The organism is Halomonas litopenaei (assembly GCF_017303055.1).
In the GTDB taxonomy this organism is placed as follows: domain Bacteria; phylum Pseudomonadota; class Gammaproteobacteria; order Pseudomonadales; family Halomonadaceae; genus Halomonas; species Halomonas litopenaei_A.
Genome location: NZ_JAEKJT010000004.1, coordinates 230,687 through 346,029 on the forward strand (window position 1 = coordinate 230,687; position 115,343 = coordinate 346,029).

The window sequence follows — 115,343 nt, forward strand, 5'->3', positions numbered from 1 at the left end:
CAAAATAAGTGCCGCCCGACAAGTCGACATATGCCAATGACGCTGCGTGGTCGTGTAAGGATCGCGGAGTGCCTACCGACTCTGCAAAGCCTACCAACACTGCAGAGAAAGTAGGCTTTTGGCCAGCCATGTTTGCCCTACCGTCGCTATGGAGCCCGCCATCTATGCCTATGTCCCACCACCGTGCCTCTATCACGCTGCTATTGACCGCCTGTGGCGCCCTCTCGTTCGCTTCGACGCTCCAGGCGGCAAGCTTTTCGCCCCAGGTCTTGCTCTCCTGGCCAACCCGATCCTTCGAAGGCGAGACGGCGTATCGCGTAACAGCGCTAGAGGGCACCCAGGCACTTGAAGCACGTGCCAGAGGACAGGCGTCGGCCAAGTACCTGGAGCGTGAGATCGACCTGAAGGAGACACCTTATCTGCGCTGGTGCTGGCGCGTCTCGGGGGTCTATGCCAACGTCAATGAGCGCAGCAAGGCAGGCGACGACTACCCTGCCCGCGTCTATGTCGCCAGAAAGACCGGACTGCTTCCCTGGCAGGTAGAGTCGGTCAACTACGTGTGGTCATCGAACCAGCCCCGTGGTAACAGTTGGCCCAATGCCTTTACCGATAGAGCCATCCTGCTGGCCTTGCAGGGCGGTGACGAGAAGGTGGGTCAATGGGTGGCAGAAGTCCGCGACGTGGCCGCCGACTATCGCAGGCTGTTCGGCACTCAGCCCGACAGTATCGATGGGCTTGCCCTGATGAGCGATGGCGACAACGCAGGCGGTGATGCCACCGCCTGGTTTACTGGCCTTGAAATGAGCGCCTCGGCCTCACCGCCCAGCTGTCCGTAGAACAGCATTTATCATCGCTGAAACACCACCGTGCGGTTGCCGTTGAGAAACACCCGCCTCTGCAGATGCAGGGCAACCGCTCGTGCGAGCGTCAGACATTCGATGTCACGCCCTCGGGCGACCAAGTCATCCGCTGTATCGGCGTGGGTGACCGGCTCGACGCCCTGGCTGATGATCGGCCCCTCATCCAGGTCGTCGTTAATGTAGTGCGCCGTGGCACCGACCAGCTTGACCCCTTTCTCGAAGGCCTGGTGATATGGCCTGGCCCCCTTGAATCCTGGCAACAGCGAGTGATGAATATTGATCGCTCGGCCGGCCAGACGCTCACTCATGTCGCTGGAGAGTACCTGCATGTAACGCGCCAGGATCACCAGCTCGGCACCGCTATCCTCGATAATCTGCCACACCTTCGCTTCCTGCTCGGACTTGGTGTCCGCGCTGATCGGGCAATGGTGGTAAGGCAGCCCGTGCCATTCGGCCAAGGGCGCGAGGTCCGGGTGATTGGACACGATGGCCTTGATCTCGACCGGCAGCTGTCCGGTGCGATAGCGATAGAGCAAGTCATTGAGACAATGATCTGCCTTCGACACCATGATGACCACCGGCGTCCGTCGATCAGGGGCCGTCAGCTCGAAAGTCATGGCAAACTCGGCGGCACGCTCGGAAAACCGTTGCTCAAAATCCGTGGCCGAAAAGCCCCCGTCAGCCGAGCCGATGCTGGATGGCCCGCCCCCTCCCGGGGGGCGAAACTCGGTGCGAATGAAGAACCGGCTGGAGCTGGCATCATCAAAGGACTGCTGCTCAGTGATATAGCACCCGTGCTCGCGCAGGAAGCGGGTCACCACGTCCACGGTGCCAAGGCGGCTTGGGCACTGGGCGGTCAGAATCCAGTTGGCAAGGCCCGTCGGGCGATCAGTGCTCATGGGCGCTCCCCATCAACGGCATCCTCGACGTCACGCTCGACGCCGATGGCAAACTCCTCACCAGCATCCAGCAGCCACCGATAAACGTAGTCGACGAAGCTCGCCCGAACCACCAGCTCCCAGCCTTTATCGTCAGGCCGCCTGAGGATCACGCTGGACTTGGCGAACACCGTCGTCACCCCCTTGCCAGGGGGAAAGTGACGCGGGTGAACGTCGTAGACGACCGATTTCATCAGTAGCTCGCGCATGGCGTCGTCATCCCCGCTCAAGGCGATCACCGTCTGTCCTGCACTGACATCGGTGAAGGCGACGCTGGCATCCCCCAGCACCGCGCGCAGGCCGAGCTCGACCCGATGGGCATCACCCGGGGGCAGTATCGCCAGCCATTCATCCGGCGACAGCCATTGCAAAGACGCCGCGTCACTTTGCACCAGCTCGTGGGGACGCGCCGGCAGCGCCAGCCCCAGCACGCTGCGCACGGCTTCATCCAGCACGATGGCCCCACCCCGCAGAATGAGATGGTCGTGCCGGCGTTCTCGCATCACGACGCGAGACGCTGTCGATGGTGCCGGGGCACCGACATGCTGATAGGACCAGGCCAACGGGGACGTCATGACCGATCTGCTGTGGGGATAGGCATCAAAGACATGCACAGTGGGCATCACTTCAGACATTCTGGCGCTCTCCCTTCGGATCGAGGAACACGGTAGAGACGATGCGCGCCTCGTGAGTCTTGCCATCCACACAGGGAAGATAGACGGTCTCGCCCAGGCGCTGATGACCACCCTTGACCACCGCCAGGGCGAAGCCGGTCTCGAGGGTCGGGCTGTAGTAGCTTGAGGTGACGTGGCCCACCATGGGCATCGGCACCGGATGTTGCGGGTCGAGCACAATCTGCGCGCCCTCTTCCAGCACCACCTCGGGGTCGACGGGGCGCAGCCCGACCAGTTGCTTGCGATCTTGCCGCGCGGTATCAGTGCGGCTCAGGGCGCGCTGTCCGACCCAGGAGAACGGCTTGTCGTAGCCTATCGCCCACTGCATGCCGAGATCCTCCGGCGTCACCGAGCCATCGGTATCCTGACCGGCGATGATGAAGCCTTTCTCCGCCCGCAGCACGTGCATGGTTTCGGTACCGTAGGGGGTGAGGTCATACTTTTCGCCATGGGCAAACAGCGTCTTCCACACATGCAGGGCGGCGTGGGCCTGCACGTTGATCTCGAAGGCCAGTTCACCGGTGAAGGAGATTCGGAAGATGCGCGCCGGCACCCCGGCCACCCTGCCCTCTCGCCACTCCATGAACTTGAACGCCTCGCGATCCAGGTCGATATCCTCGACCACTTCGCTCATCAGCTCACGCGCCTTCGGCCCCGTCACGGTCATGGTCGCCCAGTGATCCGTGACCGAGCTGAAGGTCACGTCGAGATCCGGCCACTCGGTCTGGTGCCACAGTTCCAACCATTCGAGAACGCCAGCGGCACCGCCGGTTGTGGTGGTCATCAGGAAATGGTTCTCGGCCAGACAGCTGGTCGTACCGTCATCCATGACCATGCCGTCGTCTTTGCACATCAGCCCGTAACGCACCTTGCCCACGCCCAGCTTGGCCCACTTGTTGGTGTAGATGCGGCCGAGGAACTCGCGGGCATCGGGGCCCTGGATGTCGATCTTGCCCAGGGTCGAGGCATCGAGGATCCCGACGCCCTCGCGGACCGCCAGGCATTCACGCTTCACCGCCTCATGCATCGTTTCAGGCTGGCCATTGTGGCGCCGTGGAAAGTACCAGGGGCGCTTCCACTGCCCGACATCCTCGAACTCGGCCCCTCGCTCCACGTGCCAGGAGTGCAGCGCACTGTAGCGCTCAGGATCAAACAGTGCTCCACAGTGGCGCCCCACCACCGCGCCGAAAGTGACCGGCGTATAGTTGGGCCTGAATACCGTGGTACCGACCTCGGGAATCGAACGGCCCAGGCAGCGAGCGGCGATGGCCATGCCATTGATGTTGCCCAATTTGCCCTGATCGGTGCCGAAGCCCATGGCGGTATAGCGCTTGACGTGCTCGATGGATTCAAAGCCTTCACGGGTGGCCAGCTCGATGCCGGCAGCGGTGACATCGTTCTGCAGATCCACAAACTGCTTGGGGGCACGCAAGGTCGGTTTATCGTGGGGAACCTGGAACAGCGCCACCGCCTCGCCCTGGCGCACTTCCGTCACCTTGGGAAGCCGGCCTTGCGAGCCAGCGTGGCTGTCATTGTCGTCAGTGCCGACGCTGTCAGAACTGTGGCTGTCAGTACCGTTGCTGTCAGTATCATTAAGCTTCGTACCCTGACCGCCGACATCCAGGTTCGCCTCTGCCGCCGCCTGGCGACCCGCCTCCTGCCCCTCGGCCAGGGTGGCCGCCAGGGTAAAGGTGCCACCGGCACTGCCCGCCACCAGCATGCCCTGGGGCAAGCTGGGCACGAAGGCGATCAGGTCGTCGCGCCAGCTCGGCCGTGCCCCGGTATGCGACGCCAGGTGAATCACCGGGCTGAATCCGCCGGACGTCGCCAGCGTGTCGCAGGCCAGGGTCTCAGCGCTTCCGGCGAGGCCGAAGCCGTCGATATCGATGGCCGCCACCCGCACCGAGGCAACGCGCTGCTCGCCGCGTGCCTCGATCACTGCCGAACCTGGCAGGATGCGGACACCTCGTGCTCTGGCCTGCTCGACCAGCTCGCCGTCAGGGGCAGAGCGGGCGTCCGCCACCGCGACCACCTCGCGGCCAGCGTCGAGCCAGTCAAGCACCGCACGATAGCCGTCATCGTTACTGGTGGACACCACCAGGCGCTGTCCCGGCACTACGCCATAGCGACGAATATAGGTCGACACCGCCGAGCACAGCATATTGCCTGGCACGTCATTACCGGCATACACCAGCGGACGTTCGTGGGCTCCTGTGGCCAGCACCACCCGAGCGGCACGCACGCGATGCAGGCGTGAGCGCGCCTGGCGCCGCCCCTCGATTCGAGGAGCACAGTGCCCAAGATGTTCAGTGCGCCGTTCATGCAGCGTGACGAAATGATGGTCGTGGTAGCCGTTGGCCGTGGTGCGGGGCAACAGGGTCACATCAGCACAGGCGGCGAGCTCTGCCACGGCTTCCTCGACCCAGGCGCTGGCCGGGCCATCATTGAGTCGCTCACGGCAATCCAGCAGCGAACCACCGAAGGATTCCTGCTCGTCACACAGGATGACCCGAGCCCCCGAGCGGGCAGCCTCCAGGGCGGCGGCAAGACCAGCAGGGCCCGCCCCAATCACCAGCACCTCGCAATGACGGTTGATGTGATCATAGATATCCGGATCGGCTTCCATGGGGCTACGCCCCAGGCCCGCACTCTTGCGGATATAGCGTTCATAGGTCATCCACAGCGAGGCCGGTGCCATGAATGTCTTGTAATAGAAGCCAGGGGGCATCAGCTTGCCACCGACCTTGCCCAGCATGCCCATCAGGTCCCGCTGGACGCTTGGCCAGCCATTGGTGGAGCGAGCGTAGAGGCCATCGAACAAGGCCTGCTGGGTAGCCCGCACATTGGGCACCTGCTCGGCCTCATGCTGGCCAAGCTGGACCACGGCATTGGGCTCCTCGGCTCCGGCCGCAACGATGCCGCGGGGCCGCGCGTACTTGAAGCTACGATTGACGACATCGACCCCGTTGGCCAGCAGCGCCGACGCCAGCGTATCGCCCTGATAGCCGGTGTAGGACTTGCCGTTGAAGGTAAAACGCAGGGGCACGCTGCGATCGATCAGGCCCCCTGTCTCGAGGCGGTTGAGCTGGCTCATGCGCGCACCTCCCGGGTATAGGAAGAATCGTGGGACGCGTCGTGGGATGAGGCGTGAGACGAGAGCTGGGACGTGGCACGGCCCGCGCCGCCATGGCCGTCATCACTGGCATCAGCTGGTACCGTCTTGCCGTCAGGATTGGCCTGGGTGAATCGCGGCGCCTCGCCGATGCGGTAGGTCTCGAGAATCTCGTAGGTCTGGGTGTGGCGCGTCATGTTGAAGAACTTGCGACAGCCGACCGCATGAACCCACAGCTCGTGATGAATACCCCGCGGATTGTCACGAAAGAACAGATAGTCCCCCCAGGCTTCATCCGAGCACTGGGCAGGATCCTCGGGCCGCTGAATATGGGCCTGTCCCTTGGGGTGAAACTCTTCTTCCTCGCGCCACTCATTGCAGTTGGGGCAATGGATGTAAAACATGCAAACCTCCTGGACTCAGTGGGCGACACCCGCAGCGCCGTGCTCATCGATCAGGGCACCACTGTGGAAACGGTCGATGGAAAACGGTGCGGCCAACGGATGCATCTCGCCCTTGGCCAGGCTTGCTGCAAACACATGCCCAGACCCCGGCGTGGCCTTGAAGCCGCCGGTACCCCAGCCACAGTTGAAGTAGAGCCCTTTGATGGGGGTCTTCGACAAGATCGGACAGGCATCCGGACAGGTATCGACGATGCCCCCCCACTGCCGATTCATGCGCACCCTTGAGAAGATCGGGAACATCTCGACGATGGCCTGCAGGGTGTGTTCGATGGTGGAGTAGCTGCCGCGCTGCCCATAGCCGTTGTAGCCGTCGATCCCGGCGCCGATGACCAGGTCCCCCTTGTCGGACTGGCTGATGTAGCCATGCACGTGGTTCGACATGACCACAGTGTCCAGCACCGGCTTGAGTGGCTCGGACACCAGCGCCTGCAGCGGATGGCTTTCCAGCGGCAAGCGCAGGCCGGCCAGACCGGCCAGGACACCCGAGTTGCCCGCGGTCACGCAGCCTACGGTGGTGGCCTCGATGTCACCACGGTTGGTATGCACCCCGAGGATGCGCCCATCGCGGATCTTGAAGCCGGTGACTTCGGTCTGCTGCAGAATATCCACACCCAGGGCGTCGGCACCGCGGGCATAGCCCCAGGCCACCGCATCATGACGCGCCACCCCAGCGCGGGGCTGCCATGAGGCGCCCATGACGGGATATCGCGCGTTTTTTGAACAGTCCATGATGGGCACGAGCTGTTGCACACCGCGGGCATCCAGCACCTCGCCGTCGATGCCATTCAGCCGATTGGCATTGACCCGGCGCTGGATATCGCGCATGTCCTGCAGGGTGTGCCCCAGGTTGAGCACCCCTCGCTGGGAGAACATCACGTTGTAGTTGAGGTCCTGGGAAAGGCCCTCCCACAGCCCCATCGAATGCTCATAGAGGGCCGCCGCCTCATCCCACAGGTAGTTCGAGCGCACGATGGTAGTGTTGCGAGCGGTATTACCGCCCCCCAGCCAGCCCTTCTCGATCACCGCGACGTTACGTACCCCGAACTCCTTGGCCAGGTAGTAGGCGGTCGCCAGGCCGTGCCCGCCGCCGCCAACGATGATCACGTCATAGGCCGCCTTGGGAGTGGGGTTACGCCACTGTCGCTGCCAGTTCTCATGGTGGCTGATGGCATGGCGCGCCAGCGCAAATCCGGAATAGCGTTGCATGATGTCTCCTCAAGGATCTCTCTTTCCGCTCAGTGGCATCAGCCCAGTAACGTCAACCCAGTGCCACGGCCACTGCACCGCCAGCTCGCGCCTGGGGTTCCACTACCTAACTAGGCGGACTGCAGCTCGGATGGGTCGGCCATCGCGTAGACCGGGTGACGCGCACACAGCTCAGCGACCCGAGCTCGTACCTCGTCTTCGATGGCGGCGCTATCGTCGCCCCGGGTCAGGGCGTCCAGAACGTCACAGATATCACCGGCAAGCTGTGCACACTCCGCCTCATCGAAGCCCCGGGTGGTAACAGCAGGGGTGCCAATCCGCAGGCCCGAGGTAACGAAGGGACTTTGTGGATCGCCTGGCACGGCGTTCTTGTTGACGGTGATGTGGGCACGGCCCAGCGCCGCGTCAGCATCCTTGCCGGTAATGCCCTGGCGGATCAAAGAGACCAGGAACAGGTGGTCATCGGTGCCACCGGACACCACGTCATAGCCACGCTCAAGGAATGTCGACGCCATGGCTCTGGCGTTGGCGATCACTCGCTCTTGATAGCGCACGAAATCCTGGCTCATGGCCTCGCGGAAGGCGATCGCCTTGGCCGCGATGACATGCATCAGCGGGCCTCCTTGCTGACCAGGAAACACGGCGCCATTGAGCTTCTTGTAAAGCACTTCATCACCGCTGGCCGACAGGATCAGGCCACCGCGAGGACCGCGCAGGGTCTTGTGGGTCGTCGTGGTCACGACATGGGCATGGGGCAAAGGACTGGGGTACAGGCCTGCCGCCACAAGACCGGCAACGTGGGCCATATCGACCAGCAGCCAGGCTCCGACACTGTCGGCGATGGTGCGAAAACGACGCCAATCCACCACCCGGGAATAGGCCGAAAAACCCGCCACGATCAACTTGGGACGATGTTCGCGTGCCAGGCGTTCGACCTCGGCGTAGTCGATGCGGCCCGTCGCTTCATCCAACCCGTACTGCACCGCCCGGTAATGCTTGCCAGAGAAGTTGGGCGCCGCACCATGGGTGAGGTGACCGCCATGGGCCAGACTCATGCCAAGTACGGTGTCACCCGGCGAGACCAGCGCCATGAAGGCGGCAGCATTGGCCTGGGCACCACTGTGGGGCTGAACGTTGGCATAGTCCGCCCCAAACAGGGCACAGGCTCGCTCCATCGCCAGGCGCTCGACCACATCCACGTGCTCGCAGCCACCGTAGTAGCGCTTGCCGGGATACCCCTCGGCGTACTTGTTGGTCAGTTGGCTGCCTTGGGCCTCCATCACCGCCGCACTGGCGTAGTTTTCCGACGCGATCAGCTCTACATGCTGCTGCTGGCGAACCTCCTCCGCGGCAACGGCCTCAGCTATCTGGGAATCGAATCGTGCAAGACAGAACGACGTCCGCGATGAATGCGCCGTGAACAGATGGGACATGGGGTGCCTCCCGCTATGGCAAGCAACGGTTAAGCGACCGCACTCGCCTGATCAGATTTATCGTTGTCATTGCAGGCACGGGCCGGCAGTCTCACTCGCGAGGTCATCCTCGACCTCCAAGGTAAGCTGCTGCCACAACGCAATCGTTCTGAAAGCGACATCGACGTCTTCAACAAGGACATCTGTCACTCCCGCATGGGTGTCGGCGTTGTCGGCAACGTCCCCGCCTGCTGCCTGGTGCTGTCATTGAAGCCGACACGCCCCGGCGTGACTTGAACAAATGCGACAGCTTTATTGGACGCGGGTGACCGAGACGGTCTGTGTTTGCGAGAGGGTCAGGCTGGGTCGAGACGCTCAGCCTTGGCCGAGACGAGTGCCAATATGCAGAAAGAAGGGGTCGACGCCGGCTTCCTCGCGCCCCTTGGGATCGCGGCGCAACTGGGAGGGAGACTGGCCATAGGCGGCGCGAAAATGGCGGGAGAAGTGTGCGGTGTCGGCGAAGCCACAGCGTTCACCGATATCGGTGATGCTGTGCTCGGTGAAGTACAGTAGCCACAGGCCATAGCGCAGTCGCAGGTCACGGGCGAACTTCTGTGGCCCGATGCCAAAGCTGTCCTGAAACTTGCGCTCGAGGCCGCGACGGGAGGCGCCTACGCGGCTGGCCAGCTCATCCACGGAAATGACTTCCCCCAGATGCTGCTCCAGGATCGTCACCGCCCGGCGCACGATGCGGTCCTCGATACGCTCGAATACCACGGGCTGTGGCTGGCCATGCTCTCCGCCGCGGTGCCCATCCAGCAGCATGATGTTCAGACTCTTGCGCGCCCAGGCGCGGCCCAGATGACGCTCCACCAGGTACGCCGCCAGATCGGCCGCCGCGGCGCCACCCGCACAGGTCAGACGATCGCCATCATCCACATAGAGCCGATCGGCCACCGCATTGACCTGGGGAAAACGGCGCACCAGGTCCGCATGGTGATACCAGCTGACACAGCAGCGTCGCCCCGCCATCACGCCAGCCTGGATCAGTGACAGCACACCCGTACAGACGCCGACCAGGGGCACGCCAAGCCGAGCCGCCTGACGCAGGTACTCTGACGCCGCAGGATCGTCCGTCGGTGAGCCGTCGAGCACTCCGCCAATGACCACCAGATAGTCGAACTGACGCGGGTCACAAAAGGGCGTGGCAAAGGGTTCACAGGGTGAGATGACCGCACCGCAACTCGACGGTGCATCCTCCCCATCTGCCGTAAGAAAGCGCCAGCGGCAGCGCAATTGACGACTACGGTCGCCCTCATCGGAGGCCAGTCTGAGGCAATCCACAAAGGCAGCAAAGGGCAACAACGTAAAACGACGCAGCAACACGAAACCTACCGACAGCGCCGGCGGTTGGGCCACCGACGTTGACGCCTCAGACTCAGCCTCAGACAGGGGGGAGGAAGAATCGGTAGGAAACATATCGCTCGTATGCCAGCGGAGGTGGCTGACCAGCGTACCCGATTCCCCCCGACCGCCTCCACTGGGCGTGGATTTTGCTACTGGCACGCCTCGCTACCAGTCGACAGTGACATTGCCTCGGGGCCGACTGCAGCACGACAGAATGTAGCCCTCGGCCACGTCTTCGTCAGTGATGCCGCCGTTGTGGTCCATCTCCACCTCGCCTGCCACCAGCGGCACTCGACAGGTGCCACAGATCCCCATGCCGCAGGCCTTGGGAATGTGCAGCCCCAACTTGGCGGCCGCTGCGTGCACGGTCTCACCTGGCTGGATACGCACACTTTTTCCCGCAGCAGCGAACTCCACGCAGTGCATGTCCGCGACATCCAGCTCCTCGGCGAGCGCTTCGGCCTGCTCGGCCAGCTCGTGCACGTCCTCCTGGACATCCACCGGCGTCGCGCCAAAGGACTCCTCATGGTAGCGGCTCATATCGAAGCCGCGCTGAACCAGCAGCCGTCGCACCGCTGCCATGAAGGGTGTCGGCCCACAGCAAAAGACCTCGCGATCCATGAAATCCGGCGCCATCAACTCCAGCATGGCCTCTGACAGGAAACCGCGGTACCCGGCCCAGGACTGGTTCAGCTCACTGTCACGCTCGCACACGATGTGCAGCCGAAATTCAGGAAGTCGAGAGAAGATATGGTCGAGCTCTCGGCGAAAGATGATATCCCTGGGAGTTCTTGCACAGTGGACAAAGTCCAGATCCACCGCCGCATTGGTGTCGAAAAACCAGCGCGTCATCGACATCAGCGGCGTGATGCCCACCCCACCTGACAGCATCAGCACCTTGTCGGCCGCATGATCGATACAGTTGAACTCGCCCACGGGGCCGTGCACCGCCAGTTCGTCGCCAACCTTGAGCGACTCATGCAGCCAGTTCGAGACACGCCCTCCCGGCACCCTCTTCACCGTGATCGAGAAGCTGTAGGGAACCGAGGGGGCACTGGCGATGGTGTAGGAGCGAAACACGCACTCATCGTCGATCTCGAGCTCCAGGGTGACAAACTGCCCCGGCTTGAAAAAGAACATGACCGGCTGCTCCGCCATGAAACAGAAGGTGCGCACGTCCCAGGTTTCCTGAATCACCTTGACGCAGCGCACCACGTGGCGTCCGTTGGACCAGGTCTGGGTCGTCACCGGGCTGAGAAAATTCGTCACCATGGCGTCGTCGCTCGCAGCTAGTGGTGGCTCTGATGACCGGGCAACGGCTACCGGCCAGGCTAATGAGGGAATTCTGCCCCTCGTCCTCCCGCCATCACTTGTCTAATCACGACATCAGCATGCTCGATTCCCCCGGCCATGCTCGTCACGGCAGCGATAGCGTCGCAACGGCATCATCTGGTGTCGTCGCCAGACAGCCCTGCTTCGAGCCCTTGTTCCAGACTGCCAGCACGCCACGCCCCACATGCCAGCCACCAGAGGCGTCCATCGCCCGTGACCTGCACGCGCACTGGGCCGTCACCCAGTACCCATTCGATGAGCAAGGACGACGTTCACCGCGAGCGTCTACCGCATGACCTGGAGAGCAACATGGACCCCATTGCATCACCCCGTCTGGGGGACCCTCTGGAAGAGGCCCGCCACTTCGCCCTGGAAACGGCCATGCATCATCCTCACGGATTTTCGCTGCCCCAGGCGTTCTACAACGATGACCGCCTGTTCAGACTGGACATGCGAACCATCTTTGAAAGGGAGTGGATCTTTGCCGGGATGAGCTGCGAAATCCCAGCGAAGGGGCAGTTCATGACCCTGGATATCGGCGACAATCCGATCATTATCGTGCGCGGAGACGGCGGCAGCCTGCATGCCTTCCACAACACCTGTCGCCATCGAGGCTCACGCCTGTGCGCCACTCAAAGCGGCAAGGTGGCCAAGCTCGTGTGTCCCTACCATCAGTGGACCTATGAACTCGATGGCCGCCTTCTGTTTGCCGGCACGGAGATGGGCGCAGACTTTCGCCTGGAAGACCATGGTCTGGCCCCTGTAGCCCTCACCGAAGCCGGTGGCTATCTGTTCGTCAGCCTGGCCAGCGAGCCACCGGATGCCAGCGATCTCAAGGCCGCCTTTGACAGCTACCTGAGCTTCTACGACATGGAAAATCTCAAGGTGGCGGTTACCACCACCATCGAGGAACAGGCCAACTGGAAGCTGGTGCTGGAAAACAATCGTGAGTGCTACCACTGCAACGGCTCACATCCTGAGCTGATCAAGACGCTCTACGAATTCGACGATACCGAGGACCCACGAGCGACCCCGGAATACCGTGCCCTGGTGGAGCGCAAGCAGCAGGAATGGGACGCGCTCGGCATCCCCTGGAAAATGCGCTGGGCAGGCGGCAAGCGCAATCGGCTGACCCGCACGCCACTGGTCGAGGGCACAGTGTCGATGACCATGGATGGACGTCCCGCCTGTTCAACGCCGCTGACCCACCAGGGAATCGAGGACATGGGGTCACTGCGCCTGCTACATCTGCCCAACAGCTGGAATCACTTTGTCGGCGACCATGCGGCGGTGTTTCGTGTGTTGCCGCTGGGCCCCCAGCGCACCCAGGTCACGACCAAGTGGCTCGTCCACAAGGACGCGGTGGAAGGCGTCGACTACGATCCCGAGAACCTGCGGCGAGTGTGGGATGCGACCAACGCTCAGGACCGTCGCCTTGCCGAGGAAAACCAGCGTGGCATCAACTCACTCGCCTATCGGCCGGGACCTTACTCCCCCACCTACGAATACGGCGTGATCGACTTCATCGACTGGTATCGCAGCACCTTGACCAGCAACCTCTCGGACACCCCGGAACTGAGCCTGGTACGCGCATGATCGAGGTATCCAGGACCTGACCAGCAGGCGGCCTGGCTAAGGCCGCCTGACTAAGGCCATCTGACTAGGGCCGCCTGACTAGGGCCGTCTGCTGTCCGTCGCCACCAGCGGGATAACCTCGCCACTCTCGGCGGCCGTTGGTGGCGTCAGATGTTCACGGCGCAACAGCGCATCAAGCTCACGAAACGGCACCGGTCGCGAGAACAGATAGCCTTGGAATGTGGCGCAACCCAACTGCTTCAAGGTGTAGCAGTGTCGCGCGGTCTCCACGCCCTCGGCCAACACTTCCAGGTCCAGCTCTCGGGCCAGTGAGATAACGCTCCTGCACACGGCAAGGTCTGGCTCGCTATCGAGACAGTGAGCGACGAACCCACGGTCAATCTTGATCTTGTCGATGGGCAGCGACTTCAAGTAGTCAAAGCTGGAATAGCCGGTACCAAAGTCATCGATCGCAGCCGTCACGCCGCGGCGGGACAATTTTTCCAGGGTCTTGGCCACACCCGGCTTGTCTTCCAGCAGCATGCCTTCGGTGATTTCCAGCTCCAGCCAGTCCGATGGCAGCTGAATGTCATCCAACGCCTGGCACACACTGGACAGGAAGTCCTCACGGTGGAATTCCAGTGGCGACAGATTGACCGCCACCCTGCCTGGCGATAAACCCAGCTGTAACAATCGCTTGGCGTCCTGACAGGCTCTACGCAGAATCCAGCGGCCCAGCTCGATGATCTGGCCCGTTTCTTCCGCCAGAGGAATGAACTCGGCAGGCGATACCCAGCCCAGGTCCGGATGGCACCAGCGCGCCAGTGCCTCAAGTCCCGTGACACGCCCAGCACCATCCACCTGGGGCTGGTAAAAGACCTGCAACCGCTGCTGGTCCAGCGCCACCCGCAGTGCATTGCGCAGCATGACATGTCGACCGGAAGCTCCCTCCAGCGTACGCGAGAACAGCTGGCACTGGTTTCGTCCTCGCTGCTTGGCCTGGTACATGGCCAGGTCCGCCTGCTGGATCAACCGCTGAGAGCTCACCGCCGACTCACTGTCCAGCATCGCAATCCCGATACTCGCGGAGATATGCAGCTGGTGGCCATCCACGCGGAAAGGCTCATGCAACTGCTCAAGCAGCCGTTCGGCCACCACCACCGCTTCCTCTCGCCCACCAATGTCCACCAGCACCATGACGAATTCATCGCCACCGAGTCGTGCCAGGGTGTCCGAGCGGCGCTGTCCTCGCCCCAGCCGCTTGGCGACCTGCACCAGCACGCGATCACCGGTTTCATGGCCCAGACCGTCGTTGATCGGCTTGAATGCATCCAGATCCAGGAACAGCACGGCCAGCCCCTTCTCATGCCTCTGCGCAAGCGCCACATCATGCTCCAGACGGTCTGACAGCAGCAGTCTGTTGGGCAGACCGGTCAAGGCATCGTGGGTGGCCTGATGGGCCAGCATCTCCTCCTGGGCCTTGCGCTGAGTGACATCGTCGACAATGCCGATGAAGTGGCTGACACCCTCACGACTGGCATGTACCGGAGACAGGGTCATGTCATACCAGCGGCAAGCCCCCACGTCCTGCGTTGCCAGCACCGTGACGGAGCCGGCCTGCCGAGTCTTCATCCAATGACAGATTTCGCCTTCCGTTACCGGGTCAAGTCCCATACGCCGCGCCAGCTCACTGGCCTTGAGGCCGATCAAGTCAGCGTTGCGCGCACCCAGCATGCGACACACCGCGGCATTGACGTAGATGACCGGCCCGCCCCTGGCGATGGCATCGAAAATGACCACGCCATTGGTGCTTTCGGTCAGACAGCGCTCCATGATCGAGAGCCTGGCCTGCTCCACCTGACGCTGGGTCACGTCGGTGAAGCTCGCAAACAGGCCTGCACAGGCCCCCTCGACCCGAATCTGCTGCAGCCTTACCAGGAAGCAGGAGTGCTTGGTATAGCACTCGAACTTGACCGACTGCTGGTGCCCGGACATGACCTCGTCGAAATGCTCATGCAGCTCAGGCGGTGGCGTATCGCAGCTCATCAACCGGCAGGCGATGTCACCAAAAGGCTGACCGATGGCAGTGGTTTCCGATGAGCCTGCCGACACCGAGACGGCGCCTACCGATGCTTGCTGATTCAGGGCACGCTCTGCCGATGCATTCAACTCGGTGACCAGTCCCGAGCGACGTACCTGCAACATGGGATCAGCGCTCAGCCCGAACAGGGAGCGAAACTCCTGCTCTCTCGCCGCCAGGGACATGGCCTGACGACTGCGGATCTTGGCCAGGGAAATCCACACCATCAATTGGTAAGTCGCGAACAGCCCCAATGCCGCCAGCATCGCCGGCAGCAGGACGCCCACCAGCTTTAACGGCAGCGATGCCTGAATACGCAAGGTGCCGCCACCAGACATGGCGATGTCCTCCCGCATCAGCCCAGCAAGACGACCGTGCTCTACCCAGACCTCGCCGGGCCTATGCTCCACCAGCATGCTTTCATTCCAGCCGATCAGCGTCATTCTGGCTTCCAGCCCCTCACTCATGCGATCGAGCCATGGCCCCATACTCACCAACGTCACCAGCCTGGGGCCGAAGCTGCCAAAGCTATTGACCTCCAGCAGGGCGTCTCCCTCGGCGAGTATCCACCAGCGCATGGGTTCATCACGCCGGCGAGCGAGCCAATCGCGAACCTGAGGCATGTCGAGCAGCTCCGCCAGTCGGCTGTCGGCCGAGCCTGAGTCAGGACCAAGACGACGCAACACCTTGCCATCCTGCCACCAGACATAGTCGACGATCTCTTCGTGGCCTGAAGACCCTGTCGGTTCAGGCGACCCTCCGGCCTGCGTCAGCGGCATACTCCATTCGCTCCAGCCTTCGCTGTAGCGTTCCTGCCATTGCGCAATACGACTCCCGAGGATATCCAGCTGGGAGGCGAGATTGTCACTGAGACTGCGTGAATAAAGGTGGTATCCCCCAAACGCCACCAGCAGACTGAGACTGGTGCCTATCAGTCCAGCCCACACGGCACGGGGAGCAAGAACACGGAAGTTGATCACATCAGGGCGTGGCATCAACAGCAAGATCACCCCGAAAATGATGATCATCAGGGTCCCCAGGGGGCGCGTCTCGAACAATAGCTGCCGCCAGCGCGGCACATCCTCGGCATCGCTGATCATCAACAGGGTCAGGCTGCCGCAAGCAATACTCGTCCCGCCGAGGCACTGCAGCAACCATCGCTTCCAGCGATCCGAAGACTCAGTCTCCCGACTGTCCTGCCACACCGAAACGGCCAGCAGCATCAGCAGCAGCGAGGACATGCCCGGCTGGGCGGTCACTCGCCCCGGGTGTTCCCATGCCTGGTCCAGCAGCCATAGCGCCTGGAACAGACCATAGCCAAGCAGCAGCAACGCTGCTCCACGCTTGATGACGCGACGCTGCTGGATCAGCGCAATGATGCCAGCCGTCGCCAGCAGCGACGCCAGGGCCCCCGAGCGACTGAAGGTCAACAGCTCGAACAGGAACAAGGCTGGGGATGGAGGCGCAATCAGCGCATGCAGGGCCACCAGCCCACCAAACGTCAGCAACACCACCACCAGCAGCGTGGTCGCCAATCCCGCTCCTTCTTCCTTATGCCGATCCATCATTCGTCAACCTCGCTCGCGGCTGACTTTCCCGGCGATCCTGCCTGCTGGCTTCCTGCAAACGCCAGCATTATCTGCCATGGCGCCCCTGCTTCAGCGGATACATAGCTTGCGCGTCGGAAAGTCCATCGTTATTTCTGCCTTTGCTAACTATCCTGCACAAGTTGGTGACGTCGCTCTTGGTAACAATATCGTAAACTCATGTAAGAATAATGCTACAAACTTTACAGTCACATCCTACTTAGGGGGAACAACGCCTGACGGCAGTGAGGCCCTATCACCGCGGTCATGGAGCGTTTCTGTGAGCCGGCAGTCATGTGGCCAGGAGCATCGAGCGCCTTGCAAGAAGCCATATGCAGGCGAAAAAGGCAGGTAAAAACAGCAGAGACAAACAGTAGGTACTCACCATCGGTACAAACAACAGATAAAAAAGAGGGCAGGCCATTGGCCTGCCCCGTATCGGATCATCGTGACGTGCAGTTAGAGCATCACCAGTGACAGCAGATAGACCAAGGCCATCGCCGTCACCCCCTGCACCAGGGTCGCCAGGGTCTGGGCGCGATAGGCCAAGCCCACGCTCATCCGACTGAACTGAGACACTACCCAGAAGAAACTGTCATTGGCATGGGATACTGTCATCGCCCCTGCGCCGATGGCCATGACGGTCAGCACCCGTCCCATGTCACTCTCGAGACCGAGATCTCCCAGCATCGGGGCCACCAGAGCAGACGTTGTCACCAGCGCCACGGTAGAAGACCCTTGGGCAGACTTGAGTGCCGCGGACACGATAAAGGGCATGAAGATGCCAACCCCCAGTGCGGAAAGCGTCTGCCCAAGGTATTCGCCCAGCTCGGTCGCCTTGAGCACCGCACCGAAGGCACCGCCGGCACCGGTGATCAGCAGAATTGGCGCGGCAGCGACAATACCTTCACCGATACGCTGGCTAAACTCTTCGATCTTGCTCTCACTCTTGAGCAGCATTGTGGAGAGCAGCAAACCGATGACCAGGGCAGTCAACGGCTGTCCCAGGAAGCTGAGCACGGTCAGCACATCACCCTCACCGAAGGGAGCCGCCGGCAGGCGCGCCACCGAACCGATGCAGATCAGCAGGATCGGGATAAAAATCGGAGCAAACGCCGCCATCGGGCTGGGCAGACGGCCGTAGCTGGCACGCAGCGCCTCCCAATCCTGATGGTGGTCGCCGTCCTCGAGGGCCGGATTGGCCACGTCCGGCTCGGTATGACGGAAGCGACGCGCCCACAAGGTGCCAGCCAAGGCGGCAACCGCGGCGACGAAGACCCCCACACCAATCACCAGGCCCAAATTGGCCTCAAGCCCAAGGTTGCCCGCGGCAGCAATCGGACCAGGAGTCGGCGGCACGAAGGTATGCGTGGCATAAAGCCCTGTTGCCAAAGCGACACTCATGGCAATGGGCGATGTCGTCAACTTGCGGGCCAGGGACTCTTTCAGCGAGTTCAGAATCACGAATCCGGAGTCACAGAAGACCGGAACCGAGACGATATAGCCGATAATCGACATGGTCAGCGTCGGAAAGCGATCCCCGAGCTTGGCGATGATCACATCCGCCATGGTGATCGCGGCCCCACTCTTTTCCAGAATGATGCCGATGATGGTGCCCAACACAATGACCAGGCCGATATAGCCAAGGATGCCGCCAAAGCCCGATGTGATCGTGCTGACCACCGAATCGAGTGGCAGCCCGTAGGCAAAGGCCGCGATAAAGGCCGACGCCAACAGCGCCAGAAAAGGGTGAACCTTTAACTTGCTGGTCGCGATCACGATGAACGCAATCACCAGCAGCAGGATGACAACCAGACTCATGGCGTCTTTGTCTCTCTATGTGGATGAATGGAAGACACCGCCAGCGGACGTGGCAAACGCTCACATCCCGCGACTCACGAGGTGTCCTGCTCCCTGAGGGCCCGGGACCTGCGGAGCTGAGGGGCCTGAGGCCTGACAACGGAAGATTTGATCCCAGTGGGCCAGCATTTCCCCGTGGGAGTATGCCTGATCCGGCCGCGGATAACGCCGTCATCTTGCACAAAATCCGCTGAAAATTGACCGCCCAGGTTGTGCGGATCACCAACTATCCATCATCGATGGACAGCTGAAGTCCCAGGTACAGCTCCACCAGGCCGGTGAAGCGGTGAGGAGAGATGCCGGTGATGTCGTGGATCCGATCGAGACGATAACGCAAGGTATTGCGGTGTATATGCAGCGCGTCGGCACAGCGACTCAGATTGCCCTGGTGCTTGATCAGGCTGTTCAGCGTCTTGAGCAAGCGCCCGCCGCTGTCGTTCTGGTGAATCAGGTCAATCGCAGAGCGAAGCTCATGCCCTTGCCACCCATCCGCCAAGGGCGACAGCAGCACCGGCAGGTGAAGGTCATCGTAGTAGTAGGTCGTTCGCTGCGGGTAGTGCTGCTTGCCGACCTGCAACACCTGCTGGGCACTTTCCACCGACAGGTGCAGGTCCTTGGGGGCATCGAAGGCCCGCCCTACGGCGACCCTGACATCGTCGATGCCATGCCCCCGCAGTCGTTCCAGCAGGTCATTGATCCGCCGCTGTTCATCTGCCATGCCCTCCGCGCCGCCGGACGCCCTGCCGCGCCCCCGATTCATCATCGGCCGTGGCTGCTCTGTCGAGCTCTCACCCCTCGAGCGCTCACCCCTCGAGCGCTGACCCGTCGAGGACCGGTCTGACACAGGCTTGGAGCTAAGCGGCTTGAGGACGAGGATACGGTGCGACGACACCAGCGACACCAGGTTATCCCGCTGAGGTGTAGCCAGCAGCTCCATCAAGCGCTGCATATCGGTCAGGCGCGACGTGGGACTAGCGCGATCCAGCTCAATCAAAACCGCCACCCGAGGCACTCTTACATCAATGCCTAGGCGCTCGGCCCAATCCAGCAACTGGTCGGGAGCAAGCTCATTGTTGATCCAGGAAAGGATAAACCCTTCGCGGTGGCGCTTGGCCCATTCCAGTCGCGCCAGCATATCGGCTTGCTCCACCAGCATTTCAGCCGCGACCTTGACCAGTCGCGCAGACTGGCGGACCCGTTCCGGCTGGCCCGTGATGCCCAGCACACCGACCGTTTTGCCGGCACACTCCAGCAACAGGTTGATGCCAGGGCGCGCGCCCTTGAAAGCCGCCACGTCGGCATCACCGATTTCGAGCGCATTGCGACGTTTCAACGCCAGCACCGCTCCATCATGCAGCGTCCCCAGCCGAGCGGCATCGCCACTGGCGATGATGACCCCGCGTGCATCCATCACATTGATGTTGGCATCGAGGATATCCTGGGTCTTGTCGATGATCTGCTGTGCGAGCTCAGCGCTCAGAATCATGGGGCCACCTGCCACCGTTGGCGAATAGCCTCCATCTTCTCCGGCGCTTTAGCGGGCTGCAAGCCAGGTGTGAACGCTCAATGGGGGGCAACCAGTCCCCCTTCGTCGTTCAAGCCCATCAGGTGGGCATGGATGGCCTGATACACGGATGGCAGTACGATCTCACGCTGGCCCAGCAGCTCCGTGACCAGGGAAGCCAGTCCGGGCAGGCCGCCTTCACGGGCCTTGAGCCGCGCCATACGGGCGCAGGTCTCGGGACAGGCGTCTTCCGGCAATCTCAGCCCAAGAGCCACCAGGCGATCTCGAAAATCACGGCCATCCACCAGCTCGGCAATCATCATGTTCGCGCCCTCTTCTTCATCAGCTCGGCCACGGAAGCGAGGCATCCGGAGTGGATCGCAACAGCACAGGGTCCGCTCTCGCCGCCCAGACCCAGTACGAGCCCTCAGCCCTCAGCCCCAACAGGACCCTAGGACTCTACGGTATCAGCGACAGGCTCGGCGCGGGTCAGACGACACGCTGCATACTTGAACTCCGGAATCTTGCCGTAGGGGTCGAGCGCCGGGTTGGTCAACAGGTTCACCGCTGCTTCAACATAGCAGAAGGGCACGAAGACCATGCCGTCCGGCATACCGTCATCGAGCCGGGCCACCAAGGTGATGGCACCCCTCCGGGTGGAGATCGTCAGCCGCTCACCTGGTTGCATGCCCAGGCGTGCAAGCTCTCCCGCCGACAGGCTGGCCACCGCTTCGGGCTCGAGCTCATCAAGGACACTGGCTCGTCGGGTCATGGACCCGGTATGCCAGTGTTCGAGCTGACGCCCGGTAGACAGCACCGTCGGGTAGTCATGATCGACAGGCTCGTCGGGGGGCATAGGTAGCGCCGGAGAGAACGTTGCCTTGCCATTGGCCGTAGGGAAGGCGTCAGAGAACACCACATCGGCACCTTCGGCGTCCGGTGTCGAGCAGGGATAGGTGACCGCCCCTTCCTGTTCGAGGCGCTCCCAGCTGATGTTATCGAACGAGGCCATGCCCTTCTGCATCTCGGCGAAGACGTCACGGGGGTGCTGATACTGCCAGTCGAGCCCGAAACGTCGCGCCATTTCCTGAATGATCCACCAGTCCGGTCGGGCATCTCCTGGCAATGGCAGTGCCTGACGCCCCAACTGCACCTGGCGATTGGTGTTGGTCACGCTGCCGTCCTTTTCCGGCCAGCTCGAGGCCGGCAGGATGACGTCGGCGAACTGAGCGGTCTCGGTCACGAACAGGTCCTGCACGACCAGGTGCTCCAGGCGGGCCAGCGCTCCCCTGGCATGAGCCAGATCCGGGTCGGACATGGCCGGGTTCTCGCCCAGGATGTACATGCCACGAATAGTACCGGCGTGAATGGCATCCATGATCTCGACCACGGTGAGGCCCGGCTCGGGATCAAGGCCGCTGCTGTCCAGGCCCCACAATTCCTCGAAGGATGCCCGTACCTGAGCATCCGAGACCGGCTGATAGTCGGGAAGGACCATGGGAATCATGCCCGCATCAGAAGCCCCCTGAACATTATTCTGGCCACGCAAGGGGTGCAGTCCGGTACCTGGACGGCCGGTGTGGCCACACGCCAGCGCCAGGGAAATCAGGCAGCGCGCATTGTCGGTGCCGTGGGTATGCTGGGAGATCCCCATGCCCCAGAAGATCATGGCCCGCTCGGCGCTGGCATACTCCCTTGCCGCCGCCCGTATCTCCTCGGCGGGAACCCCGCACAGGTCCGCGACCGACTCCGGTGTCTGGCCTCGCACGGCATTGGCCAGCCGCTCGAAGCCCTCGGTATGGTCGCGAATATAGTCCTCGTCGAACAGCGCTTCCTCGATGATGACCTGCAGCATGGCATTGAACAGGGAAACGTCGGCACCGGGGGTAAACCGCAGCACCCGGTGGGCATGCGCACCCATGGCCTGACCACGGGGGTCGATAATGATAAACCGGGTACCGCGCTGGGCGGCCTGCTTGAAGAAGGTGGCCGCCACCGGATGATTGACCGCTGGATTGCAGCCGGTAAGGATCACCACATCCGCCTGCAGCGCCTGCATGAAGGAGGCCGTTACCGCACCAGAACCGATACATTCCATCAGGGCCGCAACGGAGCTTGCATGACACAGGCGCGTGCAGTGATCGACATTGTTGCTGCCGAAACCAAGACGCACCAGCTTCTGGAACAGCCAGGCTTCTTCATTGGAGCACTTGGCGCTCCCGAAGCCCGCCAGCGCCCGCGGACCGTGGCTTGCCTTCAATTGCGTCAGGCCACCCGCCGCCAGGGCCAGCGCCTCTTCCCAGGACGCTTCGCGGAAATGGGTCAGCGGATTGGCGGGATCAAACGCCGGGTCCAGCCCCTTGGGCACGCCCTCACGGCGTATCAAGGGGCGCGTCAGGCGCGATGGGTGACGCGGATAATCAAAGCCGAAGCGCCCCTTCACGCATAGCCGCCCCTGATTGGCCGGCCCGTCACGCCCCTCGACAAAGGCGATGGCATCGTCCTTGATGTGGTAGGTCAGCTGACAGCCAACGCCACAGTAAGGGCAGACCGAGTCGACCTGGCGATCGATATTGGCACGACTGCCCCTGCCGTGGTCGTCGACCATAGTCGCGGGCATCAGGGCACCGGTAGGACACGCCTGGACACACTCACCGCACCCCACGCAGCTGCTGTCGCCCATGGCGTCGTCAAGGTCGAACACGACCTTGCTGGCAGCCCCACGATGGGCCATGCCAATGACATCGTTGACCTGTACTTCTCGACACGCCCGAACACACAGGTTGCAGGTGATACAGGCATCCAGATTGACGGTCATGGCCGGATGACTGGCATCGTGACCCGCCGCCCCTTTAGCTGGCGTCATCGGTGATGTGGGAGGTGAGACAAGGTGCCGCCCTTCGGCCCCATCGCATCGGCCAGGCGGGGTAGGTAAGTGCTCACCGGGGAGGCGATAGTCAGGGGCGTGTCGCACCACATCGCGGCGCCTGCGCGGATAGCGCGCCCGCGCCTGGGTAGCGTCCACCGCCAGCCGCTCGGCCATGTTCCACAGCTGACTCGAGCGATCAGGGCTGTCTTCCTGGGCGGGCTGATCGCTGAGCAGCAGCTCCAGCACCCCTTCCCGCGCCAGGCGGGAACGCTCCGAGGTGAGGCTCTTTACCACCATGCCTGGGCGTGCCTCGCGCAGGCAGCTGGCAGCGAGTACTCGCTCACCTTCAATTTCCACCATGCAGGCACGGCAATTGCCATCAGCGCGGTAGCCGGGGGCCTCCTTGAAACACAGATGGGGGATCGTCTCACCGGCGCGCTTGGCCACCTGCCAGATAGTCTCGCCTGGGTAGGCGCTCACTTCGGCGCCGTCCAGCGTCAGCAGAAAGGCCTCTGGCAGGGCCTCGTCCGCGGCGGTGGAAGCGCCCGCGGTCTTGGTGACCTTGGTCATGATGTGGCTCCTTCCGCTGCGTCGCTGACAATGATGTCATGGCGGGAGAGGTCATCGCGGAAATGCCGCAGCAAGCTCAGCACGGGATTGGGGGCAGCCTGCCCGAGCCCGCAGATGGAGGCGTCCTGCATGATGCGCGAAAGACGTTGCAGGTCTTCCACCACCCAGTGCTTGCGCTCCAGCAGGCTCAGCATCTTCTCGCTGCCTACCCGACAGGGCGTGCACTGGCCGCAGGACTCATCGGCGAAAAACGCCAGCAGGTTCACGGCGACGGCGCGCAGGTCATCCTGATCGGACAGCACGATGATCGCCGCAGAGCCGATAAAGCAGCCTTCTGCCTGAAGGGTATCGAAGTCCAGGGGAAGGTCCGCCTTGGACGCGGGCAGGATGCCGCCTGAAGCGCCCCCTGGCAGGTAGCCGGCCAGCCGGTGACCGTCAGCCATGCCGCCGCCGAATTCCTCGATCAGTTCGTTCAGGCTGATCCCGGCGGGAGCCAGATAGACGCCGGGACGACGCACCCGTCCTGACAGCGAGAAGCTCCTCAATCCGCTGCGCTGGCGTCGTCCTTCCCGCGCGTACAGCGCCGCCCCTTCACGCCACAGCACCGGTATCCAGTAGAGCGTTTCGACGTTGTTGACCAGGGTCGGTCGACCGAACAAGCCCTGCTGGGCGACCAGCGGCGGACGGTGGCGCGGCTTGCCGGGCTTGCCTTCCAGGGATTCGATCATGGCCGACTCTTCGCCACAGATGTAGGCACCGGCCCCTCGGCGCAGTATCACCTGCCCAGGGTTGATCAACCCCTGGTCCTCGAGTTCAGCGATGGCCTCGCGCAGCACCCGATGCGCCCCCGGGTACTCGTCGCGCAGATAGATATAGACACCTTCCGCCTGAACCGCCCAGCATGCCACCAGGGCGCCTTCCAGCATCTGGTGCGGGGCTCGCTCCAGGTAGTAGCGATCCTTGAAGGTGCCGGGCTCGCCTTCATCGGCATTGACGGCACACCAGCGAGGTCCGGGCTGTTCGCGCACGGTGCGCCACTTGCGGTGTGTCGGGAAACCGGCACCCCCCAGCCCGCGCAGGCCTGAGCGCTCAAGCAGCGTGGCCAGGTCTTCGAAATCGACCTGCCCCGACAGGCATCCCTTGAGCAGCTCGTAGCCCCCTTCCTGCTGGTAGCTGGCCAGGGTCTGCCACACCACCGCCTCTGGATGGGTTCGCCCGGTATCCAGCAACACCTCCACCGCTTCCACGCTGGCATGCCCCAGATGATGATGCCCTACTTCCACTACCGGGGACTGATCGCAGCGACCCATGCAGGGAGCGCGGGTCACGCGCACCTGTGCGGGATCCAGGCCGTCCGCCAGTGCATCAGCGAGCCGTTGTGAGCCCGCCAACTGACAGGAAAGCGAGTCGCACACTCGAACGGTCAAGGCAGCAGGCGCTGGCTCATCGTCGTGCACCACGTCGAAGTGGGCATAGAAGGTGGCTGTTTCATACACGGCCGCCATGGGCAGCGACATGTAGCTGGCCAGCGCTCTCAGCCACTCCAGCGCAAGATAGCCATTGGCATCCTGAATCGCGTGGAGGTGCTCGATCAACAGCTGTCGCTGGCGCAGCAGGGGTTGCTGACGCTCGTCCCCGAGCAGATGGCGCAGTGCTTCCAGCACCGAGGGAGTGGTCTGGCGCCCCTTGAGCGTCTTGCGGGTTCGCCTGGCAGGACTGGCGGTCACGGTTTCTGCGGTCATTGTTTGACTCTATTTATGTGGCGTTAAGGTCACCTGGTGACATGCTGGCACCAGCGGCTCTCAGCGTCCATTACCTTGTCGCGCATTAGTGACAGCTGCGCGACTAACCACACCTTCGGCATCAAGAAAGTCAAGAATCGCCGTCGCGCCCTCTGTGGCGGACACCTGCTCGAGTACCCGCCCGCTGCCCGACTCTGCCTTTGCCGCAGCTGCCTTGAACCGTTCGCGCGCATTGGCCGAGGTGACGATCTTCAGCCGCTTCGGCCTTGGCGTGGCAGGCATGAAGGGCCAGGTCGCGCCGGCGGGGTCTGTCGGCGGCTCTGCACCGCTGTCGAGCTGCAGCAGCTGCCCTCGCCGGGCCGGGCCGAAAGCGCTCTGGCGAGGCGCTGGTGCTGCTGCCTCGACCCCGAGAATGGCCGGGAGCCTGACCGCGATGCGCCGACGCTGGCCCCTTGGCAGAGCCTGCAGCACGACGGCCTGGGCCACGCCGGACGATATGGGCTCGATGGCCTCGATCGCGACCACCCCTGGCACCCAGCGCCAGCCCAGACGCTCGGCCAGGGCGATCGGCAACAGACCACTGCCCTCCCCCTGCTCGGCGTGCATGCCACACAGCACAAGTCGTGCGTCGGCGTCGACGGGTGCCCGCAACGCCTCATGCAATGGTGCAAGGGCATCCCCTGCTGGCGCCATATGCATCCAGCGGATGGAAGGTAGCCCCATGCCCAGATAGGCGCGCAGTGCTATTTCGGTATCCTGTTCCGCCGGGCCAGCGTGCCAACAGGACAGGGTGGTATTGCCAGGCTTGCCCTTGTGCTGGAAGGTCAGCGCCATCTCCAGCGCACGCGCGTCTAGATCGGCCCGTCGAGGGCGCTGGGTCAGGCCATGACGGCCCAGCGACAGCAGCACGTCCAGGCATATCGACGCCGGCTCTACAGCTGCCGGGGCTCGCGGTTCAAGCGACATGGCGGCTCTCCTTGATACGGTCGGAAAGAAGCGAAGACATGTCGGGGCTCTCGGTAGGGTCTGTCGGCGACGATGCCTCTGGACCAACCCCCAGCTGCTGCCGGCTGTCCCTTTGTTCGACCAAGGAGGGTTCGACCAGGGAGGCCAACTCGGCCAGGATCGCATCGCCGTCACCGATCACCGAGAGGTCCGCACGCTTGACCATGTCGCAACCGCCATCAGAGTTGATGGCGATCACCTTCTCGCAGCGCTGAATTCCCTGCAGATGTTGAATCGCACCGCTGATGCCGACGGCCAGATAGACGCGGGCACTGACGAAGGTACCCGTGGCGCCCACCTGACGCTCTCGCGGCATATGCCCTTCATCCACCGCGACCCGCGAGGCGCCTTCGCTGGCCCCTAGCACCCTGGCCGCATGATGGAAGCCGTCCCAGTCACCGACGCCGTTTCCACCCGCAAGAATAAAGGGTGCCTCGGCCAGGGCAATCGCCGCCGGATCCACCGCCACGGCACCGAGATCTTGCATCGGCAGCGGTGCCTCCGGGTGATCGCAGGACGTTCGAGACAGCGGCCATTCACGGGCTTCGTGCCGGGTCGCCGTCACCGGCTCCGCGCATTGTGCGGCAGCCACCACCACACGCGGCAGCGGACGCGCCAGGTCCTGGCGGCCCGAGCCCGAGCGGCATAGGCAGGACCAGCCGCTGTCACTGGCGTCATCCGGCTCCACGCGCCACAGCCCGCAGGCAGGCCGCTCGCCCAGACGTACCGCCAGGCGGCGGCCCAGGTCTCCGCCCTCCAGGGTAGCGTCCGGGAACAGCCAGTGCCGCGGTGACAGCGCCCGGTCCGCCGCCAGACAGGCTGCAAGGCGATCCTCAGGGGAATATCCCGGCGCTACTGGCAGCACGATGACCCGATCTGCTCCGGCCTCGGCCAGCGCATCGTGCAGGGCGCTTTCGAGGGTTGCCGACGGCGATGGCAGCAACAACAGCGCCGTCACGGCAAGCGAGCTGCCGTCGATGTCAGCCCTGTCATCGGCCCTCTCATCGGCCCTCTCATCAGCCCTCTCATCAGCCCTCTCATCAGCCAGTCGTCGGGCCAGGCCAAACACGTCGCGGTCGTGTTCGCTCAACCGACCTGAGGCGAGATCCGGCACCACGGCAATGACCCCCGCGGGATCGGCCACCACCACGTCGCGACGCTGATCTCGCTGCGTTGCTGTTCGCCCCTGTTGTGGTCCGGCGGCGCCGACCAGAGCACCACTGCGATCAATCCGCCGCCGTCCATTGGGCCCCATGACGCCGACAAGGTGGGGATCGCGGCGCATGCGTCCGTTGGGCCCCATCCAGGATGCCTGGCCCTCACCGCCTTGACCGAGGGCCGCCAGCACGGCGAGATGTTCCGGGTGACGTCGATTGCGAGCAATCCCTTCCAGCCTGGGATCGCGGCGGCGGCGGACAGCGTGTTGCTGATGCTGGGACGTCGAATGAACATCACTCATTGGCTTGCCTCCTCGACGAGTCGGCCAGGATGCCCCGTCTGGCGCGGCCGCCGCCGAGCACCTGTGGCGGTCGACGATGCCTCGGAAACTGATTCCTCTAACACCAGGGCCTCAGCCACCAGTTCGGCGATGTCCCGAACCTCCGCCTGGCGATCCACCACCCCCTCCAGCATCGCCGTACACTGGGGGCAGCCCACCGCTACCACATCGGCCTCTACCTCGGCCACGTCGGCCATGCGCATGTCGGGAATCCGCCGTTCACCAGGGATATCGGTGACCGGGGCACCCCCTCCTCCTCCGCAACAGCGTGAGCGAAAGCCAGAGCGCGCCATCTCGGTCAGCTCGATGCCCAGGGCAGCCAGCACCCGCCTCGGCGCATCGAACTCACCGTTGTAGCGCCCCAGGTAGCAAGGATCATGGTAGGTCACACGGGACCGCGGGCGTGGCGCTATCTTGAGCCTTCCCTGCTGCAACAGCTCATCCAGGAAGGTGCTGTGATGACGCACGCAATAGTGGCCGCCAAAGGCTGCGTATTCGTTGCCAAGAACGTGAAAGCTGTGCGGGTCACAGGTGACGATGGTCTGGAAGCCATAGCGCGACAGCGTTGCCACATTGTCCCTGGCCAGGCGCTGGAAGGTGGCCTCATCGCCGAGCCGTCGCGCCACATCGCCGCTGTCACGTTCTTCATCCCCCAGCACCGCAAAGTCCACCTGGGACGCCCGCAGGATCTTCACCAAGGCTCGCAAGGTACGCTGGTTACGCATATCGAAGGCTCCATCACCGAGCCACAGCAGAACGTCCACCTGGCCCAGTTCACGCATCAGCGGCAAGTTCAGGTCTGCCGCCCAGTGCATCCGCGAGTCCGGCGCGAAGCCCCCGGGATTGTCCGTCGCGATCAGGTTGTCGAGCACCGCCGCCCCCTTGCCCGGCGTGGCGCCATGTTCCAGGGTCAAATGGCGGCGCATGTCGACGATGGCATCGACGTGCTCGATCATCATTGGGCACTCCTCCACGCAGGCCCGGCAGGTCGTACAGGACCACAGCGTGTCCGCATCGACCAGCGCCCCGCCTGAGGTCACGACCATCGGGCCGCCAGGCTGGCCACGGTGCTCACCAAGTGGCTTGCCCGGATAGGGCGAGCCATGAAAGCCTGCGTCGCTGCCGCCGGTCATGCCAAGCACCATGTCCTGGATCAGTTTCTTGGGGTTGAGTGGCTGTCCCGCCGCGAACGCCGGACACACTGCCTCGCAGCGACCGCATTGCACGCAGGCATCGAAGCCCAGACGCTGATTCCAGGTGAAGTCCTCCGACGTTTCCACCCCGAGCGGAGCATCGGGGTCGTCAAGATCAAGCGGCTTTAGCCCCGTCGACCGCGGCGATACACCGTCGCGATCGCTCTGCCGGGTCGAGAAGCGTTCGGCACGCCGATGCCACGCCAGGTGCAGTGCGCCGGCAAAGGCATGTTTCATCGGACCGCCCCAGGTCATGCCGAGAAACATCTCGCCAAGCCCCAGCGCCAGCCCAGCCAGCAGTACCAGCGCCAGCGTCCCGCCGAGCACCCCCGTGAGCCACGCCGCAGGCAGCCAAGTCACCATCAGCATGATTAGAGACAGGCCTGCCACGCTGGCGGCAAATACCGTCAGACTTCTTGGCAGTCGCTGCCAGGGTCCGCGGGATAGCCGTGACGGCGGACGTCGACGGCGCCTGGCTACCCGCCGGGCACCGCCCAGCATGACCAGACTCATCACCAGCATCAGTCCTGTCAGCACCATCTCTCCGCCCGCGGGCAGGGGCGCCAGGGTCACCAGCAGCAATAAGCCTGCAGCAGCGACAAACCCGCCTGCGGTAGCCACATGGGTATGAGCAAACGCCTTGTCTCGCGCCACCACATGATGCAGGTCCACCAGGTAGCGACGGGGCATGGCAGCAAGTCCCCCGAGCCATGCCACTGGCGACGGACGACCACGGCGCCACAGCAAAAAGCGCCTGGCAGCCCCCACCAGCGCCAGCAGCAGAGCAGCAAGCACCAGCCCCGTCAGGGAACCGTAAAAAAGCGTCGCGGACATGGGTGGCCTCCTGAACAATGTGGTGAAGAAAAGCGGTGGTGAAGAAAGGCGGTGATGAAGGGCGGCGAAGAAAGACGCTGAGGAAGGGAAGCGCCAGAGAGGCAGCGACATAGCGACAGAGACAGGGGCGAGGACCCGCCGACGGCCTCTGCCGAGGTGCCGCCTACACGTCCTTGCACAGGCGGAGCGCATCATAGATGGCGGCATGCACGTTGCGCGGGGCGACCCCATCCCCCAGCCGGAACAGCACGTATCCACCCTTGTGCTCATCGGCCTCCAACTCCGCCAGACACGGCTGGGGCTGGGCGGCATACAGCGCCTCCAGATCCACCTGTCCACGGTTCAAGGAAGCGGCCTTCATCGCCAGGTACAGGGTTTCGTCGGGGCGTACCCCGTTTTCCACCACGATCTGATCGACTACCCGCTCTTCCTGCACACCGCTGTACTCGTTCTCCAGCACCGCGATCAGGTTGCTGCCCTCTCGGTACACCTCATGGAGCATCATGTCCGACGTCATGATGACCTCCTTTTCATAGAGACTGCGGTAATAGGTAGGAAAGGTGGTTCCCCCAACGGCGGCCCCCGGCTTGATGTCATCGGTGACGATCTCGACCTTGGCGCCCTTGTCGGCCAGGAAGTCTGCCGCGGACACCCCGGCGAATTCGCAGATACTGTCGAACACCAGCACGTTCTTGCCCGGGGCCACCTTGCCAGACAGAACGTCCCAGGTGCTGACGATCAGGCTTTCCTCGGCATCCGCGGAAAACCCCCAGGCCGGATACTGGTCGAGGAACGGTCTTCCCCCGGTCGCCAGCACCACCAGATTCGGGCGCAGATCCTCGATGGTGGCCACGTCGGCGCGGGTTCCCAGACGCAGGTCGACCTTGAGGCGTGCCAGCTCGAGCTGATACCAGCGAGTGATGCCAGCGATCTGATCCCGCGCAGGTGCCTTGGCGGCAAGGGTGATCTGGCCACCGAGGCTGTCGGAGGCTTCAAACAGGGTCACCTGATGGCCGCGCTCGGCCAGTACCCTGGCGGACTCCATGCCTCCGGGGCCTCCTCCCACCACGACCGCGCGCCGTGTCGGCCCCTCGCTCGGCGTGATGATGTGCGGCAATCCCATGTATTCCCGCGAGGTCGCGGCATTCTGGATGCACAGCACATCGAGTCCCTGGTACTGACGATCGATGCAGTAGTTGGCACCGACGCACTGGCGTATCTGGTCCACCGCTCCCATCTTGATCTTGGCGATCAGATGGGGGTCGGCAATGTGTGCTCGGGTCATGCCCACCATGTCCACATACCCACCCTCGAGAATGCGATTGGCCTGGGTCGGGTCCTTGATGTTCTGGGCGTGTATGACGGGCACGCTGACCACCTCCTTGATGCCCGCCGCCAGGTGCAGGAACGGCTCCGGTGGATAGGACATGTTGGGGATGACGTTGGCCAAGGAGTTGTGGGTATCACAGCCAGACCCCACCACGCCAAAGAAGTCCACCTGGCCCGTGGCGTCATAGAAGGCGGCGATGGCCTTCATGTCATCGTGGGTGAGACCGTCGGGATGAAACTCGTCGCCGCAGATGCGCATGCCCACCACGAAGTCGTCGCCGACCTCGGCGCGCACGGCCTTCAGCACCTCGAGACCGAACCGCATGCGCCCTTCAAAGCTCCCCCCCCATTCGTCCTCACGCTTATTGACCCTGGGACTCCAGAACTGATCGATCAGGTGCTGGTGCACGGCGGACAGTTCGACACCATCGAGGCCGCCCTGCTTGGCGCGACGAGCCGCCTGAGCAAAGTCACCGATGATGCGCCAGATTTCCTCCTCCTCGATGGTCTTGCAGGTGGAGCGATGGACCGGTTCGCGGATACCCGAGGGGGACACCAGGGTGGACCAGTGATGGCCATCCCAGCGGGAGCGGCGCCCCATGTGCGTGATCTGGATCATGATCTTGCCGCCGTGGCGATGGACCGCCTCGGCCAGGTTCTGGAAGTGCGGAATGATCCGGTCAGTGGACAGGTTGACCGAGCTCCACCAGGCCTGTGGACTATCGATCGAAACGACAGAAGATCCGCCGCAGATACACAGGCCGCAGCCCCCTTTCGCCTTCTCTTCGTAGTAGCGCACATAGCGCTCGGTGGTCATCCCACCCTCGGTCGCATAGACCTCTGCGTGGGCAGTGCTGACCACCCGATTACGAATGGTCTGGCGGCCGATGGTGATCGGCTGAAAGATCGCGTCGAAGGCCATGAGAAGGCTCCTCTGCCTGAACGAGGACGACAGGGGTGGCGTACCCGATGGACACCTTGCCTGTGCGTTCTGTGGGAGATGTGGCGTGATGCCCAATCAGCGGGATTCGCGGCGGGAGCGGGCCCGCCGTGCGCCCCGCTCGGTCAGTCTCGACGAGGCTCTGGCCTCACCTCGAAACGACCGACGTCGCAACCCGGTTCGGCGGCGCTCTGGGTCTGTTCGGCACGGGTGCGCAGGGGGGATCCCGACGCTGCCAGAATCTGGTCCATGGCGCCGGCAAACCAGCCGGTGAACATGTAGTCGACCCGAGTTCCGGTCTTGCCCAGCTGCAATACAAAGGCACTGTGCTCCAGTCGCACAGTGGCGCTGCCTTCGGTCAGCGTTATGGCTTCTGTGACAAAGCGTCCCCAACCACGCTGGGACAGGCGACTCATGTAATGCTGAAAGACCGCCTCACCGCTCAACCCATGCAGCTCGGCTTCCTTCTCGCACCAGTGCCAGGCGCTCTTGTAGCCGGCGTGGTACAGGATGTCGGCGTAGACCTCGACCCCCAGGGCCTGTTCCACCGCGATGTGGTTGTTGATAAAAAAGTGGCGCGGCACGTAGAGCATCGGCAGGGCGTCGGTGGTCCAGACCCCGGTATCGGCGTCTACCTCGATAGGCAGCTCGGGAGCGATGGTCGTCACGGTAAAGTCCTCGGCAGCGGTCAGTGGTGTGGTCTTGTAGCTGTCGTTGTGGTTTTCGTTGTGGTTTTCGTTGTGGTGTTAGTTGTCGTTGTCGTCCGCAGTGACGATGGGGTGGGGAGGTCTACTCTCCCCAGACATCTGCCAGTACCCGCACCCAGTTCTCGCCCATGACCTTGCGAACCTGGGTCTCGCTCAACCCATGGCGCAGCAGCGCCTCGGTAAGGTTGCCGAACTCGCCGATGGTGCGAATCCCCTTGGGATTGATGATCTCGCCGAAGGAGGTCAGACGACGGGCGTACCCCTTGTCGTGGGTCAGCCACTCGAAGAAGGCCTGATCCTGCCCCTGGGTAAAGTCGGTGCCGATGCCGATGGCATCTTCACCCACGATGTTCATGACGTAGAGAATGGCTTCGACGTAGTCATCGACGGTGGCATTCACCCCCGCCCGCAGAAACGGCGTGAACATGGTGACACCGACAAAGCCGCCGTGATCGGCGATGAAACGCAGCTCTTCATCGGACTTGTTGCGCGGGTGCTCCTTGAGGCCCGACGGCAGACAGTGGGAATAACACACCGGCTTGTTCGAGGCTTCGATGACTTCACGGGAGGTGTTGGCCCCGACGTGGGACAGGTCGCACATGATCCCGACGCGATTCATCTCGGCGACGATTTCGTGCCCAAAGCCGGACAGTCCGCCGTCCCGCTCGTAGCAGCCGGTTCCGACCAGGTTCTGGGTGTTGTAGCAAAGCTGGACGATACCGACGCCGAGCTGCTTGAAGACCTCGACGTAGCCGATCTGGTCCTCGAAGGCGTGGGCATTCTGAAAACCGAAGATGATGCCCGTGCGGTCCTCCTGCTTGGCCTTGCGAATATCGGCGGTGGTACGTACCGGGCGCACCAGATCGCTGCATTGCTCCATCAAGGTCCGGGTCGCCACGATATTGTCCACGGTCGCCTGGAATCCTTCCCACACCGAGACCGTGCAGTTGGCCGCCGTCAGGCCGCCTCGTCGCATGTCCTCGAGCAGCTCTCGCTGCCACTTGGCAATAATCAGGCCATCGATGACCGTGGCTTCGCGGTGCAGCGAACGAGCGTCAATGGAACGAGTGTCGGATTGCGTCAGGGGGGAGTTCATCGCGATAGCCCTTGCCCGGTGGACGAATGGACCGGACTCGAGCCGGCGTCATGGAGGCAGGATAGCGCTGCCGGAAGCGGCCACTACGCCTGATTGCGACGGCAAGAATTCCAAAAGCGTCACGTCATTCCGATAACGACAACAGCCCCCGACGCATGGCGCCGGGGGCTGTGCAGGAAGGATTATCTGGCGGGTTCAGCATGGCGGTCGGAAAGGACGCAAGGAGAGGGATTGAGAAGAGGTCTTGAGGAGGAAGCTTGAGGAGAGCGCTGACGCCATTCGGCCAGGCACTCCGTGCTTCCCTCACGCCAGTGATTCCCTAGCGCCAGAGATTCCCTAACGCCAGTGATGCCCTAAAGCTTATCGAGATACCTGAGCCCCAGGTTATTCATCTGGCGCTGAATCCAGGCGGCACGATTGGCGGTACGAGGCCCGGGACGAGAGGCGCTGCGTTCGAGGGGATTAGGCAGCACAGCCGCCAGACGGGCAGCTTGCACCGCATTCAGTTGGTCGGCACCGACCCCAAAGTAGTGCTGGCTGGCGGCCTCCAGCCCGAACACGCCGCGATCGAACTCGACGATATTGAGGTAGACCTCAAGGATACGTTCCTTGGGCCACAACAGCTCCATCAGGGTGGCGAACCAGGCCTCAAACCCCTTGCGCACCCAGTCACGCCCCGTCCACAGGAACAGGTTCTTGGCGGTCTGTTGGGTAATGGTGCTGGCACCGCGCAGCGATCCCCCGTTTCTGGCGGATTCCACGGCACGTTTCAGCTCCACCAGATCGAATCCGTTATGCTCGGGGAAACGCTGGTCCTCCGCCGCAATCACCGCCAGCTTGGCGTTGTCCGACAGCTCGTCCCAAGGCCGCCACTGCTGCTGAATGTCCAGCGGTTCCCCCGAAAACCAGGAAGACACCTCTCGCTCCAGCATGACCATGGAGCCAAAGACCGGCACCACACGAAAGAACAGCACCAGCACAACGGACCCCAGCACAAAGGCAAGAGTGGCGCGAAGCAGAAGTCGTAGGATGGGGCGCCACCGGATATGCATGCCTTGAGCTCTGTTGAAGGACGTGCCCGCAGTATATCAAGGCATTGGGCTAGCGCGACAAATGCGGCGTAGGCTGCGGCGACAGCCTGGCCAAGGGGAGTGACAGACCAGCGAGACGAGCGTAGATGACACCCCGCTGGCATGCATCAAGCGTTTTCGGACTCAGGCTCTCTCGTGTTCAGGCTCTCCTGGTCTCTCTTCTCTTGGTCTCACCTCTCTGGGCCTCAACCTATCTTGGACGTGACCCGGAAGCTGCCATAGGTTGGCTCCCCCCGGGCTTCTTCCAGCGCCGACAGGGCGCGGGATACCGGCTCCTGCACCGCTCCCGACACCAGCGGGGGTGCCAGGGTGCCCGCCACGACAGGAGAAAAAGCGCTCCATCCCAGGCGCTCTTCGCGGGGCGGCAGCCCGAAGCACTCGCGGTAGCACTTCGAAAAGTGGGGCGTCGAGACAAACCCGCAGGCGGCGGCGATATCGATGATCGACATGGAGGTCTGCTTGAGCAGTTGCCGAGCCCGGTTGAGGCGCAGCCGCATGTAATAGCGTGAGGGTGAGCAGTGCAGGTTGCGCTGGAACAGGCGTTCGAGCTGGCGCCGGGACAGGCTGACATAGCAAGCCAGTTCGTCCAGGTCGATGGGTTCCTCCAGGTTGTTTTCCATCAGGGCCACGATTTCCTGGAGCCTTGGCTGGGCGGTCCCCAGCATATGCTTGAGGGGCACCCGCTGCTGGTCCTGCTCACCACGCACTCGGTCGCACACAAACATGTCGGAAATCCCGGCCGCCAGCTCGCGCCCGTGGTCCCTCCCGATCAGCGTCAGCATCATGTCCAGCGGCGCGGTCCCGCCGGAGGCGGTACAGCGATCCCGGTCCATGGAGAACAGCTTGGACGTCAGGCCGATACAAGGGTACGCCTCTTGCAGGGCCGCCTGACATTCCCAGTGGGTGCTGACCTCATAGCCGTCAAGCAGCCCGGCACGTGCCAGCGCCCAGGCACCGGTACAGATGGAACCAAAACGCTTGAGATGTCGCGCCTGGGACTTCAACCAGCTGACATGGCCCTGGTGCACGTGACGGGTGGGCGCCACCCCACCGCACACCACGACCATATCCAACGACAGGGGAACACTGAGCGACGAATCCGGGGTGACGGTCAGCCCGTCGCTGGCTTCCAGCGGCGCACCATCGAGACTCAGTGTGAACCAGCGATAAAGCTCCTGGCCGGACAGCTGATTGGCCATGCGCAATGGCTCGATCGCCGACGCCAGCGAGATCAGGGTGAAGTGTTCCAGCAACAGGAAGCCGATGGTCTGGGGTCCTTCGTGGCCCCCATGGGATACAGCCCGTCCGGGCTTGTTGGGCAAGCTCATGGTCACCTCCTCGACACGGTCGGTCTGCCCCTCGTCTGATCTGCTCCGCAGAAAGAGGCACCGCCGCGATCCATTATTGTTATGGCGGCATCATCTAGATGTCAGCACCGACACTGAGCCCCGACATCGAACCCGGTTTTACATGACTTTAGGTCGTACCGACGTGTCATGACATCACAATAATCGCTATCGACATGCCCTTGACCAGTCGTCTGCGACAATGATGTCGCGAATAGCTACGTCAATGTCGCCATGGCGCACAAAAGCGACGATCTCTTCGTCGCATGACGATTTTCGCGACATGCCTGGTTCCCAACGCGACCCCCTCGACCAATGGCGACTTTGCAAGGGGCGTCAATTGCGCCTGGCCATTCTTCGGCCAGATACAACGCGGCCCTCGTCACAGGACGAGGGCCGCGTTGTCCGCGCTCTTTCGCGTGCAGCTTGTCGCTGCTGTCAGCGCTTGGCGTAGAGCTTCTCCGCGTGGTAGCGCAGGTGGTCTTCGATGAAGGTCGCGATGAAGAAGTAGCTGTGATCGTAGCCGGGCTGACGACGCAGGGTCAGCGGATGATCGCGCTCAGCGCAGACGGCCTCCAGGCGCTCCGGGCACAGCTGCTCTTCCAGGAAGTCATCGGCATCCCCCTGATCGATGAACAGGGGCTGGCGGGACGCCCCGCGCGCTACCAGTTCACAGGCGTCGTACTGGGTCCACTTGCTGGTGTCCTCCCCCAGGTAAGCCGTAAAGGCCTTGCGGCCCCAGGGGCACTGGGTCGGATTGACGATAGGCGAGAACGCCGAGACCGAGCGATAGTGGCCGGGCTTGCGTAGCGCCAGAATCAAGGCCCCATGACCGCCCATGGAGTGGCCGCTGATGGACTCACGCCCATTCAATGGGAAGTGCTGGCGTACCACCGACGGCAGCTCCTCGGTCACGTAGTCGTACATCCGATAGTGGGCCTTCCAGGGCTCCTGGGTCGCATTGACGTAGAAGCCGGCACCGGAACCCAGGTCATAGCTGTCGTGCTCGCCAGGCAGGTCCGTGCCTCTCGGGCTGGTGTCCGGGCACAGGATGGCGATACCCAGTTCGGCGGCCAGACGATGCGCACCCGCCTTCTGCATGAAGTTCTCGTCGGTGCAGGTCAGCCCGGACAGCCACCACAGCAGCGGAACCTTCTCGGTCTCGGCCTGGGGTGGCAGGTAGATGGCGAAGGTCATCTCGCAGTCCAGCGCCCGCGAGTGATGACGATAGCGCTTGTGCCAACCGCCGAAGCTGCGGTTGGCGCTGACCAGTTCCAGATGCTCGCTCATGGACATGGCGAATCTCCTTCGACAATGATGCCCCGCCAGGCGGGGCCGTGAATCGACAAGGGCTCGAGCGAACCACAGCATCGCCATGGTGGCTCGAGCGCCTGTGGCAAAGCGCCGCTAGCCCGGCGTCGACCGAGCCAGCAGGCGTGGGCGTCAGTAATGCAGCACGGTACGGATACTCTCGCCCGCATGCAGCAGGTCGAAGGCCTCGTTGATCTTGTCGAAGGCCATGTTATGGGTGATGAAGTCGTCGATGTTGAGCTCGCCGTTCATGTACTGCTCGACGTAGCCAGGCAGCTGGCTGCGCCCCTTGACCCCGCCAAAGGCCGAACCTTTCCAGACACGCCCGGTGACCAGCTGGAACGGACGGGTGGAGATTTCCTGACCGGCTCCGGCCACACCAATGATGATCGACTCGCCCCACCCTTTGTGGCAGCACTCAAGCGCGGAGCGCATGACATTGACGTTGCCGATACATTCAAAGGAGTAGTCGACGCCGCCATCGGTCAAGTCAACGATGACCTGCTGGATGGAGTCGCTGTAGTCCTTGGGATTGACGAAGTCGGTCGCCCCAAACTGCTTGGCCAGCTCGAACTTCTCGGGGTTCACATCGATGGCGATGATACGGCCGGCCTTGGCCATCACCGCGCCCTGGATGACGGCCAGGCCGATGGCGCCCAGACCGAACACGGCAACGGTCGCGCCCGGCTCCACCTTGGCGGTGTTCAGCACCGCACCAATGCCGGTGGTCACGCCGCAACCCAGCAGACAGATCTTGTCCAGCGGTGCCTCCTGGGAGACCTTGGCCAGGGACACTTCAGGCACCACCGTGTATTCGCTGAAGGTCGACGTGCCCATGTAGTGGTAGAGCGGCTTGCCCTCGAAGGAGAAGCGGGTAGTGCCGTCAGGCATCAGGCCCTGGCCCTGTGTGGCACGCACGGAGCTACACAGGTTGGTCTTGCCAGAGCGACAGAACTTGCACTCGCCACACTCAGCGGTGTACAGCGGAATCACGTGATCACCCGGCTTCAGGCTGGTCACGCCCTCGCCCACCTCTTCGACAATACCGGCGCCTTCATGGCCCAGTACCGAGGGGAAGATGCCTTCAGGATCCGCCCCGGACAGGGTGAACGAATCGGTGTGGCAGACACTGGTGGCAACGATACGAACCAGCACTTCCCCCGCCTTGGGACCTTCCAGGTCGATCTCTGTCAGGGTTAGCGGCTTGCCGGATTCCAAAGCAATGGCGGCACGTGATTTCATGGCAACATCCTCGAATAACGTCGATTAACGCAATAGGGCGCGTGTCCCCGAGCAGCGATGGTGGCACCAAGTGGCAGTGCCGACACGATATGGCCGGCCGCCACCGCTGACGGTAGTGGCATCAGTCTAGACCTCGCCACGGGCTGGGATAAAGCACGCAGACGACATAACATTGTTGCCATATAGCAATAATGGAGACGACCATGCACCCATGGGCCGGTATCGAAGCGTTCATTGAAGTCGTGCGGCTCTCGTCGTTCGCTGCCGCGGCAAGGCGCCTGGGCGTGTCCAGCTCCCACATCAGCCGCCAGGTCGCAGCGCTCGAAAGTCGCCTCGACACTCCCCTGCTCTACCGCACCACGCGTCAGATCAGCCTGACCGAGGCCGGGCGTCTCTACTACCAGCAATGCGAGGCGCTGGTAGACGGTTTTCGCGAGGCCGATGCGGTCGTAAAAGACTTTGAGGCCCAGCCCCGAGGGGAACTCGCCCTGACCTGCGCGACCACCTTTGGCGAGCGCTACGTGGCCCCGTTGATCAATGACCTGTTGATACAGTACCCGCAGCTGGGGGTACGCCTGCACTTTACCAACCGGCAGGTGGACCTGATCGAGGAAGGCTTTGACATCGGCATACGCATGGGCACCCTGGAAGACAGCACCATGCTGGCGCGCCGACTGGCTGACCGGCGCGAATACGTGGTCGGCTCTCCGGCCTACTTCCAGCGCTTTCCCCAGCCCCATGCCCTATCGGAATTGAAGCACCACCGCTGCCTGCATGGCTCACGTGATCGCTGGCGTTTCGCCGTCGACGGCATACCCCGGGAAGTGTCCATCAAGGGGCCGTGGCAGGGCAATTCAGGTCCGGCCCTGCTGGACGCCGTGCTCAAGGGCGTCGGCCTGGGACAATTGCCGGATTATTACGTCGAGCACCATCTGGCCAAGGGTGAGCTGGTCTCGGTGCTCGACACCTACCGACACAGTGATACCGGCGTCTGGGCCGTCACCCCACACCATCGCCAGCGCTCGCCCAAGGTGCGCGTCGTCATCGACTACCTGGCAGAACACCTGGCCAACCAGCTGCCACCCCGCTATCACAACCGCCGGGAAGTGGACGAGCCAAAGACACAAATCTAAAGTTACCCGCACAATGAAGAAGCCCGGTACTTTTACCGGGCTTCTTTAATGCCAATCATCAATACCAAAGTGCAGCTACTTGAAGTTCTTGCGCACCATACGCTGAATCTCACCTACGATCCCGCTTCTAAAACTCAGCACGCACAGTACGAAGATGGCGCCCAGGATGACGCTGACCCAATTCCCCAGCGGTGACTGCGCCAGCTGAGTCTGCAGGCTGACCACCAGGCCAGCGCCCACCAGCGGGCCAAACAGCGTCCCGACACCGCCGACCAGGGTCATCAGAATCACCTCCCCCGACATGTGCCAATGGGCGTCGGTCAGCGATGCCAGCTGAAACACCACTGTCTTGGTCGCGCCAGCGAGCCCGGCAAGTCCTGCCGACAGCACGAAGGCCACCAGCTTGTAGGCGTCCACGTTGTAGCCCAGGGACACCGCCCGCGGTTCGTTCTCGCGAATGGCCTTGAGCACCTGCCCGAAGGGTGAATGCACCGTTCGCTGAATGATGGCGAAGCCGATCACAAAGATCGCCAGCACCACGTAGTACATCGCCAGGTTGTTCGACAGGTCGATCAGTCCGAACAGCTTACCCCGGGGCACACCGTGAAGGCCGTCCTCGCCGCCGGTAAATGGCGCCTGAATGTAGAAAAAGAACATCATCTGCGCCAGCGCCAGCGTCACCATGGCGAAATAGATTCCCTGGCGGCGAATCGCCAAGGCACCAAACAGGGTGCCGAGAATCACCGCAGCGACAGTGCCAACAATGATGCCGAGCTCCGGCGTCAGGCCCGGATAGCTCGACAGCAGGAAGCCCGTCACGTAGCCCCCTGTAGCGAGAAAGGCGGCATGACCGAAGGACAGCAGCCCCGCGAAGCCAAGCAGCAGATTGAAGGCACAGGCGAACAGTGCGAAGCACAGGACCTTCATCAGGAACACCGGATAGGCGAACAGGGGAGCCACCAGCGCCAGTGTCAGCAGCGCCACCAGCAGCATGCCCCTGCGGCGGCGGGCGGCGCGCGCCCTGGCCTTCCCCGCCACCGGGGAAGCCGTTGTCGTCGTTGTGGTCATGTCACGCCTCCTTACCAAACAGGCCAGCAGGCCTGAGCATCAACACCATGATCATCACCAGGAAGATCACGGTATTGGCCGCTTCCGGGTAATACACCTTGGTCAGTCCCTCGATCAGCCCCATGGCGAGACCGGTGAGGATAGCCCCGAGGATGGAGCCCATGCCGCCGATCACCACCACCGCAAAGACCACGATCAGAAGACTCGACCCCATGGTTGGCGACACCGGGTACAGCGGCGCCGCTAGCACGCCGGCAAAGGCCGCCAGCGCAACGCCAAACCCGTAGGTCAGGGTGACCAGCAGCGGCACATTGACGCCGAACGCCTGCATCAGCGCCGGGTTTTCCGTGCCCGCACGCAGGTACGCCCCCAGCCGAGTGCGTTCGATGATGAACCAGGTTCCCAGGCATACCACCAGTGCCGCCACCAGCACCCAGCCACGATAGGTGGGCAGGAACATGAATGGCAGCTTGATGCCACCCGCAAGGGCCTCGGGAACCGGATAGCTGGCCCCAGAAACGCCGAACAGGTTGATCAGGCTACCCTCGAAGATCAGCGCCAGACCGAAGGTCAGCAACAGCCCGTACAGATGATCGAGGTGAGCGATGCGCCGCAGCACGAGTCGTTCCAGCAGAGCGCCGAAGGCACCGACGACCAGTGGTACCAGCAGCAGCGCCAGCCAGTAATTGATGCCCAGATACTGGGCTCCCAGTAGAGCGGCGAAGGCCCCCAGCATGTACTGGGCCCCGTGAGCAAAGTTGACGATTTTCAGAAGGCCGAAGATCACCGCCAAACCAAGGCTCAAAAGTGCGTAGAAGGCGCCATTGATCAGCCCCAGCATCAGCTGGCCCATGAATACCGCCAACGGTACGCCAAAGATCATGGTCATGAGGACATCCCTCGAGAAGGGGCGATAGCGAGACCGCCCCGGAATGATTCAGCGCTTCCTGGAAACACCGTGGCATCGTGCCAACTGACACGGTTTAGTTGCTGACCAGCTTGCAGGAGCTTTCCGACAAGGGGCGATAGGCGTCTTCGGCAGGGATGGTTGCCTTGATCTCGTAGAGATCCCACTCACTCTCGGAATCGGCAGGCGCCTTGACCTCAGCCAGATACATGTCATGGACCATGCGTCCGTCTTCGCGAATGCGTCCATTGCGGGCAAAGAAGTCATTGATGGGTGTCTCACCCAGCTTGGCGCGCACCGTGGCAGGGTCATCGGTACCCGCCGCCTCGACCGCCTCGAGATACTGTGTGGTGCTGGAATAGATGCCCGCCTGAACCATGGTTGGCATCTTGCCGACCCGCTCGAAGTAACGCTCAGCCCATTCGCGGGAAGCGTCGTCCATATCCCAGTACCAGCCGGTCGTCAGCAGCAGTCCCTGGGTGGTTTCCAGACCCATGGCATGTACGTCATTGAGGAAGATCAACAGGCCCGCCAGCTGTTGCCCGGTCTGCGTCAGGCCAAACTGGCTGGCCGTCTTGATCGCGTTGACGGTATCGGAACCGGCATTGGCCAGGCCGACAATCTTGGCCCCAGAGCCCTGGGCCTGAAGGATGTAGGAGGAGAAGTCGCTGGTCGGGAAGGGGTGACGGACGCGATCAACGATGGTGCCACCATTGTCCGTGACGACCTTCTCGACATCGCTTTCCAGCGCGTGACCGAAGGCGTAGTCCGCCGTCAGCATGAACCAGCTGTCACCGCCCTGCTCTACCACCGCCTTGGCCGTTCCGTTGGCCAGGGGATAGGTATCGTACACATAGTGAATATGGTTGGGAGTGCAGTGCTCGTTGGTGATGCTGGAAGCCGCAGAGCCTGAAATGATCGCCAGTCCGCCGGCTTCTTCCAGCACCTTGGTCACGGCGATGGAAACCGATGAGGCCACCATGCCGGCGACCAGGTCCACGTTTTCCTGATCGACCCAGCCACGCACGGTGTTGGCGCCCACATCGGCGCTGTTGCGGTCATCGGCATTGAAGATCTCGATAGGTGCATCACCGACGCTTCCACCGAAATCTTCCACCGCCATCTTCATGGCTTCAAGACCACCCGGGCCAGCCAGGTCGCGATAGGTGCCTGACATGTCCGCGAGATAGCCGATACGGATCTCGCCATCGCTGATTCCGTCCTGGGCCAGCGAGGGTGCGGCCATTCCCAGCATACCGGCGACCAGCAAGGTGTTGGCGGCAACGGCGCGAGCCAGCGGCAAACGGCGGAAAGAACGGGTCTGTGACATCATGGAAGGCTCCTGGGCCCATGGCCCTTGTTGTTGTTGAATATGTCGTTGTTGGATATGTTGCTGAACGTGTTGTAGAGCAGGTGCTGAGGCGTCGGTACTGGCCGTCCACACAGCGCCGTCCGCGCTGGCGGCAACGGCCAGTGGGAACGGCTTCGCGAAGGGATGGGTGCCGCGCCTGGCGAATAGCACGCTAGACCCCCAGCAGTGCATTGAGGTCGTCGCGCCGGGCGTCGAGATCGGCGGCTTCGATGGTATCGATGATGCGGCCGTGCTCCATGACGAAGTGGCGATCGGCTAGGGGGGCCGCGAAGCGGAAGTTCTGCTCCACCAGCACGATGGTCATCCCGCGGGATTTCAACGTCACCAGCACCTCGGCAAGCGCCTGATTGATGACAGGAGCCAGCCCCTCGGTAATTTCATCGAGCAACAGAATGTCGGCACCGGTGCGCAGGATGCGCGCCATGGCCAGCATCTGCTGCTCGCCACCGGACAGGCGGGTCCCCTGACTGCGCCGGCGCTCGTAGAGATTCGGAAACATCCCGTAGATATCGTCAAGGCTCATGCCACCGGAGCGTACCGTAGGCGGAAGCAGCAGGTTCTCCTCGACGTCCAGGCTGGCAAAGATACCCCGCTCTTCGGGGCAGTACCCCACGCCAAGGCGCGGTATGTGGTGGGGCTTCATGCCCAGCGTTTCCTGACCATTGATGACAATGGAACCGCTGCGCGAGCCGACCATGTTCATGATCGTCTTCAGCGTGGTACTGCGGCCTGCGCCATTGCGCCCCAGCAGCGTCACCAGTTCACCCCGCTTCACCCGCAGGTCCACGCCGTGCAGGATATGTGATTCACCGTAGAAGGCGTTGACGCCCGCCAGGCAGATCGCTTCATCGCTGCTGGTGCTGATCCCATGGGGGGAGCGGGTAGCGTTCATCACAGAGGTCATGTGGTGGCCTCCTCGGCAACGCTGGCTTCGCTGCCCATGTAGGCCTCGCGCACTGCTGGGTCCGCCGAGACGCTGGCATAGTCACCCTCGGCCAGCACAGCGCCCCTGGCCAATACCGTGATGCGATCGCATAACCGGCTGACAACACTCAGGTTATGCTCCACCATCAGCACCGTTCTGCCCGCCGAGACCCGGCGAATCAGCGCGACGATGCGATCCACATCCTCCGCCCCCATGCCTTGGGTGGGCTCATCCAGCAGCATGACAGTGGGCTCAAGGGCGAGGGTGGTGGCGACCTCCAGCGCTCGCTTGCGGCCGTAGGGCAGTTCCACCGTCAACACATCTGCGACGTCCGCCAGACCGACCTCCTCCAGCAGCTCCATGGCGCGCTGATTCAGCGGCTCCAGCGAACGCTCCGACTTCCAGAAATGAAAAGAGGTACCGAGCTTACGCTGCAAGGCGACTCGCACGTTTTCCAGCGCCGTCATATGGCCAAACACGGCAGAAATCTGAAAGGAACGCACCAGCCCCAGGCGCGCGATTTCATTGGCACGCATGCGGGTGATGGGCTTGCCGCGGTAGAGGATATCGCCCCTGGTAGGCGGCAGAAATTTCGTCAACAGGTTAAAGACCGTGGTCTTGCCCGCTCCATTGGGGCCGATCAGAGCATGAATATGCCCCTCCGTGATCTTCAGATCCACGCCGTCCACGGCGGTAAAGCCTCGAAACGACTTGGTCAGGCCACGGGTCTCTAGCACGTACTGCTGGCTCATGTGGCGTCCTCGCCGGGACCGTAGCCCCTGTCTTGAGGTTGTTGTGGTTGTTCGACTCAGTACTGGAGACGCTTAACTTTACGTTTACGTAAGCTAGAAGAGACGTGCGTCCGACGCAATTCGCCATGCGTTGAACTCGACCAAAGATGTATCCCACCGAATTTCAATAGGTTGCTTACTTAAAGCCCACAAGGTTTCCGCTCAGGGCCTCTGCGGCAGGACACAACACTTCGGTACGTCGCTGACACTAGGGCAAAAAAGCGCGGCCCGGGGAGCCGATCCCCGGGCCGCTGCTGGCATACGAATGGTCAGGTGAACGTCAGCACTCGATGACGTTGACGGCCAATCCTCCCTTGGAGGTTTCCTTGTACTTCTCCTGCATGTCGGCGCCGGTATCACGCATCGTGCGAATCGCCTTGTCCAGAGACACGAAATGTTCGCCATCCCCACGGCATGCCATCAAGGCGGCATTGATGGCCTTCACCGCCGCAATCGCATTGCGTTCGATACACGGCACCTGAACCAGCCCGCCTACGGGGTCACAGGTCAGCCCCAGGTTATGCTCAAGGCCAATTTCAGCGGCGTTCTCGACCTGAGGAACGTTGGCCCCCATCACCTCGGCCAGACCGGCAGCCGCCATCGCGCAGGCAGACCCCACCTCCCCCTGGCAGCCCACTTCGGCCCCGGAAATGGAGGCATTCTTCTTGCACAGGATGCCAACGGCACCCGCCGTCAGCAGAAAATTGACGACGTCCTTCTCCGATGCGCCAGGCTGAAACTTCATGTAGTAGTGCAACACGGCAGGGATGATGCCAGCAGCGCCATTGGTAGGCGCCGTCACCATGCGCCCGCCGGCGGCATTTTCCTCGTTGACGGCCAACGCATACACGTTGACCCAGTCCATCGCGGAAAAGGTCGAGGCGATCAGACCCACATCGTCAGACATGGCTTCCAGGCGACGATACAGCGAGGCGGCGCGGCGCTTGACGTTCAGCCCGCCAGGCAGCACGCCCTCTGCCTGGATGCCCTGGTTCACGCAGGCCTGCATCGCCTGCCAGATGTCCCACAGGCCCGCGCGCACCTCGGCCTCGCTGCGCCAGGCCTTTTCGTTCTCCAGCATCAGCTCACTGATGCTCAGACCATGCAGACGGCACAACGCCATCAACTCAGCGCCGCTGTTGAAGTCATAGGGCAGCGCCGTGTTATCGGCGTCCAGCGCGCCATCTTGTGCCTGGGCCTCGTCCACCACAAAACCACCGCCGACCGAATAGTAGGTCTCGCGCCGGATGTCACCTGCGTGCCCCTTGGCGACCAGGGTCATGGCGTTGGGGTGATAGGGAAGACTCTCCTCATGCCAGACAAGATCACGAGCCCACAAGAAGGGCACGGCGACCTGCCCTCCCAGCATCAGGGTCTGGCTCTCCAGTAGCTCCTCGATGCATGGCCCGATCACCGCGGGATCAATGCGGTCAGGGCGCTCCCCCATCAGCCCCATGACACAGGCACGATCCGTGGCATGCCCCTTGCCCGTGGCAGAAAGTGACCCATAAAGGTGAATCTCGACCGCTGCGACCCGCTCCAGAGCGTCATCGCGTCGTAGCGCCTCGACGAAATCATAGGCTGCCTTCATCGGGCCAACGGTATGCGAGCTCGATGGGCCGATGCCAATCTTGAAAAGGTCGAAAACGCTGATGGCCATGAGGTGCCTCTTGAAAGTAGATTCGCGTCTTGAAGGGATGCTGGTAGCCGACGATAGAACACTGCGCTGTCAGACGTTCCGATCAGTCTCGCTAAAGCGACAGGATGTCGTCGCATGCCATTATGGGTATGCTGGCTGCCAAAAAGCCCTGGGACAAGGCAGAATATCTTGTCTTCAATATAGCTCAGCTAAATCATAAGCCCACAAGAGCGCATCCATGAGCCGACTTCTCAATGCCCAGACCCATGCCTGGCTCAAGGGCTTTGCGGTCAGTGCAAGACACCTCTCGTTTACCCGCGCAGCAGAAGAGCTGCATGTCACCACCGGGGCGGTCAGCCAGCAGATCAAGCAACTGGAGGACAGGCTGGGATTCAAGCTGTTCCGGAGGTTGCCTCGCAGGCTGGAACTGACCGAGGAAGGCAAACGCCTGGCTGCCGTGGTCGATGACGCCTATCAGGCGGTCGGGCTCGAAGTCAGCCGGCTGCGCAGCGGTGTCATGAGCGGCGTGATCCGGCTACGCTCGATCCCCTCGTTCCTGAACAAGTGGCTGATGCCGAGACTGCCGCGACTGCAGGCACGATTTCCGGATATCGAGCTGCACATCAGCTCGGAAGACAGCAACATTTCCCTGCGCGACGGGGATTTCGACCTGGCCCTGGACCTCAACGACGGCCACTATCCGGGGCTATCGATCACCCCCTTGATGGAGGAGCGCATCTTTCCGGTATGCTCACCCAGCCTGCTCAAGGGGCGTCCTGCCCTGCGTCGTCCAGAGGATCTGTCCTGGTATCCGTTGCTGCACGACATCACCGCCTGGCGCGGCAGCCAGGAGTACGGTGAATGGCGCCACTACCTGTCTGCCATCGGTGCGCCGTCGATCAATCTTGAAAGAGGCTATACCTTCAACCGAAATCACCTCACCATGGAGGCGGCTATCGCCGGCATGGGCGTCGCGATCGCCAGGGAAACCCTGATGACCAGCGAGCTCAAGAGTGGTGCCTTGATCGCTCCCTTCAAGTCACGGGTCGATACCGGCAAGCACTATGGCATTGTCCACGCACCGGGGGCGACCGATGATCGCCGGATCAAGGCCGTGCACGACTGGCTGGTGGAGGAAGCGCGGCGATAACGTGCAACGAGCGACAGCGCAAACGAGTCAAGAATACCTCGGGGAATTTCACACACACATGCAAAGCTGTAGGTATAATCCCCGCCTGATACACGCCTTACCTGGAGATTGAGAGGGATGCTAGATACCCCCCCATCCGCCGCGCCCACGATCAGTTTCCGCGCGACCTGCGCCAGAGCCCTGCTCTACCTCCTGGTCATCGGCGCCATGATGCAGGGCGTGCTGTGGGAAACCGGCCTGCCGGAAGAGATTCGTTTCAGCGAGACGGGCTTTACGGAAAGCATGCAGACGCTTTGGCTGACGATCAGCTGTCTACTGCTGGTGTATGCCCGGCAAGTGCTGGGCGGGCTACCGCGGGTGACGCTACTGATGTTTGGCCTGCTGGCCGCCGCCCTGATTCGTGAGCAGGATGCCTTTCTCGACGCCTATGTGTTCGACGGCGCCTGGCAGACGCTGGTAACGCTGCTGCTGCTGCCGATCCTGTATATCGTCCTGCGCGAGCGCCACGCCTTCGTGCGCGAATTCGAGGGCTATGTCGAGAGTTTTTCCTTTGGCCTGTTCGCCGCGGGCTTTCTCGGCACCTTTGCCTTCTCGCGGCTCTACGGCCGCAGCGAGATGTGGGAGTCGCTGCTGGCGGAGCGCTATATCCGGGTGTTCAAGGACGCCGCGGAGGAAGTGACCGAGCTCTTCGGCTATACCCTGCTGCTGTTCGCCATGATCGAGCTGGTGCTGTGGATTCGGCGTCGCCAGGCCAAGCAGGCCTGAACCGCCGCGAGTCCCTACCCTGCAGTACAGCCGCTACAGCCCCAGACGTCATGACAACGCCCGCTTATCGCGGGCGTTGTCATGTTGGTGGTACCCACATGAAGAGCGAGGGCAGGCGCCGACATCCGCCTGACGCGACACCCCCAGCAGATTGGCGAAGGGACACACCACAAAAAACGCCCGCGGCATATGCCGCGGGCGTCTTGTATGACGACTGTCTGACCAAGGGCGTCGTCAACGCCCTCGGCCGACAAGGCGTGCGCTGAGCTTACTCGTCGAGGAAGGAGCGCAGCGGCTCCGAACGAGTCGGGTGGCGCAGCTTGCGCAGTGCCTTGGCCTCGATCTGACGGATCCGCTCACGGGTGACATCAAACTGCTTGCCCACTTCCTCGAGGGTGTGGTCAGTGTTCATGTCGATCCCGAAGCGCATGCGCAGCACCTTGGCTTCGCGAGCCGTCAGGCCGCCCAGCACGTTGCGCGTGGCTTCCACGAGCCCTTCCCCGGTGGCCGAGTCGATCGGCAGCACCATGGTGGAGTCCTCGATGAAGTCGCCCAGATGCGAGTCGTCATCATCGCCGATGGGCGTCTCCATGGAGATCGGCTCCTTGGCGATCTTGAGCACCTTGCGGACCTTGTCCTCCGGCATCTCGAGACGTTCGCCCAGCTCTTCCGGGGTCGGCTCACGCCCCATTTCCTGCAGCATCTGACGCGATACGCGGTTGAGCTTGTTGATGGTCTCGATCATGTGCACCGGGATGCGGATGGTGCGTGCCTGGTCCGCAATCGAGCGCGTGATCGCCTGACGAATCCACCAGGTCGCATAGGTCGAGAACTTGTAACCGCGACGGTACTCGAACTTGTCCACCGCCTTCATCAGGCCGATGTTGCCTTCCTGAATCAGGTCCAGGAACTGCAGGCCACGGTTGGTGTACTTCTTGGCGATCGAGATGACCAGGCGCAGGTTGGCCTCGACCATTTCCTTCTTGGCACGGCGGGCCTTGGCTTCACCGATGGACAGGCGACGGTTGACTTCCTTCACCTCGCTCACCGGCAGCTGGATCATCTCTTCCTCGAAGGCGATCTTGCGCTGAGCGCGCTGCACGTCGGCCTTCAGCGGCTCGAGGCGGTCGGCATAGCGAGCGTTCTCGGCCATGAAGTCGTCCAGCCAGTCCAGACGCGACTCATTGCTGGGAAATGCCTTGATGAAGGCCTTGCGCGGCACCTTGGCCTGCTTGACCAGGAGCTGCATCACGGTCTTTTCCTGAGCCCGCACCTGCTCGACGCTGATGCGAACCTGCCCCACCAGACGCTCAAAGTGCTTCGGCACCAGCTTGATCGGCGAGAACAGCTCGGCAAGGCGCGCCAGCTCTTCCTTCGCCTCGGGTGACTGGCGCCCACCGCGTTCGATAGCGGCATTGGCAATGCCGCTCTGCTCGCGGATCTGCTCGAAACGGGCACGCGCTTCCTCGGGATCCGGACCGCCGCCAGAGTCGTCCTCTTCGCCCGCGTCCTCGTCGTCATCCTCGTCGGAGCTGCTTTCCTGCTCCTCCACTTCCGGGACTTCCGCCTCGGCAACGCCGGGGATTCCCTCATCAGGGTCGATGAAGCCGGAAAACAGGTCTGACAGGCGTCCAGGAGCCTCTTCGTCCTGAGTGGCGTCGTAGGCGTCAAGAATGGACTCGACCGCGCCCGGCACGTAGGCCAGCGCCGACATCACCTCGCGAGTCCCTTCTTCGATGCGCTTGGCGATCTCGATCTCGCCTTCGCGGGTCAGCAGCTCGACCGTCCCCATCTCGCGCATGTACATGCGCACCGGGTCGGTGGTCCGACCGACGTCGCTTTCCACCGCTGCCAGCGCCGCTACCGCCTCTTCGGCAGCGGACTCATCGGTTGAGTGATCCGACATCATCAGGGTATCTTCGTCGGGAGCTTCCTCGACGACGTTAATACCCATGTCATTGATCATGCCGATGATATCTTCCACCTGGTCGGGGTCGGCGATATCTTCGGGAAGGTGGTCGTTGACCTCGGCATAGGTCAGGAAGCCCTGCTCCTTGCCGCGCGCGATCAACTCCTTCAGACGTGACTGCTGCTGCGCATTTCCAGCCATAGAAACCCTATCTCGACGAAGAAGAATGAAGCACCTGAAGCGCTAAGGTGGAGAAAACTCGGTAAGCCGGACAGTATAGCGGTTTTGGGGCCACTTCTGCCAGTCTGGAGTGTTTGCGCGATGTCTCAGGTGTGTTAGCTTATCTGGTTGCGCCCAATATCAGCGCCTAGTCCCTTAGATGGTGATAGTAGTTGAGAATTCAACCCTGACACCTTCTATACCTCCTATTCGTCGCCAGCAAAGCGTGAAGGCTTACCTCAGAAGGTAGACCAGTGACGCTGAGGGATCGTTCGCTGCGACGTCTTCAATCACGTGCGGCCAGCAGACTCATCAGTCGCGAGCGCTCCTCACTCGAGAGACGCTCCCCTGATTGCTGCTTTGCCAGCAACGTATCAATCTCCTGCTGTCGCGACGGGGTCTTGCAGGCCCGCTGAAAATAGCTCACCAGACCGTCCAGCTCCGCCGCCCTTGCCGGCCCAGGGATCAACAGCTCCTTGCGCGCCAGTGCGGCCAGACGCTCGCCGTCCTCACTGCCATGGAAGTGCATCAACAGCACCTGAGCACTGGAATACCCCCCAGCCCGCAACAGCTCGATCACGTCGCGACAGAGTCGCGCATCGTCGCCCTGACCGTCACACCACTCAAGCGACTCGGGGAGACGCTCCACCAGGCGCGGCTCGTGCACCAGCAGCTGCAGGGTACGGCCCATCAGGCCCAGCGCCGCGGAGGACTTTCTGCGCCGCTGCGGCAACTGGCCCTCTTCAACAGCGGGCTCCATGGCGTCGTCGAAGGGCATCAGCTCGGGCTCTTCGGCAACCACGGGCGCCAGAAGCGCTTCAAAACGCGACTGTTCGACCCCGGTGCGTCGCGACAGCTCTGTCAGCATCAACGACTTGAGTACTCCCTGGGGCATCTTCTCGATGGCCGACAGCACTTGGCTGGCGTAGCGTTCGCGCGACTCCAGCTGCGCCAGGTCACGCCCCTGGGCGGCGTGCTCGAACAGAAACTCCGACAGCGGACTGGCACACACCACGCGATCTTCGAACGCACTGGCACCCTCACGCCGCACCAGACTGTCCGGATCCTCGCCCTCGGGCAGGAACAGGAAGCGCGCCTGACGCCCGTCGATCATCTCGGGCAACACGGTTTCCAGCGCCCTGGCCGCCGCCTGACGTCCGGCCTTGTCACCGTCGAAGCAGAACACGACCTCACTGACCAGGCGAAACAGGCGCCGCAGATGATCTGCCGTGGTGGCCGTCCCCAGCGTAGCCACCGCATTATGGATGCCGTACTGCGCCAGCGCGACCACATCCATATAGCCTTCGACGATCAACAACCGTTCCAGTTTCGGGCTGGCCTGGCGGGCTTCGTACAAGCCATACAGCTCGCGCCCCTTGTGGAACACGGGGGTTTCGGGAGAGTTCAGGTACTTGGGCTTGGCATCCCCCATGACCCGACCGCCAAACCCCAAGGTCCGCCCGCGAATATCGCGGATCGGGAACACCACTCGATCGCGAAAACGGTCGTAGCTGCGACCACTGTCTTCATGGTGAACCAGCAGGCCATACTCGATCTGCACCGACTCGTCGACGCCCTGCCCCCCGAGGTGCCGCTTCAGCGCCTCCCATTGGGCCGGCGCATAGCCAATGCCGAATAGCTCGCGGATCTCGTCTGACACCCCGCGCTGCTCCAGATACTCTCGGGCAACCTGGCCCTCCGGCATCTTGAGCCGCTCGCGAAAGTAGCTGGCAGACATTTCCAGCAGGTTGACGCCTTCCTTGCGCTTTTTTTCTCGCGCCTGGGCTCTGGGATCGTCGGCACCCTCTCTGGGCACCTCCATCCCCAACCTGGAAGCAAGCTGCTCGACCGCTTCCGGGAAGCGTAGCTTGTCGTACTCCATCAAGAAGCGCAGCGCGTTGCCGTGGGCACCACAGCCAAAGCAGTGATAGAACTGCTTGTCCGCGCTGACCGTGAACGATGGGCTCTTTTCCTGATGAAACGGACACAGACCAGAGTGGTTGCGCCCGGCCTTTTTCAGCTTGACGCGCTCACCCACCACCTCGACCACGTCCACGCGCGCGAGGAGGTCATCAATGAAGCGCTGGGGAATCTGGCCGGCCATAGTCTCCTCGACAGGAGCGGTATCCTGAGAAGAACAAGAATCGTCCAGAGGTCTGGACGGAACACCCTCATAGGATGTCAGAAAAACAAGCGGCCACCTCAATGGCGGCCGCTTGGCGTCCTCCTGAATCGAGAGCGGCGAACCACGCTCGACTCAAGTACGGATCAATAGAGCCGTTCGAAACGCTTGCGCTCACGCTGGAGCTTCTTGGCGTGACGCTTTACAGCGGCAGCGGCCTTGCGCTTGCGCTCGGCAGTCGGCTTCTCGTACTGCTCACGACGACGGACTTCAGACAGAACGCCGGCTTTTTCACAGGAACGCTTGAAGCGACGCAGAGCGACGTCAAACGGCTCGTTATCACGTACTTTGACAGAAGGCATTAAGCACTCACCTACCTTAGGTAACTTGAGTTCGGTTTGTACGCACACCTTCAAGGCCAATACCCCACGACACTTCCTTCGACTGCCTTAACTCATACAGGAAGGCAACGCTATCGCGAATGCCATAATCAGCAAGGAAACGAAACAGTGACGGGGGACAGCGAGCCCTGGATGCACGACCCAGTCTTGCAGCGGACAGTATTTTAGTGAGCGAAGCCGAGCCTTGCAAATTCTTTTTGGAAAGATAGCGCCTACTGGCCACCCAGCACGCACCACGATGCGGACGCCACTCTGTCCGTAGGATCAGGCGAAAACAGCGAGTTGCAGGACACAGGTGCGCCCGTGAGACGGCATCACGCTGGCCGCCGCCACACTTTCCCTCGCGCGCCCACTGTCGCAGCCACTCTCAAAACGGCGTAGAATCACGCCCCTTCCCGCTTTTGCTTCCCGAGTCGACCCATGCGAGTACTAGGCATCGAAACCTCCTGCGACGAGACCGGCGTCGCGCTCTACGACACCGAGTGCGGTCTGGTGGCCGACGCCCTGCACAGCCAGGTTGCCATGCACGCCGACTATGGCGGCGTGGTGCCGGAGCTGGCTTCCCGCGACCATACTCGACGCCTGCTGCCATTGATCGACCAGGTTCTGGAGCAAGCCGCTATCGGGCGCGAACAGCTGGATGCTATCGCCTACACGGCAGGCCCGGGGCTGGTAGGCGCCCTGATGGTGGGTGCCAGCACCGCACACGGCATGGCCCGAGCGCTCGATATCCCGGTTCTTGGTGTCCATCACATGGAAGGCCACCTGTTGGCCCCCATGCTCGAGGATGAGCCTCCGGCCTTCCCCTTTGTGGCGCTGCTGGTGTCCGGGGGCCACACGCAGTTGGTGGAGGTCGCCGGTATCGGCCAGTACCGCTTGCTGGGCGAGTCCGTGGATGATGCAGCGGGTGAAGCCTTCGACAAGGCAGCCAAGATGCTCGACCTCGACTATCCGGGCGGCCCCCGGGTCGCCGCATTGGCGGAAACCGGTGATCCGGGGCGCTTCCAGTTCCCGCGTCCCATGACCGACAGGCCGGGACTCGACTTCAGCTTTTCGGGATTGAAGACCCACACCCTCACCACCATCCGCCAGCTGGAAAGCGCGGGACAGCTGGATGCACAGGCCCGTGCGGATGTGGCGCGTGCGTTCGAGGAAGCCGTGGCGGACACCCTGGCCATCAAATGTCGCCGTGCGCTCAAGCAGACTGGACTGAAGCGTCTGGTGGTCGCTGGAGGCGTCAGCGCCAATGTCCGCCTGCGCGCTCGGCTTGAAGACGCCACCGCCAAGCAGGGAGCCAAGGTGTACTACCCCCGCGGCCGTTTCTGTACCGATAACGGCGCCATGATCGCCTATGCCGGTGCGCAGCGCTTGCTGGCGGGCGAGCGGGACGTGGTAGGTCAGATGCAGGCCGTGCCGCGCTGGCCGATGGACCAGCTGAGTGCCCCTGCCTGATAGGCCGGGCTTGGCCAGTCCAGGTCAGGTCAGGTCAGGTCAGGTCAGGCCGGGTCATGCCCAAGCCAGCGCGCTAGCTGCCTCGGCGCCCTAATGTGTCAAAGCCGCGTCAAAGCCGAATCACAGCCGTGGCTCCTTGCCACGGCGCAGTCGATCTATATTGAGCGCATGGCGGGCCAGCACCAGCGCGGCAAACACCAGCACCACCCAGGCAAAGTCGGGGGACAGCCACAGGCTCAGCAACGGTGCCAGGGTGGCACTGGTCAGTGAGGCGACCGCCGCGGTATGTACCCGCCAGGCCAGCAGCCCCCAAATCACGGCACATGACAGCGCGACACCGGGGGTCAGCAGCAGCATCACGCCAAAGGCACTGGCAACAGCCTTGCCGCCGCGAAAGCGATACCAGGCGGGATAGCAGTGCCCCAGCAGCACCCCCAGGCCCACCAGTCCGAGCCCCCAAGGCGTCAGCCCCTGGTGCATGCCCAACAGCAGCACGGGCCAGCCCTTGAGCGCATCGATGGTCAGGGTTGCCAGCGCCAGCACGGGCCCATGCAGCCGCAGCACATTGGAAAACCCCGGATTACATGACCCGCTCAAGCGCGGGTCAGCAAGCCCCGCCACCCGGCATACGGTAATCGCCCCCAACCAGGTTCCACTGAGATAGCCCAGCGCCGTCAGCGGCAGTAATACTTCTATGGTCGGACCCACAACGACTCCTGCGCCATGAGGACGCCTCGGTGCGCACATGGTAGCCCCATGCGCGCGATCATGCTGGCAGCGCCGCTGCACCAGCGACGCCGGGAACCGCGACAGTCTCCTGGTGGTGCCAGACGATTGGCGTCCGGCCAAACCTCCAGGGAAGTACCACGCAGGCCGCCCCCTTTGAAGGACCAGTTTGCCAGCCCGGGCTCGCTGTCGCCATCTGCGGCCTGTTTCGCGACCGCCTGGTCAAGTACAATTGGCCGCCTTGTTCATTCTGCGTTCCCGGCCACGACCGGGACACCACGACCGGGAAACATCATCGATGGATCAGGTGCTGATCGAAGGCCTTGAGCTGGACACCGTCATTGGCGTCTACGACTGGGAGCGCTCCATTACCCAGCGTCTGATAGTGGATCTCACGCTGGCGACGGATATCCGGGCAGCGGCCGCGGATGACGACCTGAGCAAGACGCTCGACTACGACGCCATCAGTCGTCGCATTGGTGTCTTCGCCTCGGAGCATGACTTCCAGCTGGTAGAAACCTTTGCCGAGCGCCTGGCGTCGCTGCTGATGCAGGAATACGGGATCAGCTGGCTGAGAATGACCTTGCGCAAGCCCGGCGCTGTGGCCAATGCCGCCTCGGTAGGCGTGCGCATCGAGCGTGGTACACCAGCGGGAGGACATTGATGCGACTGGTCACCCTGAGCCTGGGCAGCAATATCGAACGGGAGCACCACATCACGGTGTGCCTGGATGCCTTGGCCGACACCTTTGGCCAGTTGGCCGTTTCCCGCGTATTCGAGAGCACACCGGTGGGCTTCGAGGACGGCCGCAATTTCTTCAACCTGGTGGTCGCCCTTCACTGCGACTGGAGCGTCGGCGAGCTGCAAGCTTGGTGCAAGCGATTGGAGAGCACCAACGGCCGCAGCAAGGACAGTCCAAAGTTCAGCCCCCGCACCCTTGATGTCGATATTCTTACCGTCGACTCGCTGACCGGGGAGGTCGACGGCGTCGGCCTGCCACGCGGCGAGATCCTGCACCACGCCTTCGTCCTGTGGCCGATGGCCGAGCTGCTCCCCGACCATCGCCATCCCGTCGTGGGGCGCCGGTATCAGGAGCTCTGGCAAGCGTTCGACGATGGCAGCCAACAGCTGTGGCCCGTCGAGTTTCACTGGCGCGGAGAAGCGCTACCGCTGCCCTCCCGTTGAAGGGTCAGCGCCCGCCCTGGTGAAAGCACGCCAGGCGACGTCGCCTCAGCTCCTGCCCCAGCTCCGCCCCTTTGAAGCCCTGATCAAGCAGCTCTTGCGGGGCAAGCGAGCGCGCCTGATCGACCCCACGCGCCAACCAGGCCGCCTGCTCGGGCACCTCCATGGCCAGCAACGACAGCAGGGGCGCGACTCTCTCGCTGCGCCGCCAGGCATCGATGCCGTCACACCAGGTCATGGCTATCCTGCTGGGCTCTTCTGAGCCTGCACCGTCGGCCAGCTGCGCCTTGAGCTCACGGGTCAGCGCCAGCTGGTGTCCCAGATCACGATACGGGTTGGGCACCTTCAAGGCCTGTTCAAGCTGGCGACGCTGCTCGACCGGCAGGGCCTCCACCAGGCGACCCCAGCGCCAAACGGGCTGGCCCGCAAGGGCCGAGGGCAATGCGCTCATTCTCTCGCAGGCGCGCTTGAACTCGGCCGCTCCTGGCTGTACCAAGCCAGGCATCAGCCGTGACAGTGCACCGCATGAGTCCAGCGCTTCGAAGTAGCGCCGGGGCTCTGGCTCGCCCAGCGCCTTCTCGGTTTCCACCCAGACGCGCTCAGCCACCAGGTGATCCAGCTCGCCGCTGTCGGCCAGCTGTTTCATCAGCGCTTGCGTACTCTCGGCAATGGTAAACCCGAGGCCGGCGTAGCGAGCGAGAAAGCGCGCTGTGCGCAACACCCTCAGCGGATCTTCGACGAAGGCCTGGCTGACATGACGCAAGCGCCGCTGCTCCAGGTCGCGACGCCCGTTGAAAGGGTCCACCAGGTGCCCATCGAGCGACTCGGCCATGGCATTGATCGTCAGATCGCGCCGCCCAAGGTCCTCCTCCAGGGTGACGTCAGGACTTGCATGCACCTCAAAGCCGGTATATCCGTGCCCGGACTTTCGCTCGGTACGGGCAAGGGCATACTCCTCATGGGTACGGGGATGCAGGAACACCGGAAAATCCCGGCCTACCGGCGTGAAACCACGCTCCCGCATCGACGCTGGGGTCTCGCCAACGACCACCCAGTCCGTGTCCTTGACTGGCCATCCCAGCAGCGCGTCACGCACCGCACCCCCCACCCGGTAACGTTCAAGACCGGCACAAGGGTCCGTGCTGCCATGGTGCTTTCCCGGCATCTCAGGGGCCATGTTCAGCCCTTGCTGACGCGTTCAGGCAGAACGTGCTGCCACTGGGTGAAACCGCCGTCGAGGCTATAGACCTGGGTAAATCCCTGAGCGGCCAGCCAACTCGCCGCCTGCTGGCTGGAATGGCCGTGATAGCACACCACCACCAGCGGAGTATCCTTGGCGGTTTCCGCGACAAGCGGGCCCACGCTGTCATTGTCCAGGTGGCGGCTACCGGGGATATGCCCTTGGGCAAAGCTGCCCGGATCGCGAATATCGACAAGGCAAAGCTCACCGCCCTGATCCAGCCATTGTTGAAGGCGTTCGATATCGAGGTGCTCGAAGGTCGCCGCTGTCATGCAAAACTCCAGAAGGCAAAAGCAAGAGGCCCATGGGCAACGCCGCACATGAGCGTGGCGGATGCCGCACAACGGGCTTGGTATCGGTTATCGCGTGATCTGCTGGCGGCTCGGAACGCTGATTCGCTCTCCGCTTGCCATATCCAGCGCGGTCAGGCTGCCGCCCCAGACGCAGCCGGTATCCAGGGCCTCTGCCCTCACCCTGCGATCTGGCGCGGTGCCATTGAGCGCCGCCCAATGGCCGAACAGCAGCCACGGATCGTCGGCACGGGGATACTGAAACCAGGGGGAAAATCCCTCAGGGGCACTATCCAGGCCTTCCTTGGCGTCAAAATCGAGACGCCCCTCGGCGTCGATGAAACGCATCCTGGTGAGGGTGTTCACGATGGCCCGGTAGCGATCTACGCCCTCCTGATGGGGCTTGAAGCGTCGCGGCCGGTTGCCATACATCCGCGACAGGAAGTCGCCGGACTGCTCTCCCGTCAGCACCCAGGACACCTCTCCGGCGAGCCCCTCGGCCTGCTCCACCGACCACTGGGGCGGTAGCCCGGCATGGGTCATCACGGCCTCTCCGTCACGCAGCAGCAGCGGCCTGGCCTGGAGCCAGTCGAGCAGCGTATCGCGATCGGGCACTGCCAGAATGTCGTCAAGGGTGTCCTTGCGCTTGAGCGAAGCCCCACCTCGTGCCACCGCCAGCAGATGCAGGTCATGGTTGCCCAGCACCACCTTGGCAGCAGAACCGAGGGCCATGACGTCCCGCAGGCAATCCAGGGATCCGGGCCCGCGATTGACCAGGTCCCCCGCAAGCCACAGCTCATCACGACGCGGATCGAAGCTGAGCGCCTCCAGCAGCTCGACAAACTCCTGATGGCAGCCCTGCAGGTCTCCAATGGCGTATCGGCTCATGCGTCTCCCGCTGTCGTCAGACATTCAATGAATCTGGTTGGGCGTGGCCAGGCGGAACACCGAGATCGGCACCTCGAACGGTCGCTGGCTGGCCGTATCGACGCAGGTGTAGGCGCCTTCCATAAAGCCTACCGGCCCATCGAGTATCGCCCTGCTGGTGTACTGAAATGTCTGGCCAGGACCTATCATCGGCTGCTTGCCGACCACGCCCTTGCCACGCACTTCCTGCACCTGCCCGCTCGTCTGGGTGATCTTCCAGAACCGGGCCATGAGCTGGATATTACCGCTTGAGTGATTGTGAACCGTGACCGTATAGCTGAACACAAAGCGATCTTCCAGCGGCGCAGACTCGTCCTCACGAAAGGCCGGTGTCACGTCAACGCGCACGTCGGGGTGCTCGTTCATGCGGGTGTCTCCTCCCCAGTGTCCTGATCCCCCTGTGTGTCATGATCCGCTGAAGCATTACCTTGCTGCTGGTACACCGCATTGGCGATCGCGACAAACTCTGCCACCTCCAGGGTCTGCGGACGGCGACCAGGATCAATCCCAAGTTCGGCCAGGGCATCGCCATCAATGCGCCCCTTGAGGTTGTTGCGCAGGGTCTTGCGGCGCTGGCCAAAGGCCTCTCGCACGATATCGAACAGCAGCGTCTCATCCTGGGCCGGCGCGACCTTCTGCTGACGCGGGGTCATGCGCACAATGGCAGAGTCTACCTTGGGCCGCGGAACAAACGCCTCAGGGGGAACCACAAACAGTGACTCGACCTCGCAGAAATACTGCGCCAGCACCGACAGTCGGCCACGATCTCCGCCACCGGCGGGAGCGGCCAGACGATCCACCACTTCCTTCTGCAGCATGAAGTGCATGTCCTGAACCGCAGAGCCAGCGCGTAGCAGGTGTGAAATCAGCGGAGTCGATATGTTGTAGGGCAGGTTACCGACAACACGCAGCGGCTGTCCGTCGCCACGCAGCGCCTGGAAATCCATCTTGAGGGCGTCGCCCTCATGGATCACGAACGCCGGGTGATTGAAGAACTGCACACGCAGGCCCGGGATCAGGTCGCGGTCCAGCTCGATAACCTCCAGGTGCCCTTCGGTCGCCTCCAGCAATGGCTCGGTCAGCGCTCCCTGACCGGGGCCGATCTCGACCACGCGCTCACCAGGGCGCGCGCCGATGGAGCGAACGATGCGGGAAATGACGCCATGGTCACGCAAGAAGTTTTGACCGAAGCGCTTGCGAGCCCGGTGCGCCGTAGGGCGGGATGACATGCTTGAATCCTTTATGAAACCAAGGGGAGCGCCAAATCAATATAGCGAGCGATGATAGGGCGCTGATGGCCAGAGCGCAAAGGCTGGCCAAGGTCGGGCAGGGGAAAACGGCCGATTCAGCCCGCCTGGGCCAGGGCCCCCATCTGTTCGGCCAGGCTAATCGCCACTGCCAGGCTCTGCGGGCTGGCCTGCCCGGTCCCTGCCAGGTCAAGAGCCGTGCCGTGATCGACCGAGGTGCGCGCCAGCGGCAACCCTAGCGTGATGTTGGCGGCCTGACCGAACCCTGAATACTTCAGAACAGGTAGACCCTGGTCGTGGTACATCGCCAGCACGGCATCGACGCCGGCGAGGTGTCGAGGCGTAAACAGCGTATCCGCGGGCAGCGGACCATCGAGGCAGAACCCTTCGGCCCGCAGCCGCTCCAGCGTCGGGGAGATCACCTCTATCTCCTCACGCCCAAGGTGGCCCCCCTCTCCCGCATGGGGGTTCAAGCCACATACGGCGATGCGCGGAGCCTTCACCGCGAAGTAACGGGTCAAGTCCTGCGCCAGGATCCGCAAGACCCGCTCGAGGCTTGCCTGGGACAGGGCGTCGGCCACTTCTCGCAGCGGCAAGTGAGTCGTGGCCAAGGCGACCCTGAGGGGCGTCGGGAGCGTGTCACTGGCTGCTTCCACACGTCCATGCAAGGCGTGGTCGGTCGCCAGCATCATGACCACCTCCTCTACCCCGCATGCATCGCGCAGGTATTCGGTGTGGCCGGTAAAACCGTCATGACCGCCGTCGCAGATCACGCCCTTGTGCAGGGGCGCGGTGACCATTGCGGCAGCGTTGCCCGCCAGACACTGCGTCACCGCAAGGTCCAGGGTCGCCAGCACATAGTCAGCGTTGGCGGGATCGAGCACCCCGGGAATGCAGCGGGCTTTCATGTCCACCGGCCACACCGCCAGGCGCCCGACCCTGGGGCCCGGATGCGGCTGACCCGGCGCCGTGACGGCCACCTCGATGTCCAGCGCCAGCGCCTCGGCCCGCTCCCTCAACAGCACTGGGTCGCCAATGGCGACCCAGTCAGTGGCATCTGCCGCCGCCAGCATCAACGCGAGCTCCGGGCCAATGCCCGCAGGCTCTCCGGTGGTGACTACGATAGGCGCTTTCACTTGCCGCTCACCTGTTGCGCTTTCACATCCACCTCATTGGCCTCTTCACGACAGTGACACCCGCTTGCTGACGCGCCTTCACCCCTGGTTCAGGCGCTTCTCGACGAAGGCTTCGCCGCGAATTTCCTGCATCCACTTCTCCAGCTCATCACCCACCTTACGCTGGAAAATCGCCTGACGTGCCTGGTCGCGGGTAGCACCCACGCCTTCCTGCTGCAGGAAGCGCTCGACTTCAGCCTCGGAAATATTGACGCGACTGGATACCTGAGCCTGCTGGACCTTCATGATCAGCATCTCGCGGCGGATCTGATCACGCACCTGGGCAAGGCTGGTGCCCTGTGACTCGAGACGATCCGCAAACTGCTCCAGTGTGGCGCCATTCTGGTTGGCCACGGAGCGTACCTGGCGATTGAGCTCGGTCTCGTCGACACTCAGGTTCATGCGCTCGGCCAGCTGCACCTCGATTTCCTCGACAATCATGCGATCGAGAATCTGCTCACGCAGCGCTTGCTCCGGGGGCAGCGCCATGTCGCTGGTGCGCAGGCGTGCCATGGCCTGGTCGACACGTTCGTCCAGGTCCGATGCCATGATGGCGTCTTCATTGACCACAGCAACAATGCGATCCAGCGACTGACGGTAACCGTCCTGGGCATTGGCAGCCACGGTGGTCAGCGCCAGACAGGCGGCCAGCGCCACGGCGGCAAGGGGTCGGCTACGCATAATCTTGCTTCCTCGTTCACTCAGAAATTCGATGCGGCAGGCGTGTTAGAACCCGCCTGCCGCAGGATAGTTCGCAGGAGATACTCAGTTCAGGCCAGGACGATAGCCGGGCACCGCTGACTGGAAGTAGGTGTCGGCCTCGCCACCGAAGCCACCCAGGCCCTTGAGCACGAAGCGCAGGAACAGACCGCGATCCGTGGTGTCATCCTCGATATTGTTGGCCGTGTCCTCGTCTTCGATCCACTCACGCCAGACGACCTGCACACCATAGCAGCAGTCGTTCCACTGCACACCCGCCATCTGGTCGAGGGCGCGATCATTGGTGTTGTCGTAGAGGACTCGCCCGATGATGTCGAAACGATCCGTGGCCTTGTAGGCAAACGACAGGTCGTATTCTTCCCTGTTGTAGTTACGGATGTCGTCGGCATCGTCCGCGTTGTCGAAGCCTTCCAGCTGCCAGCGGTAGCCAAGGTTGAGTACGTGGCCTGCATCGGCGCGATAGTGCACCCCGAGACCAGTGCTCTCGGTACGGCTCTTTTCATCGTCGTACAGCCACTGCCAGCGGGTGCTCCAGTTGTCGTTGATCGACCAGTTGATCCGTGTCACCCAGGGGGAACGGTCCCGCGTGGCATCGTAATAGTCGAACGACTCTTCGTCTCTGGGCAAGGTATCCGGGTCGCCAGCCATATCGATGTTGCGGTCCTCGAAGTAGGCTGCCTGGCCCACACCGATGGAGAGGCGCTCACGGCCGCTCTGATCTTCCAGGAAGCGACTTTCCACGCCGTAGGACAGTCGGTTCAGGTCACCGAGCCGGTCCCCCCCAGAGAAGCGGTAAGGCGACCACAGCTGCCCCCATGAAAATGACAGCTCTTCAGTGTCGAAGTCGGGGAAGTCACTCTGGTCCCTTTCCGGCACGTAAGCGTAGTTCAGGCGTGGCTCCAGGGTCTGGCGCCAGTCATCACCACCGAAGGCGAAATCACGTTCGAAGATCAGGCCTGCGTCGATGGTGGTGACCGGCGCCGTCAGCGACGGACTCTCGGTGTTATCGGTGATGCGGTCATCGTAGTCGAGGTCATAGCTGGTGTGCTGCAAGGCCACGCGCGGCTCGAAGAAGCCCCAGCTCGGGTCAAAGCGATAGCCCACCGCAGGCGTCAGGTCGAGGCGTGCCCCCTTGACGTCCTCGCGCAGGGGAATGCGCCGAACCGTGTCCTCGTAGTCGTAGAAGCCGTTCTCATCGCCTTCGATATCACGCCAGAAGTAGGTCGCGTTGGAATTCCACTCCTGGTAGAAGCCAAGGTCCTGGGACCAGCGACCGTTGGCCGTGAGGCTAGGCAGACGGTAGAACGGCTTGTCACCTTCGTCGACCGGATCATCAAGCAACTGATAGCCCTGGGCCTTGGCCTGGAGCGACCAGGTGTCACCCAGATAGTCGATCTGGGCCAGGCGAGGCATGTTGCTGGTATCGGCTTCGCCGAAGGTGCGCCCAAAGTCATCGAAATAGCGGCCATCACTGGCGGCCCCATAGCGCAAGCGATACGGAATCCGCGAACTGAACCGACCGTAATGGCTGTAGTCGAAGTACCAGCGCTCGTCCCCGTTCTCGAGCTCGGTGGTCGAATCGTCATCCCCGGCGGACTTGTCGTCGCCGATGTAGGCGCCCTCGACGGTACCCTGGTCCGAGGGAAACAGGTAACGGAACTCACCGCCCAGCAGCAAGCCGCTATCCTGAATCCAGCGAGGGGTGATGGTGGCGTCATAGTTGGGCGCCAAGTTCAGATAGTAGGGCTGGGCGTAGTCCACGCCGCCGTCGGACACCCCGATGGTGGGCCAGAGAAAACCGCTCTGTCGGCGTTCATCGATCGGGAAGCGTACCCATGGCCAGTAGAACACCGGCACATCGCCGACTTCCAGGCGGGCATGCTTGGCCGTACCAAAGCCCTGATTGCGGTCCAGCAGAATGTCGTTACCGACCAGCCGCCAGGTGCTGTCACCGGGTTCACAGGTGGTAAAGCTGGCTTCTCGCAAGCGGAACACGTTGTCGCTGACGCGCTCCAGCTGAATGGCATCGCCGCGCAGGCGCGCCTCGTGGGCCACGTAATGGGCTGAGTCGATGGTCGCCTGATCGCTGTCCAGCGACACCTGGGCGCTGTCTCCACGTACCAGCAGGCCCTTGTCACGCAGGGTCAGGGGACCACTGGCATTGGCCAGGTCGCGCTCCGGTGGCACCTGGACGCGGGTGGCCTCCAGCTGGGTGTCGCCCTTGCGCAGGATAACCTCGCCATCCAGCACGGTATCGCCATCCGTGCCGTAATTGGCGGTGTTGGATTCGCTGTTGACCTGACCATCAATGGCCGGCGCAGGCAGTCGGTAGTCTGGCTCGACATAGTAGCCTCGACACACGGTCCCCGCGGGACGATCATCGCCCCAGGGCTGCCAATCCAGTTGGCCTGCCGGCAGGGAATCAGGGGGAGCCGCCCACAGGGGCGACGACACCAGACTAGTGGTGGCGAGGCCCGCCAGGGCCGTCCATGCGTATCGCTTGGCCATGTTGCACGCTGTCCTCGACGGGGTGAATCGGTATTATACAGGCCGCGGCCGGCCTGTAACGCCGATCTGCTCCAGCAGGAGTTGCGCCACAGCCGCCCATGATCCATGCACAGCATGCGGTGAGGCCAACGGAGCGTCAACCGACTTTGCCAACCGTCGCCCTTCCGCTATCAGGAGTTCTCTCAGCAATGTCCCAGGCCGAATGCCCCAGCCGACTCGAGCAACTGCGCCATTGGGCACACTCCCAGCACCCGCAAGACCCTGGCGCAGGCCAACTGGTCCTGGCAGCCGGTGACGCCAGCTTTCGCCGCTACTATCGTCTGACCTTGAACGATGGCCAGACGCGCATACTGATGGACGCGCCCCCGCCTCAGGAAGACGTCGCCCCCTTTGTCGATATCGCCCGTCGCTGGCGCTCCGCGGGACTGCCTGCCCCAGCCATCCATGCTGTCGACCCCCAGCAAGGATTCGTCGAGCTGGAAGATCTCGGCGACGAGCCGCTGCAGCTCGCTCTCGAACACGCCGATTCAGCCGCCACGCGCAGCCACTTCGACGCTGCCATCACCCTGCTCGAGCGACTGCAACAGCTGGCGCCTGACGGGCTACCGCCTTATGACGAGGCAACCCTGGCACGAGAACTGGACCTGTTTCCCGAATGGTGTACCGGTCGATGGCTTGAGCAGGACACCGACATCCCTGGCTGGCAGGCGCTGCGCCAGGCCCTGATCCGCGAAGCGATGGTGCAACCCGTGGTCACGGTGCACCGAGACTTCGATGCCATGAATCTGATGCGCCACGCGGATGCGCTGTGGCTGATCGACTTTCAGGATGCGCTCGCGGGCCCCATCACCTATGACTTGATCTCACTGCTGCATGGCCGCTATCGACGCTTCGATGCAGCACAACGCCGACAGTGGTGCGACGGCTTTTGCGACAGGGCCATCGCCGATGGCCGCCTCACTGACAAGGTCGACCACGACACCTTCTGGCGCTGGACCAATGCCATGGCCGCCCAACGCTCGCTCAAGGTGCTGGGCATTTTCTGTCGCCTTACCCTGAGGGACGGGCGTGACGGCTATCTACAGCGTCTGCCGCACTTCCTTGATCACCTGCAGGACAGCTTGGTGGAACTCGAAGGCCTGGAAGGCCAGGCCGACTTCCTGGCATGGACCCAGCAAAGGCTGCGCTCGCAGCTGTCAGACCGGCTGCAAGGAAGCGCATCATGAAAGCCATGATCCTGGCCGCGGGCTTGGGCAAGCGCATGCGTCCGCTGACCGACCACTGCCCCAAACCGCTGCTTCCCGTGGCGGGCGAACCATTGATCGGCCATCACCTCAAGCGGCTTGCCGCCGTGGGCATTCGCGATGTGGTGATCAATGTCAGCTACCGGGCTGACCAGATCGTGGAGGCGCTCGGCGATGGTGTCGATTACGGCGTATCGATTGCCTTCAGCCATGAGTCACAGCCATTGGAAACCGCCGGAGGGATCGCCAAGGCGCGCCCGCTGCTGGGTGAGGCGCCCTTTCTGCTGATCAGTGCGGATGCCTTCTGCGATATCGACCCCGCCACCCTGTCCTTGGCAGAGGGTGATCTCGCCCATCTGGTGATGGTCGATAATCCGCCGCATCACCCGCAGGGGGATTTTCACCTGACAGCCGCCGGCAGAGTGCAGGCAACGGGGGCGCCACGCCTGACCTATTCGGGCATCGCGCTCATCGATCCGCGACTGGTGAACGAGCTACCCGAGCCCTGTTATCCTGTGGCACCACTGCTTCGTCAGGCCATGGCAAGTGACCGGGTAGCCGGCACCCATCACCATGGCGAATGGGTCGATGTGGGCACACCGGAACGCCTCGAGGCGCTCAACCAGCGCTTGAGCTCCGGCCACCGCTCCAGCCGACCCTAAGGTTGTCAATCAGAGGGTTGTCACTCATAGGGTTGTCAACCACAGGGTCGGCCGTAACCGACGACACATGATGTTCCCTGCGCACCTTGACGGTGCGCACCGACAGCAAAACATAAGGAAGCCCCATGAAAGCCAGCGTCAAATGGACCAGCGGTCGCCAGTTCGTGGCCGAATCCGGTAGCGGCCACAGCGTGGTCATCGACGGACCGCCCGATCACGGTGGTCGCAACACCGGCCCGCGCCCGATGGAGATGCTGTTGATGGGCATGGGAGCCTGCACCTCATTCGACGTGCTGGAAATCCTCGAGAAATCTCGCGCACCGGTGGAAGACTGCGTGGCCGAGATCGACGCAGAACGTGCCGACAGCGTGCCCTCGGTGTTCACCAAGATTCACGTCCATTTCACCGTGACAGGCAAGGGACTGAAAGAAAAGCAGGTGCAGCGCGCCGTCGAACTGTCCGCCGACAAGTACTGCAGCGCATCCATCATGCTGGCCAAGGGAGGCGTCGAAGTCACCCACTCGTACAGCATTGTGGAGTCGTGATCCGGCCTACTTTCTCTATCACGAAAGCGCCCAACGGGCCTTGGTGAGAAGCGATAGAGAAGGGTACTAGAGCACCAAAGCATCAGAGTGCACGCCGAACACGGCGATGCCCCGCCCCAAGCGGGGCATTCCGACCACGGCCATACAGCCTGATACAGCCTGATACAGCCTGATACAGCCTGATAGCACCCCACGACACGCTGCGGAAAACAATGCCCCAGCGAGTGCTGGTGGGAGTTAGAAGCGATAGACGCTCTTGGTCATGACCTTGGACATCAAGGTCATACCGGCCTTTACCGGCCCAGGAAAGCGCGCACCGCCTGCCTCAAGCGCCTGCTGGGCGTGATGCGCTTCATCGATTGCCATCTGCCGCAGAACAGCGCGGGAGCGACGATCACCCTCCGGCAACGTTTCCAGGTGCTCGTCCAGATGCTTGCCCACCTGCTCCTCGGTCGCGGCCACGAAACCGAGACTGACACGATCACCAATGGCACCCGCCAATGCTCCCATGCCGAAAGATGCCGCGTAGAACAGCGGGTTGAGCCGACTGGTATCGGCATTCAGCTCGCGCAGGCGATCCTCGCACCAGGCAAGATGGTCGATTTCTTCCTGGGCCGCCTCTTCCATCTGGCCACGCACCTCCGGCAGCTTGGCCGTGAGACCCTGGCCCTGATAGAGAGCCTGAGCACACACTTCACCGGTGTGATTGATCCGCATCAGACCGGCCGCATGGTGGCGATCTTCGTGGCTCATCTCGCCGTCATCAACGCTGCTGTCTGCAGGCGTCGGACGTGAGGCTCGGGCCGCACCCGGCACCAACGTGCGCAGCACATTATCGAACTGATGAATGGCGCGATCAGCGGGGGAAAGAGAGCGTGGCATACCTGCATCCTTGGGCGGCGGTAGGAAAGTCGAGTCGCTGAGGCACTATTCTACGCCAGCCCGAGCTCTACGCCAGCCCGAGCTCTACGCCAGCCTGAGCTCGACTTAAACCACTGCGCTATCCGCCCAGACATTGGCGGCGCCCCGCGCACGAAGGCGAGCGGCGCAACGAGCGGCGCCGTCCGGGTCATACCCACCGGACGGCGCCATGGAATGCACGGATGCGTCGATCGCTTGAGATGCCGGAAGAGTCTCCGTCAAGCGCCAGCTAGCCAGCCGGCCAAGTGAAGCGTCGACCGCCCATCACGTGCATATGAATATGATAGACCGTCTGTCCGCCGTCTTCATTGCAATTCATGACCACTCTGAAGCCGTCTTCGGCGAAGCCCTGCTCCTTGGCCAGGCGCGAGGCGATGAACGGCAATCTTCCCACTAGCGCAAGGTCATCCTCGCTGATGTCGTTCAAGGTGGCGATATGCTTTTTGGGAATGACCAGCATATGGGTCGGCGCCTTCGGATCGATATCGTTAAAGGCCAGAACCTGGTCATCCTCGTAGACGATATCAGCGGGAATCTCGCGATTGATGATCTTGCAGAACAGGCAATCCATGGCGGGCTCCGTGGGTGCTCATGACAACAGAGATAGAGTGCCGAGGTTACCGGGCATTATCCTCGCTGTCAGTCTTCCTGTGATCGACGGCTGACCCACGCCGTATGGGGATCGTTCCCAGCCCGCTTGCTGTGCAACGTTGAGCTTTGCGCCCAGGGCTCGCACGCGCCTCGCCCATCGTGGTTGCTGCTGTGATACAACCTACACATTCGATACTTCTTTGGAGTACCGCCGCACATGCATCATGCCGCCCTGCTGCTGATACTGCTGGTCCTCGTGACATTCGCGCTGCTGTCACGGCGCATTTCCGCGTCGCTGATCAGCCTGCCCATGGTGTTCATGACCACCGGCATGGTGCTCGGAATGATGACGCCCGACCTGGTCCCGGTGCACATCCAGCAGGAGCTGACCCAGGTGATCGCCGAGATCACGCTGATCATTGTGCTGTTTGCCGACGCATCGGTGGTCAAGCTGAAGTCGCTGCGCAAGGATCTGTCGATTCCCCTGCGCATGCTGTTGATCGGCATGCCTCTGACCGTGCTGCTGGGTACCCTGATGGCAAAGTGGGTATCCCCCGAGGCCGCCTGGGCCACCGCCATGCTGGTCGCTGCCATCCTCACTCCCACTGACGCCGCGCTGGGCCAGGCGGTCGTGTCGAGCCCCAGCGTGCCTGAGCGCATACGGCAATCGATCAATGTTGAAAGCGGGCTCAACGATGGCCTGGCGGTGCCGGTCATTCTGGCATCTGCCCTGATGGCAGCAGCGGCCACAGGGACAGACGTCGCCCATGCGCCAGACAACCTGCTGACCTTTGCCCTGCTGCAGCTGACGCTGGGGCCCCTGGTCGGCGTTGTCTTCGGCTGGGGGTTCGCGCGACTGCTCGACGCGGCCATTGATCGAGGAACCGTCACCGTGGTCTACCAGGGCATTCTGTTTCTGGCGGTGGCGTTCCTGACCTACCTGACCGCTGAGTCCGTGGGAGGCAACGGATTTATCGCCGTGTTCCTGGGTGGACTGACCTTCGGCAACCTGCTGCGCCACGAGACCACCTTCATCGAAGAGTTCATGGAAAGTGAGGGGCAACTGCTGACCATCGCCACCTTCCTGATCTTTGGTGCGGTGATGGTACCGCTGGCGCTCTCTCACGCCTCGTGGAAGACCGTGACACTGGCCCTGATGTACCTGACGGTCATCCGCATGCTGCCCATCTGGGTGTCGTTGACGGGTCTGGGGCTGTCAACCTATGAAAAGACGTTCCTCGGCTGGTTCGGCCCCAGGGGACTCGCCAGCATTCTGTTCGCCTTGCACGTCTACACCGAGTACCCGATTCCCGGCAGCAACGAAATCCTGGCCTGCGTGGTGTTGACGGTGATGATCTCGGTGGTGCTGCATGGCGTCAGCGCACAACCCATGGCGAAACGCTTTGCCAGGGGACGTGCTGCGAGCTCTCCAACGTCGGAGAAACCACATTGAGAGTGGCGATGAGAGTGGCGGTGAGAGCGGCGGCCATCAACGCATCTCCACTCCCCCCCAGAGGGTGCCCTGACACATCTCGCCTGCTGGCGACGGAGGTCATGACAGCCGGTCTGACTCACTGCTGTCCGGCGACGCGCTCAAGGGTGCTATCGAGCAGGTCGAACACCTCGGGGCTGGTACACTGGGCGACGTTGAAGCGAAGATAGCGACTGGCCTTGCCATCAGCACTGAAGACCTCTCCAGGCGCCAGCACCAGGCCCACGTTCAGGGCTTCCCGCGCGACCTCCTTGGCCAGCAGCCCGCTGGGCAGGCTCGCCCAGACAAACATCCCACCCGCTGGCTCGATCCAGGGCTCAAGGCCTGACGACCTGAGCCGCAGGTTGACTCGCCCCATGGCATCGCCCAGGCGCGCCCTGAGCAGGTTGAGGTGGCGTCGGTACGCCCCTTCTCTGACCAACTGCAGCACCAACTCCGCAGACAGAGCGCTGGCACCAAAGGACGTGGCAAGCTTGAGATCCACCAGTTCTTCGATCCACTCGCCGCGGGCCGCGATGTAACCGCAGCGCACCGAGGCCGACAGGGTCTTGGAAAAACTGCCCACTTGAAGCACCCGGTCCAGTCCATCCAGCGCCGCCAGCCGAGGCGCCTGCTGAATGTCGAAGTCGGCAAAGATATCGTCTTCGATGATCAACAGATCATGCTGTTCGGCCAGGCGCAGGACGCGATGGGCCACCGCCAGCGTAAGGCCGGCGCCGGTGGGGTTATGCAGCCCGGAGTTGGTGATGTAAAGACGTGGTCGGTGCTGCTCGAGGGCGTGGCCAAGGTGGACCAGATCTGGCCCCGACGGGGTGAAGGGCACTCCGATCACGGTGACGCGATGGGCCCGCAGCATGGCATGAAAGTTGAAGTAGCAGGGATCATCCACCACCACGCAGTCACCCGGCTCCAGCAAGAAACGACAGAGCAGGTCAATCGCTTGAGTGCCCGACTCCGCCAGCATGATCTGCTGTGGTGACGCCTCCACCCCGCGTTCCGCCAGGCGGCGCGACAGCACCTGCCGCAACGCCCCCAGGCCTTGCGGCGGCGCATAGTCGGTCAGCGTCGGCAGGGCGCAGGAGCGGCGAGCCAGCTGCCTCAAGCCTCGCCGTATATCGTCATGCGGCATCCATTCTGCCGGCAGCCAGCCACAGCCTGGCCGCCAGCGGGCCTGATCGCTTTCGAGCGCTTGACGGGTCAGCCACAGCGGGTCGACTTCACGGGCACGGGGAGGACCGAGCTCGGCCAGGGAGAGTGGTGGAAGACGATCCCCCACGAAGAATCCCGCCCCGGGACGAGAGTGAATGGCGCCCTCGCTGACCAGACGGTCGTAGGCGTCGACCACGGTAGAACGCGAAATCGACAGCGACTCAGCCAACGCCCTGATCGATGGCAGTCGAGCCCCTGGAGCCAGCTGACGCTGCGCCATCCGCCGATGCACCAGGGCCACCACTTGCTCTACCAGAGGAACGGCCGACCGGCGGTCAATATCAGATAGGTGCATCCTTCCCCCTCGACATAGCAAGATGCGTAGTGCAGACCAACGCCATCGGATCGATCCTCTGGGCGATCATTTCAGTCGACACGGCGGCGCACTGTATTGGTCACCGCACCATAACAGTTTTCCCAAACTGTACTGAACTGTATCTCGATACCGCCGACGCTCCAGCCCAACCTAAGCAGATCATTTCGGCACGGAGCCTCACGCATGTCTTCCCCCCACCTTGGATGGGCCTACGGCTTTCTTGGAATGGCCATCTTCAGCGGCTCGCTGCCGGCAACGCGCATCGCCGTAGGTGCCTTCGATCCCCTGTTCCTCACCTTCGCCAGGGCTAGCATCGCCGGTGCGGTAGCGCTGATGCTGCTGCTCTGCTTCGGCGGACGTCGCCCAGCACTTGGCGAGCTGGCCTCGCTCGCACTGATCTCGGGCTGCGTGGTGGTCGGGTTTCCGCTGTTGACCGCGCTGGCTCTCGAACAGGTCAACGCCGCTCACTCTCTGGTCTTCATCGGCCTGCTGCCGATGGCCACTGCCCTGTTCGGTGTGCTGCGCGCAGGCGATAGGCCACGCCCGGTGTTCTGGCTGTTTTCCCTCTGCGGCGGCGGCGTCATTACCCTGTTTGCCCTGAGCCAGCATGGCTATGGCAACGGGTCGGGAGATCTGCTCATGGTAGGCGCTGTGCTGGTCTGCGGGCTGGGCTATGCAGAAGGCGCACGTCTATCGAGACGTCTGTCTGGCTGGCGCGTCATTTGCTGGGCGCTGGTTCTCGCACTTCCCGTCATGCTGGCGCTGACAGCACTCTCTCGCCCGTCATCCTTTACGAATATCGGCATCGCTGCCTGGGGGGCCATGGGCTATGTGTCGCTGTTCAGCATGCTGATTGGCTTTGTCTTCTGGTACCAGGGGCTGGCTCAGGGTGGCGTCGCCGCCGTCGGACAGTTGCAGCTGCTGCAACCCTTTCTGGGACTGGGGCTAGCCGCCTGGTGGCTGCACGAAAGCATCAGCCTGATGATGCTGATCACCTGTGCCATCGTGGTGCTGTGTGTCGCGGGGGCCAAGCGCTACGCGGCCCCCGTGGCGGCGCGATGAGCGCCGTTGTGAGGTGATTCAGCGAAAGCGACGCTGCGCCAGCAAATGGCGTACCAGTGGCCCCAGGATCAACTCCATCGCCAGAGACAAGCGCGAACCAGGCACGACCAGGGTATGGGGGCGACTCATGAAGGCATCTTGAATCATCGCCAACAGATAGGGAAAGTCCACCGTGGCGGGATCACGAAAGCGGATCACCACGAAGGACTCGGCATCGGTAGGAATGTCCTGCACCTCGAAGGGGTTCGAGGTATCCACCGTGGGCACCCGCTGAAAGTTGATATGGGTGCGCGAGAACTGGGGCAGAATATAGCGAACGTAGTCGTCCATGCGCCCAAGAATGGTGTCGATGACCGCTTCCTGGGTGTATCCCCGAGCATGCATGTCCCGATCAATCTTCTGAATCCACTCAAGGTTCATGGTCGGGGCAACGCCTACCAGCAGGTCGACATGCCGAGCGATATCCACCTCACTGGTCACCAGACCACCATGCAGGCCTTCATAGAACAGCAGGTCGGTGCCCGTCGGTAGCGGCTGCCACTCGGTAAAGGTGCCAACCTGATAGCCAGCCTCGATCATCTTCTTGTCTTCGGCATGGATGTAATGGCGGAAGGTACCCGAGCCACTATCCCCGTACTCCTGAAACAGCGTTTCCAGACGATCGAGCAAGTTGGCTTCGACGGCAAAGTGGGACAGCTCATCCTTGCGCTCGGGCTCCTCGCGGAAGATTCGCGCCAGCTCCTGCCGGGTATAGCGATGAAAGGCATCACCGTCGACGAAGGCCGCATGCACGTCTTCGCGCGCAAACATGCGTTCAAAGGTCCTCTTGACGGTCGTGGTACCCGCCCCGGATGAACCGGTGACCGCGATGACCGGATACTCCCTCGACATCAGCGCACCCTCTCCAGCGCAGCATGCACAGCATCGGGCACCGCCACCGGACGAGCCGCCAGGGGATCCACCACCATCAAGTTGATGCGGGCGGTCGCCACAATGCGCTCGTCACGCTCTCGGCGAATCCGGTGGTAGACCGTGATGGCCTTGCGTCCCGGCGCCGGAATCGCCGTGTCGATAACCAGGGCATCCGGCCAATGGGCTTCCGCCTGATACTGGATGGCCAAGTCCGCCGCCACGCTGGGGAAGCCCCCCAGGTCGCCCTCGTGGAGGCCAAGTTCGGCCAGGGCGGCTGCCCTGGCCTCGTGCATCAGCGAAATCACCGCATCATGGCCAAGATGTTGGCCGTAGTTCATGTCGGTGATGCGCACCGTCAGCGGGTGGCGATGCACGATCGACTGCTCGGGGAAGTCGAGTTTCACACGTTCCATGCTCGCTCCTTGGAAATTGTTATTGGCCTGGCCACGGGGCGAGTCGGGCATGTTGCCTCATCAGCCCTGGCGAGCCATGGCGCGGTGGGCAATATCGGTTCGCCAGAACGCCCCATCGAATCCGACGCGATCCACGCCGCGGTAGGCAAGCTCGCGCGCAGCCGCAAGGTCATCGCCCAGCGCCGTCACGCACAGCACCCGCCCGCCAGACGTTACCACCTGACCGTCGCTGTCTGCGGTACCCGCGTGGAAAACCTTGAGCCCCAGCGCCTCGGCCTCATCACAGCCAGTAATCGCATCGCCCTTGCGGTAACCTGCCGGATAGCCCTCGGCGGCCATGACCACACCAATGGCAGGACGCGGGTCCCACTGACACTCATGACCGTCAAGGCGTCCCGTGGCACCCGCCAGGCACAGCTCGGCCAGGTCACTGTTGAGGCGCATCATGATCGGCTGTGTCTCAGGATCACCGAAACGGCAGTTGTACTCGATGACCTTGGGTTCACCGGCTTCGCTGATCATCAGACCTGCATACAAGAACCCGGTGTAAGGGTGCCCTTCAGCGGCCATGCCTTGCACCGTCGGACGAATGACCTCATCCATGATGCGCGCATAGACCTCATCGGTGACCACCGGCGCGGGGGAGTAAGCCCCCATGCCGCCAGTGTTGGGGCCAGTATCCCCATTGCCAACGCGCTTGTGGTCCTGACTAGTGGCCATGGGCACGATGGCGTCGCCATCCACCATCACGATAAAGCTGGCTTCCTCGCCCTCGAGAAACTCCTCGATCACCACCCGTGCACCAGCGTCGCCAAAGGCGTTGGCTTCCAGCATATCGCGGATGGCGGCCTCGGCTTCGGTCTCGCTCATGGCCACGATGACGCCCTTGCCGGCCGCCAGCCCGTCGGCCTTGATCACGATAGGAGCGCCCTGCTCTCGCAGATAGGTCAGGGCCGGCTCGACCTCGGTAAAGGTACTGTAGGCGGCGGTGGGGATGGCGTGGCGTGCCAGAAAGTCCTTGGTGAAGGACTTCGACCCCTCGAGCTGGGCAGCGCCCTGGGTCGGGCCAAAAATCGCCAGCCCTGCCGCGCGGAAGCGATCGACGACACCCTCCACCAGCGGTGCTTCGGGGCCTACGATGGTGAGATCAATGCCTTCGCCTTGGGCAAAGGCAACCAGGCCATCAAGATCAGCCACGCCGATATCGACGTTGGTCAGGCCTGCCTCGCGGGCGGTACCCGCATTACCTGGCGCGACGAATACCGCAGAAACGCTGGCCGCCTGAGCCACTTTCCAGGCCAGCGCGTGTTCGCGGCCACCGCCGCCGATGATCAGGACCTTCATCCGCTCAACCACCTATCATGTACCAAATGAGGCGGCATTATGGCAGAAAAAGGCCCGGCCCGCGCGATAACGTGCGGCACTGCCGCCCCCCCGCTGGACGACTCAGGACGATCGTTCGTCGTCATCCGAACGGGTGGTACCTCCTTGACTGATGGTGTTCTGCCAGAAGCGCATATTCTCTTCCGCCAACTCCCGCATCAGCTCCATCGGGGAATGGCGCATGGCCTGCTGCCACTGATCCTGCATCTTCTTCTGCTGTTCCATCATCAGCCGCGTGCCCTGTTCCAGATAACGCGCCAGCGGCAGCGGCTGGGACATGGCGTACACCCGAATCAGTTGCTGCAGCAGGTCATTGGAGAAGACCTCGGCGTCGCTATCAGCCTGTTCCTGTTCGATGATGATCGACAACAGGATGGTGCGTGTCAGGTCTTCGCCACTCTTGGCGTCCTCGACACGGAAGGGCACTTCTTCGAGAATCAGACTGCGCAGATCCTCGAGGGTCACATAGCGGCTCTGTTCGGTATCATAGAGCCGGCGATTGGCATACTTGCGAATCACACGCACGGCGCTGCTCCTTACATTCTGTGGGAAGCCACCTGACCGCCATCAAGGTCATTCGGCTTCGTTCGCATCCATTTTGCACCGCGACACCGCCCTTGCAAGACAAACCGGCATTCGAGGCTCCATGAACCTGATTCTTCTCACCCAGGACGACGTCAATGACTCACGGCTAGCCAGGGTCCGCGACCCCAGACGCCTGGCACACCTGCGTCAGGTTCACCGCGCCCAGCAAGGTGACGTCATGACCCTCGGAATAGAGAATGGCCCGCTTGGTCGTGGAACGCTGCTTTCGTTGGACGAAGATGAAGCTTGCTTCGACGTATCAGGCCTGGACCAGGCACCTCCCGAGGCGCTGCCGGTGCATCTGGTGCTGGCCCTGCCTCGTCCACGCATGCTGGCAAGAAGCATAGAGCATGCCACTGCGCTGGGGGTGAAGCACATCACGCTGCTGCATAGCCGGCGCGTGGAAAAAAGCTACTGGCAGTCGCCGGAACTCGATCCGGCTAAGATTCACCAGCACCTGGTGCTGGGATTGGAGCAAGCGCGTGATACTCGCATGCCCACGGTGGATACGGCGCGCGGCTTCCGTCCGTTTGTCGAGGACCGGCTACCGACTCTGCTGGAGGGGCGGCGCGGCCTGTTGGCTCATCCAGGCATGCCGCAGGCATGCCCTCGAGGCATCGATGATCCGGTGGTGCTGTTGATTGGCCCCGAAGGAGGTTTCATCGACTGGGAGGTGGAGCAAATGCTGGCCGCCGGATGTGAGGGCATTCACCTGGGACAACGCATCCTCAGGGTGGAAACCGCCGTGACTGCCCTGCTGGCGCGACTGTTCTAGTGGGCCGGCCCAGGTGTGAGCACACCCTGATCCACCACCGCTGACGCCGGAATGACGGACCCTGGCAAAGCACACAGGCATGGCAGCGGCAGCCGCCATGCCGGGACGTACTGACCAGCAGACGGCGATCATTCAGCGTCAGCGTCCTGGTCCCCTGCGTCCTGGTCGTCGGTATCTTCGGCCCTGCGATTGGTGCCGAACTCCCCTTCCCCATCGTGCTCGATCACCGGTGAATTCTCGTCACAGGTCGGCGCGATCAGGAAGGTTTCTCGCACATCGAGAAGGCCGAGCTCACCGATGGTGCGACGTCCCAGCAGCATCGGATAGTTCATTTCCTCGCGATTGCGCAGGCTGAACTGCTCTTCGTGAATGGTATCGCCCATGCACACCTTCATCAGCACGACCAGACGTTCGTCCCGGCCGCCGGCCCCACGTACCGTCATGTCACGATACAAAGGCCGCTCGAGCTCCTTCTTGAAGGTCTCGCCTGTCTCTTCATCTTCCAGCTCGAGCGCAAACCGTACCCAAGGCTCACCGTCCTTGTCGAAACGCTCGATATCTCGCGCATCCAGCGAGGATGTCAGCGCACCGCTGTCCAGCTTGGCCTTGACCTCCACGTCCCAGGGCTCCAGCGTCGCCTTCTCCACCCAACCAAAGACATCGGGTCCGTCATCAGCCAGGGCGGCGTTCATCGGCATCAAGGTCAACGGTAGCGCTGCCAGCGCCACGGCACGTATCCGGCTCACACACCAGCGTTCAAGCGATTCCTTCATCCTGCAATTCTCCCTGTGATGCGGCGCTGTCAGCCAGCGCCGATGTGCCGGGTGCCCAAACCGTCGCTTGGGCACGTCTGAAGAGGATCAGCGATTCAGCTGTTCGAGCAGGCGCAGGGTGGCAAAGCCATCCGGAACCAGCCCCTGATCACGCTGCCAGGCTCGCAGACCCGCGCGAGTATTGGGACCCATGATGCCGTCAGGGGTTCCCACCCCGTACCCCAGAGCCTGCAGCCGTGCCTGCAGCTGGCGCACTTGGGTGCGACTCAGGGGCTGTTCGTCCCTCGGCCATCCTCCCTGAATGCCAGGCCGGCCTGCGATGCGCTCGCTGAGTGAGGCAACCGCAAGGGCATAGCTGGTGGCATTGTTGTAGCGAAGGATGGCACGGAAATTGGGACCCACCAGGAAGGCCGGGCCGCGGGCACCCGCAGGGGTAATCACCGAGGCCTCGGCAAAGGCAGGCAACTCGCCACCACCGAGCCGGCGCACCCCTTGCTGGCCCCACTCAGCGGCACTCTTGCGGGTGTCGAGCTCAGTCTGGGCGTAGTCGAAGCCAGCGGGCAGCTCGACCTCCACGCCCCAGGGCTGGCCGGGCTGCCATCCGGCACGATTCAGATAGTTGGCGGTAGACGCCATGACGTCTGGAATGCTGGCCCAGATATCCCGGCGACCGTCCCCATCGCCGTCCTTGGCATAGGACACAAAGCTCGACGGGATAAACTGCGTATGTCCCATGGCTCCCGCCCAGGACCCTTTCATGCGCTGGGGCGTGATATCCCCGGCCTGGATGATCTTCAGCGCGGCCAGCAGCTCCCCGCGGGCAAAGTCTCGACGGCGACCGTCGTAAGCCAGCGTGGCCAACGCTTCCAGAGTGGAGAAATCACCAAAATTCTGGCCGTAGTTGCTTTCTATGCCCCAGATAGCCGTCAGCACTTCCACCGGCACGCCATAGCTTGACTGGGCACGATCCGCTGCACTGCGGTTGGCTGCCAACTTGTCACGCCCTTGGGTCACCCGCGCGTTTGACACGGCGGTATCAAGATATTGCCAGACCGGACGCACGAACTCGGGCTGCGAGCCGTCGAGCTCAATCACCCTGGGACGGTAACGCACGCCATCCAGGGCCCGCGCCAGTGTGTCTTCGCTGATACCTTCACTACGAGCCTGGCGACGGAAGTCGGCGAGCCACTGGTCGAAGGTACGACCGTCATGATCGTCAGCACTGGCGTCCTTGGCGGCGGGCATCGCCGCGTTGCTGTCAGAGCTGGCACTCTCTGTCTTCGAGGCAGCAGGGCTGGCAGGTCCACTCTCTGGGGCGGCAGACGTCGTCTGGCAGCCGACCAAGGCGATAAGAAGAAAGGCGGGAAGCAGTCGCGTCGACATGTTGAAGGCAATCCTTGGCAATCAATGTGCAGGCATGATGACCCACTCCCCGCTGCGGCGCTAGATGCAAACGGAGGGAATCGGCGTCGACCACAGGAGGGGGCTGGGGCTGTCCTTCGATACCACCATGTCGCCGCACATCCCGCCCTTTCGTCCTGCCAGCGCAGGGCTCTGATCGCTGCGAACTGAGACGCCGATGGACCTTCTTCTCGTCCTCATGACACCCCCTGTCGCCGTTCAGGCTCGTCCTTCTCGAGCCAGTGTTGGACGTATCGCAATTCGGGGTCGTAACGCCGGGCCTGATCATCCATGTCGAAGACCTTGGGCCGAGTGTCACGCCCCACGCCCGCGATGTACTTCCAGTTACCCCAATTACTGGCCACGTCATAATCCATCAGACAGTGCTCGAACCAGGCGGCTCCATGACGCCAATCTCCGCACAGATCGTGCACCAGATAGCTGGCCGCCCACTGACGCGCACGGTTGGATATCCAGCCACAATCGCGCAGTTCCTTCATGGCTGCATCCACCGCCGGCTGCCCCGTCTCTCCCTGCTGCCAGCGTGTGAACGCCTTTCCTGGCGATGGCGCCCGCTTGCCAAACAGTGCGCTCCCCTCCTGCCACGCCGCCCAGTGGAAGTATTCTCGCCATAGCAGCTCGCGATAGAAGTGCTTCGTCGAGGCATTGGCCCCGTGCTCCTGCTCCCAACGCGTCAGCGCGCCCAGCACCTGGGTGGCAGAGATACACCCCGTGGCCAACCAAGCCGACAGGCGTGACGAGAAGTCCGGCCCCACCAACCCGTTACGGGTGTCTTGATAGACACCGATCGCTTGCTGCTTCCAGAAATACTCATCAAGGCGGTCAAGTCCACTCGCTGCGCCGCCCGCATAGCCAAGGCCCAACGGGTCAGGGTGATCATCGAGCGCCGCTGCCGCCGGCGAAAGACGCTGCAGCGACGGCAGCCCGCGAGGCGCCCGATCGGGCCAGGCGGGCTGAGTGGCTGCCGCTGGCAGTGCCTTAGCAGATGGCTTGGCCTTGCCCAGCTTGCGCTTGAACGCGGACCAGCTGCCCGGAACCTCCTCCACTGCAATAGGCAAGGTTGCATGCGCCCAGAGCGTGGCGGTACTGAACGTGTCGAGCCGACAACCAGGATGCAATAGCTGTGACAGGCGCTGCACCTGTTGCTGCTCTTCGCTACCGGGATGCTCACCCACACGCACTGCCGAGGCGCCGATACGCTCGGCCAGGTTTGCCACCAGCGTCACCGGCTCGCCCACGGTGACCAGCAGATCGCTACCACACTTGAGCAACTCGCCTCTCAGCTCCCGTAGGCTCTGCCACAGGAATCGCAGCCTGCGCGCCCCCATTCTGGGAATGTCCAGCGACGCCTGAGGCTCAAGGAGGGCAGCGTCGATCACGTACACCACGAGCCGCTCGCTGATCCCTCCCGGCGATGCCAGCAGCGGGTTATCCGCCAACCTGAGCTCCCCGCGCAGCCAGACCAGATCTGTCTCCATGCCAACTCCACTCACCATCCATCATGTCGGCCGATAGCGGCCCCTTCCGCCTTCTAGCGCCAGGTATTCGATGGTCCAGCGCCATGAGGATCTCTAAAATATAGGACTTGTACACTTATCGTACAAGCCTGTAAGAGAAGACCGAGGTCGTTGAATCCGAACAGGGCAGCGGGGCGTCCATCTTTCGGGTAAAGTGGGGCGGCGCTTCAGGGTAAGGTGACCGCCACTCCAGGGGTACTCATAACACCTTGTAGTCGAACGGCTTTTACAGGCGCGTCAGGGCTTACCACGTTCAAGGACAGGCAGGATGACCAACAGATGACTTTGCTATGGATTCCCTTGCTACCGCTTCTCGGTGTGCTGGTACCCGCATTGACCGGATCTCGAGGCCGCTTACTCTGCACCCTGGCCACCGCTTGCCTTCCGGCAGTGGCGCTGGCCCTTACCCTCAGTTATCTGCCCGCCATCGAGGCAGGCAACATTCCCCGTGCAGGCCTCGAGTGGGTGCCGCAGATCGGCCTTGACCTGGCCTTCCGCCTGGACGGTCTGTCGCTGCTGTTCAATCTGCTGATACTGGGTATCGGCCTGCTGATCATCCTGTATGCCCACTACTACCTGGACGCCAGCGAGAACTACGCCAAGTTCTACGCCTACCTGATCCTGTTCATGGCCTCCATGGTCGGCATTGCCATGGCCGACAATCTGCTGGTCCTGTGGATGTTCTGGGAGCTCACCAGCCTGTCGTCGTTTCTGTTGATCGGTTTCTGGTCACACCGCTCCGAGGCCCGCAAGGGTGCGCGCATGGCCATGACGGTCACCGGTGCGGGCGGTCTGGCCCTGCTCGCTGGCCTGCTGCTGCTCGGCGACATCGTCGGCAGCCTGGATATGCAGGTCGTGCTGGACAGCGGCGCCACCATTCTGGCGGACTCGCGCTACCCCATCATGCTGGTGCTCGTGCTGCTGGGCGCCTTCGCCAAGTCGGCGCAGTTCCCCTTCCACTTCTGGCTGCCCCACGCCATGGCAGCGCCAACGCCGGTCTCCGCCTACCTGCACTCGGCCACTATGGTCAAAGCCGGCATTTTCCTGATGGCTCGCCTGCACCCGGCCATTGCCGGCAGTGAGCTGTGGTCGGCCATCGTGACCGTGGTCGGGATCGTCACCATGGTCTACGCGGCATGGTTCGCGCTGATCAAGGCAGACCTCAAGGGCATCCTGGCATTCTCGACTGTCAGCCATCTTGGCCTGATCACGGTACTGTTGGGGATCGGCAGCCCCATGGCGGTGCTCGCTGCGCTATTTCATATTCTCAACCATGCGACCTTCAAGGCCGCGCTTTTCATGTGCTCGGGCATCATCGACCACGAAGCGGGAACGCGGGACCTGGCCAGGCTGGGCAGGCTTGCCAAGGCCATGCCGATCACCTGCATCGTGATGAGTATCACAGGCGCTGCCATGGCAGGCTTCCCGCTGCTCAATGGCTTTATCTCCAAGGAGATGTTCTTCACGGAAACCCTGGACTCCCAGGCCTTTGGCGGTCTGAGCCTGGTCCTGCCGGTACTCGCCACCATCGGCGGTGTGCTGTCGGTGGCCTACTCGATCCGTCTGGTCCACGCGGTGTTCTTCGCCGAGCCTCGTCACGCTCCACCCAAGGCTCCTCACGAGCCTCCACACCTGATGCGCGCTCCGTCGGAGTTGCTGGCAACACTGTGCATCCTGGTTGGCCTGTTTCCCGCGGTGATGGCCACCTGGCTGCTGGCACCGGCGGTGGCCGCCGTTTTGCTTGAGCCCCTGGATTTTCACCTGGCCATCTGGCACGGCTTCAACCTACCGCTGGCGATGAGCGTCGTCGCCACGCTGGCCGGCCTGACAACCTATCTGCTGCACCGCAAGATCCGTCAGTTTGTGCGTGACTTTCCGCCCCGCGATGCCAGCCGCATCTTCGAGGGCGTGGTCCAGACGATCGGCGATCGCGCAGAGCGCATCACCGAGTGGTTCGACAATGCGTCGCTGCAGCGCTTCATGACGCTGCTGTTAGGCGCCTCTCTGATCGCCGGCGCCGTGGGTCTGGCGCGAATGGATGCGCTCACGGGAGCCAAGGGCAATCAACCGGTCGACGGTGTCCTGCTGGTCGGTGCCCTGCTGCTGATCTTTACCGGCATCGGCACCGCCATCACCCACCGACACCGCCTGATCTCACTGCTGATGCTGTCGGTGGTCGGTCTGCTGGTGTCACTGACCTTTGCCCGCTTCTCTGCGCCTGACCTGGCCCTGACCCAGCTGTCGGTAGAGGTGGTGACCATGATTCTGCTGATGCTGGCGCTGTTCTTTTTGCCACAAAAGACGCCAAGAGAGTCGACTCCGGCACGAGCCTTGCGCGACCTGCTGCTGTGCATGGGGCTTGGGGGCGTGATCGCGGGTCTCAACTACACCGTTCTGACCCGCGATACGGAGAGTATTTCTCAATTCTTCCTCGACAATAGCGTGCCAGGAGGAGGCGGCCACAACGTGGTCAATGTGATTCTGGTCGACTTCCGTGGCTTCGATACCCTGGGCGAGATCACCGTCCTGGCCATCGCGGGACTGGCCATCTTCAAGCTGCTCAATCGCCTGCGCCTGTTCATGCCGCACAGTGATAGCGAGGGCCGGATCTGGGCACCCGATCGCTATCCGATGATCCTGACAACCATCTCGCAGACGGTGTTGCCGCTGGCGCTGCTAGTGTCGGTCTTCATCTTCCTGCGCGGTCACAATCAGCCCGGCGGCGGTTTCATCGCTGGCCTGATCACTGCCGTCGGGCTGCTGCTGGTGTATATGGCCAGGGGGGTTGCCTGGACCCAGCAGCGACTCGACTTCCCCTATCAGCCCGTCGCCATCCTTGGCGTCGGCGTGGCGGCATTGACGGGCTTCGGCAGCTGGCTGTTCGGCGCGCCCTTCCTGACATCGTCCTTCGGCCACTTCCACATCCCCTTGATCGGTGACATCGAGCTGGCCACCGCCATGCTGTTCGACCTTGGCGTCTATCTCGCGGTAGTGGGCGCCACCCTGATGATCCTGGCCAACCTGGGCAAGGTCACCACGCCTCACCGCCCGGCCAAGGAAGACCATGACCAAGGTTCGGTAGAGCAGGGATTGCACCGAACCGCTGCCCCCTCCGACGGCAAGGAGACCGTGTGATATGGAAATGCTCTATGCCATTACCACCGGCGTGCTCGCCGCCAGTGGCCTGTACCTGATGCTTCGCGGGAGAACCTTCCCGGTGGTGGTCGGCCTTACGTTGCTGTCCTATGCGACCAACCTGTTTCTGTTCTCCATGGGCGGGCTCACGGCGGGAGGCTCCGCCATCATCGACGGCAAGAGCCACTACAGTGATCCGCTGCCCCAGGCGCTGGTACTCACCGCCATCGTCATCGGCTTTGCCATGACGGCCTTCGCGGTCATCCTCGCCATGCGCGCTCGGGGCGACATGGGCAATGACCATGTCGATGGGCGCAAGGCCGAGGACAAGGAGGAGCGACGTTGATGTCCCACCTGATCGTGATGCCCATCGTCCTGCCCCTGGCAGCCGCGGTGGCACTGTTGATGACGCGCTTCGGCAACCCGTCCTATAAGCGTGTTCTGGGCCTGGTGACCACCTTTGCCTTGCTGTTGATCAGCCTGCTGCTGCTGCGTCAGGCCGCCGCTGGCGACATTCACTACTATGCGCTCGGTGACTGGCAGCCTCCCTTTGGCATTGTCATGGTGCTTGACCGCCTGTCTGCGCTGATGATTTTCGTGACGTCCCTCCTGGCCGTTGGCGCCGTGCTGTTTGCCTGCGGCGGCGACGACGAGAAGGGCAGCAACTTTCATGGCCTCTTCCAGCTGCAGCTGATGGGGATCAACGGCGCCTTCCTGACCGGCGACCTGTTCAACCTGTTCGTCTTTTTCGAGGTGCTGCTGCTCGCCTCCTACGCCCTGCTGGTGCATGGCGGAGGCAAGGGTCGCATCCAGTCCGCCGTGCATTATGCGGTCCTCAACCTTGCCGGATCGGCACTGTTTCTATTCGCGGTTGGGCTGCTCTACGGTGCCACGGGCACCCTCAACATGGCCGACATGGCCCAGGCGGTGAGCCAGCTACCCAGCGAACGCCAGGGCATGGTGGTGGCCGGCGCGCTGCTGCTGCTGGTGGTCTTTGGCCTCAAGGCGGCCATTCTGCCGCTGTACTTCTGGCTGCCACGGGCCTATGCCAGCGCTCCGCCTCCGGTCGCCGCCCTGTTTGCGGTAATGACCAAGATCGGGGTCTACGCGATATTGCGGGTCTACTGGCTGATCTTCGGCGACCAGGCCGGCCCCCTCGAGGCATTGGAGCAGAGCTGGGTATGGTGGCTTGCCCTTGGCACCCTGGCGATTTCCGGCATCGGCGTGCTGGCGGCGCGTGACCTGCGCCTGCTGGTGGCCTATCTGGTACTGGTGTCGGTGGGTACCCTGCTGGCCGGCGTCGGCATGCGCTCCCCTGCTGCGGTATCGGGACTGTTGTTCTATCTGGTCCATACCACCCTGGTCACCGGCGGTCTGTTCCTGCTGGCCGACATGATCGGCACCCAGCGTGGCAAGGCAGGCACGCGCCTGGTGCGGGGACGTGTCCCCCACAATGCCACGGCCCTCGGGCTGATGTTCGTCATCGGTGGTATGGCCGTGGCAGGCTTGCCGCCGCTGTCAGGCGCCTTTGGCAAGGTCATGCTGATGAGTGCTGGCGATAGCGACCAACGCCTGTGGTTCTGGCCTTTACTGCTGGGCACCGGGCTGTGTGCCATCGTGGCGCTGTCCCGGGCCGGCTCCACCCTGTTCTGGCGCAGTCAGGCCAGCGATGACGGCGAGCCCTTGTCGGCCTGGCAGTGGGCCGGCACTGGCTGGTTGCTGGCCGCCTCCCCCCTGCTGGTAGTGCTGGCCGGGCCCCTGGCAGGCTATACCGAAGCCACCGCCGAACAGCTGACCAATCCTGAACCCATGCTCCGCGCCGTGCTGATGCAACAGGGAGACGCTCCATGACCACCCGCTCTCGTTCGTTGTTGCCCACCCCGCTACTGAGCCTGCTGTTGCTGGTTGTCTGGCTGCTGCTGGTCAATGATGTTTCTGTGGGCCATCTGCTGCTGGGGAGCGTCCTGGCGGTGCTGATCCCCTGGCTGACCTACCCCTTCTGGGACTTGCAGCCCGGCGTCAAGAAACCCTGGAAACTGCTGCGCTTCTTCTTGAGGGTCATCGGTGACATTGTGGTGGCCAACCTGCAGGTTGCCTGGATCATCATCAATCCCTGGCGCCGCACTCGGCCGCATTTCGTCGAGTATCCGCTGATGCTCGAAGAACGCTTTACCATCACGCTTTTGGCCAGCACGATCACGCTGACACCGGGTACGGTCTCGGCGAACCTGCGCATGGATGGGAAGACGCTGTTGATACACGCGCTGGACGTGCGCGATGAGCAAACCCTCATCGACACCATTCGGGAACGCTATGAGCGGCCGCTGAAGGAGATCTTCGAATGATCGATATCGCGTTGACCATCAGCCTGACGCTGGTCTCCCTGGCGCTGTTGCTGAACCTGTACCGGTTGACGGTGGGACCTGACATGCCCGACCGGATTCTCGCGCTGGACACGATGTATGTGAACTCCATCGCGCTGATTATCCTGATGGGCATCTGGCTCAACACCAAGACCTATTTCGAGGCGGCGCTGTTGATTGCACTGCTGGGCTTCATCAGCACCATCGCAGTCTGCAAGTACTTGCTGCGCGGCGACATCATCGAGTAATTCAGGAGAGTCTTCATGCTATACGTGTTTCTCGAGGGCCTGATCTCGGTACTGCTGATCGCTGGCGGGCTGTTTGCCTTCATCGGCTCGCTGGGCATGGCCCACCTCAGGGACTTCTACATGCGACTGCATGGTCCGACCAAGGCCACCACCCTGGGCATGGGCTGCATACTCGCAGGCTCGATGGTGTACTTCAGCGTCACCCAGGGCGGCCTGCACCTGCAGGAAATGCTGATTACCCTGTTCCTGTTCATCACAGCACCTGTCAGTGCCCACATGCTGGCCAAGACCGGCCTGCATCAGCGTCTTAACTACCTGGACAAGACCCGGGGCAAGCCCCTCGAGTTTCGGGAAGAGGAAGTCGGTGCAAAGCCGGTCCCCCACCCCGATCCGGAGTAGGCCAGAGCGGTCTGCTAAACGACAATGGGCAGCCAGATGGCTGCCCATTTTGCGATGGCGTCTAGGCTCTCATAACCATCCGGCCAACTCTCGCCTGACGATGCCCGCCAGCGCGTCGATGTGATCGTCGCGATCATTCAGGCAGGGAATATAGACAAACGTCTCTCCGCCGGCCTCGATGAAGGCATCCCGAATTTCCTGCTGGATTTCTTCCAGGGTTTCTACGCAATCGGCACTGAAGGCAGGCGACAGCACTGCAATGCGCTTATGGCCCTGGCGTGCCAGTTCGGCCACCTTGTCGACCGTTGCGGGCCCGACCCACTCCTCTGGACCAAATTTCGACTGGAAGGCGGTAACGACGTCCTCTTCCGGCATGCCGAGCCGCTCTCGCAACAGCCGAGTCGTCTTCACGCATTGGCAGTAGTACGGGTCGCCTTCTGTCAAAAAGCGCTTGGGTACCCCGTGATAGGAGGCCACGATCCTGGTGGGCGGCTGGGTCTCCTGCGCCAGGCGCTCCCTCACCGAGGCCGCCAGAGCGTCGATATAGGCCGGCTCATCGAAGTAGGCCGACGCGGTCCTGATGGCCGGCTGCCACTTCCGTTTCATCAACTGGCGAAAGAACTGATCGCACGCCGTCGCGGTGGTCGGTGAGCCATACTGCGGGTAAAGAGGGAAGAACAGGATACGCCGACAACCCTTGTCCTCAAGCTCCTTGAGCGCCTTCTCTGTCGAGGGATTGCCGTAACGCATGCCGAAACTGACCTCGATATTCTCCCCCACAGCGTCACGCAAGCGCAGCGCCAGCTTGTCCGCCTGGTTGCGGGTGATCGTCAGCAACGGACTTTCGTCCTTCTCGGTGTTCCAGATGCTGCGATATGCCTCCCCTGAGGCAAACGGCCGACGGCTGAGGATCACCAGCTGCAACAGAGGCTGCCACAGCCAACGAGGGTAATCGACGACCCGCTGATCCGATAGAAACTCGCTTAAGTAGCGGCGCATGGACCAGTAGTCCGTATCATCCGGCGTCCCCAGATTGGCGACCAGCACCCCGATCTTGTCACGAGGAATGACAGGGTGGTCCGCTGGGGCATGTGGCGGACGGCGTACCTGCTCGGATGACGGGGAATCAGACTGATCCATGAAAATGGCTTCCTCTTGGCGGTCTCGTTAAGCAAAAAGACTAACACCAGCAGGTGTCAGGCTCGAATCAAGTGTTACTATAAAGAAGATTTGTACAACTGTTGGAAAACTTATGTCCAGATCCTTGATTCTGCTTGCCGGTGATCAGCTGAGCCACGAGCTGGCAGCACTGGAACATGCCTCGGATGACGACGTGATCGCCCTCTGCGAGGTCGCCGAGGAAGGTCGCTATGTTCCCCATCATCCGCAAAAGATTGCGATGATGCTGTCGGCCATGCGCCACTTTGCTGCCAGCCTGCGTGACAAGGGATATCGGGTCCATTACAGCGCGCTCGATGACCCGGACAACGCCCACTCGCTGCTGCAAGAGGCCGAGCGGCTCGCAAAGCTCTATGACTGTCAGCGCATCGTGACCACTCGCCCGGGGGAATGGCGCCTGCTGCAGGCGATCGAGGAGCGTCGCAGCGACGTGCCCTGGGAATGGACTGAAGACACTCGGTTCTACTGCACCCCCGAGGCATTCGCGCAGTGGCTGTCAGGGCGCAAGCAACCCCGCATGGAGGCCTTCTATCGCGAGATGCGGCGCCATACTGGGCTACTGATGGAAGGCGACGAGCCAATGGGCGGTCAGTGGAACTTCGACAAGGACAACCGCAAGCCACTCGACCAGCGCCTCGATGTGCCATCACCGCCTGAGCATGGTATCGATGACACCACCCAGGCAGTGCTCGACCTGGTGGCAGAGCACTTTGGCGATCACTTTGGCGATCTTGACGGCTTCCACTGGCCGGTGACGCGGCGGCAGGCGCTGGTCGACCTGCGCCATTTCATCGATGCGCTGCTACCCGACTTTGGTGACTACCAGGACGCCATCAGCGATGACGACCCCTACCTCTTCCACTCGCGCCTCTCGGCGCCGATGAACCTGGGGCTGATAAGCCCGAGAGAGGTCTGTGAGGCAGCCCAGAATGCGTATCTTGAAGGCAAGGCCCCGATCAACGCGGTCGAGGGCTTCGTGCGACAGATACTCGGCTGGCGCGAGTACGTGCGCGGCGTCTACTGGTCTCAGATGCCAGACTACAAGCGCGGCAACGCCCTCAAGGCGACTCGTGGCCTGCCTCGCTTCTACTGGACCGGAGAGACGGACATGCGCTGCCTGCAGCGCGCTATCGGCATGACTCGCGAGAATGCCTACGCCCACCATATTCAGCGTCTGATGGTCACCGGCAACTTTGCCCTGCTATGCGGCGTCAGTCCGGAGGCACTATGCGACTGGTATCTCGCCGTCTATGCCGATGCCTGCGAGTGGGTCGAGCTGCCCAATACGCTGGGCATGGTGCTGCATGCTGACGGAGGCATCATGGGGTCCAAGCCCTACTGTGCATCTGGCAAGTACATCGACCGCATGTCGGATCACTGTCGCAACTGCCACTACGATGTAAAGAAGACCACAGGCGAGACGGCCTGTCCTTTCAACAGCCTCTACTGGCACTTCCTTGAGCGCCACGCCGACACCCTGAGCAACAACCACCGAATGAAGTTGATCTACGGCTCCTTGAACCGCATGAGCGATGACAAGCGCACCGCCATGCGTGAGCAGGCGGAGTCCTTTCTCGCCACGCTGGAGCTCGAGCCGAGCTACGGCCAAGGCGAACATGTGGCAGGCTATCGCGCCCGGGGGTCATCATCATGAAGCGCTTCGACGACATCACCCCGCCGGTCACCCTGTTCCACGACGGCGGCTGCCCGCTGTGTCGCCGGGAAGTCGCCTGGCTGCGCGGCCATCCCAGACGGGACCGTATTCGCTTCGTGGATATTCGCCATCCCGACTTTGATGCCGCGCAGTGGGGCAAGCGCATCGAGGACATGATGGGCAAGCTGCACCTTCTCGACGCAAGGGGCCACTGGATCGTCGGGATGGATGCCAGCAGAGCCCTGTACGCGACCTTGGGCTACCGGCGCTGGCTCTGGTTCAGCATGCTACCGGGAATGCGGCAGGCGCTGGACCTGGGCTATCGCCTGTTTGCCAAGCTACGTCCCTGGCTGGGGCGACACGGGTCTGGCTAAGACCAGACTGGCAACGTACAGACTGGCCAAGCGCGGTCTGGATAGGGTCGATCTGGATAGGGTCGGTCTAGATAGGGTCGGTCTAGATAGGGTCGGTCTAGATAGGGTCGGTCTAGATAGGGTCGATCTAGATAGGGTCGATCTAGATAGGTTAGGTCTGAACAGTTTCGATCTGGAAGGGTTCGACCTAGAGAGGTTCGAACAAGACCGTCACGGGCCCTGGCTATCAGCGCCAGGGACTTGTATCGGTCAGAGGAAGGCAGGAACACCCAGGGGTGTCAGAACGTCAATGGTGGGGTCGAGAGGGCAGCGTCAGAAGACCAGTGGCATGCGCGATGCCAGTGGCTGCGCATAGTGGGTCTCGCGGCCAATCACCTCGTCGTGAGCGACGTGCTGCACCAGGTAGGCTCGATGAATGCCTGCTCGCTTCAGCTCAAGGTAGACATCGTCCAGTGAACGGAACAGCACAGGCTTGCCGCGTCGGCAGAGCATATGACGCGCCCCTTCGACGTCTTCCAGCTCGACTTGATAGAAACGGCTACCCGCGTGGCTGATGACGCGGATCTCGAAGTTGTCGTGTCGGCCCACAAAGGCCTTCAGCTCCTGAAATTCCATAATATCTTTCGCCTCTTTTCATCCTGTAGTGGCGGCCAGCGTCTTGCCACCGCCTTGCTGATTAGCGCTATCTGCCACACCAGTCCATTCTTGCCACCGTCTGGCGCGGGTCATCGTCTCACAGACTGCTCGACACTAGCGCGATGGACGGTGCGACGGTTTGATCATGGCACAGCCTGACGATGGAGAGTGACATTCTGGTTACGCTAACAATAATTTCTCTGACCTGGATACACACCTGCCGTTCCCTGCGCGATGCAATCAAGCACGCTCCAGCAGAAGACAGCTCCATACCGTCAAGACACTCAGTAAAAAGAAAGGGCTAGAGCGAAAAGTGACGCAGCAAGGGAAGCGCGCACAGCGACGAGCGGACAGAGGGAAGAAGGAACAGAAGAAAGAGAATGCAGAAGACACCAAACTCAGACATGCGAGATGCGAGAGGCGAGAGGCGAGAGGCGAGAGGCGAAGGAACGAGAACACACCAGGCAAAGGCCACCCCTTCGGTGGCCTCGCGGGCAACCAGACGCCCAACAGGCCAGCCTGTCATGCGCTACAGCATCACCCTACTGCTGTCCCGACGCCTACTGATACTCGGAAGGATCGATCGCCTTGCCCAGGGAATTTCTGTCGACCCAGTTCCCTGCCTTGGTTTCCTTGTAACGAAAGACCACCTTATCCCCTACAGCCACCGGAAGTTCGGCATCTTCTGTCTGATAACTGTAGTCGACGCCGTCCACCACCAGGTGGTAACGGTACAGATCGGGCATGCCCAGCCATTCCTTGAAAGGACCTTCACGTTCCACCGAAGTCAGCTCACCTCGGGCTTCCAGCTTGGGCGCGCGGCGCCGATTGCCGCGTCGAAATCCACCTGCCATGTCAGGGTCCTCCAGAGTCGGGTTACAGAGTGCAAGGGGCGGCATTATACGAGTCCACCGGTTCAGCTCAAGCCGCACCTCTTGCGCAGGGCCTATTCACCGAAGGTGTCGCCGTAGCTATCTGGTGCAAGATCCTCGAAACGGGTGTATTTGCCGATAAAGGCCATGTGAACCGCGCCGATCGGACCGTTACGCTGCTTGCCGATGATAAATTCGGCCAGCCCCTTGTTATCGGGGTTATCAGGATTGTAGACCTCATCACGATAGACGAAACCGATGAGGTCGGCGTCCTGCTCGATGGCCCCGGACTCACGCAGATCCGACATCACCGGGCGCTTGTTGGGTCGCTGCTCCAAGGAACGGTTGAGCTGCGACAGGGCAATGACCGGGCACCCGAATTCCTTGGCCAGCCCCTTGAGAGACCGTGATATCTCGGAGATCTCACCGGTACGGTTGTCACCGAACCCTGGCACCTGCATCAGCTGCAGATAGTCGATCATGATCATCGCCAGGTTGCCGTGTTCGCGCACGACTCGACGAACTCGCGAGCGCATTTCGTTGGGGGACAAGGCTGCGGTGTCATCGATAAACAGCTGCTTGTCCTTCAGCAGGTTGACCGCGGAGGTGAGCCGCGGCCAGTCCTCGTCTTCCAGCTGACCGGAACGCACGCGAGTCTGATCGATACGACCCAGTGACGACAGCATACGCAGCATGATCGAGTCTGCCGGCATCTCCATGGAAAACACCATGACCGGCTTGTCGCTGGAGACTACCGCATGCTCTACCAGATTCATGGCAAAGGTGGTCTTACCCATGGAGGGTCGACCGGCCACAATGACCAGGTCAGAAGGTTGAAGGCCCGACGTCATGTCATCCAGGTCACGAAAACCCGTCGACAGACCGGTCATCTCGCCCTTCATATTGAACAGTTCGTCGATTCGATCGACGGCCTTAGTCAGCAGTTCGCTCATACCGATGGGACCACCGGCCTTGGGGCGATCTTCGCTGATCTGGAACACCAGACGCTCGGCCTCGTTGACCAGCTCGTCAGCGGGACGACCGTTGGGGCTGAACGCGCCATCGGCGATCTGGTTGGCTGCCTGAATCAGTTTGCGCAGGGTGGCCCTTTCGCGAACGATATCACCGTAGGCGCGGATATTACTGGCGGAAGGCGTATTGCGGGCGAGCTCCGCCAGGTACGCCAGTCCACCCACGGTATCGAGTTGATCGCGAGCCTCCAGCGCCTCGGACAGGGTCACCACGTCCAGCGGGCGACTGGACTCCGCCAGCGCCACCATGGCGTTGAACACCAGACGGTGTTCATAGCGATAGAAGTCATCGGCGACCAGGCGGTCGGCGATGCTGTCCCAGGCCTGATTGTCCAACATCAGACCACCCAGCACCGATTGCTCGGCCTCGACCGAGTGGGGCGGAACCTTGAGCGCTGCGGCTTCCTGATCGATGGTCTGGACGTCACTCATCTGCTTGTCTCTCGCAACACATGTACTGCCGGTCGGTAAAGGGCTTCCAGTCTAGCCGATCTCCACCCTCTCGCAAGACCGTAGCTCCGCGGATCGCGGGCATAAAAAAAGGCGCGGGATATCACTCCCGCGCCCTTGCTGTTGCCGTGGGAGATGACCTTATTCGGCCACCACCACCACGCGCACAGCGGCGTCGACGTCAGCGTGCAGGTGCAGCACGATGTCGTACTCACCGGTCTGACGGATCGGGCCTTCCGGCATACGCACTTCGCTCTTGGCGACATCGATTCCAGCGCTGGAGATCGCTTCCGCCAGGTCACGCGGACCGATGGAACCGAACAGCTTGCCTTCGTCACCGGCCTTGGCGACCAGAGACAGCTCGATATCGTTGAGCTGCTCGGCGCGGGCTTCCGCCTCGGCCTTGCGCTCAGCGGCCTGGGCTTCAAGCTCGGCGCGCTGTGCTTCAAAAGCAGCGATGTTGTCCTTGGTGGCCGGCACGGCAAGGCCGTAAGGCACCAGGTAGTTACGGCCGTAGCCAGGCTTGACGGTGACCTTGTCACCAAGACCGCCCAGCTTGCCAATGTTGTCGAGCAGAATGACTTCCATCTCGTAAACCTCTATGTCAGTTGCTGTGACCTAGACGACCGCGGAAATCCGCGAAGGTGTCGATCAAGGCCACAACCAGCACGATGAGAATCATGGGCCAGGTGGTGATCAGCAGCAGATAGAACGCGACCAGCCACAACCCGTTCATTCCCTTACGTCCAACTACACCATGTGTCAGGCCGATGCCCGCCATCAGTAGCGGTATCCAGGCCAGCATGCCGATGCCAGGCAGTCCAAGCAGCGAGCCAGCAATCACCAGCACCACCAGCAGAATCAGCTCCCGAGGGCTGAGCCGCATGGCGTGGAACTCTTCCCGAAAACCACCGGGGTTGTAGAGTCCCGCCTGCCAGCTACGGGCCAGTGCCAGGCAAGCCACGGAGGCCAGCATGACAACCAGGCCGGTGACCCCGCTGATGACCAGCTCGGCCAGCTGTGTGGGGTCGACGCCCTGGGCCGCCAGCTCGTCGAGCATGGCCGCTACCTCGGACGAGCTCTGACGCAGCTGATCCAGCATCAGGGCGGTGTCCGTCCGGGGCAGAAACACCCCGATCTGGATCATCGCCGCGCCCGCCAGAGACCCCAGGATCAGTGCTTCGCTCCAGCGCATGCGAGAGCGCAGCACGACCGCCATCAACAGCGCCAGCAAGGTCGTCGCCAGAGGAATCGGATCCCCTTGCGTCCACCACCAGCCCGCAGGAACCGCTGCGGCAGCAATCACCGGCAACGCCGGCGCCATGCCCTTGCGCAGCGTCACCAGAGCGGCGATAGCGGCGCCGAACCAGAACAGCCAGGGCACCGCAGACGCCACCAGGGCGACCAGCGCCGCCTGGGGCGTCCCTTTCATCGACCATCGGGCGACAGGCAGCATCGGTTGATGACTTACTGGTGGCTGTCGGTGTAGGGCAGCAGAGCCAGGTAGCGTGCGCGCTTGATCGCGGTAGACAGCTGGCGCTGGTAACGGGCCTTGGTACCGGTGATACGGCTGGGAACGATCTTGCCAGTCTCGGTGATGTAGGCCTTCAGGGTGTCCAGATCTTTGTAGTCGATCTGCTTCACGCCTTCAGCGGTGAAACGGCAAAACTTGCGGCGACGGAAAAAACGTGCCATGGAAAGACTCCTTATACGTGCGTTGCAGAACTAGCGATGCGCGGCTTAGGCGGATTCAGCGGTGCGCGGCTTTTCTTCGCGACGGGCACGCTTCTCTTCCACCGGCTTCATCATCGGAGACGCTTCGGTGATGGCTTCCTTGCAGCGCACCACCAGGCTGCGGATGATGGCGTCGTTGAAACGGAAGATGTTCTCGATTTCCTCGAGAGTCTCGCCGCTGCACTCAACGTTCATCAGCACGTAGTGGGCCTTGTGGATCTTGTTGATCGGGTAGGCCAGGTGACGGCGACCCCAATCTTCGAGACGGTGAACGGTACCGGAGTTCTCGGTGACGATGCTGGTGTAGCGCTCGACCATGGCCGGAACCTGCTCACTCTGGTCCGGGTGGACCATGAAGACGATCTCGTAGTGACGCATGGATTCTCCTTTCGGTTTGGCAGCTTCCGCAGGGGCCTGAGCGGGTGTCAAGAACATCGCTCGACGCCGGGGGAAGCAAGGAGTGAATAACAAATAACCTGTCCCGCGCAGAACGCACGGGCGCATGGATTCTACGGAGTCAAGAGGCGTGATGCAACCTGAACATCACTTTCCTCTCTTTTAGCCAGGTGGCGAGGACAGGCGGTCTTGCTAGCGCTTCTCTCTGTCACCTCTTTCTATCACCTCTTTCTACCACCTCTCTCCACCCTCCCTACCATCCCTATCTACCACTATCAGGACGATGAACGCTGTCGCACTGCCTCAAACAGGCAGATACCGGTAGCAACGGAGACGTTGAGGCTGGAGACCGCCCCGGCCATCGGCAGCTTGACCAGCGTGTCACAGGCTTCGCGGGTCAAGCGGCGCATGCCCTTGCCTTCAGCCCCCATGACCAGCGCCGTCGGGCCGCGCAGATCCGCCTCGAAGACGCTGCCTTCGGCTTCGCCCGCCGTTCCGGTGATCCACACGCCCTCTTCCTTCAGCCGCGCCATGGCCCGCGCCAGGTTGGTCACCTGATACACCGGCACACTTTCAGCAGCACCACAGGCCACCTTGCGCACCGTGGCATTCAGCGGCGCCGACTTGTCCTTGGGCACCAGCACCCCATGCACGCCAGCGGCGTCGGCGCTGCGCAGGCACGCTCCCAGGTTGTGCACGTCAGTGACCCCGTCAAGAATCAGCAGCAGCGGCGGTGTTTCCAGCGGCCATGCCTTCAGCTTATGCCAGAGCGACTCCTCGCTCTCCGGTGCCAACGGCGGACAGAAAGCGACGACTCCCTGATGGGAAGCCCCCTGGGAGAGGCGGTCCAGCTCGTCTCGGGGCACCGCTTTGACACGTGCCCCACGCTGACGCGCCAGCTCGATCAGGTCGTGCAAGCGTCGGCCCGCTTCACCTTCCTGCAGCCACAGCTCGCGAGGGGATTCGCCGCGATCCAACATGGCCCGGACGGCATGCACGCCAAAGACGCCATCGAGACCTGCGGGCGCCGCGGCGCCAGAACCACCCCGTGGCTGACGCTGACGTTGACGCTTGGATTCATGCTTGGCCACGCAGACCCTCCTGTAAACAGATCACGCTGGCGTTACCCCTTATGGCCATTGCCACGCGCATTGCGCCGAGGGCCACGACGACGACGCCCACCCTTCTTCTTCGGCGCCTCGGCCTCGGACGAGGCGCCATCCTTGCCACGCTTGCCGGCCTTGGCTTGACCGGTCTCGCTGGCCTTGCTCGCAGGCTCGCCACGACGCTTGCGCGGCGCGCGCCGAGGACGTGGCTTGTCATCGGCCATCTCGAAATCGATCTTGCGCTCATCCAGGTCGACCCGCGCCACCTGAACGGTCACCCCGTCGCCGAGACGGTAGCTGGTTCCCGTGCGCTCGCCCTTGAGGCGATGCTTTTCCGGCTCGTAGTGGTAATAGTCGGAAGGTAATGAGGTGACGTGCACCAACCCCTCGACGTAGACATCATCCAGCCGCACAAAGATACCGAACTGAGTGACGGAGGCGATGGTTCCGTCGTAGACCTCACCGAGCTTGTCGGACATGAACTCACACTTGAGCCAGTCCTCCACGTCGCGAGTGGCGTCATCGGCCCGACGCTCTGTCATCGAGCAATGTTCCCCCAGCTCCAGCATCTGCTCGAAGGTGTAGGGGCACCACTTGGTCGGCGGCTCCACCGGCGCACCCTCGGCCCGCAACACGGTATTGGTCTGGCGCGGACCGCGGATGACCGAGCGAATGGCGCGATGCACCAGCAGGTCGGGGTAGCGGCGAATCGGCGAAGTAAAGTGGGCATAGGCCGGATATGCCAGGCCAAAGTGCCCTTCGTTGTGCGGTGAGTAGACCGCCTGGCTCATGGAGCGCAACATCACTGTCTGAATGATGTCCGCATCGTCACGGCCCTTGATGGCCTCGGCCAGGTCGCGATAGTCCTGAGGCGTGGGCTCATCACCGCCACCTAGCGACATGCCGATCTCGTTCAGGAACAGCCTCAGCTTGTCCAGGCGTTCCGGCGATGGCCGCTCGTGAATCCGGTAAAGCGCTGGCAGGTCGTGCTTGTCCAGGAAGCGCGCGGTGGCCACGTTGGCGGCCAGCATGCATTCCTCGATGATCTTGTGAGCATCGTTGCGCGAGCGCGGCACAATCTTCTCGATCTTGCGTTCGTCGTTGAAGACGATCGCGGTCTCGGTGGTCTCGAAGTCGATGGCGCCCCGCTCGGTGCGCGCTTCTCGCAACAGCTGATACAGGCTGTACAGGTTCTTCAGCGACGGTACCAGCGCCTTGTACTGCTGTCGCAGCGCATCGCCCTCTTCTCCGTCATCCTGGAGAATGGCTGCCACCTTGTTGTAGGTCAGCCTGGCGTGCGAGCGGAAAACGGCCTCATAGAATCGATAGCGACTGATCGCGCCGGTCTTGGAAATGTTCAGCTCGCAGACCAGCGCCAGTCGATCCACGTCAGGGTTCAGCGAGCAGAGCCCATTGGACAGCAGCTCTGGCAGCATCGGCACCACCTGCCCCGGGAAGTACACCGAGTTGCCCCGAGCAATGGCCTCCTGGTCCAGCGGGCTGCCGGGACGCACGTAGTGCGAGACATCGGCAATCGCCACCAGCAGCTTCCAGCTTCCGGAACGCGTCTTGTAGGCACAGACAGCGTCGTCGAAGTCCTTGGCGCTTTCATCGTCGATGGTCACCAGCGGCTTGTCGCGCAGGTCGATGCGATGAAGCTTGTCGTCCTCCGCTACCTCAGCGGACATGCTGGCGATCTGATCGATGACATCCGGCGGAAACTCAGAGGGGATCTCGTAGCTTCGCAGCGCAATATCAATTTCCATCCCGGGGTCCATGCGCTCACCCAGCACCTCGATCACTTCCCCGACAGGCTGGACCCGGGTCTCCGGCTGCTTGACGATACGCGCCGAGATGACCTGCCCGTCCTGCGCTCCAGCGCAAGCACTGTGGGGAATGATGACTTCCTGGGTAATGCGGTTGTTCTCGGGAATCAGCACGCCGAACTCAGGCGTGTTCTCCCGATAGACGCCAACGATCGTCTGGGTGTTGCGCGCGATGACTTCCACCACCGTCGCCTCGTCGCGACCACGACGGTCACGCCCGCTGACCCGCACCAGCACATGGTCACCGTGAAACACTCGGCGCATCTGCCGAGGAGGCATGACCAGGTCAGGCTTCTTGCCATCATCGCGGACCAGAAATCCAAAGCCGTCGCGATGACCCAGCACCTTACCCTTGATCAGGTCCAGCTTATCGATCAGCGCATAGGCGCCCCGACGATTGCGCAATACCTGGCCGTCTCGCTCCATGGCGGAGAGGCGCCGGCGTACCGCTTCTCGAAGGTCTTCATCATCCAGGCCAAGCTGATCGCTCATCGCCTCGTGGGTCGTCGGCGTACCGATTTCCTCGAGTCGATTCAACAGATATTCACGGGAGGGAGCAGGCTTGTCGTACTTATGGGCTTCGCGGCTGGCGTGTTCGTCGGCGTCGAGCGTCCAATGGTTCATGCGGAAGGCATCCTTGACAGGGGCGAGGACGGCAGGAGTGCGCCGCCACCCGGGCGCGAGCGTGCGGTCTTTTCGAAATTGTCTCTTAACATGCGCGCAGTATAGCGCCAGCAGCGCCGTCACCCAACCATAAGCGCCTCCGGATACAGAGCTTACGCCATCAGTACGACGTTTTTTTCTCCCAGCAGCGACGCAAAAGGCTTGCAATATGCCAAAGTTTCGGTAACATACGCGCCACTTGCCCAGATGGCGGAATTGGTAGACGCGCTAGCTTCAGGTGCTAGTGTCCTTACGGACGTGGAGGTTCAAGTCCTCTTCTGGGCACCAAGATCCTTCGGGATCACGACGATGGAGATCGTCACGCTCTTTGATACATCGTTATCGGCAAAGCGCACGTGTTCGCCCAGGTGGCGGAATTGGTAGACGCGCTAGCTTCAGGTGCTAGTGTCCTTACGGACGTGGAGGTTCAAGTCCTCTCCTGGGCACCAACGATACATGCTGCGGCATGCATCGATGAACACAGGCCGAGCAGATAACGTAGATCACGAGCACACAACATGACATGCCCAGGTGGCGGAATTGGTAGACGCGCTAGCTTCAGGTGCTAGTGTCCTTACGGACGTGGAGGTTCAAGTCCTCTCCTGGGCACCAATGTCATGCAGCAACAGGATCAGACAGATCCAACAAGAATCCGCGCCCCGTCGCGGTTTTTTTGTGCCTGCCGTTCCAGCATCCAGCGTGTTAGCACCCGGTCTTTAGTCCCTAGCCCGTCGCTCAATCGAAACGCGACGGCAACTCAGCCACCTGAGACAGCGCCCAGTCGCCCACCCCCGCACGAGCCTCCCAGGCCGCCTCTTCCTGCGGGCCCAGCCGCGGAAAGAAATTCAGGCCCGTGATCGCTTCCACCTCGTCGATGCTGACAAGATAGCGAGACAGCGATTCATCTCCACGCACGTTCTGGGGCATCACAAAAGCGACTGCCAGAGGAGTCTCTCCGGGCACCACCACCACCTTGTAGAAGCCGATTGGCACCTCCACAAAGCTGACGCGATCCAGCAGTCGATCCAGGGAGAGATCGCTGACTCTGGTTTCTGCATAGACAGGCCCGGTGATGACCTGCAGGCGACCGAAGCGCGGCAGAAAATGGTCCATCACGACTTCTTCCAGGCGCTGCCATAGCTGACGGTTGAGGGCAGGCTTCTGCGGCATCATGTTGCTCATCAGGAAGCTGTCATGCTGAGCCTGCTCCCCCCAGACCTTGGCCATGGCATAGTTGGGAGCCAGGTGCCCACGGTCATATCCACTGCCAGCGTAGCTGGTCGTGCTGACGGGCCACAGCGTTCGCCAATCCTGTTCGAAGCCAGGGCGAGGCCCCACCTGGTGATCCGCCGACTGCCGCAGTTCATAGCTCGCCCACAGCGCACCAACGCGCAGATCAGACCATCCCAGCAGGTACCCTTCATTACGCAGCACACGGGTGAACGCCAGCGTGGACGGTTCCGCCCACTCGGTCACCCCCATCCAGCTCATGCGGTCGCGATAGCCCTGCTCGGTGGAGTACCACAGGACAACCCCAAGCACGGCGATGGCCAGCGAGGCCAGGAAATGCCGCGGCCGAGGTATCAGACGATCAAGCGAGAGATCCACACACTTCCTTGTTGGCAATGGTCAGGACGAACAATAGTCAGGACGAACAATGGTCAGCAGGGCCTGCCCTTACCAACCCAACGAAAACATGGTTTCCAGATCGTGGCGCGAGTGCACCTGAAGCGCATTGAGCGTTTCCGTGTCGGCAATGCCTTCTACTGCATTCAGGCGCCCGGTGACCAGCTCCGCCAGACTCTCGAAATCCCGTGTACGGGCAATGGCCACCAGATCATAGCGACCGCAGGTCGAATAGACCTCGCTGATCCCTTCCACCTCGGCCAGACGCTCGGCCACCGCCTTGACCTGCCCTTTCTCGGCATTGATCAGAATCACAGCATTCTGCATGATCACGCTCCTTTCCCATCGCTCCACGCCAACGACTCAGGACGCGGATGTTAAACATGGTGGTTTGGCAACGCAGTATATCAGCGCCTCCTCACCACCTGCACCGCCGACTGCGCGGACCGCTTTTTTCGCGGCGGATTGCCGCACTCACAACGAGACGATTCGCCAAGGCTCAACGGCTTAGCTAATCTTGCAAGGCAGCGCCATCAAGAGCGCACGAGCAGGCTGCCAAGGCATCCTGACTCACCAAGACCGGCCCATCGCGGGCCTGACCATGACCGTATGACGCTCATCTTCCGACAATGAGGAGTCCCCATGACCAAGCACAGCCGTCGTGCCTTCCTGCGCACCAGTCTGCTGGGCATCGCCGCTCTGCCGCTGGGTGCTGGTGTCCTGTCTCGCACTGCGCTGGCACAGAGCCTGCCTCGCCTGAGTACCGACAATGCCCAGGCCAAGGCTCTGGGATACGTCGAAAAGGCCAGCGATGCCAGCGGCAATGCCGCCTACGAAGACGGAGAGCTCTGCTCGAACTGCATGTTCTTCAATGCCGAAACCGAGGGCTGTCAGCTATTCCCGCAGAATAGCGTCGCCCCAGGCGGATGGTGCCAATCCTGGACGGCCAAGCCATAAGGCTCCGTGCCGAGGTCCGGTACTAAGCAAGAAGAAAGAAGGCAAGAAAACACGCCGCCGCAAAGCATCACTTTGCGGCGGCGTGTCGGTTATCTGCTGTCGGCGTCAGGCGGATTCTTCGCTGTCCGGCAGCGGCCACTGGTAACGTCGCACCACTTCATCACCATCGAAGGACTCCAGCTTGACCGGAAAGCCCCATAGCTGGTGAAGGTGTCGGATCACAGGGTAGACGCTGCGCGCCAACGGACGCCGCTGATCCTGCACGTGCCTGAGTGTCAGCGAACGATCTCCTCGAATATCGGCCTCGAACACCTGAATATTCGGCTCCCTGAGTGACAAGGCGTACTGCGCGGACAGCGCCTCACGGACCCGCCGGTAGCCCCGCTCGTCATGAATCGCTGCCACCTCGAGCATGTCCTCCTGATCATCATCGACCACCTGGAACAGCTTGAGCTGACGAATCACCTTGGGTGATAGAAACTGCTGAATGAAGGACTCGTCCTTGAAGTTGCGCATGGCGAAATTCAGCGTTTCGCGCCAGTCGCTTCCCGCAATGTCCGGAAACCACTCCCGGTCCTCGTCATCAGGAGACTCGCAGAGGCGCTTGAGGTCGGTGAAGATGGCGAAGCCCAGCGCATAGGGATTGATCCCGTTGTAGTAAGGGCTGTCAAAGGCGGGCTGACTGACGACGGCGGTATGGGACTGCAGAAACTCCAGAATCAGGCCTTCGTCCACGGCCCCTTCGTCGAACAGCCGATTCATCAGCGTGTAGTGCCAAAACGTCGCCCACCCTTCATTCATGACCTGGGTCTGCCGCTGAGGATAGAAATACTGGGCCAGCTTACGCACGATTCGCACGACCTCCCGCTGCCAAGGCGCCAGCAAGGGTGCATTCTTCTCGATGAAGTACAGCAGATTTTCCTGTGGCTCGGGGGGATAACGCCCGCCACCGTGTAGCCCCAGCGGGTCATCGTCGGAAGACACAGGCGGCACCTCGATGCCGGCGTCACCCATGGGAATTGTCCGCCACAGGGTGTTCACCTGAGCCTGGAGATAGTCTTCACGCTCCTTCTGCCGTCGAGCCTCCTCCTCCGGCGATACCGGAGACGGCCGCTTGTAGCGATCCACCCCATAGTTCTGCAGCGCGTGACAGGCGTCGAGCAACTGCTCGACGGCCTGCACACCGTGACGCTCCTCGCACTGACTGATGTACTTGCGTGCAAACACCAGGTAGTCGACGATCGAAGAGGCGTCGGTCCAGGTCCGAAACAGATAGTTGCCCTTGAAGAAGGAATTATGGCCGTAGCAGGCATGCGCCATGACCAGTACCTGCATCATCAGGGTGTTCTCTTCCATCAGATAGGCGATGCAGGGGTCGGAGTTGATCACCAGCTCATAGGCCAGCCCCATCTGCCCACGACGATAGGCCTGCTCGACGGCCAGGAACTGCTTGCCGAACGACCAGTGATGGTAGCCCACAGGCATGCCCACGCTGGCGTAGGCGTCCATCATCTGCTCCGTGGTGATGATCTCGATCTGATTGGGGTAGGTGTCCAGTCGATACTCGTCCGCAAGCCGAGCGATCTCGGCCTCGAACTCGGTCAGGTCGTCGAAGCTCCAGTCCGAGCCGGTCGCAATGGGCTTGGCGTGACGTTTGGTCAAGGCGGTCATGGCAATTCCTCTTCGTCCAAGGCGCTGCTCGTCCAACATGCTTCGCTTGCAAGGGAGTCCGCTTGCAAGACACGGCTGTGGCTAGGGGTTTACCTGGCGAGGTGCTTCAACACACGGCACGCCCTTCACCGTGCTCCCCTTTGCCAGTCCCGCTGCCGCCGTAGGGCAGACCTGCGCCTGCCTACCCCCTTGCCGCACTGTCCGCACGGCGCTTGAACAAGGCCCGGAACACCGGATAGATGTCCCCGGGTTCAACAATCTGACGCATGGCAAAGCGGTCGGGATAGGCGGCCTCGACCCGCTCGTATTCTTCCCATAGTGCCTGGTGAGCGTGAGGCGTGATTTCCACATAGGTGAAGTACTGCAGGCGCCCCATCAGCGATTTGGTCAGCAGCTCCCGACAGTTGACCGAGTCATCGTCCCAGTTATCGCCATCCGATGCCTGGGCCACGTACAGGTTCCACTGGCCGGGGGGATAGCGCTTGTCGATGATCTCGTCGACCAGGGTGAGCGCACTGGAAACGATGGTGCCGCCCGTCTCCCGTGAGTAGAAGAATTCCTCCTCATCGACTTCCTTGGCGGCAGTGTGGTGACGCACAAAGACCAGCTCGACCCGCTCGTAGCTGCGCTCGAGAAACAGGTAGAGCAGCAGGAAAAAGCGCTTGGCGATATCCTTGTGGGCCTGGGTCATCGAGCCCGATACATCCATGACGCAGAACATCACGGCCTTGCTGGACGGCTGAGGCTGGTTGATCAGATGGTTGTAGCGAAGATCATAGGTATCGATGAAGGGAACCGCCTCCAGACGCCGCTCTAGGCGCTCGATCTCGGCCTTCAACTCCTGGATGCGAGCGGGATTCTTGAGCACGGGATCCTTGCGCTCCTCGACTTCCAGCGCTTCCTGAGCTTCCCGCAGCGCGCGACGAATCGGTGCACGCATGGCAATTCGACGGGCCTGAGCTTCTCGCATCGAACGCACAATGTTGATCCGAGCCGGCACGCCATCTCTCGAGACCCCGGCGCGCACGGGGCGCACTTCTTCCACATCCACCAGCGGCTTGCGCTCCAGATGGGGCAACTCGAGGCCATCGAAGACAAACTCGAGGAACTCCTCCCGGGTCAGGGTGAAGGCGAACTCATCCATGCCCTCCCCCTGGTTGGAGGCGCCACCCTCTCCACTGCCATCGCCACCACCGCCCCCGCCGTCTGGGCGACGCAGGCGATCACCTTCCTGAAACTCGCGATTACCGGGTGCGACAATCGAACGTCGCCCACCGCTGCCGTGCTGGAACACTGGCTCGGAGATATCGCGACTGGGGATGGAAACCTTTTCGCCTCGCTCCATATCGGTGATGGAGCGACGGTTGACGGCCTCCTCGACGGAGCGCTTGATATGGGCGCGATAGCGGTCAAGAAAGCGCTGGCGATTGACCGCGCTCTTGTTCTTGGCGTTCGCTCGTCGATCGATGAAGTAGGTCATGGGACCTCCTGGGCGCAGTCGACAAGGGTGTCCGGCGCCGGGCCTGGCCCGGCGCCTTCACGGCTACTGCGACTTGCGCACTCTCAGGTACCACTCCGACAGCAGGCGCACCTGCTTCTCGGTGTAGCCTCGATCCTTCATCCGTGCCACGAAATCCTCGTGCTTCTTGATATCCGCAGAGGACGCCTTGGCATTGAAGGAAATAACGGGCAGCAACTCCTCGGTGTTGGCAAACATCTTGTGCTCGATGACACCACGCAGCTTCTCGTAGGACTGCCACCCCGGGTTCATGCCGTTGTTCTGGGCACGCGCCCGCAGCACGAAGTTGACCACCTCGTGACGGAAGTCCTTGGGATTGGAGATGCCCGCCGGCTTCTCGATCTTTTCCAGCTCATCGTTAAGCGACTGGCGGTCGAACAGCTCGCCGGTCTCGGGATCCCTGTACTCCTGGTCCTGAATCCAGAAATCCGCATAGGTGACATAGCGATCAAAGATGTTCTGACCATACTCGGAGTAGGACTCCAGGTAGGCGGTCTGAATTTCCTTGCCAATGAAGTCCACATAGCGCGGCGCCAGGTACTCCTTGATATAGCGCAGATAGCGCTCGAAGGTCTCCTTGGGCAGCTGCTCCTGCTCAAGGCGCTGCTCGAGCACGTACAACAGGTGCACCGGGTTGGCCGCCACCTCGTGATTGTCGAAGTTGAAGACCTTGGACAGGATCTTGAAGGCAAAGCGCGTGGACAGACCATCCATGCCTTCATCGACGCCGGCGCTGTCGCGATATTCCTGAATCGACTTGGCCTTGGGATCGGTGTCCTTGAGGTTTTCACCGTCATAGACCCGCATCTTCGAGTAGACGCTGGAGTTTTCCGGCTCCTTGAGACGCGACAGCACCGAGAACTGGGCGAGCATGCGCAAGGTATCCGGTGCACAGGGCGCCTCATTGAGCGACGAATGCTCCAGCAGCTTCTTGTAGATGTTGATTTCCTCGGACACCCGCAGGCAATAGGGCACCTTGACGATATAGACGCGGTCGAGGAACGCCTCATTGTTGCGGTTGTTGCGGAACGCCTGCCACTCACTCTCGTTGGAGTGCGCCAGCACGATGCCATCGAAGGGAATCGCGCCCATGCCCTCGGTGGGGTTGTAGTTCCCTTCCTGGGTCGCCGTCAGTAGGGGGTGCAGCACCTTGATGGGCGCCTTGAACATCTCGACGAATTCCATCAAGCCCTGATTGGCCCGGCACAATCCTCCGGAAAAGCTGTAGGCGTCAGGATCATCCTGGGAATACATCTCCAGCTGGCGGATATCGACCTTGCCCACCAGGGACGAGATATCCTGGTTGTTCTCGTCACCCGGCTCGGTCTTGGCGATGGCGATCTGGTTGAGGCGCGAGGGGTACAGCCTGACCACCCGGAACTGCGAGATATCACCGCCGGACTCCTTCAGCCGCTTGGCGGCCCAGGGCGACATCACGCTGCGCAGGTAGCGAGCGGGGATACCATACTCTTTCTCGAGCAGCTCTCCGTCTTCCTCTGGCGAGAACAGCCCGAGCGGAGACTCGTGCACCGGCGACCCCTTGATGGCGTAGAACGGCACACGCTCCATCAGCAGTTTGAGGCGCTCGGCCAGGGATGACTTGCCGCCCCCCACGGGGCCAAGCAGGTAGAGAATCTGCTTTTTCTCCTCCAGCCCTTGGGCGGCGTGACGGAAGTAGGCCACGATCTGCTCGATGGCCTCCTCCATGCCGTGAAACTCACTGAACGCCGGATACCGACGTATCACCTTGTTGGAGAAGATTCGCGCCAGTCTCGGGTCCTTGGCGGTGTCAATCACCTCAGGCTCACCGATGGCCTCCAGCATTCTCTCAGCCGCACTGGCGTAGGCGGAAGGGTCTTGACGGCAGAGTTCCAGATATTCCTGCAGGGACATTTCTTCCTGCTGGACGCGAGCGAAGCGGTTCTGCACGTGGTCGAAGATGCTCATCGATGCCTCCTGTGATGCCCGGGACTCGCTCTTGGCTCTCAGGCCTTTCCCGTCAGCCAGCGCCAGTCACGAGTGGGTACTCTCAGCGTAGAACAGCATTAGCCAAAAACGATGTGCAGGTCTTCAACGCTGAGCGTCCTTACCTATAAGAACTCTTGCCAGCAGAAGCGTTTCGTTGTCCAGACGAAATTCGGCGTAAGAGGGACCATGAACATGATAAGCGAGGTATTCACTAGCCGTGAAAGCGACGCCCGCCGCTTGATCACGGGGCTCGTCACTGTCTACCGCGCCATCTTGCCGCAGCCACCAAAATTGCACACAACGGCACACTTCTTAAGTAATTTTCATCACGCTTGCCTGGGGCGCGAGCCAGATCCTGATGGGCTGGCCCGACGCCACCAGAATGACGGCTCTAGAAGGACGCCGCCAACCTCACCCCCTGGTCAATGGCACGCTTGGCGTCGAGTTCGGCCGCCTCATCGGCACCGCCGATGATGGAGACAGCGACACCCGCCGCCTCGAGGGGCGCCACGAGTTCGCGCACCGATTCTTGACCGGCACACACCACGACCGTATCCACCTCCAACACACGCGGCTCGCCCTCGACGCTCAGGTGCAGCCCTTGATCATCGATATGCCGATACTCGCAGCCAGCCATCGCGGTCACACCTCGATGACGAAGGGATGCCCGGTGCACCCAACCTGAGGTGGTGCCCAACCCCTTGCCCGGCTTGGACGTCTTGCGCTGAAGCAAGTAGACCTGTCGTGGCGACTGCGGCCGGCGGGCCGGCTTCAGCCCCCCTGGCGTGCTGACCTCAAGATCCACCCCCCACTCGTCGCACCAATCCTGCAACGGGTCATCACCAGGAGCCGTATGGGTCAGCAACTCCGCCACATCGAAACCGATACCGCCAGCGCCGATGATGGCCACCCGGCGCCCGACACGCTGAGGAGCATCGATGGCCTCGGCGTAACTCATCACACTAGGATGATCACTGCCGGGCAACGCCAACGGTCTGGGTCTGACGCCGCTGGCCAGCACCACACGATCGAAGGCCAGGAGATCGTTGACACCCGCCTCGCAGGAGAGCCTGACGTCGACTTCCAGCTTGTCCAGCATCACCTGGAAGTAACGCAGCGTTTCGTCAAACTCTTCCTTGCCGGGAATGCGGCGCGCAAAATTGAACTGCCCACCCAGGATTGGCTGACGTTCGAACAGGGTAACCCTGTGCCCACGCTGCGCGGCACTGACTGCCGTGGCGAGCCCTGCAGGACCACCACCCACCACCGCCACGGACACTGGCTGGTCAGCGGGTTCAAGCGTCAGCTCCGTTTCATGACAGGCGCGGGGATTGACCAGACAGGACGTCAGCTTGCCCTGGAACGTATGGTCGAGACAGGCCTGGTTACAGGCGATACAGGTATTGATCTCGGCAGCACGCCCCTCCCTCGCCTTGCTCACCCATGCCGAATCCGCCAGCAGCGGACGCGCCATGGACACCATGTCAGCATGTCCGTCGCGCAGCACCCGCTCGGCCACATCCGGCATGTTGATGCGATTGGTGGTGATCAACGGGATCGAGACGGCGTCTTTCATGCGTCGCGACACCTCGGTGAAAGCGGCTCGCGGGACGCTGGTCACGATGGTCGGGACTCGCGCTTCATGCCAACCGATGCCGGTGTTGATCACGTTGGCACCGGCCGCCTCAACCGCCTGGCCCAGCGCAATGACCTCGTCGTAGGTACTTCCGTCCTCCACAAGGTCGATCATCGACAGTCGGTAGATCAACAGGAAACGCTCTCCCACCGCCGCACGGACGCGGCGCAGAATCTCCAGCGGGAAGCGACAGCGATTGTCGAAGCTGCCCCCCCAGCGATCCTCGCGCACATTGGTTCGGCGGCAAATGAACTGATTGATCAGGTAGCCCTCGGAGCCCATGATCTCGACGCCGTCATAGCCTGCCTGCTGCGCCAGACGCGCGCAGCGCACGTAGTCCTCGATCTGCTGCTCGACCTCATCGTCACTGAGCGCTCGCGGCTGGAAGGGGTTGATGGGAGCCTGCAGCGCCGAAGGGGCTACCAACTCCGGTGAATACGCGTAGCGCCCCGCATGCAGAATCTGCATGCAGATGCGGCCCCCCTGTGCATGTACCGCCTCGACAACACCGCGGTGATCATCGAGCTGCTCAGCCGAGGTCAACTGCGACGCCCCCTGAAAAACGGCGCCCTCCGCATTCGGTGCAATGCCACCGGTCACGATCAGCGCCACGCCTTCGCGAGCACGTTCGGCGTAAAAGGCGGCCAGACGGGAAAACCCCTGCGGCGCCTCTTCCAGATTGGTATGCATGGAGCCCATCAACACGCGATTGGGCAATTCCAGGTGCCCCAGTCTCAGTGGGGCCAACAGGTGGGGATAGGCGGTCACGGCACGGTCCTTGGCAGCCTTGGCTGCAATCTTGTTGTCGTGAGGTCCGGAGCTGGCACTGCATCAGGGCAGCCAGTCTACGGCTATTTTCAAACAACTGTATGATAGCGAGTCAATCCTCGCCACCCCAGAAAGGCAAAAAGCAGCGACACGATGCGAACCCCGCCAGCGCCATGGGCTAGCCCATAGCGTCAGTGTGGTGTAAACGCCTTGAGGAGACCCATAACGAGAAAAGCCCCGCTGCAGAAGCAGCGGGGCTTTTCGGAATAACTGCCGGCAACGTGACCGGACTTTTTTCCAGCGTGTGCTGGGTCGAGCGAAATGGCGGACCGGACGGGACTCGAACCCGCGACCTCCGGCGTGACAGGCCGGCATTCTAACCAACTGAACTACCGGTCCGCGTGGTGGGTGATACCGGATTCGAACCAGTGACCCCCAGCATGTGAGGCTGGTGCTCTAACCAACTGAGCTAATCACCCACATCATTTCACACGGTGCGATGCCTCAAGTTTCCTGGAGCTCATCGACTTTGGCGTGTCATCGTGGCGGACCGGACGGGACTCGAACCCGCGACCTCCGGCGTGACAGGCCGGCATTCTAACCAACTGAACTACCGGTCCACATTGATGACGATTCGAGAAGTGACGTTGGCGGACCGGACGGGACTCGAACCCGCGACCTCCGGCGTGACAGGCCGGCATTCTAACCAACTGAACTACCGGTCCAACGTCTACAACTCTACGTGTCCAGCCATCACCAAGGTGATGGTGGGTGGTACAGGGTTCGAACCTGTGACCCCCAGCTTGTAAGGCTGGTGCTCTCCCAACTGAGCTAACCACCCCTGGTCACGTGGCGCTGCATTCTACAGAACATCGGGGGGATGTCAACGCGGCCAAACCATCTTTCTCGTTTTTTTTGTCGCCTATTTTGCCCGTGCATTCATCGACTTGGGCGGAAACGCAGGCGGCACAAGGGCTCACGAGATTCAGCGGCCCTCCGCAACGAGCCAAAACAGCCGTAAAAAAAATGGCGAGACCCATCCCCCTGACCGTAGCGGCCTCAATTCACCTGCATCAACGTTGCTGTGCATTTTGCCGCGCGCTGCATCAGTTCGTCTCGTGTCACGCCGCTGGCACGCCGGGTCAGCCAGTCGTGATCACCGTCCTCCAGCCATTCGACGGTGGCCACCTCGGGCAAATCATAGCCTTGCACTTGCTCGAGGGTGCCAAACGGATCTCGGGTGCCCTGCAGCACCAGCGTTGGACACTTGAGGCGAGGCCAGTGCGCCAGGCGAAGTCGTTCGGGCTTGCCCTGGGGGTGAAAGGGATAACCCGCTACCACCACTCCAGGTGCCGTCTCCTCGGCCGCCAGCAGGGTCGCCACACGCCCACCCATGGACTTGCCCCCCAACCATAGGCGGCCAGGCACGCTATGCGACAAAACGTCACGCCAGGTGCGCAGCTCATCGACCAGAACATCGACCTTGGGCGGCGGGCGCCGGCGCCCAAGCGCCTTCATCTGGCGCATGTAGGCGAATTCCACTGACAAGGTGGCCACACCGGCGTCGGCCAGCGCCTTGCGCCAGGCGACCAGAAAGGGTGAATCGTGCCCAGCGCCTGCGCCATGCGTCAAAAGGAGTAGGTCGTCACTGGCAGGGCCCGCCAGGATGCAGGGTCCAATGCCCTCCCATTGCCCGTACTGTTCTCCGTGAAACGGGCTTTGCCGGCGCAATTCCTGACCAAAAATGTCGGATAAAAAATTTTCAGACATGGACAAATTTCCAAAGTTCACTGCCACCAGTGGCTAAGTGCCAGCCCTAGCCGTGCTGGTCTAGAATTCTGAATGGTTGTTGATCTGCATCATTCTGAGACTGCCGCTGGGTAGGCACTATGGCCGGGGGATCGTCCCCTTTACGCGATCGATGGGAACCTGATCATGAGCACAGCATTTGAACATCCGACCTACAACTACAAGGTGGTCCGGCAGTTCTCGATCATGACGGTGGTATGGGGCATCGTGGGCATGGCCCTCGGTGTCATACTTGCTGCCCAACTGGTCTGGCCGGAACTCAACCTTGGCTTGCCCTGGACAAGCTTTGGTCGGCTTCGCCCCCTGCACACCAACGCAGTCATCTTTGCCTTCGGCGGATCCGCGCTGTTCGCGACCTCCTATTATGTGGTCCAACGCACGTGTCAGGTAAGGCTGATCAGCGACAAGCTGGCTGCCTTTACGTTCTGGGGCTACCAGGCCGTCATCCTCTGCGCCGTCGCCACCCTGCCCCTGGGCCTCACCGAGGTCAAGGAATACGCCGAGCTGGAATGGCCCATCGACATTCTGCTCGCCGTCGTCTGGGTGTCCTATGCCATCGTTTTCCTCGGCACGGTCAAGATTCGAAAAACCTCGCATATCTACGTGGCCAACTGGTTCTTCGCCGCCTTCATCCTGACGGTGGCGGTGCTGCACATCGTCAACAGCGCGGCCATTCCCGTCACCGCCACCTACTCCATCTCCCTCTACTCCGGGGCCATCGATGCCATGGTGCAGTGGTGGTATGGCCACAACGCGGTGGGCTTCTTCCTGACCGCCGGCTTCCTGGGAATGATGTATTACTTTGTGCCCAAGCAAGCCGAGCGCCCGGTCTATTCCTACCGTCTGTCCATCGTCCATTTCTGGGCATTGATCATGGTGTATATGTGGGCCGGCCCGCACCACCTGCACTACACCGCGCTGCCTAACTGGGCCCAATCCCTGGGCATGGTCATGTCCATCATCCTGCTGGCCCCCTCCTGGGGCGGCATGATCAACGGCATGATGACCCTGTCGGGCGCCTGGCATAAGTTGCGTACCGATCCGACGCTGCGCTTCCTGGTGGTCGCCCTGTCCTTCTACGGCATGTCGACCTTCGAAGGGCCGATGATGGCGGTGAAGACCGTCAATGCCCTGTCTCACTACACCGACTGGACCATTGGCCACGTCCACGCAGGAGCGCTGGGCTGGGTGGCAATGATCACCATCGGCTCGATGTATCACCTGATCCCCCGCCTGTTTGGTCAGAGCGAGATGTACTCGGTCAAGCTGGTGGCAGTGCACTTCTGGCTGGCCACCATCGGCACCGTGCTGTACATCGCCGCCATGTGGGTCAACGGCATCCTGCAGGGCCTGATGTGGCGCGCCATCAATGCCGACGGCACGCTGATGTACACCTTCGTCGAGACCGTGGAGGCCAGCGGCCCCGGCTACATCGTGCGCCTGATCGGCGGTCTGTTCTGGGTGACCGGCATGCTGATCATGGCCGTCAATGTCGCGATGACCGTCAAGGGTTCCGCCAAGAGCGGTGCTCCCCTGCCACAGACCGCCTGAGTCAATGAAGGACCGAGACTGACATGAGACACGAGATCATAGAAAAGAACGTCGGCCTGATGGCGGTGCTGGTGCTGGTGGTGATCAGCTTTGGCGGCCTGGCCGAGATCGTGCCGCTGTTCTTCCAGAAGCAGACGACCGAGCCGGTGGATGGCCTCAAGCCACTGACGGCGCTGCAACTCGAGGGCCGTGACATCTATCGCCGGGAAGGCTGCGTCGGCTGCCACTCGCAGATGATTCGTCCCTTCCGAGCGGAAACCGAACGCTACGGCCACTACAGCGTGGCAGGCGAATCCGTCTACGAGCACAACTTCATGTGGGGCTCCAAGCGAACCGGTCCAGATCTTGCCCGCGTCGGCGGTCGCTACAGCGACGACTGGCACCGCGCGCACCTGTACAACCCGCGTGACGTGGTGCCTGAGTCGATCATGCCGGCGTATCCCTGGCTGTTCGAGAACACTCTGGACGGTGAGGACACCCCAGCCAAGATGCGCACCCTCCAGACCCTGGGCGTGCCCTATACCGACGAACAGATCGCCAGCGCGACCAGCGATGTTCGCGGCGAACGGGAGATCACCGCGCTGGTGGCCTACCTGCAGCAGCTTGGCACCGTACTGCCCAACTCGGCAAAGAGCCCGTAACCATGGATATCGGAACCTTTCGCGGCATTCTCACCGGCATTCTGCTGGTCGCCTTTCTGGGCCTGGTGGCCTGGGCGTATTCCAGCCGTCGCAAGCGCGAGTTCGAACAGGCAGCCAACCTGCCGTTCGCGGATGACGACGAGCAACCGAACCGTGACCGCATGGCCGAGCAACAGGCCGATTCCCGAAAGGACAGGGGAGAAAAGAACACATGAATACACTCTGGGGTGATGCCCTCTCAGGCTTCTGGAGCGCCTGGATCATCGTCATCACGCTCGGCACGATTGGCTTCGCCTTCTGGCTGCTGTGGGCCAATCGCAAGACCGACAAGCGCCCTGATGCAGACGGTACTGTCGAGACCACTGGCCATACCGCCGACGGCATTGCGGAATACGATAACCCGCTGCCACGTTGGTGGTTCCAGCTCTACGTTGCCACCGTGATCTTTTCACTTGGCTACCTGGTGCTTTATCCGGGCCTGGGCAATTTCGCCGGCGTGCTGGGCTGGAGTCAGGAAGGCCAGTGGGAGAAAGAAGTGGCCCAGGCCGAACAGCGCTTCACACCAATCTTCGAGAAGTATCAGGAAATCCCGGTGCCGGAGTTGATCAAGGATGCCGAGGCCATGCAGATTGCCGAGCGTATCTTCCTCAACAACTGCGCGATCTGCCACGGCTCGAATGCCAAGGGCGGCTACGGATTCCCCAACCTGACTGACACGGACTGGCTGTACGGGGGCGAGCCCGAGCACATTGTCGCCACCATTGAGAACGGTCGGAACGGACTGATGCCCTCGTGGCAGCAACTCGGCGCCGACAACATCGAGAACCTGACTCAGCATGTGCTGTCGCTGTCCGGTCAGGCCGAAGATGCCGAGCGCGCAGACAAGGGGGGCGCGGTGTTCGGATCGGTGTGTGCGGCGTGTCACTCGCCTGACGGTACCGGCAACCAGGCGCTGGGAGCTCCCAACCTGACCGACGAGACCTGGTTGTACCAGGCACCGGGACAGAGCCTGGCCGACTCGATTCGCCAGACGCTGCGTAACGGCCGCAATGGCCATATGCCTGCCCAGGCCGCTTACATCGGCGAGGAGCGCGTGCATCTGGTGGCGGCCTACGTCTACAGCCTGAGCCAGCCTGCGCAGTAATCCACAAGAGGGGGCCACCCCCGTATCCAGTGCGGCCAAGCGCCGCACTGGCCTCTCACCTACCTGACGATCGCTAGACTGACCGTCGTCACAACGACGAATGATCGGTCAGCGATGCGAGCCTGCCATGAGCGACAAGATACCCACCCACGATGTGACCGACAGCGCGGTATCCCATCACACACCCGAAGACCCCTCGTCACACAGCATGTACGAGAGCCGCCGTCATATTTACGTACGCGAGATGAAGGGCGTCTTTCAACGGGCCCGGCGTGCTGCCAACTGGGCGCTGATGCTGGGATTTCTGCTGTTGCCTTGGGTGCCATGGGGAGACCGTCCCGCGGTCTGGTTTGACCTGCCGGGTCGCGAATTCCACATCTTTGCGGCGACCTTCTACCCTCAGGAGTTCGTGCTGCTGTCCTGGCTCTTGATCATCTGCGCCTTTGGCCTGTTCTTCATCACGGTGTTTGCCGGCCGGGTATGGTGTGGCTACACCTGCCCCCAGAGCGTCTGGACGTTTCTGTTCATCTGGGTCGAGCATCGTGTCGAGGGGCCACGCAACCGCCGCATCAAGCTGGACAAGCGCGCCCTTGATGCCGATAAGCTCCTGCGCAAGAGTGCCAAGCACGCGATCTGGCTGATCATCGCTGCCGCCACCGGCATCACCTTTGTCGGCTACTTTACGCCCATCGAGGGCCTGGTCGTCGACCTGGCCACCCTGTCAGCCAACGGCTGGTCCTACTTCTGGGTCGGCTTCTTCATTGTCTTCACCTACCTCAACGCTGGCTGGCTACGGGAGCAAGTGTGTCTGTACATGTGTCCTTATGCCCGCTTCCAGTCGGTGATGTTCGATCGCGATACGCTGATCGTCTCCTACGATTATCATCGAGGTGAGCCCCGTGGCCCCCGCAAGCGCAGTGCCGACCCCACCGAGCAGGGACTCGGCCACTGCATTGACTGCGAACTCTGCGTCCAGGTCTGCCCTACCGGCATCGACATTCGCGATGGCTTGCAGTATCAGTGCATCACCTGCGCCGCCTGCATTGATGCCTGCGACAGCGTCATGGACAAGATGGGCTACCCTCGGGGTCTGGTTCGCTACACCACCGAGCATGCCCTTGACGGCAACAAGACCCATTTGCTCAGGCCACGCCTGATCGGCTACCTGGTGGCGTTGCTGGTGATGATCGGGCTGTTTATCTCGACCCTGGCCGACCGCACCCCGCTGGACGTCGACGTCGAGCGCGATCGGGCGCGGCTGTTTCAGACGCTGAGCGATGGGCGTATCGCCAACTCGTACGCCATCACCGTGCGCAATCTCGACAATCAGGCACACCGCTATCTGATCGAAGTCACCGGCATCGAGGGCCTGCAGAGCGATACCGAGTCACTCGAGGTACCCGCCAACGCGTCCCGGCAGCTGGTGATGACGCTGAGCGTAAATCCTGCTTTGATGGAACAGCGTAGCGCCGACATCAGCGTCCGCCTGCACGCTGAAGACGATCCCTCGGTCG

99 protein-coding genes and 8 tRNA genes (1 of these 107 cut by a window edge) are annotated in these 115,343 nt (G+C 62.2%); 32 read left to right on the forward strand and 75 right to left on the reverse strand.

Annotated features, from left to right (window positions below; genetic code table 11):
• The first annotated feature begins 164 nt into the window (after positions 1–164).
• Positions 165–836, forward strand: coding sequence for a DUF3047 domain-containing protein (locus JF545_RS08425; RefSeq protein ID WP_242520752.1), 672 nt, complete (start codon positions 165–167; stop codon positions 834–836).
• An 11-nt stretch (positions 837–847) separates the two neighbouring features.
• Here the strand turns inward: JF545_RS08425 and purU are convergent, their stop codons facing one another.
• The 6 genes from purU to glyA form a co-directional block, all read right to left on the reverse strand.
• Positions 848–1,759, reverse strand: coding sequence for a formyltetrahydrofolate deformylase (gene purU, locus JF545_RS08430; RefSeq protein ID WP_206941277.1), 912 nt, complete (start codon positions 1,757–1,759; stop codon positions 848–850).
• Positions 1,756–2,433 carry a sarcosine oxidase subunit gamma gene (locus tag JF545_RS08435; RefSeq protein ID WP_242520753.1) on the reverse strand — a complete coding sequence of 226 codons (678 nt, stop codon included), beginning with the start codon at positions 2,431–2,433 and terminating at the stop codon, positions 1,756–1,758. The genes purU and JF545_RS08435 overlap by 4 nt, the downstream gene beginning before the upstream one ends.
• Positions 2,426–5,566, reverse strand: a complete 3,141-nt coding sequence (locus JF545_RS08440; protein WP_206941279.1) for a sarcosine oxidase subunit alpha family protein — start codon at positions 5,564–5,566, stop codon at positions 2,426–2,428. The genes JF545_RS08435 and JF545_RS08440 overlap by 8 nt, the downstream gene beginning before the upstream one ends.
• The gene (locus JF545_RS08445) at positions 5,563–5,988 is read right to left on the reverse strand and encodes a sarcosine oxidase subunit delta (RefSeq protein ID WP_206941281.1); all 426 of its coding nucleotides are present in this window, start codon (positions 5,986–5,988) and stop codon (positions 5,563–5,565) included. Before JF545_RS08445 ends, JF545_RS08440 begins: the two co-directional genes overlap by 4 nt.
• Before the next feature lie 15 nt (positions 5,989–6,003).
• A complete protein-coding gene (locus JF545_RS08450; protein WP_206941283.1) occupies positions 6,004–7,254 on the reverse strand; it encodes a sarcosine oxidase subunit beta family protein in 1,251 nt (416 codons plus the stop codon).
• Positions 7,255–7,364: 110 nt separating this feature from the next.
• The gene (glyA, locus tag JF545_RS08455) at positions 7,365–8,687 is read right to left on the reverse strand and encodes a serine hydroxymethyltransferase (protein ID WP_206941285.1); all 1,323 of its coding nucleotides are present in this window, start codon (positions 8,685–8,687) and stop codon (positions 7,365–7,367) included.
• A 63-nt stretch (positions 8,688–8,750) separates the two neighbouring features.
• On the opposite strand from glyA, the gene JF545_RS08460 reads away from it, so the two are divergent.
• Positions 8,751–8,963, forward strand: a complete 213-nt coding sequence (locus tag JF545_RS08460) for a hypothetical protein (protein WP_206941287.1) — start codon at positions 8,751–8,753, stop codon at positions 8,961–8,963.
• A gap of 78 nt (positions 8,964–9,041) precedes the next feature.
• Here JF545_RS08460 and JF545_RS08465 read toward each other — a convergent pair whose 3' ends face one another.
• The 3 genes from JF545_RS08465 to JF545_RS20070 all read right to left on the reverse strand — a co-directional run bounded on the left by JF545_RS08465 (position 9,042) and on the right by JF545_RS20070 (position 11,613).
• Positions 9,042–10,145, reverse strand: a complete 1,104-nt coding sequence (locus JF545_RS08465) for a GlxA family transcriptional regulator (protein ID WP_206941288.1) — start codon at positions 10,143–10,145, stop codon at positions 9,042–9,044.
• A gap of 93 nt (positions 10,146–10,238) precedes the next feature.
• On the reverse strand, positions 10,239–11,345 hold the full coding sequence (locus JF545_RS08470; RefSeq protein ID WP_206941290.1) for a hybrid-cluster NAD(P)-dependent oxidoreductase: 1,107 nt from the start codon (positions 11,343–11,345) through the stop codon (positions 10,239–10,241).
• A gap of 145 nt (positions 11,346–11,490) precedes the next feature.
• The gene (locus JF545_RS20070; RefSeq protein WP_261315894.1) at positions 11,491–11,613 is read right to left on the reverse strand and encodes a hypothetical protein; all 123 of its coding nucleotides are present in this window, start codon (positions 11,611–11,613) and stop codon (positions 11,491–11,493) included.
• Positions 11,614–11,714: 101 nt separating this feature from the next.
• On the opposite strand from JF545_RS20070, the gene JF545_RS08475 reads away from it, so the two are divergent.
• Entirely contained in the window at positions 11,715–13,001 is a 1,287-nt protein-coding gene (locus tag JF545_RS08475; protein WP_206941292.1) for an aromatic ring-hydroxylating oxygenase subunit alpha, read from the forward strand.
• Positions 13,002–13,079: 78 nt separating this feature from the next.
• Here JF545_RS08475 and JF545_RS08480 read toward each other — a convergent pair whose 3' ends face one another.
• The 16 genes from JF545_RS08480 to JF545_RS08555 all read right to left on the reverse strand — a co-directional run bounded on the left by JF545_RS08480 (position 13,080) and on the right by JF545_RS08555 (position 38,783).
• Positions 13,080–16,628 carry a sensor domain-containing protein gene (locus JF545_RS08480; RefSeq protein WP_206941294.1) on the reverse strand — a complete coding sequence of 1,183 codons (3,549 nt, stop codon included), beginning with the start codon at positions 16,626–16,628 and terminating at the stop codon, positions 13,080–13,082.
• A gap of 477 nt (positions 16,629–17,105) precedes the next feature.
• Entirely contained in the window at positions 17,106–18,467 is a 1,362-nt protein-coding gene (locus JF545_RS08485; protein ID WP_206941296.1) for a GntP family permease, read from the reverse strand.
• 265 nt (positions 18,468–18,732) lie between these two features.
• Positions 18,733–19,992: a sugar diacid recognition domain-containing protein gene (locus tag JF545_RS08490; protein ID WP_206941297.1), complete on the reverse strand. Its 1,260-nt coding sequence runs from the start codon at positions 19,990–19,992 to the stop codon at positions 18,733–18,735.
• A 77-nt stretch (positions 19,993–20,069) separates the two neighbouring features.
• Positions 20,070–20,333: a hypothetical protein gene (locus tag JF545_RS08495; RefSeq protein ID WP_206941298.1), complete on the reverse strand. Its 264-nt coding sequence runs from the start codon at positions 20,331–20,333 to the stop codon at positions 20,070–20,072.
• 128 nt (positions 20,334–20,461) lie between these two features.
• Complete coding sequence (gene fdhF / locus JF545_RS08500; RefSeq protein WP_206941299.1) at positions 20,462–23,449, reverse strand: formate dehydrogenase subunit alpha; 2,988 nt, start codon at positions 23,447–23,449, stop codon at positions 20,462–20,464.
• Positions 23,446–25,191 carry an NADH-ubiquinone oxidoreductase-F iron-sulfur binding region domain-containing protein gene (locus JF545_RS08505; protein ID WP_206941300.1) on the reverse strand — a complete coding sequence of 582 codons (1,746 nt, stop codon included), beginning with the start codon at positions 25,189–25,191 and terminating at the stop codon, positions 23,446–23,448. The genes fdhF and JF545_RS08505 overlap by 4 nt, the downstream gene beginning before the upstream one ends.
• Positions 25,192–25,251: 60 nt before the next feature.
• The gene (locus JF545_RS08510; protein WP_206941301.1) at positions 25,252–26,157 is read right to left on the reverse strand and encodes an electron transfer flavoprotein subunit beta; all 906 of its coding nucleotides are present in this window, start codon (positions 26,155–26,157) and stop codon (positions 25,252–25,254) included.
• Positions 26,147–27,655 (reverse strand): electron transfer flavoprotein subunit alpha/FixB family protein, encoded by a 1,509-nt coding sequence (locus JF545_RS08515; RefSeq protein ID WP_206941302.1) that lies wholly within the window; start codon positions 27,653–27,655, stop codon positions 26,147–26,149. The genes JF545_RS08510 and JF545_RS08515 overlap by 11 nt, the downstream gene beginning before the upstream one ends.
• Positions 27,652–29,721, reverse strand: a complete 2,070-nt coding sequence (locus JF545_RS08520) for a DUF3483 domain-containing protein (RefSeq protein WP_206941303.1) — start codon at positions 29,719–29,721, stop codon at positions 27,652–27,654. Before JF545_RS08520 ends, JF545_RS08515 begins: the two co-directional genes overlap by 4 nt.
• Positions 29,722–29,884: 163 nt before the next feature.
• A complete protein-coding gene (gene dgcA / locus JF545_RS08525; RefSeq protein WP_206941304.1) occupies positions 29,885–31,972 on the reverse strand; it encodes a dimethylglycine demethylation protein DgcA in 2,088 nt (695 codons plus the stop codon).
• A 143-nt stretch (positions 31,973–32,115) separates the two neighbouring features.
• Positions 32,116–32,658, reverse strand: coding sequence for a 4-vinyl reductase (locus JF545_RS08530; RefSeq protein WP_206941306.1), 543 nt, complete (start codon positions 32,656–32,658; stop codon positions 32,116–32,118).
• A 121-nt stretch (positions 32,659–32,779) separates the two neighbouring features.
• The gene (locus tag JF545_RS08535; protein ID WP_206941307.1) at positions 32,780–33,793 is read right to left on the reverse strand and encodes a dipeptidase; all 1,014 of its coding nucleotides are present in this window, start codon (positions 33,791–33,793) and stop codon (positions 32,780–32,782) included.
• A 353-nt stretch (positions 33,794–34,146) separates the two neighbouring features.
• Positions 34,147–34,845 carry a monofunctional biosynthetic peptidoglycan transglycosylase gene (gene mtgA / locus JF545_RS08540; RefSeq protein ID WP_206941308.1) on the reverse strand — a complete coding sequence of 233 codons (699 nt, stop codon included), beginning with the start codon at positions 34,843–34,845 and terminating at the stop codon, positions 34,147–34,149.
• Positions 34,846–35,069: 224 nt separating this feature from the next.
• Positions 35,070–36,212: a GlxA family transcriptional regulator gene (locus JF545_RS08545; protein ID WP_206941309.1), complete on the reverse strand. Its 1,143-nt coding sequence runs from the start codon at positions 36,210–36,212 to the stop codon at positions 35,070–35,072.
• Between the two features lie 456 nt (positions 36,213–36,668).
• Positions 36,669–37,526 carry an S-formylglutathione hydrolase gene (gene fghA / locus JF545_RS08550; protein WP_206941310.1) on the reverse strand — a complete coding sequence of 286 codons (858 nt, stop codon included), beginning with the start codon at positions 37,524–37,526 and terminating at the stop codon, positions 36,669–36,671.
• Positions 37,527–37,673: 147 nt separating this feature from the next.
• Positions 37,674–38,783 carry an S-(hydroxymethyl)glutathione dehydrogenase/class III alcohol dehydrogenase gene (locus JF545_RS08555; protein WP_206941311.1) on the reverse strand — a complete coding sequence of 370 codons (1,110 nt, stop codon included), beginning with the start codon at positions 38,781–38,783 and terminating at the stop codon, positions 37,674–37,676.
• Positions 38,784–38,986: 203 nt separating this feature from the next.
• Here JF545_RS08555 and JF545_RS08560 point away from each other — a divergent pair, with 203 nt between their 5' ends.
• A complete protein-coding gene (locus JF545_RS08560) occupies positions 38,987–39,916 on the forward strand; it encodes a LysR family transcriptional regulator (RefSeq protein WP_206941312.1) in 930 nt (309 codons plus the stop codon).
• Between the two features lie 75 nt (positions 39,917–39,991).
• Here JF545_RS08560 and JF545_RS08565 read toward each other — a convergent pair whose 3' ends face one another.
• The 6 genes from JF545_RS08565 to JF545_RS08590 all read right to left on the reverse strand — a co-directional run bounded on the left by JF545_RS08565 (position 39,992) and on the right by JF545_RS08590 (position 46,639).
• Positions 39,992–40,984 carry a branched-chain amino acid ABC transporter permease gene (locus JF545_RS08565; RefSeq protein ID WP_206941313.1) on the reverse strand — a complete coding sequence of 331 codons (993 nt, stop codon included), beginning with the start codon at positions 40,982–40,984 and terminating at the stop codon, positions 39,992–39,994.
• 1 nt (position 40,985) lies between these two features.
• Positions 40,986–41,873, reverse strand: coding sequence for a branched-chain amino acid ABC transporter permease (locus JF545_RS08570; protein WP_206941315.1), 888 nt, complete (start codon positions 41,871–41,873; stop codon positions 40,986–40,988).
• Positions 41,874–41,967: 94 nt separating this feature from the next.
• Entirely contained in the window at positions 41,968–43,146 is a 1,179-nt protein-coding gene (locus JF545_RS08575) for an ABC transporter substrate-binding protein (RefSeq protein WP_206941793.1), read from the reverse strand.
• Between the two features lie 268 nt (positions 43,147–43,414).
• Positions 43,415–44,167 (reverse strand): ABC transporter ATP-binding protein, encoded by a 753-nt coding sequence (locus JF545_RS08580; protein WP_374107025.1) that lies wholly within the window; start codon positions 44,165–44,167, stop codon positions 43,415–43,417.
• Positions 44,164–44,940, reverse strand: a complete 777-nt coding sequence (locus JF545_RS08585) for an ABC transporter ATP-binding protein (RefSeq protein ID WP_206941317.1) — start codon at positions 44,938–44,940, stop codon at positions 44,164–44,166. Before JF545_RS08585 ends, JF545_RS08580 begins: the two co-directional genes overlap by 4 nt.
• 319 nt (positions 44,941–45,259) lie before the next feature.
• On the reverse strand, positions 45,260–46,639 hold the full coding sequence (locus JF545_RS08590; protein WP_206941319.1) for an L-serine ammonia-lyase: 1,380 nt from the start codon (positions 46,637–46,639) through the stop codon (positions 45,260–45,262).
• A 217-nt stretch (positions 46,640–46,856) separates the two neighbouring features.
• Between JF545_RS08590 and JF545_RS08595 the strand changes: the two genes are divergently transcribed.
• Both JF545_RS08595 and JF545_RS08600 read left to right on the forward strand, forming a co-directional pair.
• Complete coding sequence (locus JF545_RS08595; protein WP_206941321.1) at positions 46,857–47,768, forward strand: LysR substrate-binding domain-containing protein; 912 nt, start codon at positions 46,857–46,859, stop codon at positions 47,766–47,768.
• 117 nt (positions 47,769–47,885) lie between these two features.
• On the forward strand, positions 47,886–48,533 hold the full coding sequence (locus JF545_RS08600) for a hypothetical protein (protein WP_206941322.1): 648 nt from the start codon (positions 47,886–47,888) through the stop codon (positions 48,531–48,533).
• Between the two features lie 268 nt (positions 48,534–48,801).
• Here the strand turns inward: JF545_RS08600 and rpoD are convergent, their stop codons facing one another.
• The 3 genes from rpoD to rpsU form a co-directional block, all read right to left on the reverse strand.
• Entirely contained in the window at positions 48,802–50,643 is a 1,842-nt protein-coding gene (gene rpoD / locus JF545_RS08605; protein ID WP_206941323.1) for an RNA polymerase sigma factor RpoD, read from the reverse strand.
• Positions 50,644–50,947: 304 nt separating this feature from the next.
• Entirely contained in the window at positions 50,948–52,765 is a 1,818-nt protein-coding gene (dnaG, locus tag JF545_RS08610) for a DNA primase (RefSeq protein WP_206941324.1), read from the reverse strand.
• Positions 52,766–52,929: 164 nt separating this feature from the next.
• Positions 52,930–53,145 (reverse strand): 30S ribosomal protein S21, encoded by a 216-nt coding sequence (rpsU, locus tag JF545_RS08615; protein ID WP_013333229.1) that lies wholly within the window; start codon positions 53,143–53,145, stop codon positions 52,930–52,932.
• 459 nt (positions 53,146–53,604) lie between these two features.
• Between rpsU and tsaD the strand changes: the two genes are divergently transcribed.
• A complete protein-coding gene (gene tsaD, locus JF545_RS08620) occupies positions 53,605–54,636 on the forward strand; it encodes a tRNA (adenosine(37)-N6)-threonylcarbamoyltransferase complex transferase subunit TsaD (protein WP_206941325.1) in 1,032 nt (343 codons plus the stop codon).
• 120 nt (positions 54,637–54,756) lie between these two features.
• Here tsaD and plsY read toward each other — a convergent pair whose 3' ends face one another.
• The gene (plsY, locus tag JF545_RS08625; protein ID WP_224908452.1) at positions 54,757–55,344 is read right to left on the reverse strand and encodes a glycerol-3-phosphate 1-O-acyltransferase PlsY; all 588 of its coding nucleotides are present in this window, start codon (positions 55,342–55,344) and stop codon (positions 54,757–54,759) included.
• Between the two features lie 316 nt (positions 55,345–55,660).
• Here plsY and folB point away from each other — a divergent pair, with 316 nt between their 5' ends.
• Together folB and folK are read left to right on the forward strand one after the other, a co-directional pair.
• On the forward strand, positions 55,661–56,026 hold the full coding sequence (gene folB, locus JF545_RS08630) for a dihydroneopterin aldolase (RefSeq protein WP_206941327.1): 366 nt from the start codon (positions 55,661–55,663) through the stop codon (positions 56,024–56,026).
• Positions 56,026–56,547: a 2-amino-4-hydroxy-6-hydroxymethyldihydropteridine diphosphokinase gene (gene folK, locus JF545_RS08635; RefSeq protein WP_206941328.1), complete on the forward strand. Its 522-nt coding sequence runs from the start codon at positions 56,026–56,028 to the stop codon at positions 56,545–56,547. Before folB ends, folK begins: the two co-directional genes overlap by 1 nt.
• 4 nt (positions 56,548–56,551) lie before the next feature.
• Here folK and JF545_RS08640 read toward each other — a convergent pair whose 3' ends face one another.
• The 8 genes from JF545_RS08640 to JF545_RS08675 all read right to left on the reverse strand — a co-directional run bounded on the left by JF545_RS08640 (position 56,552) and on the right by JF545_RS08675 (position 64,651).
• A complete protein-coding gene (locus tag JF545_RS08640) occupies positions 56,552–57,721 on the reverse strand; it encodes a polynucleotide adenylyltransferase (protein ID WP_242520754.1) in 1,170 nt (389 codons plus the stop codon).
• A 2-nt stretch (positions 57,722–57,723) separates the two neighbouring features.
• Entirely contained in the window at positions 57,724–58,056 is a 333-nt protein-coding gene (gene glpE / locus JF545_RS08645) for a thiosulfate sulfurtransferase GlpE (protein ID WP_206941330.1), read from the reverse strand.
• 87 nt (positions 58,057–58,143) lie between these two features.
• Positions 58,144–58,962, reverse strand: a complete 819-nt coding sequence (locus JF545_RS08650) for a symmetrical bis(5'-nucleosyl)-tetraphosphatase (RefSeq protein ID WP_206941332.1) — start codon at positions 58,960–58,962, stop codon at positions 58,144–58,146.
• A 24-nt stretch (positions 58,963–58,986) separates the two neighbouring features.
• A complete protein-coding gene (apaG, locus tag JF545_RS08655; protein ID WP_206941334.1) occupies positions 58,987–59,367 on the reverse strand; it encodes a Co2+/Mg2+ efflux protein ApaG in 381 nt (126 codons plus the stop codon).
• The gene (rsmA, locus tag JF545_RS08660) at positions 59,364–60,230 is read right to left on the reverse strand and encodes a 16S rRNA (adenine(1518)-N(6)/adenine(1519)-N(6))-dimethyltransferase RsmA (RefSeq protein WP_206941336.1); all 867 of its coding nucleotides are present in this window, start codon (positions 60,228–60,230) and stop codon (positions 59,364–59,366) included. Before rsmA ends, apaG begins: the two co-directional genes overlap by 4 nt.
• 116 nt (positions 60,231–60,346) lie before the next feature.
• Entirely contained in the window at positions 60,347–61,384 is a 1,038-nt protein-coding gene (gene pdxA, locus JF545_RS08665; protein WP_206941338.1) for a 4-hydroxythreonine-4-phosphate dehydrogenase PdxA, read from the reverse strand.
• Between the two features lie 78 nt (positions 61,385–61,462).
• Positions 61,463–62,104 (reverse strand): SurA N-terminal domain-containing protein, encoded by a 642-nt coding sequence (locus tag JF545_RS08670; RefSeq protein WP_206941340.1) that lies wholly within the window; start codon positions 62,102–62,104, stop codon positions 61,463–61,465.
• Between the two features lie 84 nt (positions 62,105–62,188).
• Positions 62,189–64,651 carry an LPS-assembly protein LptD gene (locus tag JF545_RS08675; RefSeq protein WP_206941341.1) on the reverse strand — a complete coding sequence of 821 codons (2,463 nt, stop codon included), beginning with the start codon at positions 64,649–64,651 and terminating at the stop codon, positions 62,189–62,191.
• A 188-nt stretch (positions 64,652–64,839) separates the two neighbouring features.
• Here JF545_RS08675 and JF545_RS08680 point away from each other — a divergent pair, with 188 nt between their 5' ends.
• The 3 genes from JF545_RS08680 to JF545_RS08690 all read left to right on the forward strand — a co-directional run bounded on the left by JF545_RS08680 (position 64,840) and on the right by JF545_RS08690 (position 67,102).
• On the forward strand, positions 64,840–65,877 hold the full coding sequence (locus JF545_RS08680) for an aminoglycoside phosphotransferase family protein (RefSeq protein ID WP_206941343.1): 1,038 nt from the start codon (positions 64,840–64,842) through the stop codon (positions 65,875–65,877).
• A complete protein-coding gene (murU, locus tag JF545_RS08685) occupies positions 65,874–66,557 on the forward strand; it encodes an N-acetylmuramate alpha-1-phosphate uridylyltransferase MurU (RefSeq protein WP_206941345.1) in 684 nt (227 codons plus the stop codon). Before JF545_RS08680 ends, murU begins: the two co-directional genes overlap by 4 nt.
• A gap of 125 nt (positions 66,558–66,682) precedes the next feature.
• Positions 66,683–67,102 carry an OsmC family protein gene (locus JF545_RS08690; RefSeq protein WP_206941347.1) on the forward strand — a complete coding sequence of 140 codons (420 nt, stop codon included), beginning with the start codon at positions 66,683–66,685 and terminating at the stop codon, positions 67,100–67,102.
• Between the two features lie 237 nt (positions 67,103–67,339).
• Here the strand turns inward: JF545_RS08690 and coq7 are convergent, their stop codons facing one another.
• Together coq7 and JF545_RS08700 are read right to left on the reverse strand one after the other, a co-directional pair.
• Complete coding sequence (gene coq7 / locus JF545_RS08695; RefSeq protein ID WP_206941349.1) at positions 67,340–67,984, reverse strand: 2-polyprenyl-3-methyl-6-methoxy-1,4-benzoquinone monooxygenase; 645 nt, start codon at positions 67,982–67,984, stop codon at positions 67,340–67,342.
• A 268-nt stretch (positions 67,985–68,252) separates the two neighbouring features.
• Positions 68,253–68,594, reverse strand: a complete 342-nt coding sequence (locus tag JF545_RS08700) for a histidine triad nucleotide-binding protein (RefSeq protein ID WP_206941351.1) — start codon at positions 68,592–68,594, stop codon at positions 68,253–68,255.
• 237 nt (positions 68,595–68,831) lie between these two features.
• Here JF545_RS08700 and JF545_RS08705 point away from each other — a divergent pair, with 237 nt between their 5' ends.
• Positions 68,832–70,067 (forward strand): cation:proton antiporter, encoded by a 1,236-nt coding sequence (locus JF545_RS08705; protein ID WP_206941353.1) that lies wholly within the window; start codon positions 68,832–68,834, stop codon positions 70,065–70,067.
• 118 nt (positions 70,068–70,185) lie between these two features.
• Here the strand turns inward: JF545_RS08705 and JF545_RS08710 are convergent, their stop codons facing one another.
• A complete protein-coding gene (locus tag JF545_RS08710) occupies positions 70,186–71,610 on the reverse strand; it encodes a PLP-dependent aminotransferase family protein (protein WP_206941355.1) in 1,425 nt (474 codons plus the stop codon).
• A gap of 204 nt (positions 71,611–71,814) precedes the next feature.
• On the opposite strand from JF545_RS08710, the gene JF545_RS08715 reads away from it, so the two are divergent.
• Positions 71,815–72,693, forward strand: coding sequence for a DMT family transporter (locus JF545_RS08715; RefSeq protein WP_206941356.1), 879 nt, complete (start codon positions 71,815–71,817; stop codon positions 72,691–72,693).
• An 18-nt stretch (positions 72,694–72,711) separates the two neighbouring features.
• On the opposite strand, the gene JF545_RS08720 is transcribed toward JF545_RS08715, so the two are convergent.
• The 4 genes from JF545_RS08720 to phaR all read right to left on the reverse strand — a co-directional run bounded on the left by JF545_RS08720 (position 72,712) and on the right by phaR (position 75,926).
• On the reverse strand, positions 72,712–73,584 hold the full coding sequence (locus JF545_RS08720) for a phosphoribulokinase (RefSeq protein ID WP_206941357.1): 873 nt from the start codon (positions 73,582–73,584) through the stop codon (positions 72,712–72,714).
• Positions 73,584–74,018: an acyl-CoA thioesterase gene (locus tag JF545_RS08725; RefSeq protein ID WP_206941358.1), complete on the reverse strand. Its 435-nt coding sequence runs from the start codon at positions 74,016–74,018 to the stop codon at positions 73,584–73,586. Before JF545_RS08725 ends, JF545_RS08720 begins: the two co-directional genes overlap by 1 nt.
• 60 nt (positions 74,019–74,078) lie before the next feature.
• Positions 74,079–75,362: a phosphoribosylamine--glycine ligase gene (purD, locus tag JF545_RS08730; protein WP_206941359.1), complete on the reverse strand. Its 1,284-nt coding sequence runs from the start codon at positions 75,360–75,362 to the stop codon at positions 74,079–74,081.
• 102 nt (positions 75,363–75,464) lie between these two features.
• Complete coding sequence (gene phaR, locus JF545_RS08735) at positions 75,465–75,926, reverse strand: polyhydroxyalkanoate synthesis repressor PhaR (RefSeq protein ID WP_206941360.1); 462 nt, start codon at positions 75,924–75,926, stop codon at positions 75,465–75,467.
• Positions 75,927–76,047: 121 nt separating this feature from the next.
• Here phaR and JF545_RS08740 point away from each other — a divergent pair, with 121 nt between their 5' ends.
• Positions 76,048–76,761, forward strand: a complete 714-nt coding sequence (locus JF545_RS08740) for a 16S rRNA (uracil(1498)-N(3))-methyltransferase (RefSeq protein WP_206941361.1) — start codon at positions 76,048–76,050, stop codon at positions 76,759–76,761.
• A gap of 128 nt (positions 76,762–76,889) precedes the next feature.
• On the opposite strand, the gene JF545_RS08745 is transcribed toward JF545_RS08740, so the two are convergent.
• The 3 genes from JF545_RS08745 to JF545_RS08755 all read right to left on the reverse strand — a co-directional run bounded on the left by JF545_RS08745 (position 76,890) and on the right by JF545_RS08755 (position 80,434).
• Entirely contained in the window at positions 76,890–77,534 is a 645-nt protein-coding gene (locus JF545_RS08745) for an ATP-dependent zinc protease family protein (RefSeq protein ID WP_431606261.1), read from the reverse strand.
• A gap of 87 nt (positions 77,535–77,621) precedes the next feature.
• Positions 77,622–78,917, reverse strand: coding sequence for a lytic murein transglycosylase (locus JF545_RS08750; protein WP_206941362.1), 1,296 nt, complete (start codon positions 78,915–78,917; stop codon positions 77,622–77,624).
• A 215-nt stretch (positions 78,918–79,132) separates the two neighbouring features.
• Positions 79,133–80,434 (reverse strand): DASH family cryptochrome, encoded by a 1,302-nt coding sequence (locus JF545_RS08755; protein WP_206941363.1) that lies wholly within the window; start codon positions 80,432–80,434, stop codon positions 79,133–79,135.
• 318 nt (positions 80,435–80,752) lie between these two features.
• On the opposite strand from JF545_RS08755, the gene JF545_RS08760 reads away from it, so the two are divergent.
• The 6 genes from JF545_RS08760 to JF545_RS08785 are packed head-to-tail and all read left to right on the forward strand — an operon-like array spanning position 80,753 to position 86,618.
• Positions 80,753–83,608, forward strand: coding sequence for a monovalent cation/H+ antiporter subunit A (locus JF545_RS08760; RefSeq protein ID WP_206941364.1), 2,856 nt, complete (start codon positions 80,753–80,755; stop codon positions 83,606–83,608).
• A 1-nt stretch (position 83,609) separates the two neighbouring features.
• The gene (locus JF545_RS08765; RefSeq protein WP_206941365.1) at positions 83,610–83,954 is read left to right on the forward strand and encodes a Na+/H+ antiporter subunit C; all 345 of its coding nucleotides are present in this window, start codon (positions 83,610–83,612) and stop codon (positions 83,952–83,954) included.
• Complete coding sequence (locus JF545_RS08770) at positions 83,951–85,459, forward strand: monovalent cation/H+ antiporter subunit D (protein ID WP_206941366.1); 1,509 nt, start codon at positions 83,951–83,953, stop codon at positions 85,457–85,459. The genes JF545_RS08765 and JF545_RS08770 overlap by 4 nt, the downstream gene beginning before the upstream one ends.
• A complete protein-coding gene (locus tag JF545_RS08775) occupies positions 85,456–85,953 on the forward strand; it encodes a Na+/H+ antiporter subunit E (RefSeq protein ID WP_206941367.1) in 498 nt (165 codons plus the stop codon). The genes JF545_RS08770 and JF545_RS08775 overlap by 4 nt, the downstream gene beginning before the upstream one ends.
• The gene (locus JF545_RS08780) at positions 85,950–86,219 is read left to right on the forward strand and encodes a K+/H+ antiporter subunit F (RefSeq protein ID WP_206941368.1); all 270 of its coding nucleotides are present in this window, start codon (positions 85,950–85,952) and stop codon (positions 86,217–86,219) included. The genes JF545_RS08775 and JF545_RS08780 overlap by 4 nt, the downstream gene beginning before the upstream one ends.
• 15 nt (positions 86,220–86,234) lie before the next feature.
• Complete coding sequence (locus JF545_RS08785; protein WP_206941369.1) at positions 86,235–86,618, forward strand: Na+/H+ antiporter subunit G; 384 nt, start codon at positions 86,235–86,237, stop codon at positions 86,616–86,618.
• Between the two features lie 69 nt (positions 86,619–86,687).
• On the opposite strand, the gene hemH is transcribed toward JF545_RS08785, so the two are convergent.
• Positions 86,688–87,758 carry a ferrochelatase gene (hemH, locus tag JF545_RS08790; protein ID WP_206941370.1) on the reverse strand — a complete coding sequence of 357 codons (1,071 nt, stop codon included), beginning with the start codon at positions 87,756–87,758 and terminating at the stop codon, positions 86,688–86,690.
• A gap of 112 nt (positions 87,759–87,870) precedes the next feature.
• Between hemH and JF545_RS08795 the strand changes: the two genes are divergently transcribed.
• Together JF545_RS08795 and JF545_RS08800 are read left to right on the forward strand one after the other, a co-directional pair.
• The gene (locus JF545_RS08795; RefSeq protein WP_206941371.1) at positions 87,871–89,451 is read left to right on the forward strand and encodes a cryptochrome/photolyase family protein; all 1,581 of its coding nucleotides are present in this window, start codon (positions 87,871–87,873) and stop codon (positions 89,449–89,451) included.
• Positions 89,448–89,825 (forward strand): thiol-disulfide oxidoreductase DCC family protein, encoded by a 378-nt coding sequence (locus JF545_RS08800; RefSeq protein WP_206941372.1) that lies wholly within the window; start codon positions 89,448–89,450, stop codon positions 89,823–89,825. The genes JF545_RS08795 and JF545_RS08800 overlap by 4 nt, the downstream gene beginning before the upstream one ends.
• 312 nt (positions 89,826–90,137) lie before the next feature.
• Here the strand turns inward: JF545_RS08800 and JF545_RS08805 are convergent, their stop codons facing one another.
• The 9 genes from JF545_RS08805 to rnr form a co-directional block, all read right to left on the reverse strand.
• On the reverse strand, positions 90,138–90,440 hold the full coding sequence (locus tag JF545_RS08805) for a DUF6482 family protein (protein WP_206941373.1): 303 nt from the start codon (positions 90,438–90,440) through the stop codon (positions 90,138–90,140).
• Between the two features lie 581 nt (positions 90,441–91,021).
• Entirely contained in the window at positions 91,022–91,315 is a 294-nt protein-coding gene (locus JF545_RS08810; protein ID WP_206941374.1) for a hypothetical protein, read from the reverse strand.
• Positions 91,316–91,407: 92 nt separating this feature from the next.
• Positions 91,408–92,796, reverse strand: coding sequence for a replicative DNA helicase (gene dnaB, locus JF545_RS08815; RefSeq protein WP_206941375.1), 1,389 nt, complete (start codon positions 92,794–92,796; stop codon positions 91,408–91,410).
• 159 nt (positions 92,797–92,955) lie between these two features.
• Positions 92,956–93,402 carry a 50S ribosomal protein L9 gene (rplI, locus tag JF545_RS08820; protein WP_206941376.1) on the reverse strand — a complete coding sequence of 149 codons (447 nt, stop codon included), beginning with the start codon at positions 93,400–93,402 and terminating at the stop codon, positions 92,956–92,958.
• A gap of 16 nt (positions 93,403–93,418) precedes the next feature.
• A complete protein-coding gene (locus tag JF545_RS08825; RefSeq protein WP_206941378.1) occupies positions 93,419–94,270 on the reverse strand; it encodes a hypothetical protein in 852 nt (283 codons plus the stop codon).
• Between the two features lie 11 nt (positions 94,271–94,281).
• Complete coding sequence (gene rpsR / locus JF545_RS08830) at positions 94,282–94,509, reverse strand: 30S ribosomal protein S18 (RefSeq protein ID WP_016853668.1); 228 nt, start codon at positions 94,507–94,509, stop codon at positions 94,282–94,284.
• A gap of 45 nt (positions 94,510–94,554) precedes the next feature.
• Complete coding sequence (gene rpsF / locus JF545_RS08835; RefSeq protein ID WP_206941380.1) at positions 94,555–94,926, reverse strand: 30S ribosomal protein S6; 372 nt, start codon at positions 94,924–94,926, stop codon at positions 94,555–94,557.
• A gap of 293 nt (positions 94,927–95,219) precedes the next feature.
• Positions 95,220–95,924 (reverse strand): 23S rRNA (guanosine(2251)-2'-O)-methyltransferase RlmB, encoded by a 705-nt coding sequence (gene rlmB, locus JF545_RS08840; protein WP_242520778.1) that lies wholly within the window; start codon positions 95,922–95,924, stop codon positions 95,220–95,222.
• Between the two features lie 143 nt (positions 95,925–96,067).
• Positions 96,068–98,500, reverse strand: a complete 2,433-nt coding sequence (rnr, locus tag JF545_RS08845) for a ribonuclease R (RefSeq protein WP_206941382.1) — start codon at positions 98,498–98,500, stop codon at positions 96,068–96,070.
• A 240-nt stretch (positions 98,501–98,740) separates the two neighbouring features.
• On the opposite strand from rnr, the gene JF545_RS08850 reads away from it, so the two are divergent.
• The 3 genes from JF545_RS08850 to JF545_RS08860 all read left to right on the forward strand — a co-directional run bounded on the left by JF545_RS08850 (position 98,741) and on the right by JF545_RS08860 (position 99,151).
• Positions 98,741–98,827: transfer RNA gene (locus tag JF545_RS08850), tRNA-Leu, on the forward strand.
• 74 nt (positions 98,828–98,901) lie between these two features.
• Positions 98,902–98,988: transfer RNA gene (locus tag JF545_RS08855), tRNA-Leu, on the forward strand.
• Positions 98,989–99,064: 76 nt separating this feature from the next.
• Positions 99,065–99,151: transfer RNA gene (locus tag JF545_RS08860), tRNA-Leu, on the forward strand.
• 123 nt (positions 99,152–99,274) lie between these two features.
• Here the strand turns inward: JF545_RS08860 and JF545_RS08865 are convergent.
• Together JF545_RS08865 and JF545_RS08870 are read right to left on the reverse strand one after the other, a co-directional pair.
• Positions 99,275–100,147, reverse strand: a complete 873-nt coding sequence (locus JF545_RS08865) for a DNA/RNA non-specific endonuclease (protein WP_347401321.1) — start codon at positions 100,145–100,147, stop codon at positions 99,275–99,277.
• Between the two features lie 69 nt (positions 100,148–100,216).
• Positions 100,217–100,492 carry an Lrp/AsnC family transcriptional regulator gene (locus JF545_RS08870; protein WP_206941383.1) on the reverse strand — a complete coding sequence of 92 codons (276 nt, stop codon included), beginning with the start codon at positions 100,490–100,492 and terminating at the stop codon, positions 100,217–100,219.
• Between the two features lie 315 nt (positions 100,493–100,807).
• Between JF545_RS08870 and JF545_RS08875 the strand changes: the two genes are divergently transcribed.
• Complete coding sequence (locus JF545_RS08875; protein WP_206941385.1) at positions 100,808–101,122, forward strand: high-potential iron-sulfur protein; 315 nt, start codon at positions 100,808–100,810, stop codon at positions 101,120–101,122.
• Positions 101,123–101,227: 105 nt separating this feature from the next.
• Here JF545_RS08875 and JF545_RS08880 read toward each other — a convergent pair whose 3' ends face one another.
• The 10 genes from JF545_RS08880 to JF545_RS08925 all read right to left on the reverse strand — a co-directional run bounded on the left by JF545_RS08880 (position 101,228) and on the right by JF545_RS08925 (position 110,454).
• Positions 101,228–102,793 carry a SpoVR family protein gene (locus JF545_RS08880; protein WP_206941386.1) on the reverse strand — a complete coding sequence of 522 codons (1,566 nt, stop codon included), beginning with the start codon at positions 102,791–102,793 and terminating at the stop codon, positions 101,228–101,230.
• Positions 102,794–102,974: 181 nt separating this feature from the next.
• A complete protein-coding gene (locus tag JF545_RS08885; protein WP_206941387.1) occupies positions 102,975–104,273 on the reverse strand; it encodes a YeaH/YhbH family protein in 1,299 nt (432 codons plus the stop codon).
• 63 nt (positions 104,274–104,336) lie between these two features.
• Positions 104,337–106,259 (reverse strand): PrkA family serine protein kinase, encoded by a 1,923-nt coding sequence (locus JF545_RS08890; RefSeq protein WP_206941388.1) that lies wholly within the window; start codon positions 106,257–106,259, stop codon positions 104,337–104,339.
• Positions 106,260–106,671: 412 nt separating this feature from the next.
• Entirely contained in the window at positions 106,672–108,684 is a 2,013-nt protein-coding gene (locus JF545_RS08895) for an NADPH-dependent 2,4-dienoyl-CoA reductase (protein ID WP_206941389.1), read from the reverse strand.
• Between the two features lie 322 nt (positions 108,685–109,006).
• Positions 109,007–109,083: transfer RNA gene (locus JF545_RS08900), tRNA-Asp, on the reverse strand.
• Between the two features lie 3 nt (positions 109,084–109,086).
• Positions 109,087–109,163 (reverse strand) — tRNA-Val (locus JF545_RS08905).
• Between the two features lie 64 nt (positions 109,164–109,227).
• Positions 109,228–109,304: transfer RNA gene (locus JF545_RS08910), tRNA-Asp, on the reverse strand.
• Between the two features lie 28 nt (positions 109,305–109,332).
• Positions 109,333–109,409: transfer RNA gene (locus JF545_RS08915), tRNA-Asp, on the reverse strand.
• Between the two features lie 40 nt (positions 109,410–109,449).
• Positions 109,450–109,525 (reverse strand) — tRNA-Val (locus JF545_RS08920).
• Between the two features lie 218 nt (positions 109,526–109,743).
• Positions 109,744–110,454, reverse strand: coding sequence for an alpha/beta family hydrolase (locus JF545_RS08925; RefSeq protein WP_206941390.1), 711 nt, complete (start codon positions 110,452–110,454; stop codon positions 109,744–109,746).
• Positions 110,455–110,619: 165 nt separating this feature from the next.
• Here JF545_RS08925 and ccoN point away from each other — a divergent pair, with 165 nt between their 5' ends.
• The 5 genes from ccoN to ccoG form a co-directional block, all read left to right on the forward strand.
• Positions 110,620–112,044 (forward strand): cytochrome-c oxidase, cbb3-type subunit I, encoded by a 1,425-nt coding sequence (gene ccoN / locus JF545_RS08930; RefSeq protein ID WP_206941391.1) that lies wholly within the window; start codon positions 110,620–110,622, stop codon positions 112,042–112,044.
• Between the two features lie 23 nt (positions 112,045–112,067).
• Complete coding sequence (gene ccoO, locus JF545_RS08935) at positions 112,068–112,685, forward strand: cytochrome-c oxidase, cbb3-type subunit II (RefSeq protein WP_206941392.1); 618 nt, start codon at positions 112,068–112,070, stop codon at positions 112,683–112,685.
• A gap of 2 nt (positions 112,686–112,687) precedes the next feature.
• On the forward strand, positions 112,688–112,900 hold the full coding sequence (locus tag JF545_RS08940; protein WP_206941393.1) for a cbb3-type cytochrome oxidase subunit 3: 213 nt from the start codon (positions 112,688–112,690) through the stop codon (positions 112,898–112,900).
• Positions 112,897–113,829, forward strand: a complete 933-nt coding sequence (ccoP, locus tag JF545_RS08945; RefSeq protein ID WP_206941394.1) for a cytochrome-c oxidase, cbb3-type subunit III — start codon at positions 112,897–112,899, stop codon at positions 113,827–113,829. The genes JF545_RS08940 and ccoP overlap by 4 nt, the downstream gene beginning before the upstream one ends.
• A gap of 127 nt (positions 113,830–113,956) precedes the next feature.
• Positions 113,957–115,343, forward strand: partial view of a cytochrome c oxidase accessory protein CcoG gene (gene ccoG / locus JF545_RS08950; RefSeq protein ID WP_242520755.1) — the 5' portion only. It continues 41 nt past the right edge of the window; 1,387 of the gene's 1,428 nt are visible here — the first part of the coding sequence; it begins with the start codon at positions 113,957–113,959; its stop codon lies beyond the right edge, outside the window.

Excerpts from the sequence above, each read along its gene's own strand:
- JF545_RS08710 (WP_206941355.1), bottom strand. The coding sequence starts at position 71,610 with ATGCACCTATCTGATATTGACCGCCGGTCGGCCGTTCCTCTGGTAGAG.
- JF545_RS08425 (WP_242520752.1), top strand. The coding sequence starts at position 165 with ATGCCTATGTCCCACCACCGTGCCTCTATCACGCTGCTATTGACCGCC.
- JF545_RS08725 (WP_206941358.1), bottom strand. The coding sequence starts at position 74,018 with ATGGAACGTGTGAAACTCGACTTCCCCGAGCAGTCGATCGTGCATCGC.
- JF545_RS08925 (WP_206941390.1), bottom strand. The coding sequence starts at position 110,454 with ATGTCTGAAAATTTTTTATCCGACATTTTTGGTCAGGAATTGCGCCGG.
- JF545_RS08690 (WP_206941347.1), top strand. The coding sequence starts at position 66,683 with ATGAAAGCCAGCGTCAAATGGACCAGCGGTCGCCAGTTCGTGGCCGAA.
- JF545_RS08875 (WP_206941385.1), top strand. The coding sequence starts at position 100,808 with ATGACCAAGCACAGCCGTCGTGCCTTCCTGCGCACCAGTCTGCTGGGC.
- JF545_RS08715 (WP_206941356.1), top strand. The coding sequence starts at position 71,815 with ATGTCTTCCCCCCACCTTGGATGGGCCTACGGCTTTCTTGGAATGGCC.
- JF545_RS08880 (WP_206941386.1), bottom strand. The coding sequence starts at position 102,793 with ATGACCGCCTTGACCAAACGTCACGCCAAGCCCATTGCGACCGGCTCG.
- JF545_RS08505 (WP_206941300.1), bottom strand. The coding sequence starts at position 25,191 with ATGACCGCAGAAACCGTGACCGCCAGTCCTGCCAGGCGAACCCGCAAG.
- JF545_RS08565 (WP_206941313.1), bottom strand. The coding sequence starts at position 40,984 with ATGACCACAACGACGACAACGGCTTCCCCGGTGGCGGGGAAGGCCAGG.
- JF545_RS08495 (WP_206941298.1), bottom strand. The coding sequence starts at position 20,333 with ATGATGATTGCCGAGCTGGTGGATGGCCGTGATTTTCGAGATCGCCTG.
- apaG (WP_206941334.1), bottom strand. The coding sequence starts at position 59,367 with ATGAACGAGCACCCCGACGTGCGCGTTGACGTGACACCGGCCTTTCGT.
- JF545_RS20070 (WP_261315894.1), bottom strand. The coding sequence starts at position 11,613 with ATGGACGCCTCTGGTGGCTGGCATGTGGGGCGTGGCGTGCTGGCAGTC.
- JF545_RS08700 (WP_206941351.1), bottom strand. The coding sequence starts at position 68,594 with ATGGATTGCCTGTTCTGCAAGATCATCAATCGCGAGATTCCCGCTGAT.
- ccoP (WP_206941394.1), top strand. The coding sequence starts at position 112,897 with ATGAATACACTCTGGGGTGATGCCCTCTCAGGCTTCTGGAGCGCCTGG.
- rnr (WP_206941382.1), bottom strand. The coding sequence starts at position 98,500 with ATGAACCATTGGACGCTCGACGCCGACGAACACGCCAGCCGCGAAGCC.
- purD (WP_206941359.1), bottom strand. The coding sequence starts at position 75,362 with ATGAAGGTCCTGATCATCGGCGGCGGTGGCCGCGAACACGCGCTGGCC.
- JF545_RS08435 (WP_242520753.1), bottom strand. The coding sequence starts at position 2,433 with ATGTCTGAAGTGATGCCCACTGTGCATGTCTTTGATGCCTATCCCCAC.
- rpsF (WP_206941380.1), bottom strand. The coding sequence starts at position 94,926 with ATGCGTCACTACGAGATCGTCTTCATGGTCCACCCGGACCAGAGTGAG.
- ccoN (WP_206941391.1), top strand. The coding sequence starts at position 110,620 with ATGAGCACAGCATTTGAACATCCGACCTACAACTACAAGGTGGTCCGG.
- JF545_RS08940 (WP_206941393.1), top strand. The coding sequence starts at position 112,688 with ATGGATATCGGAACCTTTCGCGGCATTCTCACCGGCATTCTGCTGGTC.
- mtgA (WP_206941308.1), bottom strand. The coding sequence starts at position 34,845 with ATGCATATCCGGTGGCGCCCCATCCTACGACTTCTGCTTCGCGCCACT.
- JF545_RS08675 (WP_206941341.1), bottom strand. The coding sequence starts at position 64,651 with ATGGCCAAGCGATACGCATGGACGGCCCTGGCGGGCCTCGCCACCACT.
- JF545_RS08445 (WP_206941281.1), bottom strand. The coding sequence starts at position 5,988 with ATGTTTTACATCCATTGCCCCAACTGCAATGAGTGGCGCGAGGAAGAA.
- JF545_RS08810 (WP_206941374.1), bottom strand. The coding sequence starts at position 91,315 with ATGGCAGGTGGATTTCGACGCGGCAATCGGCGCCGCGCGCCCAAGCTG.
- JF545_RS08800 (WP_206941372.1), top strand. The coding sequence starts at position 89,448 with ATGAAGCGCTTCGACGACATCACCCCGCCGGTCACCCTGTTCCACGAC.
- JF545_RS08480 (WP_206941294.1), bottom strand. The coding sequence starts at position 16,628 with ATGATGGATCGGCATAAGGAAGAAGGAGCGGGATTGGCGACCACGCTG.
- glpE (WP_206941330.1), bottom strand. The coding sequence starts at position 58,056 with ATGACAGCGGCGACCTTCGAGCACCTCGATATCGAACGCCTTCAACAA.
- rplI (WP_206941376.1), bottom strand. The coding sequence starts at position 93,402 with ATGGAAGTCATTCTGCTCGACAACATTGGCAAGCTGGGCGGTCTTGGT.
- JF545_RS08490 (WP_206941297.1), bottom strand. The coding sequence starts at position 19,992 with ATGATTCTGAGCGCTGAGCTCGCACAGCAGATCATCGACAAGACCCAG.
- JF545_RS08560 (WP_206941312.1), top strand. The coding sequence starts at position 38,987 with ATGCACCCATGGGCCGGTATCGAAGCGTTCATTGAAGTCGTGCGGCTC.
- rpsR (WP_016853668.1), bottom strand. The coding sequence starts at position 94,509 with ATGGCACGTTTTTTCCGTCGCCGCAAGTTTTGCCGTTTCACCGCTGAA.
- fdhF (WP_206941299.1), bottom strand. The coding sequence starts at position 23,449 with ATGACCAAGGTCACCAAGACCGCGGGCGCTTCCACCGCCGCGGACGAG.
- murU (WP_206941345.1), top strand. The coding sequence starts at position 65,874 with ATGAAAGCCATGATCCTGGCCGCGGGCTTGGGCAAGCGCATGCGTCCG.
- JF545_RS08535 (WP_206941307.1), bottom strand. The coding sequence starts at position 33,793 with ATGAACTCCCCCCTGACGCAATCCGACACTCGTTCCATTGACGCTCGT.
- purU (WP_206941277.1), bottom strand. The coding sequence starts at position 1,759 with ATGAGCACTGATCGCCCGACGGGCCTTGCCAACTGGATTCTGACCGCC.
- ccoO (WP_206941392.1), top strand. The coding sequence starts at position 112,068 with ATGAGACACGAGATCATAGAAAAGAACGTCGGCCTGATGGCGGTGCTG.
- JF545_RS08795 (WP_206941371.1), top strand. The coding sequence starts at position 87,871 with ATGTCCAGATCCTTGATTCTGCTTGCCGGTGATCAGCTGAGCCACGAG.
- JF545_RS08640 (WP_242520754.1), bottom strand. The coding sequence starts at position 57,721 with ATGGCCCCTGAGATGCCGGGAAAGCACCATGGCAGCACGGACCCTTGT.
- rpoD (WP_206941323.1), bottom strand. The coding sequence starts at position 50,643 with ATGGCTGGAAATGCGCAGCAGCAGTCACGTCTGAAGGAGTTGATCGCG.
- fghA (WP_206941310.1), bottom strand. The coding sequence starts at position 37,526 with ATGTCCATGAGCGAGCATCTGGAACTGGTCAGCGCCAACCGCAGCTTC.
- JF545_RS08600 (WP_206941322.1), top strand. The coding sequence starts at position 47,886 with ATGCTAGATACCCCCCCATCCGCCGCGCCCACGATCAGTTTCCGCGCG.
- JF545_RS08510 (WP_206941301.1), bottom strand. The coding sequence starts at position 26,157 with ATGTCGCTTGAACCGCGAGCCCCGGCAGCTGTAGAGCCGGCGTCGATA.
- JF545_RS08825 (WP_206941378.1), bottom strand. The coding sequence starts at position 94,270 with ATGCTGCCTGTCGCCCGATGGTCGATGAAAGGGACGCCCCAGGCGGCG.
- JF545_RS08750 (WP_206941362.1), bottom strand. The coding sequence starts at position 78,917 with ATGTCGACGCGACTGCTTCCCGCCTTTCTTCTTATCGCCTTGGTCGGC.
- JF545_RS08450 (WP_206941283.1), bottom strand. The coding sequence starts at position 7,254 with ATGCAACGCTATTCCGGATTTGCGCTGGCGCGCCATGCCATCAGCCAC.
- JF545_RS08705 (WP_206941353.1), top strand. The coding sequence starts at position 68,832 with ATGCATCATGCCGCCCTGCTGCTGATACTGCTGGTCCTCGTGACATTC.
- JF545_RS08485 (WP_206941296.1), bottom strand. The coding sequence starts at position 18,467 with ATGAGTCTGGTTGTCATCCTGCTGCTGGTGATTGCGTTCATCGTGATC.
- JF545_RS08650 (WP_206941332.1), bottom strand. The coding sequence starts at position 58,962 with ATGAGCCGATACGCCATTGGAGACCTGCAGGGCTGCCATCAGGAGTTT.
- JF545_RS08780 (WP_206941368.1), top strand. The coding sequence starts at position 85,950 with ATGATCGATATCGCGTTGACCATCAGCCTGACGCTGGTCTCCCTGGCG.
- glyA (WP_206941285.1), bottom strand. The coding sequence starts at position 8,687 with ATGTCCCATCTGTTCACGGCGCATTCATCGCGGACGTCGTTCTGTCTT.
- JF545_RS08755 (WP_206941363.1), bottom strand. The coding sequence starts at position 80,434 with ATGGAGACAGATCTGGTCTGGCTGCGCGGGGAGCTCAGGTTGGCGGAT.
- coq7 (WP_206941349.1), bottom strand. The coding sequence starts at position 67,984 with ATGCCACGCTCTCTTTCCCCCGCTGATCGCGCCATTCATCAGTTCGAT.
- JF545_RS08765 (WP_206941365.1), top strand. The coding sequence starts at position 83,610 with ATGGAAATGCTCTATGCCATTACCACCGGCGTGCTCGCCGCCAGTGGC.
- JF545_RS08585 (WP_206941317.1), bottom strand. The coding sequence starts at position 44,940 with ATGAGCCAGCAGTACGTGCTAGAGACCCGTGGCCTGACCAAGTCGTTT.
- JF545_RS08470 (WP_206941290.1), bottom strand. The coding sequence starts at position 11,345 with ATGGTGACGAATTTTCTCAGCCCGGTGACGACCCAGACCTGGTCCAAC.
- rlmB (WP_242520778.1), bottom strand. The coding sequence starts at position 95,924 with ATGTTGGATCGCGGCGAATCCCCTCGCGAGCTGTGGCTGCAGGAAGGT.
- JF545_RS08670 (WP_206941340.1), bottom strand. The coding sequence starts at position 62,104 with ATGCGTAGCCGACCCCTTGCCGCCGTGGCGCTGGCCGCCTGTCTGGCG.
- JF545_RS08885 (WP_206941387.1), bottom strand. The coding sequence starts at position 104,273 with ATGACCTACTTCATCGATCGACGAGCGAACGCCAAGAACAAGAGCGCG.
- JF545_RS08760 (WP_206941364.1), top strand. The coding sequence starts at position 80,753 with ATGACTTTGCTATGGATTCCCTTGCTACCGCTTCTCGGTGTGCTGGTA.
- JF545_RS08740 (WP_206941361.1), top strand. The coding sequence starts at position 76,048 with ATGAACCTGATTCTTCTCACCCAGGACGACGTCAATGACTCACGGCTA.
- JF545_RS08890 (WP_206941388.1), bottom strand. The coding sequence starts at position 106,259 with ATGAGCATCTTCGACCACGTGCAGAACCGCTTCGCTCGCGTCCAGCAG.
- JF545_RS08805 (WP_206941373.1), bottom strand. The coding sequence starts at position 90,440 with ATGGAATTTCAGGAGCTGAAGGCCTTTGTGGGCCGACACGACAACTTC.
- hemH (WP_206941370.1), bottom strand. The coding sequence starts at position 87,758 with ATGGATCAGTCTGATTCCCCGTCATCCGAGCAGGTACGCCGTCCGCCA.
- JF545_RS08555 (WP_206941311.1), bottom strand. The coding sequence starts at position 38,783 with ATGAAATCACGTGCCGCCATTGCTTTGGAATCCGGCAAGCCGCTAACC.
- JF545_RS08870 (WP_206941383.1), bottom strand. The coding sequence starts at position 100,492 with ATGCAGAATGCTGTGATTCTGATCAATGCCGAGAAAGGGCAGGTCAAG.
- JF545_RS08520 (WP_206941303.1), bottom strand. The coding sequence starts at position 29,721 with ATGTCCGCGACGCTTTTTTACGGTTCCCTGACGGGGCTGGTGCTTGCT.
- JF545_RS08590 (WP_206941319.1), bottom strand. The coding sequence starts at position 46,639 with ATGGCCATCAGCGTTTTCGACCTTTTCAAGATTGGCATCGGCCCATCG.
- JF545_RS08720 (WP_206941357.1), bottom strand. The coding sequence starts at position 73,584 with ATGTCGAGGGAGTATCCGGTCATCGCGGTCACCGGTTCATCCGGGGCG.
- dnaB (WP_206941375.1), bottom strand. The coding sequence starts at position 92,796 with ATGAGTGACGTCCAGACCATCGATCAGGAAGCCGCAGCGCTCAAGGTT.
- folB (WP_206941327.1), top strand. The coding sequence starts at position 55,661 with ATGGATCAGGTGCTGATCGAAGGCCTTGAGCTGGACACCGTCATTGGC.
- dnaG (WP_206941324.1), bottom strand. The coding sequence starts at position 52,765 with ATGGCCGGCCAGATTCCCCAGCGCTTCATTGATGACCTCCTCGCGCGC.
- JF545_RS08775 (WP_206941367.1), top strand. The coding sequence starts at position 85,456 with ATGACCACCCGCTCTCGTTCGTTGTTGCCCACCCCGCTACTGAGCCTG.
- JF545_RS08595 (WP_206941321.1), top strand. The coding sequence starts at position 46,857 with ATGAGCCGACTTCTCAATGCCCAGACCCATGCCTGGCTCAAGGGCTTT.
- JF545_RS08465 (WP_206941288.1), bottom strand. The coding sequence starts at position 10,145 with ATGTTTCCTACCGATTCTTCCTCCCCCCTGTCTGAGGCTGAGTCTGAG.
- JF545_RS08745 (WP_431606261.1), bottom strand. The coding sequence starts at position 77,534 with ATGAAGGAATCGCTTGAACGCTGGTGTGTGAGCCGGATACGTGCCGTG.
- JF545_RS08515 (WP_206941302.1), bottom strand. The coding sequence starts at position 27,655 with ATGAGTGATGTTCATTCGACGTCCCAGCATCAGCAACACGCTGTCCGC.
- JF545_RS08570 (WP_206941315.1), bottom strand. The coding sequence starts at position 41,873 with ATGACCATGATCTTTGGCGTACCGTTGGCGGTATTCATGGGCCAGCTG.
- tsaD (WP_206941325.1), top strand. The coding sequence starts at position 53,605 with ATGCGAGTACTAGGCATCGAAACCTCCTGCGACGAGACCGGCGTCGCG.
- folK (WP_206941328.1), top strand. The coding sequence starts at position 56,026 with ATGCGACTGGTCACCCTGAGCCTGGGCAGCAATATCGAACGGGAGCAC.
- JF545_RS08475 (WP_206941292.1), top strand. The coding sequence starts at position 11,715 with ATGGACCCCATTGCATCACCCCGTCTGGGGGACCCTCTGGAAGAGGCC.
- rsmA (WP_206941336.1), bottom strand. The coding sequence starts at position 60,230 with ATGTCATCCCGCCCTACGGCGCACCGGGCTCGCAAGCGCTTCGGTCAA.
- JF545_RS08580 (WP_374107025.1), bottom strand. The coding sequence starts at position 44,167 with ATGACCTCTGTGATGAACGCTACCCGCTCCCCCCATGGGATCAGCACC.
- JF545_RS08545 (WP_206941309.1), bottom strand. The coding sequence starts at position 36,212 with ATGAGCTTGCCCAACAAGCCCGGACGGGCTGTATCCCATGGGGGCCAC.
- dgcA (WP_206941304.1), bottom strand. The coding sequence starts at position 31,972 with ATGGCCTTCGACGCGATCTTTCAGCCGATCACCATCGGCCGCCAGACC.
- rpsU (WP_013333229.1), bottom strand. The coding sequence starts at position 53,145 with ATGCCTTCTGTCAAAGTACGTGATAACGAGCCGTTTGACGTCGCTCTG.
- JF545_RS08785 (WP_206941369.1), top strand. The coding sequence starts at position 86,235 with ATGCTATACGTGTTTCTCGAGGGCCTGATCTCGGTACTGCTGATCGCT.
- JF545_RS08575 (WP_206941793.1), bottom strand. The coding sequence starts at position 43,146 with ATGCTGGGAATGGCCGCACCCTCGCTGGCCCAGGACGGAATCAGCGAT.
- JF545_RS08440 (WP_206941279.1), bottom strand. The coding sequence starts at position 5,566 with ATGAGCCAGCTCAACCGCCTCGAGACAGGGGGCCTGATCGATCGCAGC.
- JF545_RS08680 (WP_206941343.1), top strand. The coding sequence starts at position 64,840 with ATGTCCCAGGCCGAATGCCCCAGCCGACTCGAGCAACTGCGCCATTGG.